The sequence below is a fragment of the Marinovum sp. 2_MG-2023 genome (assembly GCF_030548265.1).
Taxonomy (GTDB): Bacteria; Pseudomonadota; Alphaproteobacteria; order Rhodobacterales; family Rhodobacteraceae; genus Marinovum.
This window is the reverse complement of the sequence record NZ_JAUOSD010000014.1, coordinates 1-113449: the sequence shown is the minus strand read 5'-3', so window position 1 is coordinate 113449 and position 113449 is coordinate 1. Positions and strand designations below refer to the sequence as shown.

The following is a 113449-nucleotide window of genomic DNA, read 5'->3' as shown; positions in this document are numbered from 1 at the left end:
CCCATCCAGCGCGACCCAGGGGCTGAACTTGCCCGCCCAACGCATCAAGGCCGCCAGGAACGCCGCCTCGGCCTGCGGATTGCGCCGCAATGTGCGCAGGTTGGCGCTGACCGCGTGGGCATCGCGCAGCGGCTGGCCGCAATAAAGCCCGACCGCCGAGCCCGCATCCGACACGGAGGACAGGATCTGGGCATTGCCCACATCCTCGACCACGGCAAAGGGCATCTCTTGCAAGGCAGCATCGCCGCGCGCCTGTCGCAACAGGCGTTCGGCCCCAAGCCGGGGAAACCAGAGAGAGAGGAGGCGACGGTGCGGCATGACGGCGATAGATTTGTTCACTTTATGTTCTCACCAATATCAGGGGCAGATTGGAGAGTCGAGTTCCCAGCCCGGGCGGCACGCGTTTTTGGTTTGTGATGTCGCCGCGCCTGCGCGCGCCGACAGGCTGGGGGGCCAGCCCCCCAGACCCCCCGGGATATTTTTGAACAGAAGAAGGGGAACGGTATCTTTTCCGTGCCGCCGGTTGCGGAGCCGCTGGCAATTTGCGAGTCTTGCGCAGACAGAAACATCTGGAGCCTTTGCACATGCGCCGCCAAATTCCCTGCCTGATTTTATGCGCGCTTGTCGGCGGAACACTTGCCGGCATGGCGCTGGCCCATAGCGGGGTCAAGGATCGCCACGTCAAGGCGCGGATGCACGGCATGTCGGAAATGGCGCGCAGTGTTGGCACGTTGGCAGATATGGCGCGTGGCAAAACCGAATTTGACGCCGACAAGGCGAAAACCGCCCGCGCCGCGCTTTTGCAACATGCCGCCGAGATCCCGGAGGTTTTTGAAACCAAGGCCAGTGATCCCAAATCCGAAGCCCGGCCCAAAATCTGGCGGGACTGGAACGATTTCGCCGCCCAGGCCATGGCCCTGGAAACCGCGATCACCGCCCTGGATGTGACCAATGTCGACATGCTGCGCGCCGGGATCGGCCCGATCGGGCGGGCCTGTGGTGCCTGCCATATGAACTTTCGTCTGGAAAAATAGCCGCATAAACATCTGACGCCGAACTGTGACTTGCAGCCGGATCGGGTTTCCCGCAGGTTCGCAGCGACATTTTGACGAGACAGCCCTGGAAAGGAAAACACATGCGCACACGAGCTGCGGTTGCTTTGGAAGCGGGCAAACCCCTGGAAGTCATGGAAGTGAACCTCGAAGGGCCGAAGGCAGGTGAGGTTCTGGTCGAGATCAAGGCCACCGGTCTTTGCCACACCGATGAATTCACCCGGTCCGGGGCCGACCCCGAAGGCGCCTTTCCGGCGATTTTGGGCCACGAGGGGGCCGGTGTTGTGCTTGAGGTTGGAGCCGGTGTCACCAGTCTGAAACCGGGCGATCATGTCATTCCGCTTTACACGCCGGAATGCCGCGAATGCGAATATTGTCTGAACCCGAAGACCAACCTGTGTCAGGCGATCCGCACGACACAAGGCGCGGGCGTAATGCCCGATGGCACATCGCGGTTCTCCATGCTCGATGGCACGCCGATCCTGCATTACATGGGCTGTTCGACATTTGCCAATCACACGGTTTTGCCGGAAATCGCATTGGCCAAGATCCGCAAGGATGCGCCGTTTGACAAGGTTTGTTACATCGGTTGTGGCGTGACCACCGGCATTGGTGCGGTGATCAACACCGCCAAGGTGGAAATCGGCTCCCGCGCCATTGTCTTTGGTCTGGGCGGGATTGGTCTGAACGTGCTTCAGGGGTTGCGCCTGGCTGGCGCCGACCAGATTGTCGGGGTTGATCTGAACGACGACAAGGTCGACATGGCCACCCGTTTCGGCATGACCGATTTCGTCAACCCGTCCAAGGTCGAGGGCGATCTGGTGGCGCATCTGGTCGAATTGACCAAAGGCGGCGCGGATTACACATTTGATGCCACCGGCAATGTCGGCGTGATGCGCACGGCGCTGGAGGCCGCGCACAAGGGGTGGGGTGAATCGATCATCATCGGCGTGGCCCCGGCCGGCGCCGAGATTTCGACCCGTCCCTTCCAGCTTGTGACAGGCCGGGTCTGGCGTGGCACGGCGTTTGGCGGCGCACGCGGGCGCACCGATGTGCCGAAAATTGTCGATTGGTACATGGATGGCAAGATCGAGATTGATCCGATGATCACCCATAAACTGTCGCTGGATGACATCAACGAAGGTTTTGAGTTGATGCATGCGGGCAAATCCATCCGCGCGGTTGTGGAATTCTAAGGCACCTGCGCGGGCCATCCTTTGCGGCGGACTGATCCGGCCCGGTGGCAGCATGGCAATGCTGTTCACCGGGCCGGACGCGTAGAGGGTGCGGAAAGATGCGTATTTGGAAAGAAGAGAAGCAAGGGTCGAGCATGGGGCTGAGTTTTCGAGAAGCGCGCCGCGGTGCGGATGATGCCGTGGTCTGGGCCATTATTCGGCCCGCGGTGGAAAGCGGCGAGACCTTTTGTGCCGATCCGCAGGGCGGCATGGCCGGGGGCCTGGCCTATTTCTGGCCAGAGACCGCGCGGGTCTGGATTGCCGAGGAAGATGGCAGCGCATTGGGCTGTTTTTATGTGCGGGCGAACCAGACCGGCGGCGGGCGACATGTCTGTAATGCCGGTTATTGCACCAGCCCCGCCGCCGCAGGCAAAGGCGTGGCGCGGGCCATGCTGGCGGCATCGCTGGACGAGGCCCGCCAACAGGGATTTCGCGCCATGCAATACAATTTTGTCGTGGCGACCAATTCCCGCGCCATTGCCACGTGGGAGCGGGCCGGATTTGACGTTGTGGGCCGCTTGCCCGGGGCTTTTTGCCATCCGACCGAAGGGTATGTTGATGCTTTGGTGATGTACCGGTCTTTGGTTTGACCTCTGGTGCGGTTGCCGCCATGGTGCCCGCATGAGAGAACAAACAAACCTGCTGGCTGTCCTGATCGACGCCGATAACACATCCCCGAAATATACCAAGGCGATCTTTGACGAGATCGCCACATTGGGCGAAGCCAGTGTGCGGCGCTGCTATGGTGATTTTTCATCGCAACAGATGGCAGGGTGGAGCCGGGTGCAGGCCGAATTCGGGCTGGTGCCGCACCATCAACCCGCCAATACCGTCGGCAAGAACGCCAGTGACATCGCGCTGGTGATTGATGCGATGGATCTGTTGCATTCCGGGCGGTTTGACGGATTTGTGCTGGTATCATCGGACAGCGATTTCACCCGATTGGCCAGCCGGGTGCGCGAACAGGGGCTGGATGTGTACGGCATGGGTCAGCGCAAGACGCCGGATGCGTTTCGCAAGGCCTGCAAGCGGTTCATTTTTCTGGAAAACATCGGCGAAGATGAGGTGCGCGAAGCGCCCAGCACCCGATCGCTGGAAGAGGCCCGCAATCTGATCTTCAAGGCGATGGAGGGGATCGAACAGGGCGACGAATGGTACACCCTTGGCCAGATCGGCCAATTCATCATCGCCGCCAACCCGGATTTCGACACCCGCAGCTATGGCCAGCGCAAGCTGAGTGATCTGGTGGCGAAATTGAAGGTGTTTGAAACCCGCAAGGGGGCGGGCAATCAGCTTTTGGTGCGGCGGGTTGATTGATCCGGGCGATGGCGGCGTCAGACGCCGTAACGGGCCATGAAGATGTCCAGCGCGCCGGTGATCACGCGGTCAATCTCTTCCGGCGTGATCCGGTCAGACACATTGAAAATCATGCGCGGCCACAGATCGGCCTTGCACAATTCGCTGAACTGATCGGCCGCCAGATCGAGATCCGTGATGTCGAGTTCGCCCCGCTCGACCGCTCCGCGCATGTAATCCACCAGCGCCACCCGCATCACGGCCGGACCAGAGTTATAGAACTGGCGGCCGAGGTCGGGAAAGCGATCCGCCTCTGCCACGCAGATGCGGAAAATCGACATGCCGAAATCCGACAGGATGAACCCGAGGAAATGCCGGGCGACCTGATCCAGCACTTTGCGTGGCGGGCCGTTTGCGTCGATCACCGCGATGGCGGTGTCGGATTGGCGGCAACATTCGCAGGAGGCCACCTCGGTAAACAGCAGCCTTTTGTCGGGGAAATAGCTATAGAGCGTGGCCTTGGACACCCCGGCGGCGCGGGCGATGTCATCAACAGAGGCCCCTTCGAAGCCCTGCGCCAGAAACACCTCGCGCGCGCCCGCCAGAACCTGGTCAAACTTGCGCCCTCGGCGGATTTGCGATGGATTGGTGGTTTTGGCCAATTCGGCGGTCGGGCTCATTCTTGCGGCTCCTTGTGTGATTAACTTATAGACTGTTCGGTTTAGTTTCAACAGCCGCGCGTTCACCTTTGTCGCCCGATGCCCCGCTTTTGTGGTAGGGTGAAATCCAGCAAAGGAGTGTCCTATGGCGGACCAATATTCGGGGCAACACATGGGCCAGCCCCCCAGCCCAGTGTCAGAGCAATATCGCAAATACGAGGTCTTCAAGGCGCTGCATGCTGCCAAAGGCGCCTTTGTCATCCCCAACCCCTGGGATGCCGGCACCGCCCGTATCCTGACCGCCATGGGGTTTTCGGCCCTGGCCACCACCAGCGCGGGCTATGCCTTTTCCGCCGGCAAACGCGACAGTTTCGCCAGCCTGTCCCGGACCGAGCTTCTGACCAATGCCGCCGCCATTGTCGAGGCGACCGACCTTCCGGTCACGGCGGATCTGGAGGATGGGTTTGGCATTTCCCCCGGTGATTGCGCCCGCACCATTGCCGAGGCGATCAAGATCGGGCTTGTTGGCGGCTCGATCGAGGATGCAACCGGCTATCCGAATACGCCGATCCATGATCTTGTCCTGGCCACGGAACGGATTGCCGCCGCCGCCGAGGCCTGTCGTGGCCAGCCCTTTCTTCTCACTGCGCGGGCCGAGAATTTTCTGTGGCAACGCCCGGATCTGGACGATACGATCCTGCGGCTTCAGGCGTTTTCCAAGGCGGGGGCGGATGTGCTTTATGCCCCCGGTCTGCGCGACATCGCGGCAATCCGCACGCTTTGCGATGCGGTCGACAAGCCGGTGAATGTGCTCATGGGGATTTCGGGGCCGAATTGTTCCGTCAGCGAATTGGCCGCGGCCGGCGTCAGCCGGATCAGCGTTGGCGGGTCTTTTGCCCGTGCCGCGCTTGGCGGATTTTATCGGGCGGCCTCTGAGGTGCTGGACCAGGGCACATTCACCTATTCCGAACAGGCCACAGAGGACGGATCAGTGGCGGCGATGATGGCACAGGGCCGGTTGGACAGGCATAATTAGGATCTGGCAAAATTAAGGATCGGCAAAATTAGGGCGGGCAAAATCAGGATCTGGCGAAAATTCCGCAACCAGATCTTGCCATGTCCGGGCGCATCGCTATGTTTAGAATCATTCTAATCTAGGGGCACCCCATGCGATTCCTGACCCAGCGCCGCCATTTCTCTGATCTGTCCGAACAAGAGGTGCTGGCGCTTGCCATCTCGTCAGAAGAGGACGACGCGCGCATCTATCGGATGTACGCCGAACGTCTGCGCGCCGATTTTGCCGACAGCGCGGCGGTGTTTGACGGCATGGCCCAGGAAGAAGACAGCCACCGCCAACAGCTGATTGCATTGCACCGCGCCCGGTTCGGCGAGGTCATTCCACTGATCCGTCGGGAACATGTGGCGGGATATTACGCCCGCCGCCCGGTATGGCTGATCGAGAATCTCGGGCTTGACCGTATGCGGGACGAAGCCGCCGCCATGGAACGGGATGCAGAACGGTTCTATCTGGCGGCCGCCAAACGCACCACCGACGCCGACACCCGCAAATTGCTGGGTGATCTGGCGGCAGCAGAAGCAAACCATCAGGACAGCGCAACCCGGCTGCAAGACACCCACCTGGACCCAGAAGCGCGCGAAACCGAAGACAACAGCGCCAAACGCCAATTCCTTTTGACATGGGTGCAGCCCGGCCTTGCGGGGCTGATGGATGGCTCTGTCTCCACCCTCGCGCCGATTTTTGCGGTCGCTTTTGCCACCCAGAACACCTGGACCACGTTTCTGGTTGGCCTGGCGGCCTCGGTCGGGGCCGGAATTTCCATGGGCTTTACCGAGGCCGCATCCGACGACGGCCAATTGTCCGGGCGCGGCTCCCCCCTCAAACGCGGCATCGCGTCGGGGGTGATGACCACCCTGGGCGGGTTGGGGCACGCCCTGCCCTATCTGATCCCGGATTTCTGGACCGCAACCAGCATTGCGGTGCTGGTGGTCTTTGTCGAACTTTGGGCAATCGCCTGGATTCAAAACCGTTACATGGACACCCCAATGCTGCGCGCGGCGTTTCAGGTCGTGCTGGGCGGGGCGCTGGTTTTCGCCGCGGGTGTGTTGATCGGATCGGGCTAGGCGCAGGCCCGGATCTGGTCTTATCCGCAAGAAACGGATCGCGCCAAAACCATCTGCAAGTTAGCTTTGTCCGGCAACAGTTCGCCCGGAAAGGCAGAAAATGAACAGACCACCCCCGCCTACGATGGATCTCAAGGCCAGCATGATGTTATTGCTGCTGGCTGCCGTTTGGGGAGGCTCGTTCTTCTTTGCCGAAGTGGCTCTGACGGAACTGCCGCCGATGACGATCACGTTGCACCGCGTATTCTGGGCAATGACCGCCCTGGCCTGTGCCCTACGGGCCCGGGGCGCCCGTCTGCCCCGCCCTGGGCGGATTTGGGGGGCGTACCTCGTCATGGGGGCGTTAAACAACGCGATTCCATTTTCCCTGATTTTCTGGGGGCAAACACAAATTGACAGCGGCCTTGCCTCTATACTGAATGCGACCACTGCCATGTTCGCCGCCCTGATGGCTGGCTTGCTTTTGAAAGATGAACCTCTGACATTCAAACGCATCGCGGGGGCAACACTCGGGGTTGTGGGCGTGGCGCTGATCATGGGGCCGTCGGCAGTGACCGCATTCAGCCTGCACAATTTGGCGCAACTCGCTGTGCTGGGTGCAACCATGTCTTATGCGCTTGCCGGGGTATGGGGGCGCAGCATGCTTTCGGATCAACCGCCGCTGGTCAATGCATTCGGTATGTTACTTGGCAGTACCGTGCTGATGATCCCGGCCGTTCTTGTGCTGGATGGCCCGCCGAACCTTTCACTGTCTATGGGGGTTTGGGCGGCACTTCTTGGGCTCTCCACGCTTTCGACGGCGCTGGCCTATGGGCTGTATTTCGCAATTCTGGCGCGGGCCGGGGCGGCCAATCTGCTTTTGGTGACATTGTTGATCCCGCCCTTTGCAATTGCCTTGGGGGTTGTTTTCCTGGGCGAAACCATGGCGCCGATAGCCTGGTTTGGATTTGCCGTCATTGGCATCGGCTTTGCCGTAACTGACGGCCGCTTGTTTGCGCGCTTTGCCCGCTCGGGACGACGTGGGGCCAAGAAGGACCTGCGAAAAGCACCGGGAAACCCATAGCCACGGCGCCCGCGGGCACCAGATCAGGTTTCAGGACCAAAGCGCCCTTTCAAATTGACCCTGCCCCCCAAGATGCTATCGGTGGGTCATGCTGGCGATCTTTCTTAAAACACTGCCGTTCTTTGCCATCATCGCCCTTGGCTATGGGGCGGCGCGCACACGGTTTTTTTCGGCCGAGGCCACCGCCTATCTCACCAAATTTGTCTTCTACTTCGCCTTGTCGGCGATGTTGTTCCGCTTTTCCGCCAACCTGTCACTGGCCGAGGTCTGGGACAGCCAATTGGTGCTAGCCTATCTGACCGGCACGGCGGCGATCTATGTGGTGGCGACCGTCATCGGCCTGGTCCGCCGGATCGGCATCGAACAAACCGCGGTCGAGGCGCAATGCGCCGTGATCGGCAACACCGGCTTCCTTGGTGTGCCGATGTTTGTCTTACTGTTCGGCGAAGACGCAATCGGCCCGGTGATGCTGGTGCTTTCGGTCGACCTGATTGTGTTTTCCTCGCTGATCGTGATCCTGATCACCGGCGCACGCGATGGCCGCATGTCTCTGGGCGTGTTGCGCACCGTGGGTCTGGGGCTGGTGAAAAACCCGATGATCGTGTCGATGGTGCTGGGCCTATCCTGGGCCTCGACCGGGATGCCGTTGCCAGAGCCCGCAAATGAATTCGTGGTCATACTTGGCGGGGCCTCCACCCCCGGCGCGCTGTTTGCGATCGGCGCCTCGCTGGCGTCGAAATCGGCGGAACGGGTCACCATTGCCGGCTATCTCAGCTTCTGCAAACTGGTGTTGCACCCCGCCGCCGTGGCGCTGGCCGCGCTGGTGCTCTTTCCGGTGGATGCCTTCACCGCCACCATCATCGTCTCTGCCGCGGCGCTGCCGGTGGCGGGCAATGTCTATATCCTGGCACAACATTACGGCGTCGCCCCGCAACGTGTCTCTGCGGCCATCCTGTTTTCAACCGCTGCTTCGATCCTCACCCTGCCCTATGTCATCGCCTGGATCACCGGCGTCTGAGGTCCAAGGCTTGACTTGCCCAGAGCCTGGGTCTTCTTCTGTTCTTAAATATCCCCGCCGGAGGCTCCCGGCGGGACAACGAAAAAAAGGCTTGTCATCATGGAAATCACATCCGAAAACCGCGCCTTTGGCGGCCGCCAGATTGTCGCCAGCCATCTGTCAGAGGTCTGTAATTGCGACATGACCTTTGCCCTTTTCCTGCCGCCCCAGGCCGCAGACGGCCCCGTGCCCGTGATCTGGTTCTTGTCCGGGCTGACCTGCACCCATGAAAACGCCATGACCAAGGCCGGTGCCCAGGCCTGGTGCGCAGAACAGGGCGTCGCGATGGTGTTTCCCGATACTTCGCCACGTGGTGCGGATGTCGCCAATGACGCGGCCTATGATCTTGGTCAGGGCGCGGGATTTTATGTCGATGCCACCGAAGCGCCCTGGGTCGATCACTTTCAAATGGAAAGCTACGTCATGGACGAACTGCCCCGTGTGTTGTTCGCCAATTTCCCGCTGGACGAAGACCGGCAATCCATCACCGGCCATTCCATGGGCGGGCATGGCGCGCTGACGCTGGCGATGAAATATCCCGGCCGCTTCTCCAGCGTGTCGGCCTTCTCGCCGATCTGCAACCCCTCTGACAGCGATTGGGGCTGCAAACAATTCACGGCCTATCTCGGCGAACATGCCGATTGGGAGGCACATGATGCCAGCCGCCTGATGCGCGAAGACGGCATTGACGTGCCGGTGCTGATCGACACTGGCACCGAGGATCAATTCGGCGACCTGCTGAAAACCGAAGCCCTGGCCAAAGCCATGGTGGATCAACGGGTCGAACATGTGTTGCGGCTGCAAAAGCACTACGATCACAGCTACTTCTTCGTGGCCTCTTTCATGAAAGACCATGTCGCCTTTCATGCTGATGCCTTGCGGCGCTGATCACATGGCGCTGTACATCGACGCCGACGCCTGCCCGGTCAAGGACGAAGCGGAAAAGGTCGCAACCCGCCACAAATTGCAGATGTATCTGGTGGCCAACGGCGGGCTGCGGCCCTCGCGCAATCCCTTTGTCGAGCTGGTGATTGTCGCGGATGGCCCGGATGTGGCGGATATGTGGATCGCCGACCGTGCCGGACCGGGCGATGTGGTGGTGACCGGCGACATCCCTTTGGCCGCCAAATGCGTCGCCAGCGGCGCGCAGGTGCTGCGCCATTCGGGGGAGACCTTCACCGAAGCCAATATCGGCCAGCAACTAGCGATGCGCGACCTGATGTCCGATCTGCGGGCCGCAGATCCATTTCGTCAGGGCGGCGGCAAACCGTTCTCGAAATCAGACCGATCCCGGTTTCTGGATGCACTGGAACGCGCTGTGCGCACCGCCAAAGCGCAAGCTCCCAATTAGATCGAAAGCCGCCACAGCGGGATCTTCATCTGACCATAAATATCCCGGGGGTTTGGGGGCTGGCCCCCAACCTGTCGGCCCGCGCAGGCGGGACGAAACCCATCTGCGCCCGATCACCTCGCCCCCGATTGCGACGCCATAGTCTGGCCGGGCTGGCTTAGCGGCTCAAGCCACCATGCAGGTTCGGCTGCTCCAATGCGGCAAAACCATAGTGACGCAGCCACCGCAGATCGCTGTCGAAAAACGCCCGCAAATCGGGGATGCCGTATTTCAGCATCGCAATCCGGTCGATGCCAATGCCAAAGGCAAACCCCTGCCAGACATCGGGATCAATCCCGCCGGCCTTCAGCACATTGGGGTGCACCATGCCAGAGCCGAGGATTTCCAACCAATCGTCACCTTCGCCGACTTTCAACTGACCGCCCTCCCAGGAGCAGCGGATGTCGACCTCTGCCGAGGGTTCGGTGAAGGGAAAATGCGACGCCCGGAACCGCAGCTCCACGGCTTCGACCTCGAAGAACGACCGCAGGAATTCTTCCAACGTCCATTTCAGTTGCGCCATGGAAATATCGCGGTCAATCGCCAGCCCCTCGACCTGATGGAACATCGGGGTATGGGTCTGGTCGTAATCGGCGCGATAGACGCGGCCCGGCGCGATGATGCGGATCGGTGCGCCTTCTTTTTCCATGGTGCGGATCTGCACCGGCGAGGTGTGGGTGCGCAGCACATGCGGCGGGCGATTGTCGCCGGCTGCACGGTGCATATAGAATGTATCCATCTCGGCCCGCGCCGGGTGGTGACCGGGAATATTCAGCGCGTCGAAGTTATACCAATCGCTGTCAATCTGCGGCCCTTCGGCCACCGAAAAGCCCAGCTCGGCAAAAATCGCGGTGACCTCTTCGCGGGTCTGGCTGATCGGGTGGATGGTCCCCTGACGCCGATCGCGTGCGGGCAATGTCACGTCCAGCCATTCGCCGCGCAGCCGCTCTTCCAAAGCGGCATCCCCCAGCGCCGCCTTGCGGGCGGCAAGGGCGGAATTGATTTCGTCCTTCAGCGCATTCAGCTTCGGGCCCATCACCTGGCGCTCTTCCGGGGTCATCTTGCCCAAGCCGCGCATTTGCAGGCTGATTTCGCCTTTTTTGCCCACGGCCTGAACCCGCAGCCCTTCCAGGGCGGCCTCGTCACCGGCATCGGCAATCAGCTGAATATACTTGTCGCGCAGATCGTCCATTTCTGACCCCCAGAGGTGATTTCGGCATTCCGCCCCAAGTAAACCCATGGCTTTGGCTGTGCAAGACCAGCAATGGCCGTGACTGGCCGCAATCCGGAATGTTCACCCCGAAACGCAAAAGGCCGCCCCGAAACGGGACGGCCTTGCAAACTTTTATGGTGCTCTCAGCCTCAGGCTGGAAGCGCGCCTTTTGCCTGGGCGGCAATGGCGTTGAACGCTTCGGGTTCATGCACGGCCAGATCGGCCAGAACCTTGCGGTCCACTTCGATCCCGGCCAGGGCCAGACCATTGATGAAGCGCGAATATGTCAGCGTCTCATCATAGGCGCGTACAGCGGCGTTGATCCGTTGGATCCACAGCGCGCGGAACGAACGCTTGCGTGCCTTGCGGTCACGTGTGGCGTATTGGTTGGCCTTGTCGACGGCCTGGCGTGCAACCTTGAAGGTATTCTTACGGCGACCGTAATAACCTTTCGCGGCTTTGGTGACTTTCTTGTGACGGGCGTGGGTAACTGTCCCACCTTTTACGCGTGCCATATGTCAGGTCTCCTCAGCGCGAATAGGGCATCATCGGGCGAATGATCTTGGCATCCGCCTCGCAGAGGACGGTGGTGCCGCGTGCATCGCGGATGAATTTGGTGGAACGCTTGATCATGCCGTGGCGTTTGCCCGCCTGGCCAGCCTTGATCTTGCCCTTGGCTGTCACTTTGAACCGCTTTTTGCAGCTCGACTTTGTCTTCATCTTGGGCATTTCGGTCTCCTTTGGTTCGGAAATTTTGCGCACGACTCGGCATGCCACTTCGGCCGGCCGCGCGATGGAAAGCGCCGTATAGTTCGGCTTGGCACGATTGCCAAGCGCAAATGCGGCTGTTTCGGAAATTGACCGCCCCCGGTGGGGCGAGCGGGGTAGAAAAGGCAACGGCGCCGACCGACAGGCCAGCGCCGCTTTGATCATGCCACATTAAACATCTGTTCAATGCGCCCGGAGTGTTGGCGATCAGATGAACCGACCGACCACCCGGTAAAACACTTCTGGCAATTGATCCACGGTATAACCGCCGGGATTGCCGGTGATCGCAAAAACGATCAGCCCGCCGCCGACCAGCACCGCAATGGCAGCCGCGCGCGGGGCGCGACCGTCGCTGAGGGCCGAGATGATCGATGGCACGGCCAAAATCGCAATGAAACTGCCAATGACCAAGGCCAGATCTGTATCCATGGAACGTTCCCTTCGAATTGCGGGAAAGTTACTCTGGATCGGTGTTGAAAATCAAACGTTCATCACAGGGGGCAACGCGCAAGATATTGGTTGTACCCGAAACATTGAACGGCACACCCGCAGTGACCACAATTTGATCTGTTTCCGAAGCAAGCCCGCTGGCACGTGCCGCACGGGCGGCATTGACCACCGCCTGCTTGAACCGCTCCATATCGCCGGTCTTGACGCAGAGACATCCCCAGGTCAGCGTCATGCGCCGCGCTGTGCCCAACCGGTTGGTCATGGCGATGATCGGCACGCGGGGCCGTTCCCGCGCCACCAGCGCCGCGGTGGTGCCGGAGGAGGTGAAGCAGCAGATCGCCTTGACGTTGGTGGTTTCGGCGATTTCGCGCGCGGCGGCCACGATCCCGTCAGCGACGGAGTGGCGTTCGGCCTTGCGGCTGGCTTCGATCACATCGGTATAGGTCGGGTCGCTTTCGACCTCGATCGCGACGTTGTCCATGGTTGTCACGGCTTCGATCGGATAATCACCGGCGGCCGATTCCGCGCTCAGCATGATGGCATCGGCGCCTTCATAGATGGCGTTGGACACATCCGACACTTCGGCGCGGGTGGGCATCGGGCTTTCGATCATGCTTTCCAGCATCTGCGTGGCCACGATCACCGGCTTGGCGGCTGCGCGGCATTTGCGCACCAGACGTTTCTGGATCGGCGGCACGTTCTGCACCGGCAGTTCCACGCCCAGATCGCCGCGCGCCACCATGATTCCGTCCGAGGCATCAAGGATTTCGTCGAAATCCGCCACAGCGGTCGGTTTTTCGATCTTGGAAATCAGAGCGGCCCGGCCATTGGCCAGATCCCGTGCTTCCCAAACGTCGCGCGCGCGCTGGACAAAGGACAGCGCGAGCCAGTCCACACCCAATTCGCACACGAATTCCAGATCCTTGCGGTCCTTTTCCGACAGAGCCGCCAGCGGCAGCACCACGTCCGGCACGTTCACGCCTTTGCGGTCGGAAATCATCCCGCCGGTCACCACGGTGCAATCGGCAAAATCCTTGCCGCATTTGCTGACTTTCAAACGGATCTTGCCATCGTTGACCAGCAGGTGCGATCCCACTTCCAGCGCGGCAAAAATTTCGACATGCGGCAGGCAAACCCGGTTGACGTCGCCCGGCGTCGGATCAAGATCAAGCCGGAATGCCGCGCCCTGAACCAGGTCCTGCGGGCCATCGGCAAAGGTGCCAACGCGCAGTTTCGGGCCCTGAAGGTCGGCCAGAATGGCAATCGGGCTGTCCAGATCTTTTTCGATCTGACGAATGATCTTGTGGCGTTCGGCGATCTCTTCATGGCTGCCGTGGCTCATATTCAGCCGGAAAACATCGGCTCCGGCCTCGTGCAGCTTGCGGATCATGTCATATGTATTGGACGCAGGTCCAAGGGTGGCTACGATTTTAACTTTACGGTCACGTTTCATGGCGCATCGGCCCTTTCGTAGTTGGCTGATACATCGTGCAGGCAGCAGCGATGTTATCGCTAACGAATTACACCCGCTCTATGCACCACTTCGGCCTCGCAGACAAGCGCGAGGCACGCTACATATCGCTGTATCACATTACGAAGAGATGACATGAGCTTCCACCCTTATTGGATCGACGGCCCGGAAAGACCCGGTCGCTGGCTGGTAACCTGCGATCACGCGACAAATGTAGTCCCACCTGCGGTAAATGGGGGCGATCTGGGAATGGACCCGGCGGATATGCGGCGCCACATCGCATTTGACCCCGGCGCGATGGGGGTCAGCCGCCATTTGGCGGAGCTTTTGAACGGTCCGGCGCTGTTCGCCAATTTTTCCCGGCTGGTGATCGACCCGAACCGGGGCGAAGACGACCCGACCCTGTTGATGAAGCTTTATGACGGCACCATCATCCCCGCCAATCGCCATGCCGATGCGGCCGAGGTCGAGCGCCGGTTGATCGCATATCATCGGCCCTATCATGCGGCATATGATGATCTGGTGGCGCAAAGACCGGACCGGGTGATCTGTGCGGTGCATTCCTTTACGCCGCAGCTTCAGGCACGCCCGCCCCGCCCCTGGCATATCGGCATTCTATACGCCCATGACGACAGGTTGGCCTTGCCGCTGATCGAGCGCCTGCACCAAGAGCCCGATCTTTGCGTTGATGGCAATGTGCCCTATTCCGGCCATCTGCCCGGCGACAGTATTGAACGTCATGCGCTGGCGACGGGGTTGCCGAATATCCTGATCGAGCTGCGCAACGATCTGATTGCAGAAGAGGCCACGCAACGCGCCTGGGCGGAACGGCTGGCGCCGATCCTGGCCGAGGTTCTGGATCAAACCGGGCTTTAACGGCGCAGTTTTTCGATCTCGGCAATGATCGAAAAGATCGTATGCGGCACGCTGGCGGATTCATCGAGATCGCCGAGAATCACGGTCGTGCGCCCGCCGCCATCATCCTGAATCACCCATTGGCGCAGCTGTATTGGATCGGCGGTGAACACCAGATCAATCGTGCCGATTTCCGGGCGTTTGGGATCATGGGCGCGCACGGTGGTCGCGGTGCCGTCATAGGTATGCCCCGTCACCATGTTGGCCTGTGTCAGATCTACGGTTTTGGCCAGAATGACGTTCAACGGCGTGTTGGTGACCGGGTAACGATCCGGCGGGCGTTTGGTCTTGCGATCAAAAATCGCCACCTCACCGCCAGAGGCCAGCACCAGCGCCTGGGCCGGCGGATTGTAGTCAAACCGCATCATGCCGGGGCGGCGGATCGAAATCGTGCCGGTCGAGATAGAGCCATCATCGTTGATCTGGGTGAAATCACCTTTTGCACGCTGCAAGGTGTTCAGATAGGTCGAAACCTCTGCCAGGGACAATTTGTCGGCGCTTGCGGGCAAGGCCAGCAGGCCAGTGACAAGAGCGGCGGCCAGAATTCGGATCATCGTCATATGTCTGCTCATGTGTCCGTTGTTGTGGCTGGGGGCAGTGCCACCCCCGGGAGACATAATATCGGCGTGACATGCCGAACCGGCAAGCCCCATCAGCAATTCTCCGCGAAACGTGACATTGCAGGAGCGCAAAGTGCCTGCATGATCGATGCCTTGACCGCCTTCCGCATTTATTATTGAGTGCCGGGGAATTTCAGAACGAAAGATTTCCCGAATGAATGAGCGCCACGGAGATCTGCATCAGAAGATTTCGGATCTATTCGACGGCGCCGGCGCATCGCAGTTGGATCTGGTTGCAAGACATGTCAGACATTTTTGCCCGTTTGAGGCAATTGGCATGGCACGGCAAGAGATCAGGCATTCAAATTTCCTGTCCTATATCATGGACCCCGGACGCCCGCATGAGATGGGTGATCTTATCCTTCGGACGTTCTTCCAATTGCTGTGCGACAAATCCGGGGACAGAGGCGCGCAGTTGAAACTGGCGCAGAATGGGACATCGCTGGCGCCGGCGCGTGTCTATCGAGAGCGCGACCATATTGACCTGCTCATCGAAATTCCACGCAGCGGCACAAAGGGCATTGTGATTGCGGTCGAATTGAAGGTCGATGCCGTGGAACGCAACGACCAATTGGTCGATTACGAAGAAAAGGTCGCCCTGCGATATCCGGCGACAGATTGGGAGCGGCTGTTTTGCTTTCTCACCCCGGATGGCCGGGCCGCCACGACAGACGGAGAAACCAAATGGGCCGCCCTGTCCTTCACAAGCTTTTTCGCCAGCATTGACAAGGCTTTGGCCGAAAACACCATTGCGGGAAAAAGTCTTGAATTGTTGCGCGACTATCAATCCATGATGCGGAGGCACGGCATGGCCGACGGACCGATCGACAAGACGCTGAAAGCGGCAATTGAATCAATCTGGGCGGAGCATCGCGAAGTCCTGGAATACCTGATCGCGCATGAACCTGACCCGTTGAACGATTTGATGCATGACTTTGCAAATGCGCAACCGCAGATTGCCCATGACATGAGCGCGGCACTTGGTCTGTCGATTGTTGCCGATTCATCCTGGGGCGCGCGTTGGTATCGCTTCACATTCCCGGAATTTGGCAAAACATACCCGGCGCTTTCCGATGGGGACCGTGGCTGGATAGATTCCGGCAGCCAAATGGCCGTGGAATTATGTGCCGATACACAAGAGGATGCCATTACTGTCTGCTTCTGTATTGGGCCGGGTCATGGCGAACAGATATTCAGACCCAAATTGATCGAAGCTTTTAACGAGATTGGCCAGTATCGCCACAAACCTTTTACCAAAAGCGTGAAACATTATTGGCGTCAGAATTTGTTGACGACAGACAGTCTGAGCGATGCAGAAAACGGATTGGAAAAGCTTCAATCCGAGCTTGTGCAATATGTGGAACGGCATCTGCCAAAAGTAAAAGCCGCGTTGATCCGGGCGCAGGACGCCCATGGCAAAGCCGACGATCCCGCAGCCCAGTCGATCTGAGACAGGCGTAGCTGATCAGCTGAAAACGCCGCTCTGCACGGGTATGCAGAGCGGCGGTTGGTTTATTGTTCCGGCACCAGAATTTCACGTTTGCCGACATGGTTGGCCGAGGAGACGACGTTTTCGTCTTCCATCTGTTCGACCAATCGCGCGGCTTTGTTATAGCCGATGGCCAGTTTGCGCTGGATATAAGACGTGGAACATTTGCGGTCCTTGATGACAATCGCCACCGCCTGATCATAGAGCGCATCTTCGCCGCCGGTGTTGCCGCCGGTATTCAGGCCCAGCACCGCGTCGATGTTTTCGGCCTTGTCATCATCTGGTCCCGACACCACGCCACCGACATAGGCGGGCGGGCCGAAGGCCTTGAGGTGATTGACGATTTCTTCGACTTCCTCATCCGAACAGAACGGGCCGTGGCAACGCACGATCTTCGATCCGCCGGCCATATAGAGCATGTCGCCCATGCCCAGAAGCTGCTCTGCGCCCTGTTCCCCAAGGATGGTGCGGCTGTCGATTTTCGAGGTGACCTGAAACGAGATCCGGGTCGGGAAGTTCGCCTTGATCGTGCCGGTGATGACATCGACCGAGGGCCGCTGTGTCGCCATGATCAGGTGAATGCCGCTCGCCCGCGCCATTTGCGCAAGGCGTTGGATGCAGGCCTCGATTTCCTTGCCCGCGACCATCATCAGATCGGCCATCTCGTCGACGATCACGACGATAAAGGGCATTTTCTCGGGTTGGGTTTCCTCGGTCTCGAACACTGGTTCGCCGGTGTCATCGTCAAACCCGGTCTGCACCGTGCGGCTGAACATTTCGCCCTTGGCCAATGCATCGTTCACGCGGGAATTATAGCCGTCGATATTGCGGACGCCCATTTTCGACATCTTGCGATAGCGTTCTTCCATCTCGCCGACGACCCATTTCAGCGCAACAACCGCCTTTTTCGGGTCGGTCACAACCGGCGACAGAAGATGCGGAATGCCGTCATAGACCGACAGTTCCAGCATTTTCGGGTCGATCATCACAAGGCGCAGATCATCAGGCGACAGTTTGTAGAGCAGCGACAGGATCATGGTGTTGATCGCCACCGATTTACCCGACCCGGTGGTCCCGGCGATCAGAAGGTGGGGCATCTTGGCCAGATTGGCCACCACCGGCTCGCCGCCGATATTCTTGCCCAGCGCCAAGGGCAGCGCGCGGTTGCCATCGCCGTAATCGCGGCCAGACAGGATTTCGCGGAAGGACACCATTTCGCGTTTTTCGTTCGGCAGTTCGATACCGATCACGCTGCGGCCCGGCACGGTCGAAACCCGCGCAGACAGCGCCGACATCGAGCGCGCGATGTCATCGGCCAGACCGATCACACGCGACGCTTTCAAACCCGGCGCGGGCTCCAGCTCGTACATGGTGACGACGGGACCGGGGCGAACCGAAACGATTTCGCCTTTGACGCCATAGTCATCCAGCACGGATTCCAGCATCCGGGCGTTTTCTTCCAAGGCTTCATCGGACAACACATGGCGTTCGATCTGCGAAGGATCGCCCAGAAGCGCCAGCGGCGGCAGTTCGTATTCCACCTGGGATTGCTCCACAAAACCCAATTCCGGCTGCGCTTCGGCCTTGGCCCGGCGGGACATCGGGGTGGGTTTGCGGATCGGTTGCTGTACCACTTTTTTGACTTGTGCCGGTGCGGCGCGCAACGGCGGCTGGGCAGCGGGGGCATGTGGCGTGGCCGGTTCGGTCACCGCCCATTCATCGTCTTCCGGCGCAACAAATCCCGATGCATCATCATCGTAATCCGGGTCGATCTGCCAGGGATCGGTTTCCGGTTGGGCGGGCTGTTGCGGTGCCGGTTGCGGTGCGGCCGGTGCTGCGGGAACGGCCATGCGGGCCGAGTGCGCGGCGGCCTCCTGGCCGGTGGCGGCAGCAGCGGCAACAGCAGGGGCGGCAACAGCAGGGGCAGCAACGGGGGCCGCCATCGGAGCGGACACCGGGCGGGTCACCCGGGGGGCAGATGGTGCCTGTGTCTGGGCCGGAGACTGGGCCGGTTGGTGATGGTGATCTGGCTGCGCGGTTTGGGCGGTCTGGGCGGGCATGGCCGCCTGTGCCGGGGGATGCGCAGGGGCATGGGCCGCGGTCAACGGTGGTTCCGATTTGAACGGCTCTCCCGGTGCCACCCGCGGTTCATTGCGGAAAATCAACGGATCGGGGCCACGACCGCGACCTTTGGTCAGGGGGGCGACAGATTCAATCTGCACCTCTGGATGGCGGCGCACCCGATCCTTGATCACCGAAGTGATCTTGGCCTTGATCCGATCATCGCCCGGCATTTCAACGTCGACACCGGGGCCATAGCTTTCGATCAGCTCGGGCGACGGCATTTCTTCGGGCACCGGTTCGGCCCGCCGGATAAGCGAAGGCATCCGCGCCAAGAGACCGGGTTTTTCCGGTTGGCTGTGCGGGGGCACCTCTTCCGGGACGGGCGGCACATAGGTTTGCGCGGCAATGGGCGCGGCTTGGGGGATCTGGGCTGCGGTATCGGTTTCGATCACCTGCTGGGCTGCCCATTCCTCGGCCTGGCGGCGATCTTCTTCGCGGCGCGCACGGCGTTCGGCCTGTTGCGTCTGGACACCTTTTGCGGCCCAAACCGCCCCGGCGGCCCCACGCCCCAGAAGGTTCAGGATCATCGCATAGGCCATGATCATACCCACCAACAGGAAACGCCCGATCCGGCGCACCTCTGGCAGGGTGAAGCCAAGCACAAAGGCCCCGACTGCAAGAATGGCCAGGCCCATGATCAGCGACGCCAATTTGACCACCAGCGACGAGCCGACCGGCATCGCGGTCAGAATCGAGCCCAAAACGGTGTCACCAAACAACCCGCCCAGACCAAAGGCATGCGACCACCCCGGCCCCGGCACCAGCGTCGCCGCATAAACCGCCGCCAGCGCAATGGCGATTGGCGCGAAAACCGCGCGGCTCATCGCCCGCTCTGAGCCGATATGCAGGGCAAAACGGAACCCCCAGGCCAAAAGCGATACCGCGACGCCCCAAGCGCCCCAGCCCACAATCATGAACAATGGTGCGGCAATCGACGCCCCGGCGCGCCCCATCCAGTTCTGGACCGGCGCATCGGTGGCGGACATCCAGCTGGGATCATCCGGGGTATACGACGCTATCATCGCCGCCGCCGCCAGCCCCAAGAGGATAAGCACAATGCCAATAAGCTCCTTGCCGCGTTTTTCCACCGCTGCCTGGGTATTGCTATCGAGTAGCGGATCACGTCCGCGAGCTTGAAACGCCATTGTCACCTCACCTCGTACAGACAGTCGCGCAGGCGGATCAACCCGCGTCGCATGTCATTTATTGGGGCCACCATTGCGACCCGGATGTATTCTTTGCCAGGGTTGGCCCCGGCCACGTCACGCGACAGATAGGCACCGGGCAACACCCGAACGCCCGTGTCCTGCCAGGCCTTCAGGGCCGCCGCTTCGCCGTCGGCCACCGGCAGCCAAAGGAAAAACCCGGCCTCTGGCCCGGCATATCCGGGCACATCGGAAAAAATTTCGTCCGCGACATCATATTTTGCCTGATACAGCGCGCGGTTTGCCACCACATGCGCCTCATCCGCCCAGACCTGTTCGCTGACCTGTTGAATCGGCAGCGGCAGCGGCGCACCGGCATAGGCGCGCAATTGTTTGACCCGCGCGATGCTCTTGGGGCCACCGGCGATAAATCCGGACCGCAACCCCGGCAGGTTCGACCGTTTCGACAGCGAATTGACCAGCACCACCCGTTCCGGGTCTGTGCCCAGCTCTGCTGCGACCTCCAGCACCCCGGTTGGGGCGGTGTCGCGGTAAATTTCGGAATAACATTCATCCGCGACAATGCGGAAATCGTAACGCTCGCTCAGCGCAATCAAGTCCCGCCAATAGTCACGCGATGCAATTGCGCCCTGGGGATTGGCCGGCGAACAGATATAGACCATCGCCACCCGGTTCAGCACATCCGCCGGCAGCCCGGCATAATCCGGAAGATGCCCGGTTTCCGCCGTGGCCGGCACAAAGACCGGCTGCGCCCCGACGGACAAGGCCCCGATCATGTAGACCTGATAAAACGGGTTCGGGGTCAGAATGATCGGCTGTTGACCGTTTTTGGTTTCCGGGCACAGCGCCATGGCCAGATTATACAGCGCCTCGCGCGTGCCATTGGCCGCCATCACCTGGGTTTCGGGATCAAGCGTCACACCATAGCGCCGTTTGCCCCAATCGGCGATTGCGCATCTCAGCTCTGGGGTGCCGTCGTTTGGCGGATATTTTCCGAAACCTGCGATGTTCCGGGCCAGAATGTCGCCGACAAAGTCCGGAAAGGCATGTTTCGGCTCGCCGATGGTCATATGCAACACATCCTCCGCAAACGCCGGTGCGGGCGGATGCGGGTCCAACAGCGCGCGAAGGCGCGGGAATGCATAGGCCGGTAGGTTCGAAAACCGCTCGGGGAACATGGGGTTACTGCTTTTTACTGCCTCGGATACGGGGTCGTTTTCGCCCCGATTACCCCTCAGGGTAGTTCACAGCCCCGCCGCCGTCCAGCAAAACGCGCGCAGGGAAAAGGGTTTGTGGCATTTGGGCACATATTGACCGCAAAACGCCGACCTTCCCTTGCGTCATTTTGACCTCAGGCCAGCGCTGATTCGGCCGCCACCCCAAGACGCAGCAGACGGGCCTCGTTCATCGGGGGCGCAAGCATCTGAAGGCCACAGGACGGCACCCCGGTGGGCAGGGTCAGCCCGCAGCCCCCCATCAAGTTGCCAATCCGGGTGTTGCGCAGCGTCAACAGGTTTTCGGTCACATAATAGGCGTCATCCGTCAGCAAACGTTCCATATCCGGCGGCAGATTTGCCGCCGTCGGCGTCAGCACGGCATCATATCCGGCCACGGCCCTGTTCCAGGCCGCGCGGCAACGGTGCAGCTTTTGCCAGGCCGCCATGACATCCGGCGCATCAAAGCTCGCGCCGCTGCGAAACCGTTCGAGAATGCGGGGAAACATCTTGTCCGGGGCGGCTTCGATCACGTCTTTCCAGGTGGCATAGGCCTCTGGCGAGAACAGGACTGCGGACAGGTCCATCGCCTCGGCCAGTTCAGGGATTTCGATTGTCTCTACCAGGGCGCCCGCGTTGCGCAGCCGGTCAAGCGCGCTTTGAAAGGCCGCGCCGGGTGCGTCGCGCAGGTCGTCCATTGCCACGGTTTTCAGGACCGCAAACCGCCGCCCTTGCAACGTCGCACCGCGTAAATCAGCGGGTTTCCGGCCCTCAAGCGCGGCCAGCAGCAACCCGGCGTCTTCGACCGTGCGGGTCAGCGGGCCAACCGTGTCAAAAGAGGCCACCAAGGGCACCACGCCCCGCGTTGAAACCCGGCCATGGGTGGTTTTGAGGCCAACCAAATCGTTCCAGGCCGCCGGGATACGCACCGATCCGCCAGTGTCCGATCCAATCGCCGCTGCCGCCAACCCATAGGCCACCGATGTCGCCGCCCCCGACGACGATCCGCCCGGCACCGCGCCGTCGCCATTGACACAGGGCGGGGTTGCGGTGATCGGGTTCAGCCCCAGGCCGCTGAAGGCCAGCTCGCTCATGTGGGTTTTCCCCAAACAGACCAGACCCGCGGCGCGGGCATTGCGCAGCACCTCGGCATCATGGTCCGGCACCCGGCCGGCCAGCAACGCCGATCCGGATTCCGTGGCGGTGCCGGCGCTGTCAAACAGGTCTTTCCAGCTGATCGGCACCCCGTCCAGCATCGACAGACGCTGACCGGCCTTTGCGCGGGCGGCTGCGGCGGCGGCCTCGGATCGGGCGCGGTCCGTCGTCACCCGGGCATAGGTCGTGGGGCCATGCTCATGTTGCGCGATCGCCTCGAGGTGGGCTTCGGTCAGCGCCACCGGGTCAATTGCACCGGCGCCGATCCCCTGGCCCAGTTCCGCCGCCGTCATCCACAGCCAATCTTGCATCCTGACACTCCCCATTGGGCCTCAGCCGGGCCAAAATTCTGTCGCGGGCCACGGTAGCGGCAAGCCGTCATATGGACAATCCCGCCAACAGGGTCATATTCGCCGCCATGACATATGACAGCGATCTTCTGATTATTGGCGGCGGGTTGAATGGCCCCCTGCTGGCATTGGCGGCGGCGCAGGCCGGGTTCACCGCCACGGTGATTGATGCCGCCGACAGCGCGACCCAGCGGTCCGACAATTTTGATGGCCGCTCTTATGCGCTGGCGCTGGCGTCACAGCAGATGCTGACGGCGCTGGGGCTTTGGGACACGTTGGCGGCAAATGCACAGCCGATGCTGGACATCAAGGTGTCGGACGGGCGGGCCGGTGAAGGGCCGTCGCCGTTTTTCCTGCACTTCGATCACCACGAGATCGAAGAAGGCCCGATGGGGTTCATGGTCGAAGACCGCTATCTGCGCCGCACCCTGCTTGACGCAGTGGCGGCAAACCCGCTGATCCGCCATATGACCGGCGCTAGGGTGGTGGCCCAATCCTGTGACATGCTGCGGGCCGAGGTGACGCTGGCCAGTGGACAGACGGTGACGGGTCGTTTGATTATCGGCTGTGATGGGCGCAGGTCGGGCACCGCCAGCCGCGCCGGCATCACAAGGACCGGGTGGGATTATGGCCAGACCGCGCTTGTCTGTGCCATTGCCCATGAAAAGCCGCATCACGGCTGCGCCCATCAGTTTTTCATGCCGCCCGGGCCGCTGGCGATCCTGCCGCTGACCGGCAACCGCAGTTCGATTGTCTGGAGCGAAAGCCACGATCAGGCGGCCGCAATCAATGCCCTGTCCGACGCCGACTATCTTTCGGTTTTGCGCCCACGGTTCGGCGATTTCCTTGGGGAGATATCCCTTGCCGGGGCGCGGTTCACCTATCCCCTGTCGCTGTCACTGGCCAGTGGGTTGACTGCGGATCGGCTGGCGCTGGTCGGTGATGCCGCGCATGGCATCCACCCCATTGCCGGTCAGGGGTTGAACGCCGGTTTCCGCGATATCGCGGCGCTTGCCGAGGTGATGACCGATGCCGCCCGTCGGGGCGAAGACATTGCCAGCCCGATGGTCCTGTCGCGTTATGCGGAATGGCGGCGGTTTGACATCGCCAGTCTGGCCGGGGCGACAGATGCATTCAACCGGCTGTTTTCCAACGACAATGCCCTGCTGCGTGGTCTGCGTGATCTTGGCATGGGGCTGGTCAACGCCGCCCCGACGCTGCGCCGGACCTTTATCCGCGAGGCTGCGGGGCTGACCGGGGATTTGCCGCGGTTGTTGACGGGCAAACCGCTGTGAGCGGTGGCGGGATTGGGGGCCAATTGGGGGGCAGCTGCCGAACGGCAGGGTAAACTGTGGGCCAGCCGCCGAACGCCGGACCAGTTGCGGGCCAGCCCCCAAACACAGGATAAATTGGGGGCCAGCCCCCAAGCCCCCGGGATATTTCTGGTCAGATGAAAGCCGATCCCAAGCGCAAAACCCTAGCTATCGCGGCCCCAGTTGGCATCCTGCATCTCGCGCAGGCGCGAGGCGGTGCGTTCGAACTCAAAGGCACCTGAGCCTTCGATATAAAGCATTTCCGGTTCTGCCGCCGCTGAAGCGATCAATTTGACCTTGGCCTCGTAGAGGGCATCAATCAGGGTGACAAACCGTTTGGCTTCGTTGAAATTATTGCGGCTGAGGCGGGGGATGTCTTCGAGCAGGAGCACCCGCGCCGCATCTGCCAGCGCCAGATAATCGGCAGGCCCCAAGGCGCGCCCGCAGAGATCATAGAATTTCGCCCGCGCCACGCCATTGTGAAAGGCGGGGATCGCGACCTCGCGTTTGTTGACAATAAGGGTCAGCGGGGCGCCCTGTCCGCCGGTCAATTGCTGCCAGACCTGATCAATCTGATCGCGGGCGCGATCATCGGCGGGGGTGAAAAATACCTGTACACCGGACAGCCGGTCCTGGCGGTAATCGCGAGGCGAGGCCAGCTCCCGCACCTCCAGGTGATCCTTGATTTGATCAATGAACGGCAGGAACAATTGCCGGTTCAAACCGTCCTTGTAGAGATCATCCGGCACCCGGTTCGAGGTGGTGACCACCACCACACCCGCGGCAAACAGAAATTCAAACAGCCGCCCCACGACCATCGCATCGGTAATGTCGGTGATTTGCATTTCGTCAAACGCCAGACATTGCAGCTCCTTGGCCACATCACGCGCCACCGGTTCCAGCGTATCCTTGGCCCCGTTCTGGCGGGCCTTGTGCATGGCGCGGTGGATGTCCTGCATGAAGGCATGGAAATGCACCCGGCGCACCGCAATGTCCTGATCCTGAAGCACATCGACAAACAGATCCATCAGCATGGATTTGCCCCGTCCGACACCGCCCCACAGATAGAGTCCCTTGGGCGGTTTCGGGGCCTTGCGGAACAATCCGCGTTTCACAGGCTGTGCCAGGGCGGCGCGAATACGCTCGAACTCTGGCAGGACGGCCTGTTGGGCCGCGTCGGGGTGCAGGTCACCGGCGGCGATGCGGGCGGCATATATGTCGGACAAGCTGGTCATGCCCCGACATAGCCCGGCCAATTTGAAATGTGTAGCCCACCGCAAATTTGATCTGTCTACCCGGCCATCCACATCGCCATCGGGAATTGTACCCATCACAATTGCTGAATTGACCACACGTTCAGATCAATTATTTACACTTATGTGGCCGCGGTATTGTGGCATCTGCCACCCCGAATGAAAGAGATCCCGATGCAGGAAAAGACCCCGCTTTTCACGCCCGTTCTGATTGTTGGCTGTTTCATCATGCTGCTGAGTTTCGCGGTTCGGGCCAGTTTCGGTGTGTTTCAGATCCCGATAGCCGAGGAATTCGGCTGGCTGCGGGCGGAATTCAGCCTTGCCATCGCCATTCAGAACCTGGCCTGGGGCATTGGCCAGCCGTTGTTCGGCATGGTGGGCGAACGTCTTGGCGACAGGGTGGCGATCGTTTTGGGCGGGGTGATCTATGCCGCCGGTTTGGTGTTGTCGTCGATGGCCACAACGCCGGAATCGCATCAGATGCTGGAAGTTCTGGTCGGGTTTGGCATTGCCGGCACCGGTTTTGGGGTGATCCTGGCGGTGGTGGGCCGCGCCAGTTCGGATGAGAACCGCTCGATGAGCCTGGCGATTGCCACGGCGGCCGGCAGCGCCGGACAGGTGTTTGGCGCACCGATGGCGGAATATCTTTTGGGGCTGATGTCCTGGCAGAATGTGTTTTTGGTGTTTGCCGCTGTCATTCTGGCGTCGTTGCTGACGTTGCCAATGATGCGGGCACCCCAGGCGGCCAGCAAGGCCGAGCTGGAGGAAAGCATGGGTGTGATCCTGAAACGTGCTTTCCGAGACCCGTCATATACGCTGATTTTTCTGGGCTTCTTCTCTTGCGGGTATCAGCTGGCCTTCATCACCGCGCATTTCCCGGCGCTGGTGACCGAAATGTGCGGACCGATTTTGGCCGGCAGCCTGTTGCATTCCATCGGCATCACCAGCACATCGTCGCTGGGGGCCTGGGCGATTTCGCTGATTGGATTGGCCAATATTGTCGGCACTTTGACGGCCGGATGGCTGGGCAAACGCTATTCCAAGAAATACCTGCTGGCCGGGATCTATACCGCGCGCACCATTGTTGCGGGGGCGTTTATCCTGTTCCCGATCACCCCGATGACGGTTTTGGTGTTTTCGGTTGCGATGGGGTCGCTGTGGCTGGCCACGGTGCCGTTGACCTCTGGTCTGGTCGCGCATCTTTATGGGCTGCGCTACATGGGTACGCTTTACGGCATCGTGTTCTTCAGCCACCAGCTGGGCAGTTTCCTTGGGGTCTGGCTGGGCGGGCGCATGTACGATCTGTATGGCGATTACACCATGGTCTGGTGGATCGGGGTCGGGGTCGGCGCGTTTTCCGCCATCGTGCATTTGCCGATCAAGGAAACCCGCAGCGCAGCGGTCGCGGCCTAGGCCGCTTCTTCTGCGCTGAGCAGCCCCTCTGACACCAACCGTGCGGCCCAGCCTTCGGCCCCCTCAAACAAATGCACCTGCCAGCCGCGCGCCTGTGCGGCTGCGATATTGTCGGCCCGGTCATCGGTGAACAACAACGCCTCTGGCGCCACGCCGCAGGTCGTCTCCAGCATTTCAAAGATCAGCGGCTCGGGTTTGATCGTGCCCATGTGGCCGGAAATGTAGCGGGTATCGAATTCCGACAGGAACGGATAATGCTGGCAGGCGATCTCAAAGGTTTTCCGGCCGAAATTCGACAAGGCGAACACCGGCACGCCGCGGGAACGCAGACTGCGCAGACTGCGCACGGACCGGTCGATGGCGGGGCTGGCCATGTCGATCCAATCATCATGCCACAGGGTGATTTCAGCGGCCCACGCGGGATGCAATTTTGCCAAATCCGCGACGGCCTGGGCGAAATCATCGCCACGGTCCACGCCAAGGTTCATCTCCTCCAGCGGCACCTCGGCAAACAATTGTTCGCGGCGCGCCCGGCCGATACGGGCATCATAATACCGCTCCGGTTGCCATTCGATCAGCACATTGCCGATGTCAAAAACCACAGCTTCGATTGTCATTATATTCCCTCCACACAGCGGATCAGGCCCGCATCAATTCCTCGGCGACTTTTGATTACATGGTTCACCCGGCGCAAGGCGGCGGGATGGTCCGCATCCAGAACGCCTAACCGGATCAACACCTGTGCGATGAGCGCCTCGCTTGCGCGGGTGGCGCCGTCCGCGATCTTGAGCGCGACGCCCAGACCCTGTTGCGGCAAAATCGCGGTGAACACACCATCTGCGCCGGTTTTGACCACCGCCTGTGGGGCGGCCTGCATCAGTTCGGTGCAGGCGCGCCGGTCGCCGGCCACCAAATCGGGGTGGCTGCGCATGGCCTGTACCAGGCGTGTCGCCGCCTGCCCCATGGTGTCACTGCGCGATGCCGCACCGGCGAACCAGGCCATGGCCCGTGCCAAACCATGCAGGCTGGAGGCGAAATTCGGCGCAGAACAGCCATCAACGCCAAAACCGGCACTGGTTTCCCCGGTCACAGCTTCAAATGCCTCCAGCACCGCGCGTTGCACCGGGTGATCGGCCTCGGTGTATTCGGCCCCGGCATCCAGATGTCGGCCCAGCATCAGAAAACCGCAATGTTTGCCGGAACAATTGTTGTGGATTTGACAGGGGGCCGTGTCCGATTTGATCAGCGCCTCACGCGCCGCGCGATCATCCGGCATTTGCACGCCGCAGCGCAGATCCGTCTCGTCCATATCCATATCAGCCAGCCAACTGCGCGCCAGATCGGTATGGATCGCCGCGCCCTGATGGCTGGCGCAGGCCAGGGCCAGATGCCGCGGGGTCAGATCCCGCCCCGCGCCGCTGGTCAGCAAGGGCAGCGCCTGAATCATCTTGATCGCGGACCGCCCCAGCACCGTGACATTGGGATTGCCCCAGGACGAAACGATGTCACCGCCCGGCCCGCAAATCACCAAATGCCCGCAATGCAGGCTTTCCAGAAATGGTCCACGGCGGATTTCCACCAGCGGCACCGCGCTTTCCAAAGGTTCAGAATTCATCAGACACCGTTCAACTATTGGCGATTTTCTGCCAACAGGCCTTTCGCCCGTCGCACCTTTGACGCTATTATGCTTTTGTCGAGAAGGAAATGCCGCGTCGAACCCCCGATCAAAAACAGGGGGCAACGCGGAAGGTATGACATTGAGGCTCAGGACAGCTTGGAGGCTGTACACATGAAAATTCGTTTGGCGCGCACAATCGCTGCTGTATTTGCATTGGCAATTGCATCCGATGTCGCAGCACAGCAAGAAAGCACCAACCGGGTGGCCGCCCAGACCGATTGGAGCGTTTTCACAGAAAGCGATCCAAAGGAATGCTGGGCCGTGACCCGCCCCAAGGAAACCGTCAACACCCGCGATGGCCGTGTCGTTGCGGTGCGCCGGGGTGACATTCTGTTGTTTGCATTCTTCCGCCCCGAGGCGGGTGTGAACGCACCGCAGATCACATTTACCGGCGGCTATCCCTTTGCCAGCGGGTCCACCGTCAATCTGGACATTGGCGGCACCCAGTTCGATCTGTTTGCCGATGGCGAATGGGCCTGGGCGGCATCGCCGTCGGATGATTCCAAAATCGTCACGGCGATGAAACGGGGATCAAGCGCGGTTTTGACCGCACGTTCGTCGCGCGGCACCCAGACCAAGGACACGTTTTCCTTGCTTGGCTTCACCGCGATGATCGAAGACGCCGAAAAGCGCTGCGCCGGGTAAACGCACCCCTTGTGAAACGCGGCCCTACAGGGCCCGATCGGCAAAGGCGCACCGACAGAAGACATCGACCGCCGGAATCCTTTTGATTCCGCGGCCGAATGCTATATGTGGGGCACTTCGTCAAAAACCAAAAGGCCGGACATGAGTGCGCCCATTACCCAGGATGTCCTGACCATCCCCCGAAAAATGCCCGAAACCGGCAAGATCAATCTTGTCGGTCTGACCCGCGACGCCATGCGCGACGCGCTGATTGCCATTGGCACGCCGGAAAAGCAAGCCAAGATGCGGGTCGGTCAGATCTGGCAGTGGATCTATCAATGGGGCGTGCGTGATTTCACGCTGATGACCAACCTGGCCAAGGGATACCGGGCTGAGCTGGAAGAGCATTTCACCATCGACATCCCCGAAGTGGTGTCGAAACACGTCAGCAGCGATGGCACCCGCAAATACCTGGTCCGCATTGCCGGCGGGCATGAGGTCGAGGTGGTCTATATTCCCGAAACCGATCGGGGCACGCTGTGCATTTCGTCTCAGGTCGGCTGTACCCTGACCTGTTCCTTCTGCCACACCGGCACCCAGAAACTGGTGCGCAACCTGACCGCCGGGGAAATCATCGGCCAGGTGATGCTGGCGCGCGACGATCTGGGCGAATGGCCGGAAAAGGGCGCGCCCAAGAACGAGGCCCGCCTGCTGAGCAACATCGTGCTGATGGGCATGGGTGAGCCGCTTTATAATTTCGACAATGTCCGCGATGCGATGAAAATCGCCATGGACCCCGAAGGTATCCAGCTGTCGCGCCGCCGCATTACGCTGTCGACCTCTGGCGTTGTGCCGGAAATTGCCCGCACGGCCGAGGAAATTGGCTGTCTGCTGGCGATCAGTTTCCACGCCACCACCGATGAGGTCCGCAACAAGCTGGTGCCGATCAACAAACGCTGGAACCTGGAAACCCTGTTGGAAACCCTGCGGGAATATCCCCGGATTTCCAATTCCGAGCGCATCACATTCGAATATGTCATGCTGAAGGATGTGAACGACACCGATGAAGACGCGCGCCGTCTGGTGTCGTTGATCAAGGGCATCCCGGCCAAGATCAACCTGATCCCGTTCAACGAATGGCCCGGCTCGCCTTATGAACGCTCGACCAACAACCGGATCAGGCGGTTTGCCGATATCGTGCACAATGCCGGCTATGCCTCGCCCATTCGGACGCCCCGGGGCGAGGACATCATGGCCGCCTGTGGCCAGTTGAAATCCGCCACCGAACGCGCCCGCAAATCGCGCAAGGAAATTGCCGCGGAAACCGGGTTGGGCTGAGCCCGGGCACGGCGCATGTTTGAAACGAAAAGGTCCGGGTTTGCCCGGACTTTTTTATGTTGTGGTGCGGTTCGGACGTTCTGGGGAACGCACATATAACGTGCCCCACAAACTCTTGCCGTTGCGAACGGCATTTTGCGCGACGGATTTTTACCGGCCTCCCGTATCAAAGCCATGCTGTACAAATCAGCGAGACTCTTGAAGGGAATGTAGCATGACTCCAATGATCGCCCCGCTCCTTATTGGCGCGTTACTGGCCGGAGGCGCGGCACAGGCCGAAAAGGTCGAGATCTATCTGCTGGATAAATTGGACAACACCCAAAATGGATATTGTCTGGATATTGCAGGTGGCCGCGAGGCAGACGCCGACCCCGCCGACGGTCTGCAAGGGCATACCTGCTACAGCCCCGGCGGCACGCTTGGTGTCGACCAGACATGGGACACGGCACAATTTCCTGACAACGTTTTGTATATGACCGAATTCGATGTCTGTGCCGAAGTACCGTCGGCGACAGCCGGCAGCGCGCTGATACTTGCGGCATGCGACGGGACAGCAGCACAGAGCTTTGTCTTCGCGGGCGAAGGCAATATCACCCCCGTCTCTGCGCCCGACATGTGTTTCACGCTTGGGACAGACACACGGTCGGGCCGCAGTGACGCCAATCAGATCAAGGCGCTTTCACTTGAGCCCTGTGATGACAGCAGATCAGCCTATCAGTCCTGGGGCATTCGCACCGCAGAGTGAACGAGCGCGATTGAAAACCTTCCAAGGCCAGATGGCCGCACACCCGTGGCAGCCATCTGTTCCAGTTCCCCAGCCTAGGATCAGGCCTAGATCTCGCTCAGCCGTTTCAACGCGTCTTTCAGCTTGGCCTCTTCCTCTTCGCGCGCGGCGAGGTTGGCGCGGGTTTCCTCGACCACCTCTTCCGGCGCGCTTTGGGCGAATTTCGGGTTCTTCAACCGCCCGCGCAGCCCGCCCAATTCCTTGGCCAGCTTGCCCAGTGTTTTTTCCAGCCGCGCTTTTTCGGCGTCCACGTCGATGATATCGGCCAGCGGCAGACCAAAGGTCGCCCCCGTCACCGGCAGCGTGGCGCACCCCTTGGGGAAGGCATCGACCTCGGTCAGGCTGTCGATCCGCGCCAGACGTTTGATCAGCGTTTCATTGCGCGCCCAGGCGGCTTTGCCCGCCTCATCCATCTGGGTCACCAGCACCGGCACATGCAGACCGGCAGGCACATGCATTTGCGCCCGCACCGACCGGGTGGTTTCGATCACTTCGATCACCCAGTTCATTTCGCGGTCAGCGTCAGCATCCACCAGGTCCGCGCCATAGGTCGGCCAATCGGTGTGCACCAGCATGGTCTGACGGTCGGCCAAGGTGCCCCAAAGCTCCTCGGTGATGAAGGGCATGATCGGGTGCAGCAGGATCAGACATTGGTCAATGACCCAGCCCATGACCTTTTGCGTCTCAAGCTTGGTGGCGTCGTCGCCGTCCAGCAGCAGCGGCTTGGAGAACTCGACATACCAGTCACAGACCTTGCCCCAGACAAAGGCATACAGCGCCTGCGCGGCGTCGTTGAACCGGAATTCTTCCAACGCCTTGTCGACCACGCCGCGCACCTGCGCGGTTTCGCCGATGATCCATTTGTTGACCGCAAAAGTCGCGTCCGGGATGGTGCCATCGCTGCCGACCGCGCCGTTCATCTCGGCAAAACGGGCGGCATTCCACAGCTTGGTGCCGAAATTGCGATACCCGGCGATCCGCTGCATATCGAGTTTCAGAACACCGCCAAGGCTGGCCATGGCCGCATTGGTGAAGCGCAGCGCATCAGCGCCGTATTCGTCGATGATTTCCAACGGGTCGATGACATTGCCGGTCGATTTCGACATCTTCTTGCCCTTGGCGTCGCGCACAAGGCCATGCAGATAGACGGTATCGAAGGGGATCTGATCGACAACGGCGAGCTGCATCATCATCATCCGGGCGACCCAGAAGAAAATGATGTCCTGCCCGGTGATCAAGGTCGAGGTCGGGAAGTATTTCTTTAGCGCCTCGGTGTCTTCGGGCCAGCCCAGCGTGCCGATGGGCCAGAGACCGGAAGAGAACCAGGTGTCGAGCACGTCGGGGTCGCGTGTGAGCGCCACATCAGCGCCCGCCTTGGCCTGGGCCTCTGCTTCCGTCGCGGCGCAATATTGGTTGCCATCGGCGTCGAACCAAACCGGAATCTGGTGACCCCACCACAGCTGGCGCGAGATACACCAAGGCTCGATATTCTCCAGCCAGTTGTAATAGACTTTTTCGCCGCTCTCCGGCAGGATCTTTACCTCGCCCTCGCGCACCGCATCCAGTGCCGGGCCAACGATCTTGTCCGTATCGACAAACCATTGGTCGGTCAGCATCGGCTCGATCACCACTTTGGAGCGGTCGCCAAAGGGCTGCATGATCGGCTTGTTTTCGACGTAGGGGATGAACTGAGGCCCCGGATCGGTGTCCGGGGCTGTGCCATCGCCCTCGGCCTCGTCCCGGACTTGTTCCGGGACCTCCACCATCACCGCCAGACCTTCTTCGGTGATCTGCCGCACGACAACATCGCGCGCCTCGAACCGGTCCAGCCCGCGCAGGTCGTCAGGCACAAGGTTGATTGTGTCGGCCTCGGCTTCGGTCAGCGTGCGTTCGCCCTTGGCCACGGCCATGGCGATTGTCGCGGCCTCGGCATATGTCGCGCCGTCGGCCCGCATTGCCCCGCGGGTGTCCATCAGACGGTACATCGGGATGCCACCGCGTTTGGCGACCTGATAGTCGTTGAAATCATGCGCGCCGGTGATTTTCACCGCGCCAGAGCCGAAATCCTTGTCCGGGTATTCATCGGTGATGATCGGGATCAGGCGGCGGTGTTCCTTGGGCCCGACCGGGATTTCACACAGCTTGCCGACAATCGGCGCATAGCGTTCGTCGCTGGGGTGCACCGCAACCGCGCCGTCGCCCAGCATGGTTTCCGGCCGTGTGGTGGCGATCGAGATGTAATCGCGGGTTTCGCGCAGCGTCACATTGCCGTCTTCGTCTTTCTCGACATATTCATAGGTCGCCCCACCGGCCAGCGGGTATTTGAAATGCCACATATGGCCCGGCGTTTCGACATTCTCGACCTCAAGATCGGAAATCGCGGTTTCGAAATGCGGGTCCCAGTTGACCAGCCGCTTGCCGCGATAGATCAGGCCCTTGTTGTACATTTCGACAAAGACCCGGATCACCGCGTCATGGAAATTGCCCTCTTCGCCCGCAGGCGCGTTTGGCGCGCCGGACATGGTAAAGGCCGTGCGATCCCAATCACAGGAAGCGCCGAGGCGCTTCAACTGGTTCACGATCGTGTCGCCCGACGATTGCTTCCACTTCCAGATTTCGGCGGTGAAATCATCGCGCGCCCAATCACGGCGCGGCGGTTTGCCTTCGGCGGCCAGCTTGCGCTCTACCACCATTTGCGTGGCGATGCCGGCGTGGTCGGTGCCCGCCTGCCACAGCGTGTCGAACCCCTGCATCCGTTTCCAGCGGATCAGGATATCCTGCAACGTGTTGTTGAAGGCATGCCCGATGTGCAGAACGCCGGTCACATTCGGCGGCGGGATCATGATGCAATAGGTCGACGCGCCATCCCGCGCATTGGCCCCGGCGCGAAACGCCCCGACCTGCTCCCATGCTGCGTAAATCCGTTGTTCCGATGCCGTTGCGTCGAATGTTTTTTCCAGTGCCATGGGGTCTTTCCGCTGTGGTCGTGGGTTTGGTTTGGTCTAGCGAATGTATGGCCCAAGGGAAAGCCGGTATGCAGCTTTAGCCACGACAGGGTTGATTGGCGGATGCAGGCACGGCAATGTCGGCGCCATGGCAGATTTGGCAAAAGACCCAGTTTCAGTGTGGCGGCTGTTCCTTCGGATGGGGGGATGGTTTGCCGTGGCTTTCGCCGTGCCCCTGATCATCCTGACGCTGATCAGCTCCTGGCAATTGGGTGTCGCGGAGCGGTTCGAACTGGAAGGCCGGGAAACCCTGGCCACGGTGTCCGACAAATATTTCACCGAAAGCACCGACAGCGACGGGGACCGCAGTGTCGATTACTACCTTGTGTTGGATTTTGTCACCGACCGCGGCGAAGAGATCCAGATCAACCGTTCGGTGAGCAGCGGCCAGTACAATCGGGGTCAAATCGGCAGCACGCTGCCAATCTGGTATCTGGAAACCGAACCGCACAGGACCGAATTGCGCAAGGGCGAGCATAAATCAGGCTCGCGCATCGCCCAGGTGATCGGTTTGATCTTTGGCGCGCTGACGCTGGGATTTGGCTGGTATGCCGGGCGCTGGTCGGTGGCGGCGGTGCGTGCGCGCCGCTATGGCACCCGCGAAATGGCCAAGGTGACCGGGCTGAAACGCACCAACGTCCGGGTGAACAAAAAGTCGCGCTGTCGCCTGACCTGGCGCGAAAGCAGCGGGCGCGAAGGCGAAAGCATGATGCACAAACGCGCGGATGTGGCGCAATTTCCCGTTGGATCAGAGGTGTTGATCTATCAGGGGATCAAACGCGCCTGGTGGGTTGGCGATGTCGGCGAACGACCCGGCGACTAAGGCCCCGCCGCGCCGGTGTAGTTGCCCGGGTTACCCGAAGTGCCAATCGCCTAGAGCGCCAATTTCACATCCACAGTTGCCCCCAGCGACGCCGCCAGCGACATGAACCGGGCCTCGGCGACCTCGCCATAAAGCGGCCATGCGCCTTCGCTCAACCGCAGGCTCAGTATCTTTTTCTTTGGCCGCCAGTCCAATTCGCCGATATGCCCGCCCTCTGACATCCAGAGCATCGCGCCAAATCGCATCGCTTTGCCCAGAACCTCGGCCTCTTGCAGGGATTTTTCGTCCAGCAGGTCAAAAAGTTCCTCGAACCGGGTGCCGGTGCGCTTGTTCTTGTAGCGGTGCAGCAAGGCCAGCCCCAGGAACACGCGTTCCGAGTGTTTCAGCCCGCCCAGATTGGCGCGTGTGGCATTGTCGAAACAGGTTTCGGCGCGGTAATCCGGGTGCGCCCTCCAGCTGACATCGTGCAAAAGGCAGGCGGCCTTTACCAGGCGCAGTTTTGGCGCCGACGCATTGGCAAACAACGGCAGAATGAAATCATAAAGATCGCGGCCAAACCCCGGAAGCCGGGCATCCTTGGCCTCGGCAAACAGGCAGGCCTCGATCAGCGGGTCACGGTCACGCAGACGCTGGGGCATCTGTTCATAGAGCAGGCCCTCGCGGATGCCATAGCTGGACACGGCAATGTCCTTGGGGCGGAAGGTCTGGACCAGACGGCTCAGCACTTCGGCCGCAAAAGGCACCAGCGCCATACGCGACGACGACAGGCTGCAATTCTGGCGCAGCTCTTCAAGATCCTCGCCGGCAATGAATTTTGCCGTCTCGCGCACCGATGCTGTGGTCATACGATATTCATGTTGCACATGAAGGGGATAGCCGCGCCGTTCCATATCAATCCGGGCAATCGCCCGCCAGGAGCCCCCAACCAGGAACAGCCGGTTCGCCTGTGGTCCCATCTTGTCAAACAGCGCATCCACCACCAGTTTGATATGGGCTTTGCGGCCCTTCGATCCGCCGGGGATATCGCGCAATTTCAAGGGCCCCAGGGGTGAGGTCACGCGCCGACCGACATTGCCGTCGTTGATCTCGGCCAGTTCCATAGACGAGCCGCCAATGTCACAGACCAGACCATAGGCCCCGGGCCAGCCCAGAAGCACACCCTGGGCGGACAGACGGGCCTCTTCCTCGCCATCAATGACGTGGATTTTCAGACCGCATTCCCGCAGCACCTGATCACAGAATTCCGGCCCATCCGACGCATCGCGCACCGCTGCGGTCGCCACCGCCGTCAGCGGCGGCAAATCCATGCCGCGTGCCAGATATTGGAACCGGCGCAGCGCCGACAGCGCACGTTTGCGCCCCTCGGGGTTCAGAAGCCCGGTTTCGGACATGTCCGCGCCAAGGCCGCACATGATTTTTTCATTGTAAAAATAAGCAGGAGAGCGCGCCGCGCCATCAAACACCACCAGCCGGACAGAGTTGGACCCAATGTCCACCACACCGACACGGGCAAGCTTGCGCGCGCTAGGATCATCAAACAGGGCCCGGCCAAAGGGGCCAAAATCCTGCGCCGCAGTTTCGCTCGTAACTTCCATGCGCTTCCCCGGTGGTATTTTGAACCATATGGCCCAGACTGCCACCAGGGGTCAACATTCAGACAAAAGAGTTTGTTTATCCGCGCCCGGTGAGCAACCCGGTCAGAAACCCGGCAGCGGCGACACCGGCCTGGGCTTGTGGTGAATTCGCGCCACTGTGGTCCCCGGATTTGCCCCCCGCCCCGGCGGAATGCAACCCCGGCGGGCCGTGATGGCCAGATCCGTGAGAGGACGAGGTCGTCAACGACCGCAAACGCACAGCCAGAAGCAGGACCAGAGCCAGCACAAACGCCACCCCCGCCACGGCAAAGGCCGCGCCCACAAGGCCAAACACCGGATTCAGCGCAAAGAACAGACCAAACGCAGCGCAGACCAATGACAGGCAGACCAGGAAAATGGCCACCGCCCAGACCGCCGCCAGGGCGCCGGCTTTGGCGGCGGTCTTTTTCGCTTCTTGCCGGGCAACAGCGGCCCCGTCATGGATCATCCCACGGGTCAGGTCCTGCACGATGCCCTCAAGCCCGGTCATTTGCGCCCCAAAAGCCCGGCCAGAACAAATCCGGCGGCAAAAGACATGCCAACGGTCGCCAGCGGATTGGCGCGGATGTGATCCTCGGTTGCGCTGCGCAATTGCGCCCCCTGGCTGCGGGCATTGTCATAAAGCGCGCGGGTTTCATCGGACAGATGCTCCAATTGCGCCTTGGCCAGATCAGCGCCGTTGGCCACCTGATCACGCGCCGTGTCACTGGCCATTCCGGCCAATGCCTCGATGTCCTTGCGGGCAATTCGCAACTGTTCTTCCAATTCTTCCTTGGTCGCCATTTGTGTTTCTCCTGTCTCTCTCATTTTAGGTTCAGTGGTCACAGCCATGGGCCCGGCAGATCCTGCCGGTATCGGCCCTATGGCCAGTTCAGCGGCCTTGCGGCCATCATGTCGGGATATCTTGTTGCGGCGCTCTGGCGCTTAGACCGGCGGGCGGCCCCGCAAGGCACGCATCACCATCGCGATGACAAACAGCACCAGGAAGATGAAGAAAATGATCTTGGCAATCTCTGCCGAAGCGACAGCAATCCCACCAAAGCCGAGCACGCCGGCAATCAGTGCAACAACAAGGAATGTAACGGCCCATCCAAGCATGGTTCTACTCCTTCAAAACAACGTCAGCGCCACAGGATTGCGACGCTTTCGATGTGAAAAGAGCTAGGCCCAGACCGCGTATCGTCAAGAAATTGGCCAAAATTCCCTTATTTTTTGCGGATTTCAGCAAAAGACCGCGCAATTCGCGCCAATCTGGCGGCGGGGAATGGCCGGAACACCGCGATAGATCAAAAGCGGTTGTGAATTCCGGCCCGCCCTTCCCGAAACGGCGGCGACAGGGCCGGGGAAAGAGCCGGGATCTCAGTCCTCGATCTCGGGAATTTCGCGCAGCACCCGGCGCGCCATATCGCGGCTTATCGGTTTGCCGCTGGCCATCGCCAGATCATCCAGCCGCGCAACAATCGCCTGCGCCGCAACAAAGGAGCGGGGCGCGTGGCGCACCAGATACGGCACAACGTCGGGATTAGGGCCCAGTTGGCGATCCGCAAACAATTTGCCCAGCACCGCCCCAAGCAAGGCATCATCCGGCGGGTTCAACGCCACCACCTGTGTCCCCTGGGCGCGGCTTTGCAGATCCGGCAATGTCAGGTTCCAGCGCACCGGATCCTCAACCGCCGTCATCAACAGCGCATGGCCCTCGGCCAGCACCAGATTATGCAGGTGAAACATATGGGCCTCAGCATCGCCGTTGCCGGCGGCGCGCTGCACGTTTTCGATACAGAGCGGCGCCTGCGCCAATTCCGCGACGCTCACATCCGGCAGATCTTCTGCGGAAACAATGCGCGCCCCGGCATCTTCGGCCCAGACATGCGCCAGATGGGTTTTGCCGCTGCCCGGCGGGCCGGTCAGCACCAATTTGCGGTTCGGCCAGTCGCGCCAACCGTCAATCAGGCTTAGCGCCAGCGCATTGGACGGCGAGACATAAAAATCCTCGCGCCCCAGTGCCGGGCGAGTCACCAAATCGAATTTCAATTGTGTCGTCATGTTCAAGTGCCCCGGCCTTCCACACGACCATCATTCAGATTGCCCGCGATACAGCCGACTGTCGAGGTATTGCCGTGTGGCAAATCGTGCCACCACCCCCAACGCCGCCGCAACCGGCACAGCAACCAACATCCCGACAAAACCGAAAAGCGAGCCGAAGACGCTCAACGCCAGCAACAGCCAAACCGGATGCAACCCGACGGACGATCCCACCAGCTTGGGTGTCAGGAAGTTGCCTTCGATGATCTGTCCGACAACAAAGATTAGCCCGACAATCGCAATCGACAACCAATCGCCCCAAAATTGGAACAGTGCCAGACCCACCGCCAAGGCCCCGCCAACCAGCGCCCCCACATAGGGAATAAAGGTGATCAACCCGGCGATGAAGCCGACAACCAACCCGAATTGCAGCCCCGCAAGCATCAGTGCCACCGCATAATAGGTGCCCAGAATCAGGCAAACGGTCCCCATGCCGCGAATGAAGCTGGCCAGCGTCTTGTCGATGTCCGCAGCAAGGCGGCGAATGACCGGCGCATGATCGCGCGGCAACAAATCATCAACCCGCGCCACCATATTGTCCCAATCCACCAACAGATAGACCGCCACAACCGGCACGATCACAAACAACAGGACGATGTTGATTATCGACGCCGCAGAGGTCAGCAGGGTTTCCAGCAGCTTGCCGCCATAAGACTGGATCTTTTCGCCGACCGCGATCAGCGACTGGCGCAGGGTACTTTCAGAATCCACCAGATCCGGGAATTGCGCCACCAGAAAATCGCGCAGATTGCTGAACAGGGTTGGCGCGATGTCGATCAGGTCAATCGCCTGGGCCACGAGCGTCGGCACAACCAGCAAGGCCATGACGATGAACAGGACCAGCGCCAGCACGGTGATCACCGCAACCGATGCGGGCCGCGTCAAACCCATCTTTTCCAATCGGTCCGCCACCGGGTCGAGGAAATAGGCAATCGCCCCCCCCAGAACAAACGGCAAGAGCACGTCGCCCAGAAACCAAAGCACAACGGCAAACACCACAGCGGTGACGCCCCAATATTTGAACTGATCCTGTACGGGCAAGGCCATCGGGTCACCTTCTGTTTGCGCGGTTTGCGGTTCCTGTCCTTCGCTACATCGCGCGTTGCGCATTGGGTTTCAAGAGTGGCGGCTTCAAGAGCGGGGATTGGCCGTCTTTGTTGCGGTTTTGGATGAGGCTTTGGGTGTGGTGGGCCGCCGCCGGCCCGCAGACTGCACCGCGCCGGCGCGGATCATCCCCCCAGCAGTTCGGCCAGCGCATCCAGCGCCGCGCGCACCGGCGGGTCATTGCGGGTGTCCTGATGGCTGACCAGCCATTCGCGGTGCGCCAACACGTCGATATCATCCGAAACCCGCAACAATCCCGGCACCAGATCTGCGGCAAAGACCGGCAAGACAATGCGCCCCAGCCCCTGTTGCGCCAATTGCGCCGCCAGCCGTGGATCATTGGCCTCGGCGGTGATGTCATTGCCATGATGTGACCGGGTCCAGCGGGCCGATGGGGTCGGACGTGCGGGATGCCCCGACACCACCCAGCCGCGCACATCGCCGTCCCGCGCAAAAGCGGCATAGGTGATCTGACGCAAGGGGCGCGCCGCCAACCATGGCTGATCCGGTTGCAGATTGCGCAGGCCGACATCGACCTCGCGTCTTGCAATGTCCATCTTGGCATCCGCGCTGAGGAACACAGGCCGCCAGCTGGCACCGACATCCCAGACCCGGCCGATCCGTCCGGCGATCCAAAGCGACGACCAGGTGCCGGCGGAAAACCGCACCGGACGCGCGGCGGCACGCTCCTGCGCCCAGACCTCGATCCCTTCGGCCCCGCGTTTCAACGCCCGCACCTGCGGCACCAACGCCCGCCCCTCGGCCGTCAACGCATAGCCCCGGGCACCACGATGAAACAGCCGCTTGGCCAACCCGGCCTCCAACCGCGCCATGTGACGCGACAGGGTCGGTTGGCTGACCCCGGTCAGACGCGCCGCACCGCCCAATCCGCCGGCATCGGCAATCGCCAGAAACAGCGCCAAATCGTCCCACGACATTTTCATTTTTGAAACGTCAGTCACGAAAACACCCGCTTTTGTGGCCCGCGATTCCGGCGCATTTCCAGAAACAGGAGGTCCGCAGCCATGATAATCCTGACCACACATACACTCTGCACCCGCCAACCAGAAACCGAATACCGCCGCGAACAGGCGATATTTGCGGAAATGAAACGCAGGTTGCACAAGGAACACGCCGAGAACCGGAAAAAGATGCGGCGCGCCACACGCCGGGCAACCCGGGCGCTCTGGCTGAATCGCCTGCGTCGCTTGCCAAAACTGGCGACATGGATCAAAACGTTCGGGAAAGCCTGAATGGCCCCCTGTTTTGACCCAAAGGACGACCCCGCATGCGCCTGTCCCGCTATTTTCTGCCGGTTCTCAAGGAAAACCCCGCCGAGGCGCAAATTGTCAGCCACCGGCTGATGCTGCGGGCGGGGATGATCAAACAATCCAGCGCCGGGATCTATTCCTGGCTGCCGCTGGGCTACAAGGTGCTGCGCCGGATCGAACAGATCGTGCACGAGGAACAGCAACGTGTCGGCCATATCCCCCTGCTCATGCCGACCCTGCAATCTGCCGATCTCTGGCGGGAAAGCGGGCGGTATGATGATTATGGCGAAGAGATGCTGCGCATCACCGACCGGCACAAGCGCGACATGCTTTATGGTCCCACCAACGAAGAGCTGATCACCGACATCTTCCGCAGCCATGTCGGCAGCTACAAGGATCTGCCGCTGACGCTCTATCACATCCAGTGGAAATTCCGCGACGAGATCCGCCCACGGTTTGGCGTGATGCGCGGGCGCGAGTTCCTGATGAAGGACGGCTATAACTTCGATCTGACGAAGGAAGACGCGCTGCACGCCTATAACCGCCACCTCGTCAGCTATCTGCGCACCTATGAGCGCATGGGCCTGCAAGCGATCCCGATGCGCGCCGACAGCGGCCCGATCGGCGGCGACGACACCCATGAATTCCTGGTGCTGGCGGACACAGGCGAATCCGAGGTGTTCTATGACAGCGAGATCACCGATCTGAAATTCGGCAACCGCGAGATCGACCACGACAGCCACGAGGCCTGCCGCGCGGTGCTGGACGAATTCACCTCGCGCTATGCCCGCACCGACGAAACCCACGACGAAGCGCTGTTCAATCAGGTGCCCGAGGAACGTCGCCGCACCGCGCGCGGCATCGAGGTTGGCCAGATCTTCTATTTCGGCACCAAATATTCCGAACCCATGGGCGCGACCGTCACCGATGGCGAAGGCAACAAGGTGCCGGTGCATATGGGATCGCACGGCATTGGCGTGTCCCGCCTTCTGGGGGCGATCATCGAAGCCAGCCATGACGACAACGGCATCATCTGGCCCGAAGGTGTGACACCGTTCCATTGCGGTATCGTCAACCTGAAACAGGGCGACGCCGAGGCCGATGGCGCCTGCGACGCGCTTTATGCATCGCTGAAAGCACTGGGTCTCGATCCGCTTTATGACGACCGCAAGGAACGCGCCGGCGGCAAATTCGCCACCATGGACCTGATCGGCCTGCCCTGGCGCATCACCGTCGGCCCGCGCGGATTGAAAAACGGCGTGGTCGAGCTGACATCGCGGCGCACTGGCGAAAGAGAAGAGCTGCCGCCGGAAGAGGCCGTCAAACGTATCGCGGCAATTTATGCCGGCCTGCTCTAGGTCTGGCGGAAACAAGACAATCAGCATTCAAGGTCCGGGGACATGCCAATGCCCCGGACCTTTTGCTTTGTGCATGTGGGTCCGGGCGGCAATGGCCGCAGTTTCACAGGCCACTGCAGCACGGATTTCGGCCTGCCCGTCAGTGATGATACCTGATGGCAGGCCTTGATCGTATGATGGTCCGGGCTTTACTGTCAGAGTCTCGGAACAGGCAGGGCAGAAAATGATCGTAAGAGCACTGACATTGGCGGGCGGTCTGACCGGCGCGGCCGGCTTGTCGCAATTTCCTGAGTTCTCCCAACAATACACCCAACGGCTTGGCGGCGCGGTGGATGAACTGTCCCGCGTGGTCGCCGATTTCGACGCCGACGCGGCCAAGGTCGGACTGAGCCGCGATGCCGCGTTGCAGGAATTGGCACAAGGCAGCGCAATGGCCCGCGAACGCGCAACGACGATGGCGCGAACCTTTGATCGTCACGCGCGGCTTTCGGCAGATCTCACTGCTTTGCAAGGCGCAGGACCGTTCACACGAGCCTATCTGGCCACACGGATGACCGACAGTGATGTCACGAAACGCGCCTGGTCGGCTTATAGGCCTGCGGTGCCTGCCACATTCGAAGGCGTGGTTTTTGCCGGCACCGGATTTGTGACCGGGATCTTGGCTCTGGGCTTCATCTTCTCTGCCCTGCGGATGGTATTCAGACGCCGCCGCGCCCCCGCCTGACCCGTAAACGACGCCACACAGTCAAAAGGGGGCCAGCCCCCTCGGCCTTCGGCCTCACCCCCGGGATATTTCTGGTCAGATGAAACGGATGAGCGGACCTAGGCCTTCTTCTGTTCAAAAATATCCCGGGGGTCTGGGGGCTGGCCCCCAGCCTGTCGGCGCGCGTCAGCGCGACGAAACCGGGTGACTATCTTTTTGATCGAAAAAACGGGTCTGAAGCCTCTTGAACCTACAGCCCCTAGAGGGATTAGATTGCCTGTCGAGAGTAGATTCGAAGGAAAGACCATGGCAGGCTGTTGCGGGCACGATGCGAAATTCGATGGGGTATCGACGGATTACAAACGTCGGCTTTGGCTGGTGATTGCGATCAATGCCGCCATGTTTGTGGTCGAAATGACGGCTGGCCATTTTTCCGGGTCACAGGCGCTTCAGGCTGATGCGCTGGATTTTGCCGGGGATGCCTTGACCTATGGCATTTCGCTGGCGGTGATTGGCGCTTCTTTGCAAACCCGCAGTCTTGCGGCTTTGGGCAAGGGGATCAGCCTGTTGCTCATGGGGGTTTGGGTCATGGGGTCGACCCTGTATCAGGTCTTTGGCCCCGGGGTGCCGGATGCGCCGGTGATGGGGGTGGTCGGGGCAATGGCGCTGGCCGCCAATCTGATTTCGGTCATGATCCTGGTGAAATACAAGGACGGCGATGCCAATGTGCGCTCGGTCTGGCTCTGCTCGCGCAATGACGCCATTGGCAATGTCGCGGTTTTGTTCGCCGCGCTTGGCGTCTGGGGCACCTCCACCGGCTGGCCGGACTTGATCGTGGCCGGCATCATGGCGGCGCTTTTCCTCAGTTCGGCCTGGCAGATCCTGCATCAGGCCATGGCCGAGCGGCGGCAGCACAGCCATGCGTGATCAGGCTAGAGGTCGATCTCTTCCGGGGGATCTTTTCGATCTTGCGGAAGGTCCTCTTGCGGGGTCTTGCGGCGGATGATGATGTCACCGTTCGGCAGGACCTCGGGCGAGTGATAGGCGCTCCAGTCTTCGACCTCGGTCAATAGATCCCGCAGCGCAGGCCCCATATTCTCGGCAAAGCTGCGCAGTCCCGGCTCGACCTGATCGGCCATGCCTTCCAGTTCTTTCAGCGCAGGTTCCATTTCGTCCATCAGCCCCTGAAAGAACAACCTGGCCCCTTGTTCCATCAGGCTTTCGCCCTTGTCTGTCTCTTCCTGGGCAGAAAGGGACAGGGGCAACAGCGTCACGACGAATGCGGCGGCAAAAGCAATGTGTTTCATGCGTTCAATATAGGCGCAGTGCACAACAGTTTTAAGATCTGGCGCGATCCGCGCCCCAGGTGGCCTTGAGGCGGTCGACAATCTCGTCCCTCGTCTTGCGATAGGCCGCAAGCTTGTCCGTGCGATTTGTGCCGTGATCGGTGGGTTCGAAAACCGGCCAATAGTCGACTTTCAGGTGAAAACACCGCGTCAGCTCTTCCGCTTTGGCGCGGCTGAGCGGCGACAGGGCGACCACCAGATCGAAAGAGGACAGCGCCTCGCCCAGGTGTTCCATCTCGTCGAAGCTGCGGGACCGATGGCGATCAAGCTGCACACCGATTTCATTGCAGACACAGATGGCATAGCCGTCCACTTCGAGATCATTGCGCACGCCGACAGATTGCACATAGGTGCTTTGACCATAGAGCTTTTTCATGATCGCCTCGGCCATGGGCGAACGGACGGCATTGTGGTCACAGCAAAACAGAATGGATTGCGGCAGCGGCAGGGTCACGGGGTCAGCCTCCGAACTGTAGCACGCAGATCAGCGTGAACAGGCGCCGCGCGGTATCGGTGTCAACAATTGCCTTGCCTTCCAAACGCTCCTGCAAAATGCGTGCGCCTTCGTTGTGTATGCCGCGCCGCGCCATGTCGATTGTTTCGATCTGGCTGGCGGGCAGGGATTTGACCGCATCAAAATAGCTTTTGCAGATCTGGAAATAATCTTTGACCACTTGCCGGAACGGGCTGAGAGACAGGTGGAATTCCGCCACATCGCTGCGCTCTTCGGTGGTGACCGTAAACACCAGCCGCTTTTCCCGGATCGACAGATCGAGCCGATACGGACCCGGCGGCACCGCCCGGTCATCACGCAGGGGCAGGGAAAAAGAATTTTGCTCCATCAGGTCGAACATCGCGACCTTACGTTCCTGATCCACTTCTGGCGTCGGCGGTGGCAGGTTGGCATCGTCCAGATTGATCTCGATGATACAGCTCATCTTGCGGGCCTCGCTTGGCTGATGATTGACCTTGGGTAGCGGATTGATCCGCCTTGGGCAATCCATCCGCGCCTGTGATCCGCTCTTAGCCGTTCAGTTTGCGCAAACGGGCCGTGACCGACAGCCCATGTGCCTCCAGGCTTTCGGAATGTGCCAGCACCTCGGCCGATGGGCCGCAGGCGCGCAAAGCGTCCGGCGTGAACTGGGAAATGGTGGTGCGTTTCATGAAATCGAGCACCGAAAGCCCGGATGAGAACCGCGCCGAACGCGCCGTGGGCAGAACATGATTTGGCCCGCCGACATAGTCGCCGATCGCTTCGGGCGTCCATTGGCCTAGAAAAATCGCCCCCGCATGGGTGACTTTCTGGCTGAGCGACACCGGGTCCGCGACACAAAGTTCAAGATGTTCGGGCGCGATCCGATCCGACAGGCGCGCGGCTTCGTCCAGGGTATCCACGGTGATCACCGCGCCAAAATCCCGCCAGCTGGCCCCCGCAATGGCGCGCCGGTCCAACGTTTCCAGACGTTTTTCGACCGCTGCCGCCACCGCGCGGCCAAAATCGGCATCATCGGTGATCAAAAGCGATTGCGCGCTTTCGTCATGTTCAGCTTGGCTCATCAGATCCAGCGCAATCCAGTCGGGATCGTTATCCCGGTCGGCGATCACCAGAATTTCCGACGGACCGGCAATCATGTCGATGCCAACCTTGCCAAACACCCGGCGCTTTGCCGCCGCAACAAAGGCATTGCCGGGGCCGGTAATCTTGTCCACCGGGGCGATGGTTTCGGTGCCATAGGCCAGGGCCGCAATCGCCTGGGCGCCGCCGATCCGATAGATCTCATCCACCCCGGCAATTTTTGCCGCCAGCAACACCAATGGGTTCACCGCCCCATCCGGGGTTGGCACCGTGATCGCCAATCGGCCCACGCCCGCGACCTTGGCCGGGATGGCGTTCATCAACACCGACGACGGATAAGACGCGAGACCACCCGGCACATAAAGCCCGGCAGCAGAGACCGGCGACCAGCGCCAGCCAAGCGTCGCGCCCGCGGCATCGGTCCATTGTTGATCTTCGGGCAATTGGCGGCTGTGATAGGCGCGGATGCGGTCGGCCGCGAGTTGCAGCGCTGCACGCTCAGCGTCGCCGACACGGGCGCAATGCTCTTCGATTTCATCGGGGGTAAAGGCCAGCTGATCCGCCCGGATCGCCATGCGATCAAACTTTTCCGTCAGTGCCAGCACCGCCGCATCGCCGCGCGCGCGCACATCGGCAATGATGCCTGCAACCACGTCATCGACATCGGGGCTGTCTTCGCGTTTGGCCGCGAGCAAGGTGGCAAACTGCGTCTCGAAATCGGCATCGCGGGTGGACAAAAAGACGGGCATGGCGGGCTCCTGCAACAATGGCAGAGACATAGACCGCCGCGCCCGCAGGCTCAAGCCATGCGAAGGGCCACCGGCACCGCAAGGGCGCCCGTTATCAAGCCTGTGACCACGTCATGTTCTGAAAATCCTCGCGGAAGGCGAAGCGCACAAGATGTTTGTCGATCACCTCTGGCGCGCGGTCCAGACCCTCGGTGTCGCCGCCCGGAATCTGAACGACAAGGCGGCTGTCATCCGCGGCGAGGGTCACGCGGCCAAAGCCAAAATCCAATGTGCCGCTGGTGTCGTCAAAGCTGGTCGGGATCTTGTGGCCGAAATGTTTGCACAATTGTTGCAGGTACTTGCTGGCATTTGGGGTTTCATAAACCCCGGTCTGCGCTGGGAGTGTCTGGGTCATATCTTATTTCCTACTATTTTTATCGACTATATCTATCCCCCGGGCCCAAAAAAATCAATGCCCCTGCTTGAAAGAGGTTCGCGCCACCGGGATTGGCCCCCGCCGGATGAGCGCCGCCGCAAGAAAATATTTTTCAACTTGATTGAAATATTGAACTGCTGCAACAATTCGGAACGCCGGGATTCTTTTGATCACGGCCACAAAGAAGGAGTTCTCAACCTGGGGTATCGCCCCGTTCGAAGAGGGACGCAAAACGGCCCACACTTCATCCAGTTGCGCGGGGAGGAACGCGCAATTGGCAAAATGGACGGATCGAAAACGACCCGCAGGTCAGAGAAACCTAAAATTTCCAGGGAGGAAAACACATGAAAAAGACAGTGATCGCCGCATTGGCGGCGTCGATGGTAGCGCTACCCGTTGTGGCGGAACGCTATGTCGTCATCACCCACACCCAAGGCACAGACCCGTTCTGGCCCGTTGTGGAAAAAGGCGCGCGTGACGCCGGCGCGGCAATCGGGGCCGATATCGAATATAACTATGACCCCTCGGGTGACATGTCTGGCATGGCCAAGCTGATCGAGGCCGCCTCGGCCACGCAGCCCGACGGCATCATCACATCGCTGCCGGACGCCGACGCCCTGGGCGGCGCAATCAAGGAAGCCGTCGATTCGGGTGTGCCGGTCATCACGATGAATTCCGGTCTGGAATCTTCCAAAGCCGTGGGCGCGTTGATGCATGTCGGCCAGCCGGAACGCGATGCGGGCCTTGCGGCCGGTGAACGCGCCAAGGCCGAAGGCGTGACCAAGGGTCTTTGCCTGAACCAAGAAGCCTATAACACCGCGCTGGTCGACCGCTGCACCGGGTATTTTGATGCCATGGGGGCCGATCTGAACCAGATTGACGTGTCCAATGACCCGGCCCAGATCAAGACCCGCACCGCCGCCGCGCTGCAGGCAGACCCGGACATCGACGGTCTTCTGGCGGTTGGCCCGCATGTCTGTGAAGCGGCCTATGCCGCCGTCGAAGAAGTGGGCGCCGACATTCACCTGGCGTGTTTTGACATGTCGCCCGGCGTGATCAACCTGATCAAAGACGGCAAGGTGTCCTACACCATCGACCAGCAACAATATCTGCAAGGCTTCATGCCGGTCATGGTTCTGCACCTCTACAACAACTACGCCGGGATGCTGCCGGGTGCCAATATTCCCTCCGGCCCCGGGTTCGTCGATGCGTCCAACGCCGCAAACGTCGAGGCCGAAGCAGGCATCAATCGCTGATCCCATGCGTGGCATGTGAATAAATCGCAGCCGGGGCTTTGGTCCCGGCTGTGCTATTTTTGGGCATATCTTGGGAGGGATACATTCATGTCCGACAGAAGCGAAGCGGACCGACGACAACAGGAATCAAGGCTGCAACGGCTGATCCGCCGCCCCGAAGCCGGGGCCATGGTGGTGATGATCGTGGCCATCGTTTCGATCACCGTCGCCTCGAACGGCAATGCGTTGAACGCGCTGGGGATCAAGAACAACCTGGCGATCATTGCGCAATTCGGCATCATTGCCACCGGCGCGGCGATGCTGATGATTGCCGGCGAATTTGACCTGTCCATCGGATCAATGATCGGATTTTCCGGCATGTCGATTGCGATGATGCTGAAATGGGGCCTGCCCTTTGGTCTGGGCGCGGCCACGCCGTTCAGCGCGTTTTTCATCACGCTTGCCATGACATTGGCGCTGGGGTGGCTGATCGGCACGATTGTGGTGCGATCCGGCCTGTCGAGTTTCATCGTGTCACTGGCGTTCCTGTTCTTCTTGCGCGGCACAACAGAGGTCTGTTTCCGCCTGATCAACCAATCGACCCAGATTTCCGGGTTGGAGGATTTCAAGGAAACCAGCTGGTTCGCCGATATCTTTGGCGGCGAGGCATTTGGGTTTCTCTATGACATCGCGTTCCAGCTGGGGTTCAACCTCAACCGGCGGGGCGAACAATGGGTCACCGGTGTCGATGCCCGTGTGGTGTGGTGGATCGTGATTGCCGGGGCGGCCTATATCATCCTGTCGCGCACGCAGCTGGGCAACTGGATCTTTGCCACCGGCGATAACAAGGACGCCGCCCGCGCCAATGGCGTGCCGGTGAACCGGGTCAAGGTTGGTCTGTTCATGTTCACCGCCTTTTGCGCCACCATTTTCGCGGCCTGTCAGGTGTTTGACACCAATACCGCTGACGCCGCCAAGGGCAATCTGATGGAGCTGAACGCCATCGCCATCGCGGTTGTGGGCGGCACGTTGATGACCGGCGGCTTTGGTTCGGTGATCGGGGTTGTGTTCGGGGCGGTCACCTTTGGCCTTGTGGCCAATGCGGTGTTCTACATCCCGTGGCTGGATGGATCCTGGTATCGTGTTTTTGTCGGCGTGGTGCTTTTGGCCGCCGTGTTCGCCAACGAACGCATCCGCAAACGTATCACCGGGGGGATTTGACCCATGGCTGAACCATATCTCAAGGTCGAAGGCATCGTAAAGAAATTCGGCCCCTTCACGGCGCTGAACGGTGTGAGCCTGGATGTCTATCCCGGAGAGGTGCATGCGCTTCTGGGCGACAACGGTGCGGGGAAATCGACGCTGATCAAGACATTGGCCGGGGTGCATGAACCCACCGCAGGCCAGATCTATGTCGAGGGCAAACCGGTCAAATTCCGCAGCCCCCGCGACGCCAGCAGTGCCGGGATTGGCACGGTGTATCAGGATCTGGCGGTGAACCCGTTGATCAGTGTCACCCGAAACTTCTTTATGGGGCGCGAATTGTTGCGCGGCCCCAAGGGGATCGGGCTTCTGCGCATGGACGAGATGGACAAGATCGCCCATGACGAGATGCTGAAAATCGGCATCGACATCTCTGATCCGCAACAGGCGGTCGGCACCATGTCCGGCGGCCAGCGCCAGACGCTGGCGATTGCGCGGGCGATCTATTTCGGGGCCAAGGTGCTGATCCTGGACGAGCCGACATCGGCGCTGGGCCAGAAACAGCAGATGGAAGTGCTGAAAACCATGATGCGGGTGCGCAAACGTGGGGACATCGCCATCATCTTTATCACCCACAACGAAATCCATTCCCAGCTGGTGGCGGACCGCTATACGTTTCTGGCACTGGGTCAGGTGATCGGCGCGGGCAAGGCCGGCGAGCTGGAGCATGACGAGATCCGCCGCCTGATGGCCGGTGGCGCGGAAATGGCCGATCTGGAGCAGGAGCTTTCGGGCATCTGAACCGGCTCATTTGAACCGGCTCAGTTTGAAATATCACCCGGCTGGCACATTGCTGGCCGGGTTTTTCATTGGTCGCCGTGGAATGGCGGCACGGTCCCGGACGTGATCCGGGACCTCCTTAAAATCTGGCTGACAGCCCGGGTTGAGGTCCCGGATCATGTCCGGGACTGCGGTCTGCGCTACAAGACCCGTATGACATCCTTGCCCACCGACAGCATATATCCGCGCCGGGCGATGTTTTTGACCAACAGCTCGCTCACCAATTGGTTGCCCAACCCATCGCGCAGCCGTTTGATTCGCGTCGCCCCCGAAGCTTCTTCGCAATCGGATTCGGATTTGCCGGAAATCATCGCCTCGATCTGAACCCCGGTCAGCACATCGTCATCCATCCGCGCCTCTGCCAGCACACAGAGTGTTTCCATCGCCGCATCTGTCAGTTTGAACCCCATGTTGTTGAGGTAAACCGCGCGCTCTTCGCGGCTGATCATCAAGGAGGACACCTGAATCCCCGACTTTTCAATCTGTGCCATCCGGCGGTTCATGGCAATCAGCATCACCAGAAACACCAAAGCCGCGATCAAAAGCGCGGTGGCGAACACCAGCAACACGAAAATCACCATGCGATAAGATGTCAGCGTTTCGGAAAACGCCGTGCCAGAGAGCGCAAGGATTTCCAGAAGTTTGATTTCCGCATCGCTGTTCAACGCGTCGTTTTCGACGAAAATCCGTTCAACCCGCGCATTGAACGCATTGGCGTCCGGCAGGTTCAGAAACAAGAAGACCGCCGCCAGCAACAGGATCACCACAATGGCGGCCACGCCGATTTGCACCACCCGGTTGCCCGAGCGGCGCACATCGGCGGCGAATTCTTCGATGTCGTTCATGGGGTCCCCCGCGATCACGGCTCTTGGTTGGCATGACGCACCATGTCGGGCGCAAGGTCAACAGAGCCTAGCCCTGACCGACCGAAACCACCTTGAGCAGTGTCAGTCCGCGTTGGGCCAACATGGCCCGCAGCTGCGTTTGCGCATTGGCCTTGGTGCAGGGGCCGTTGATCTGGGCGGTGTCGAAAAACAGCGCCAGCGGGTTGTCCCGCTTGGCCTTGTATTCCGCAACACAGGCCGCATCGGCCAGGGCCGGTGTCAGGCCAATCGCCACCGCCAGCGTGAGATATGTGAGCATTTTCATCATGGCTTCACCCTGCCCGCATTGCCGATGTTTTTCAATAACAACAGGGGGTTTACAGGCGTGTTATCCAATAACAACGCCCTGTTATTGCCTGTCTTGCGGCGCCGGGGCCAGGGTTGGTGCATCGCTGGTCCGGCACAGTACCGGGTCATTCATAAAATCCAGGAGTTCACGCAGAAAGGACTTTTCAATGTCGCGTAAATTCATTTCCACCATCATGGCCGCCGCCGTTGCCCTCACCTCTTTTTCGGCTGTGCCCGCCGCTGCCGAAAATCGGAATTTTGAGAAATTCGTCATCGGCGCAGGCACCTTGTTGCTGTTGCACGAACTGGCAAACCACAAGATGCAGAAACAGCACAACACGCACAGCCAAGACTACAAGAAGCACCACGACAAGAAATATGGGCAGAAATACGGGAAGAAATACGGCAAAAAACGTCTGGCGCCGGTGCCTGGATATTGTCTGACCCGGATCCAGACCCGCCATGGATCCGAGCGTATTCTTTCGTCACGCTGTTTGAACCGCAACTATCGCCACGCCGAATATCTGCCGCGGTCCTGCAAAGTGTCGATCAAGACCTGGAGACATGGTCACAAGGTGACACGCAACGGCTACAAGCCCCGCTGCCTGCGGTCCAAAGGTTTCCGCATCACCTGACGCCCAGCGCGCAGCATTCAGTCGAGCAGAGGTGCGGGCAGTACGCCCCTGATGTCCGCACCACGCCCGAGCGCCCCGATCCGGGCGCTCGGTTTTTTGCTTGCCAGAGGCGATCAACCGCGCCACTTCAAGCGGATGACATATCCAGATTACAGCTTTGAAGACATGGCCCACACCGAAGGATTTGCCCGTATCGCCGGCGTTGACGAGGTCGGCCGCGGCCCATTGGCGGGGCCCGTTGTCGCCGCGGCTGTGGTGTTTGACCCCGGAAACATTCCCAAAGGATTGAATGATTCCAAAAAGTTAAGCGAAAAGCGGCGCGACGCGATATTGGCCGAAATCGAAGCCAGCGCAGAGATTGGCATCGGCGAAGCCACGGTCGAAGAGATTGATACCCACAATATCCTGCGCGCCAGTCACATTGCCATGTGCCGTGCGATTGCCGCCCTGCCCCATGCGCCGGACTATGTGTTGATTGATGGCAATATGGTGCCCCGCGACCTTTGCTTGCCTGCGCGCACCATTGTCAAAGGTGACAGCCGATCAGTGTCGATCGCGGCGGCCTCAATTGTGGCGAAAATCAGGCGAGATTGTGTCATGCGGGATTTGGCGCAACACTTTCCCGGATATGGCTGGGAACGAAACGCAGGTTACCCGACGAAAAGCCATAAAGAGGCGCTGATACATTTGGGGGTGACCCCACACCATAGACGTTCGTTCAAACCTGTACACAACATCTTGTATCAAGACAAAAACTTAACCCCTTGATTCAAAAAAGAAATTGACCGCGAATCAGCTTTGACTCATCCTGTCAGCAACCAATGAGTGCGATAACGCACCGGGGACAGAGGCAGAAAATGAAGACAATGACCAAAGCAAAGAGCGCTCAGGCGCTCCCTCTTAATACGATTCTATCTGGTGACTGCATCGATGTGATGAACAGTTTGCCGGCGGCGTCGGTCGATCTGATTTTCGCCGACCCGCCCTATAATCTTCAGCTGAAGGGCGACCTGCACCGCCCTGACAATTCCCGCGTTGACGCTGTCGACGACCATTGGGATCAATTTTCCTCTTTTGCCGCCTATGACAGGTTTACCCAAGACTGGCTCAAAGCGGCGCGCCGATTGCTCAAACCCAATGGGGCGATCTGGGTAATCGGCTCTTATCACAACATCTTTCGGGTTGGGGCCGCGTTGCAAAACGAAGGCTACTGGATCCTGAATGATGTGATCTGGCGCAAGGCCAACCCAATGCCGAATTTCCGCGGCAAGCGGTTCACCAACGCGCATGAAACCATGATCTGGGCCTCCAAGGAAGAAGGCGCAAAATACACCTTCAACTATGAGGCGCTGAAATCGCTGAACGAAGGCATCCAGATGCGCAGCGACTGGGTTCTGCCGATCTGCAACGGCGGCGAGCGGCTAAAGGACGAGGCTGGTGAAAAGGCCCATCCAACGCAAAAACCGCAATCCCTGTTGCATCGCGTTCTGGTCGGGTCGACCAACCCGGGCGATGTTGTGCTTGATCCGTTTTTCGGCACTGGCACCACCGGCGCCGTGGCCAAAATGCTGGGCCGTGATTTCATCGGCATCGAACGCGAAGCCGCCTATCGCAAGGTCGCTGAAAAGCGGTTGAGCAAGATCCGCAAATTTGACCGCGAGGTGTTGGAAGTATCCACATCGAAACGCGCGGCCCCACGGGTGCCCTTTGGCCAATTGGTCGAACGCGGCATGTTGCGCCCGGGCGAGGAGCTGTATTCGATCAACAAACGCCACAAGGCCAAGGTGCGCGCTGACGGCACGTTGATCGGTGGCGATGTCCGCGGCTCGATCCATCAGGTCGGCGCCGCATTGGAAGGCGCGCCATCCTGCAATGGCTGGACCTATTGGCATATCAAACGCGAAGGCAAAACCGTGCCGATCGACGTGTTCCGCCAACAGATCCGGGCCGAAATGGGTCATCGTCCGAACTGACGCGCCCACACCACCACGACAAAAGATCCCTTAAAAACAAACGGCACACCGCCGGTGCCGCGCGCTATGCGCTGGCACCAACTTGCCCCGCCTTGCCTGGCGGGGCTTTTTTGCGTTTGCGGTTGGCAACACACCCAAAAATCCCTAATTAAGGGGCCAGAGGCCACGTCCTCGCCCCGGATCTTGATCGTGATCCTGAGGAGGCATGTCCGGGACGGCCCGGCGGTTGAACCAAAGGGGGCTTTGATGGCCTGGATTTATCTTTTCATTGCTGGCTTGCTGGAAATCGGCTGGGTTTATTCGATGAAGCTGTCGTTTGGCTTCACGCGCCTCTGGCCCAGTCTGGCCACGGTCGGCTTCATGATCGGCAGTTTCGGCTTGCTGGCGCTGGCCATTCGCGTTTTGCCGATGGGCACCGCCTATATGATCTGGACCGGAATTGGCGCTTTGGGGGCCTTTATCCTTGGGATTGCGCTGCTTGGCGAACCGGTGACCGGCCTGCGGGTGGCGGCGGCGGCGCTGATCTTTGCCGGTTTGATCCTAATGAAACTGTCGTCAAGCGCCTAGCCCCTGTGCGCGCAGCTGTATTTGTCAGGTCGGGGCCGCCGCCCCTTCCGCCGCAACAGCCAATAGGCTAAGCCGGTCCCATGCGCGCAAGGACCGGCTGACACATGAAACCCATCCGTTTGATTTCCGGCATCTTTACCGTCGGCCTCTGGACCTTGATGAGCCGGGTTCTGGGCGTCGCGCGCGAGGTGATGATCCTCGGGCTGGTTGGCCCCGGCCCGGTGATGGATGCCTTTGTTGCGGCCTTTCGTCTGCCCAATATGTTTCGCCGGTTCTTTGCCGAAGGCGCGTTCAATGCCGCCTTTGTGCCGATGTTTTCCAAACGGCTGGAGGCCGGTGAAAACCCGGATGGCTTTGCCTCGGAAGCGATGTCGGGACTGGCCTTTGTCCTTTTGTGTTTGACGGGTCTGGCGCTGGTCTTCATGCCGGTGCTGGTCTGGGCCACGGCGGGGGGATTTTCCGGCAATGAACGCTTTGATCTGACGGTGGATTTCGGCCGGATCGTATTTCCCTATATCCTGTTCATTTCCTTGGCGGCGCTTTGCTCTGGCATGTTGAATGCCGCTGGCCATTTTGCCGCCGCCGCCGCCGCGCCGGTGCTGTTGAACGTCTTTGTGCTGGTCACGATGGGCATTGCTGCGCTGGTGGACGGGCCAATTGCCCAGGTGCTGATCTGGACCGTGCCATTTTCCGGGATCGCCCAGCTGGCGCTGGTCTGGGTGGCGGTGCGCCGCGCCGGGTTCCGGTTGCAATGGCAGCGCCCGCGCCTGACACCCGACATGAAACGTCTGGCCATCGTTGCCCTGCCCGCGGCGCTGGCCGGCGGCGTGATGCAGATCAACCTGCTGGTCGGCCAGCAGGTGGCCTCGCATTTTGCCAATGCAGTTGGCTGGCTCTATGCGGCGGACCGGCTCTATCAATTGCCCCTGGGTGTGGTGGGGATTGCGGTCGGGATTGTCCTTTTGCCGGATCTGTCCCGCCGCCTGAAGGCCGCAGACGACACAGGAGCACGCGAAGCCCTGTCGCGCGCCGGTGAAATATCTCTGGCCCTGACCCTACCCTGTGCGGTGGCCTTGGTGGTGATCCCGCTGCCGTTGGTATCGGTCCTGTTCGAACGCGGCGCCACAGGCCCCGACGACAGCGCCGCCATCGCCGTCGCGGTGGCCATCTATGGCCTCGGCCTGCCCGCCTTTGTGTTGCAAAAACTACTGCAACCGCTGTTTTTCGCCCGCGAAGACACCCGCAGCCCGTTCCGCTATGCGCTTTGGGCGATGGCGATCAATGCGGTGATTGCGATCGGCCTGTCTTATGCTTTGGGCTGGATCGCCCCGGCGATTGCCACGTCGCTGGCGGGATGGGCGATGGTGGTCCTTCTGGCGGTCGGCGCGCGCCGGTTTGGCGACACCGCCCGGTTCGATGCCCGGTTCCGCCGCCGCATCTGGCGGATCATCGCCGCATCTCTGGCCATGGGGCTGGTGCTCTGGGGGCTGAATGCGGCACTTGGGCGCTATCTGGTGATGGACTACATCCGCTATCCGGCACTGGCCGCGCTGATCCTGCTCGGCTCGCTGGCCTATTTCATCTTTGGCCAGGTGTTTGGCGCCTTCAGCTTGCACGAACTAAAGAGCACACTACGTCGGCGCAGATCATGACAGACACCACACCCATCACCCCATTGATCACCGCCGCCCAGGCCTTTCCCGCGCTGGAGCGGCTGGTGGATGAGGCCGAACACAAGGTCTGGATGTCCTTCCGCATCTTTGATCCGCGCACCCGACTGCGCGATCCGGGGCTGCGCGACCGTGGGCTCGACACCTGGGCCGATCTGCTGGCCGATGTCACCGCACGGGGCGTTGCCCTCCGGGTCTTGCTGGCCGATTTCGACCCGATCTTTGCCCCGGATCTGCATCAAAACTCCTGGCGGGCCGTGCGCCATTTGCAACGCTGCGTATCAGGCGACGCCCAGATCCTCTGCGCCCCGCATGGCCAAAGCGCCGGCCTGTTCTGGCGGCTGGCGATGCGCGACCGGCTGCAAAAACGTCTGGCGGAAATGCGCACGCAAGACCCCGATGATCTGACACCGGTGGAACGGGCCGCTCTGCGCGGGACCAATCACCTGCGCCCGGTCACCATCCATCAGAAATTCGCCGTGGTCGATGACCAGTCCTGTATCATTGGCGGATTGGACATCAATGAACGCCGCTTTGATACCCCCGACCATGACCGCAATCCCGAAGACACCTGGCACGACGTATCGGTCCGCGCCGATGGCGCATTTTGCCGTGATCTCGCCGCGCATTTCGCCGACAGCTGGAACGCCGCGCGCAACTGCACGCCCCCGGTGAACGACGACGCAACACCGTTACAGCCACCCCAAACCCAGCCGCATTCCGGCCCTCGTCTGCTGCGGACATTGTCAATTGCCTGCCCGGGACTGACCCGATTGGGCCCCCGCCCGAAAATCCGCGAAAACGAAACCGCCGTGATTGAGGCAATCCAAAGCGCCCGCGCCAGCCTCTATATTGAAACGCAGTTCCTCCGCCACCGCCCGGTGATCGACGCGTTGGTCCGGGCAGCGGACCACCGCGACCTGAACCTGATCCTGATCTTGCCCCCCTTCGCCGAGCGCGTGTTGTTTGGCGGCGACGACGGCTGGGATGCCCGCCACGCCCATGCCCTGCAAATGCGCGGATTGATCCGGCTGGAACGCGCCTATGGTGCACGCACGGCCATCATCGCCCCGGCGCAACCCTATCCCGCAGACCCCGACAGCCCGCAAATCCACGGCGCCGGGCCGGTCTATGTCCATTCCAAGGTCACATTGGTCGACGACCGGATCGGCATTGTCGGCTCTGCCAATCTGAACGGCCGCTCGCTGCGCTGGGATACCGAAGCCTCCATCGCCTTTGACGGCAAGGCAGAAATCAGCGCCCTGCGGCAGCAACTGGCGCAAAAATGGCTGGGCAAGGACCAGACCGGCGACCCATCAAAGGCCGCCACATGGACCGCACAAGCCACAAGAAATGCGGCCCTGCCCGCAAGAGAACGCAGAGGCTTTGTCTTGCCGTACCCGCTGGAAAAACTGCGCCGTTTCTCCCGCCTGCTGCCGATCCTGCCAAACGACATGTTCTAACCACCGGCGGGCTTCTTCTCTTTTGAAATACGCCGGGGGTTTTGAGGGGGCTGGCCCCCTCAAGGCCTGCGTGGCCTGAACGCAAATCCAACCTGTGCGCCCCGGCGCGCCGCTTAATAAAGCGTGCCAAAGACCAAGCCGGCAAAAATCGCGCCGCTGACCCCCAGTCCGAGATAGGTGAAAAACACCCGTGGCTTCACCAGCGACCAGACCGCCGCCATGGCCGGCACCGAACTGACCGCGCCGGCAATCATGAACGCCATTGCTGCGCCGGATGTCATGCCTTGCTCCACCAGCCCCGCCAAAAGCGGCGGCGCAACATAAGAGTTGAGATAGGCCGGCATCCCCACAAAGGCCGCGATCACCACCGGAACAACACCGTCGCCGCCAACCAATCGCACAATCACATCAGCGGGCACATAGGTGACCAAAAGCGCCTCAAGCACATAGGCCAGCGCCAGCCATTTCGCCAGGAACACTATGTTCTCGATCATCTGTGCCCGGAATTCGCCGCGCCGTTTTTCTTCGGTCCAGAACTTCCATACCGGGCGTCCCTCCAACGGATTTGGCCCACAACCACAGCCCGCAGATTTGCGCGGCCGCAACACATCGCCAAATGCGCCGGCCCCGACCATTGCCCGGACGGCAAAGCCACCAAACAGACCCAGGCCCACCGCGACAATCGCCTTTCCCACCGCAAACGGCCATCCAAGGGCAGCAGCGGTGATCAGCAATGTGGGCGGATCAATCAGCGGCGAGGACAGCCAGAACGCCATGACCGCAGACAGCGGCGCGCCCAGCGCCAAAAGCCCGGCGATAAAGGGAATGACCTCACAGGAACAAAACGGGGCAAGCCCGCCAAACAGCGCCGCCATGAAGATCGCCTGGGTCTCGCGGCCTTCAAACGCACGGGCGATCATCGCTTCGGCCCCGGCGGCCTTGAGATAGGCAATCAACAGCACAGCAAAGAGGATAAAGGGCAAGGTGCCAAGAAACGCCCGCAGCGCGAATTCCACAACTGGAACGAACTGCCCCGGATCCAGCAGCGCCACACACAACGGAACGATCACCACAACCGTCCACGGGGTCTTCAACCCGTTCACCAGATCGCGTTTCGGCGATTGCGTCAGATCAGCCATTGTTCGCCGCCTTTCTGGTTTCATCCGCACAGCATTCACACAGAATGAATTGTGCAAGCTGTTCCAATTGCGCGTAATCGGCGCGGTTTATCACCATGCGGCCATCACGCTGTTGATCAATAAGCGCCGCACCCGCCAGAAATTTCAGGTGATGCGCCAGCGTGGATGGCGCGATCCCGGTCCGGTCCTGAAGATCCGATACCGTCAGGCCGCTTTCGCCCGCACGGATCAAGATGCGCAGCACTTGCAATCTGGCTTCAGATCCCATCGCGGCAAATCCTGCCGCCGCTTGTTCCCAGTTCATCCAAAATCCCCATTGATTCGATAAAACTAGTTTTATGGTTTTGATTGACCACGGTCAAGCCTCCGCCCGAACCGGCGGTCCAACAGATCTGAAAAGCGGCTCTGTGCTGTCTAGGGTCCTGACCCTAGCGCCGGATACGCGCCAGAAACGCCGACCAGCCCCCGGGCGCCAGCAATATCGACATGGCAAATCCGCCCACAAATCCGGCAAAATCAGCGGCCCATGTGCTGTCAGCGCCATAAAGCAGGCTGAACACCAGCCGGATCGCCAGCAACATGCCGATCAAGGAAAACGCGCGCATCTGCTGCCCGCCCTCGGCACCCAATTGCCGCCAAAGCAGAAGGGTAAAGCCGCCGATAATGCCATAGACCCCCGGAAAGCCGCCGATCAGCGGCACGGGATCATTCAAAACCGCGCCATAAAACACCGCGCCGATGATGGATGACCCAAGAAACAGCACCAGCACCCGAACGCCGCCCATGACCTCGCCCACCCATTTGCCCAGCGCCAGCAACATGACACTGACAAACAGCGCATGACTGAAATTGGCCTGAAGGAACGGATAGCTGACAAAACGGATCATATGTTCCAGCGGGAACACCCCATTGGCCAGCATCCAGTCGAATATGTCACCGGAGAAGGCATATGTGCGCACCGCATCCAGCCGCCAGCCGACCGCAGTCGGCCCGCCGACAAAGCCCTGCGCGCCCGCCTGAAACGTCAATTCAATCCCGGCAATCACCAGAAACAGCGCCACAATGACCGGCGGCAAGGGGTTGATCGGCGGCTGGTTCATCGGATCGTGCATGGGCATCCCTGCGGTCTGGCTGGGCCTTCACCTTGACGACCCTCTGGTGCATGGGTAAGCGCAGAACAATCGGAAATCCAGACGGAGAAACCCCATGACAGAGGGCGTCCAAACCCCATCTGCCTTTACCCCCCGCGTCTTTTCGGGGATTCAGCCTTCGGGCAACCTGCATCTTGGCAATTATCTTGGCGCGCTGAAGCGCTTTGCCGACAGTCAGGACGATGGCGTGCAATCAATTTTCTGCATGGTCGACATGCATGCGATCACCGTCTGGCAAGACCCCAATGATCTGCGCCATGCCACCCGCGAACTGGCCGCCGGGTTCATTGCGTCGGGTATCGACCCGGAAAAATCCATCCTGTTCAACCAGTCGCAAGTGTCTGCACATGCCCAATTGGCGTGGGTTTTCAACTGTGTGGCGCGCATGGGCTGGATGAAGCGCATGACCCAGTGGAAGGACAAGGCCGGCAAGAATCAGGAAAACGCATCGCTGGGGCTTTTGGCCTATCCTGCGCTGATGGCCGCCGACATTCTTGTTTACCACGCGACGCATGTGCCGGTGGGCGAGGACCAGAAACAGCATCTGGAACTGACGCGTGACATCGCGATCAAGTTCAACAATGATTTTGGCGTCGATTTCTTTCCGATCCCGGAACCGGTGATCGAAGGTGCCGCAACCCGGGTGATGAGCCTGCGGGACGGCACAAAAAAGATGTCGAAATCCGATCCTTCGGACGCCAGCCGGATCAATCTGACCGATGATGCCGACACGATTGCGAAAAAGATCCGCAAGGCCAAGACCGACCCCGAGGCGCTGCCAAGCGAGGCCAAAGGTCTGGAAGACCGGGCCGAGGCGCGCAATCTGGTCAACATCTATGCGGCGCTGAATGACCAAAGCGTCGATCAGGTGCTGGGTGATGTCGGCGGCAAGCAGTTTTCGGAATTCAAACCGATGCTGGCTGATTTGGCGGTGGCGAAACTGGCGCCGATTTCGACCGAGATGTCGCGGCTTATGGATGACCTGCCGGAAATCGACCGCATCCTTGGTCATGGCGCCGGTCGCGCGCGCGACATTGCGTCGCCGATCCTGGACAAGACCTATGACATCCTCGGCATGGTGCGCAGCTAGGCCGGAACCAAACAAAAGCCGCGGGGCACATCCACGCCCCGCGGCCAATGCAATCTGACTTTCACGCCCCGCTATTTCGCCGTCATGCGCAGTGCACCATCCAGGCGGATCACCTCGCCGTTCAGCATGGGGTTTGCGAAAATTGCCGCCACCAGCTCGGCGAATTCCGACGCCTTCCCAAGCCGCGCCGGAAACGGCACCTTGGCCCCCAGAGAGTCCTGCACCTCTTGTGGTAGACCGGCCATCATCGGCGTTTCAAAGATACCCGGCGCAATAGCCATCACCCGAATGCCCGAGCGCGCCAATTCACGTGCGGCCGGCAAAGTGAGGCTGACAACACCCCCCTTGGAGGCCGCATAAGCCGCCTGTCCGATCTGGCCGTCAAAGGCCGCAATCGAGGCGGTATTGATGATCACACCGCGTTCGCCCTCGTGGCCGGCATCGCCGCCCGCCATTGCTTCGGCGGCCAGCCGCATGGTGTTGAACGTGCCAATCAGATTGATCGAAACCGCCTTGGAAAACAGCGCCAGATCATGCGCGCCGTCGCGGCCGACGATCTTCTGTCCCGGCGCGATCCCGGCGCAATTGACCAGACCATGCAGCGCGCCAAATCGGCTTTTGGCGGTTTCGATCGCCGCAGCCACCTGATCGGGCGCGGTCACATCGGCCTTGACCAGCGCAAATCTGTCGTGCTGCGGCGCGCCGTCGGTGGCAATGTCGATCCCCACCACATTGGCCCCATCCGCCAACAGGCGCGCGGCCACACCCGCGCCCAGCCCGGAATTGGCCCCGGTGACCAAGATTGTCTTGCCTTCGATGTCCATAACATCCTCCCACGTCTTTCCCCCTGATCGGTAGGGCCGCAGGGCATGGCAGACAATGATATTTGAGGTCCAAAATCTGATCTCAAATGCCATATCCGGCCCAAGGCTGCCCCCCGGACAAACAGCGCTTGACATGGCCGGCGATGCAATGAATGTTGCACGCGAAATAGCCAGGGGTGTCCCGAACGGGGCTGAGATGCGCGACGATGCGTGAACCCTCCACAGCTGATCTGGATCATACCAGCGGAGCGAGGTCACATATGTTTATAGGCGCGCAAGTGTCACTCTACCCGATGACGTCCGATTTTGTCGATGTCATCCTGTCCGGGCTCAAGGCCTTTACCCCATATCAACAGGATCTTCGGATCGAGACCGACGATATGTCGACGCTTATGGTCGGCGCGCCGGGGCCGTTGTTCGACGCGATCCGCGATCTGTTTGCGACGGTTGCTGCCCAGCCGGATCATGTCGCGATGCATGTCACCCTGTCGCGCGGCTGTCCCGGGGAACCGGATGACCCCTCTTGTCATTGCGAGACGCTGACCAAGGCACAATCGCTGTCATTGGCAGAGCGCCAGACATTGGCCCATCAGGCCGTGACCGATGCCCCGGTCACCGGGGTCGAGATTGATGTGCAGTTCTCGCTCTATGTCTTGGGCCAGGATGGCCATATGGACGAGATTTATGGCTGCATCGACTTTCTGAAAGGTTCTGGCACCTTTTTGAAATCCAAGAATTTCTGCACCCGTCTGCGCGGTGACGCCGGCGCCGTGTTCGAGGTTCTGCGGCAGGCTTTCCTGCGGTTTGGCCCAGCCGAGGGCCATGTCACCATTGACATGACCGCCTCTGCCAACTCCCCCAGCCTGCGCTGAACGCACCGACCCGCCGCCCTGCACAGGATGCAGGGGCGCGGTCCTGCGACCGGAGACACCAATGTCGTTTCTGAAACGGAGCTTTCCGACCGTTCTTATTGCGCTGGCGTTGCTGTCAGCCTGGGAGGTCTATTGCGCCCGCGCGGCGGTGTCGCCGCTGGTGTTGCCGGCGCCGCATGATGTGCTGCGCGGCCTGTGGTTGAACCGGGCCGACATCGGCAGCCATGCACTGGCCACCCTGACGGTGACCGCAACCGGGTTCAGCCTGTCGGTGCTGGTGGCATTTGCCACTTCGGTCGCCTTGTATTTCCTGCCCTGGCTGCGCCGTGGGGCGATGCCGTTGCTGGTGGCCAGCCAAACGGTGCCGATCGTGGCGCTGGCGCCGCTTATGGTGTTGTGGTTCGGCTTCGGGCTGTTGCCAAAGGTATTGCTGGTCATCCTCGTGACGTTTTTCCCGATGCTGGTCAGCCTGCTGTCGGGATATGCCCGGCTGCCGCTGGCCTATCGGGATCAATTGGTGTCCATGGGCGCAGGACAATGGAGCGTGTTTCGCCGCGCGACCCTGCCCGTGGCGCGGCCGGCCTTCTTTGCCGGGCTGCGCATTTCGGCGACCTATGCGGTGGTGGCCGCCATCTTTGCAGAATATTCAGGCGCGCGGCGCGGTCTTGGGATTTATATCCTGTCGGCAAAGAACAACTTTCGCGCCGATCTGGTGCTGGCCGCCGTTGTCGTTTCTGCCTGTCTGACCTTGTTGTTGCTTGCGCTCTTGCACGGGGTCGACCGGGCCACCGGGCGCCGTTTCCGGAGGGACAACGATGCTACAGGTTGAAGGGCTGACCATCGCCGCAGCGGACACCCAATTGGTGCAGAATCTGTCACTGGAATTGGCGGAGGGCCAAATCACCTGCCTGATCGGCCCTTCTGGCTGTGGCAAATCATCGGTGGTGAAATGGCTGGCCGGGGTCCTGCCACCGACGCTGACCGCACAGGGTCGCGCCCGGCTGGATGGCAGCGCCCTGACCCCGCCGCATCCAAGCATTGCCTATCAGCCGCAGCAGGACACGCTGTTTCCCTGGCTGACCATCGCCGAAAACGCGGCCCTCGGGCTGGAAATCGCCGGGGTTCATCGCCGCGACGCACAGGCGCGCATCGCGCCGTTGTTGCCCGCATTCGGGCTGGACGGCACGGCGCAGCTGTTTCCCGACCAGCTGTCCGGCGGCATGCGACAGCGCGCGGCGTTTTTGCGAACGATTGTACAGGACAGCCGATTTGTGCTGTTGGACGAACCTTTTTCCGCGCTTGACGCTGTGACCCGCCTGAAAATGCAGGACTGGCTCTGCCAACAACTCGCGCGGACCCCGCGCGGCGTGTTGATGGTGACCCACGACCTCTATGAGGCGACGCAATTGGCGGATCGCGTCCTTGTCATGGGGGGTAATCCCGGCCGGATTTTGGCCGACCTGCCCATTCCCTCGCCCCGCGACACCCGAACCGAGGCCAACCTGGCCCCGATGCGGGTCTCGCTCAGATCCCTTTTGTTGGAGAAGACACCATGAAACCCATTCTGCTTGCTGCCTGCCTTGCGCTGCCCGCCGCCGCCCATGCCGAAGACAAGGTGAGCATTGCGCTCGACTGGACCTTGAACACCAACCACATCGGGCTGATCGTGGCCCGGGATCAAGGTCTTTACAAAGATGCTGGGCTGGAGGTGGATATCCTGCCATATACCGACAGCACCTCTACCGCGTTGCTGGCCGCGAAGGTCACGGAATTCGCTTACATGACCTCGCTTGGATTTCTGAGCGCGCGGGCAGCAGAGGCCGACATCACCGCGCTCTGGGCGACGATGCAGCACGAAACCGGGCGGCTGGTCTATAACAGCGCCAACACCGCCATCACCCGCCCTGCGGATCTGACGGGCAAGATCTATGCCGGGTTTGGCAGCGCATGGGAAGGCGCGCTGATTTCCACCATGATCGAAACCGATGGCGGCGAGCCCACATATGACACGGTGACATTGGGCACCGGCGCCTATGAGGCGCTGGCCAACGGCGCCGTTGATTTCACGCTGGAGGTTTCGACCTGGGAAGGGGTGAACAGCGTCTTGCTCGGGCGGGAACAGAGCAGTTTCGCCTATACCGATTACGGCGTGCCGGATCAGCAAAACGGCTATATCGGCACCACAACCGAGATTCTGGCCGACCGCCCCGACATGGTTGCGCGTTTCATGAAGGCCACTCAGGCGGGATATGCCTGGGCGGCGGACAACCCGGCAGCGGCCGCCGACATGTTGATCGCGGCTGGCGATTTTCCGAACGGCGAGCTGGTGCAAGGCTCGATGCAGGCGATTGCCGATGGCGGTTTCCTGCGCGACGGGGACACGCCGGTCGGCACAATCAATATGACGACCTTTGGCACCATGGCGAAATTCCTCTTTGACAGTGGTGTGTTGAAGGGGCCGGGCGGCACGGCGCTGGAATGGACCGGCGATATTGAAAGCTGGGTCGATCAATCCTGGATGGCGCACTAAGCTTTCAGGCTTAGCCGCGCATCACCGCTGGGTCGCATGGACCTGCGCGGCGCGGGTCACAGGCGGCACAATGACTGGCACCCCAAAGCTTTGATGCCGGAACCTGTGGCCTACCCCCACGGCCCGCCAAGACAATTTGGCGTGCCGTTTGCTTTACCGGGGCAATACAACGGTCAAACCGCCCCCCCCGGCACCACAAAGAGACTGGCCCGCCTTACGCCAATCCCACCGCATGATGCTGCGCATCGCTCCACTGCCGCGGCGATTGCCCATACATACGCTTGAACTCTCGGCTGAACTGCGACGGGCTGACGTAGCCGACATTCAGCGCCGCTTCGGTCACCGTCACGCCACCGGCAATTTTCATGGCAGCATTGTTCAGTCGCATGGATTTCACGAACTGGATCGGCGACATCGTTGTCGCCTGTTTGAATTTGCGGTGAAACACCGCGCGGCTCATGCCTGCACGGGCGGCCATATCCTCTATCGAGATTGGCGTATCCAGATTGGACGACAGATGCGCAATGGACCGGGCAATGGCATTTCCGGGGCCAAACGCCTGACGCGCCAGGGGGCCGGCCTCGCCTTTGAGGATGGCATAATAAACTTCGCGCAGCCGCGCCGCACCAAGCACCGCCGTATCTGTCTGGCTTTCCCCCAGCTGCAAAAGCCGCAGCAGCGCATCACAAAATGTCTCGTCCCAGCGGGCAAGCCAAACCCCCTGTTTTCCCGGCGCGCCCCGGCCAGATGGCAGCCCCCCGGCGCTGTCCATTTCCAGAATCAATTCGGTCATGATCCGTTGATCAAGCGACAGATACACACCGTAAAGCGGCCTGTCCGGCGAGGCATCCGGCGTGCCCGCCGTCACCGGCATCGACATCGGGCAGCACATGTATCGGCTGTCATCATACACATAGCGCTCGCCATCCAGAACTGCCTCCTTGGTTCCGCTCACAATGGCAATGACACTGGGTTCGTACACCGCAGGGGCACAGGGAATGGCAGCGGTGGCGCGAAACAGCCTGACCCCGCTGACGCCGGTTTCCATCAGGCCATCCGCATGAATGCGGTTTTCGATCAGCTGTTTTATCTGCGGTTTTGTCATGAGGGTCATTTAGGGCCATGCATTTGGACAAAACAACCCGGTTGATACAATCGGGCAAGTATTCGCGATGATCCTGGCTATTTTCCATCCATCGCGACATTTAGATCCCTGATCAGAACAGCAACCATTTGCGCGGCCACTGGCCGTCGCTGGAAGGATCAGGATCATGACAGACACCCAATTTGGCCCCAAGGGCTGGACGCCAGACCGCCTCGGCTCGCTTGCGGGCAAAACCTATTTGATCACCGGTGCCAATGCCGGTGCAGGGTTTCAGGCCGCCCGTATCCTGCTGGCCAAAGGTGCGCAGGTGGTGATGCTGAACCGCAGCGCCGAAAAATCTTCCGCTGCTGTCGACGATCTGAAACAGGAATTCGGCGCAAAGGCCGATGTGCGTTTCATTCGCATGGATCTGGCTGAATTGGCCAGCGTGCGCGCCGCCGCGGCAGAGGTGCTGGCGACCGTGCCGCGCATTGACGCCCTGATCTGTAACGCCGCCATCGCGCAGGTGCCGACACAGAAGTTCACCAAAGATGGTTTCGAAAGCCAGCTGGGCACCAACCATTATGGTCATTTTGTCCTCTGCGGCATGCTGTTTGATCGCATCGACGAAAGCGCCGGCCGCATCGTGGTTGTTGCCAGCCTTGGCTACAAGATGGGGCTGCGGACCATTCAGTTCGACGATATGAACTGGGACAAGGCCTATCGCGCCAATCCCGCCTATAGCCAAAGCAAGCTGGCGCAGATGATGTTCGCCTATGAGCTGCAAGACCGGATCGCAGCGGCAGGAAAACGCGTGCGCGTCTTTGTCTGTCACCCCGGATCTTCCGCGACCTCGTTGATCCGCACAAGCGGCAGCCTGACCTCGCGCCTCGTATTCGGGCTTATGTCGCTGTCGCCAATGGTGCAATCCGCCGAAAAGGGCGCCTATCCAGAAGTCATGTGCGCCACCGAAGACGGGCTGAAGCCCAAGGCATTATATGGCCCCACAGGACGGATGGAATGGGTCGGCCCGGTGGGCCAAGGCACGTTGGAAGCCTTTGCGCATGACAAGGCCGTGACGGTAAAGCTTTGGGATCGTTCGGAAAAAGAAACCGGCTTTACCTGGCAGATTTGACCGGAACGCGCGGGCGGCAGCGGCGGTGAAAGATTGGGCAAACCCCGATCTTTCCTGCCATCCACCGCCCCAGCGTCATGCGCCGCCAGAGGCGGTGCGGACCGCAAGGTTTTTCAGAATATCCTCGGCGGATGGCGTCGGCAGATCAAAATAATCCATTGTCCCGGCATAGCCATTGCCACCCATCCGACCAAGCGCATCAAGCTTTTCGTGGTCGGAATAATAGGATTCGGGATCAATCACATCCTCGCGGATATGCGCCCGCACGATCCGGCCAAGAATGATCTCGCGCGCGGAACTGACCGAGATCCCCAGATACCGTTCGCATTCAAAGGCCACCGGCGCCTCGGCGATGCGCGGGCACTTGACGTGATCCCCCGGCACAGCCGTCAACCCGGCCATGGCCAGTTCATCGACCTCGGGCTCAAACCCGGCGGCGGTGACGGCCATGGCCTCGACATTTACCCGGTCCACAATGTTGACGGTAAAGCATTCCGTCATGCGGATGTTATAGGCCGTGTCCTTGAAGCCACGGTCCGGTTTGTTTTCGACGCCCAGCGCCAAAATCGGCGGATCGGCGGACAGACAGTTGAAAAACGAATAGGGCGCCGCATTCACCACGCCATCGGGCGAAATCGTCGTGACCCAGGCAATGGGGCGCGGCACGATGGTTCCGATCATGACCTTATAGGCCTCTCGCGGGGACAGATCCGCAAAGTCAAAGGCATGATAGCCGTCTTTCAAGGTCATTGGACAAGTTCCTTGCCGTAGTGTGAGAGGATGGATTGGATACTATCTGACTGGGGTGCCAGGTCCGCACGGTCGACGACAGCGCCCAGATGATGTTCCATGATGTCGATGGCGCGATCGGGGTCGCCGACGCGGATCGCATTGATGATCTGTGAATGTTCATCCACGGCGCAATCGGACGAATGGCTGCGGGCATAAAGCGACATGATCAGGGAACAGCGCAGAACCACCTCAGAGATATAGCGCGTCAGCACCGGGTTTCCGGTCAATTCGGCCAGCAAGACATGAAATTCACCTGCCAGACGAATCGACACCGGGCCGTCCTTGCCCCTGACGGTTTGCTCCTGTCGCACGTGCGCTTCGAGCCGATCATAGCCGCTTTTCGGCATCCGCGCACAAAGCAGACGAATAACGTCATTTTCCAGGCATCTGCGCACCTCGAACACATGCTGCGCCTCTTCTTTTGACGGCTCGGCGACAAAAGCCCCGCGATTGCGCCGGGTCACAACCAGCCCTTCGTGTTCCAGCCGGACAAGCGCATGACGCACGATCGTGCGAGAAACACCGAACTGTTCGCCGACGGTATCCTCCGGCAGCCGCATCCCCGGCTTCAAGGCTTGTTCGATGATTGCCTTGCGAAGCAGGTCATGAACCGCGTCGGTCAGGGTGGTCTTGGTGTCACTCATAATCTGTTCTGCCCATCAAATTCGCACAATCCATATCGCATACAATTAAATTCGTCAATTGGATACAATTTGCTTGTCACATCGTATTCACTGTGCCACCCAAAATACATCGTATCCAATTTTGCCGAATCCGAAATACAATCTTCCATGACGGGGACCAGAATATGAAACTACGACATCTCTTGCTCGCAACAGCAGCAGTTGCTGCATTTACAGGCACAGCACAGGCCGAGAATGTGCTGAAATGGGGCGCCAACCGCGATATCGGCTCGCTTGACCCATATTCCTTTGGCGACAGTTTCACGATCAACGTGCTGAACCACGTCTACGAAGGTCTGGTGCGCTATAACAAAGACCTCAAGATCGAACCCGCGCTGGCGGAAAGCTGGGAAATTCTGGAAGATCAGATCACCTGGCGCTTCAAGCTGCGTGAGGGCGTGACCTTTCACAATGGCAACCCCTTTACCGCCGAAGATGTCGTTGCATCGCTGACGCGGGTCAGCCACGAAACCTCGCCGCTCAAAGGCAACCTGCCGGCCTATGTCAGCTCCAAGGTGGTCGACGAGCTGACCGTCGATATCACCCTGAACGGCACCTATCCGCTATTGCTGAACGATCTGACCAACATTCATATCTTTGACAATGAATGGATGACCGAAAACGACGCGCTGATGCCAACCGATGTCGGCGCAGGCACCGAAGGCTATGCCACTTATAACGCCAACGGCACTGGCCCCTTCATCGTCGAAAGCCGCCAGCCCGACGCCAAGACCGTCTTTGTTGTCAATCCCGACTGGTGGGACGAGCCGCAACATAACCTCGACAAGATCGAGCTGACGCCGGTGAACTCTGCCGCGACGCGGGTTGCTGCGCTGTTGTCGGGTGAGATCAGCTTTACCAATGATGCGCCGGTGCAGGATTTGCCGCGCCTTGTGGCCGCGCCGAATGTCGAAGTTCTGGAAGGCGTCGACCTGCGCACCGTGATGATTGGCTTCCCCTTCCGCGACACGCTGACCACCGGAGAGGCGAACCCGTTTGTGGAAAAATCAGTGCGCGAGGCGCTTTACAAGGCGATTGACCTCGACCTGATCCATCAAAAGGTCATGCGCGGCAAGTCCCGCAATGCCGGGGCCACCATCGCACCGCCGATCCCCGGCTATACCGAGGCGCTGGACACCCTGCCGGAATTCGACCCAGAAGCCTCCAAGGCGCTGCTGGCCGAGGCCGGTGTTGCCGAAGGGTTGGAATTTGAATTCAACTGCCTGAGCGACGGTTTGGTGAACGAAGAACAATTCTGTCAGGCGATTGCATCCATGTGGAGCCGGATCGGATTGTCGCCCAAACTGGATGTGGCGCCGCGCGCGGTGCAATCGCCCAAGCGGACCAACGGCAAGACCGATGTCTACACGCTTGGCTGGGCCACTTTGCCATTGCTCGACAGCTATTCGCCATTGTTGCAGATCTTTCATTCGAAAGACGGCAATGCGGGTGTCTTCAACTGGGGCGGCTGGTCCTATCCAGAGCTGGACGCATTGATTGATGCCGCTGGGAGCGAGCTTGATCTTGAAGCGCGTCTTGCCCTGCAAACCGAAGCGCTGGGAATCGTCAAGGACGAGATGATCATGATCCCGCTGCACCAACAACCGATGGCCTGGGCCGTGACCGAGGACGTGGCGGACATGCCATTGTTCCCCGATGCCAAGCCGCGCCTTTGGTTTGCGCAGATGGGTTCGGATTCCTGATCAAAGTGTTGGATCGCCTTTGGCGGTCCGGCTGTCCGGGGGTGAACATCCCCCGGACCACTTAAACGTTTGTTTGTCAAGATCGGGGCCGCGCATGCCCCTTGATCGGCCCTGGCACTGGAGACCGGAATGATTGCCTTTCTTCTTAAACGCACCGCCAATGCGGCTTTTGTCATGCTGGCAGTGGCGCTGTTGGCCTTTGTGATCTTCCGGTTTTTCGGTGACCCGGTCGAAATGATGGTGAATGAGCAGGCAACCCTGCAGGACCGCGTGGAATTGCGCGAACGGCTGGGACTGAACGACAGTTTTGTTGTCCAATACACCCGGTTCGTCACCAATGCGGTGCAGGGGGATTTCGGAATTTCCTATCGCAACCAACAGGATGTGATGGTGCTGATCAAGGATCGGTTCCCTGCGACGTTTGAATTGGTGCTGGTGGCAACGGTGATTTCATTGGTGGTGGGTATCCCGGCGGGGGTGATCACCGCCGTTTATCGCGACAGTCGATTGGCCAATATATTGCAGTTGAGCTCCATTGTCGGGGTGTCATTGCCCAGTTTCGTGGTGGGTATTCTGCTGATCCTTGCCTTTTCGGTCTCGCTGGGGTGGCTGCCCGCCTTTGGGCGCGGCGAAACGGTGGATATCGGCTGGTGGTCGAGTGGTTTGCTCACACCCTCGGGGCGGGCGGCGTTGATTTTGCCGGCAATCTCGCTTTCGACGTTTCAGGTCACCCTGGTGATGCGGTTGGTGCGCTCCGAGATGCTGGAAACCCTGCGCGCCGATTACATCAAATTCGCCCGCGCCCGCGGCGTGCCCACCGCCCGCGTGCAGTGGCGCCATGCGCTGCGCAATTGCTTGATGCCGGTGATCACCCTGACGGGCATGCAGATCGGCAATCTGATCGCCTTTGCGCTTGTCACCGAGACGGTTTTTCAATGGCCCGGCATGGGGATGCTGTTCATTCAGGCGGTGACCTTCGTCGATATCCCGGTGATGGCGGCCTATCTGATGATCGTTTCCTTTATCTTTGTCGTGCTGAACACGCTTGTCGACATCACCTATGCCTGGGTTGATCCGCGCCTGCGCGATGACACCGCCCGTGCCAATGGTTGAGCAGGAGACCCCCATGGAAAAGACCCTTCCCGTGCCCGCACGCACCACATTGCGCAACCGGCTGGACAAGCTGCGCGAGAGCGACGTTTGGTATTCCTTCCGCTCGCATCCTTCGGCGATTTTTGCCGCTGGGTTGCTGATCCTGGTTGCGCTTACAGCGTTTCTTGCGCCGTGGATCACACCACAGAACCCCTATGATCTGGCCGCGCTTGAGCTTTGGAATTCGGAAATTCCGCCGATCTGGAATGAGGCCGGCCAATGGCCCTATATCCTTGGCACCGACACCCAGGGGCGCGATATCCTTTCGGCGGTGCTTTATGGTTCGCGGATTTCGCTGATCATTGGCTTTGCTTCGGTTTTGCTGGCGCTTTGCGTTGGCCTCGCGCTGGGGTTGATGGCGGGGTATTTCGGCGGCTGGATCGACAATGTGATCATGCGGGTCGGCGATGTGCTGTTGTCGATGCCGTTTATCCTGATCGCCATTCTGATCACCGCAATTGCAAGCGCATCCCTGCCCACCGGGCTGAAGGATATTCTGGCCGCGCCGATCCTGATCTTTGCCATCGCGGTGCCGTCCTGGGTGCAATATGCGCGCACGGTGCGGGCCTCGGCGATGGTCGAGGCGAAAAAGGAATATGTGCAGGCGGCCAAGCTGATCCGGGTGAAATCCTGGCGCATCATGTTGCAGCACATCCTGCCCAATTGCATGACGCCGATCATGGTGGCGGCAACGCTGAACTTTGGTCTGGCGATCCTGTCAGAAGCAACATTGTCGTTCCTTGGTGTCGGCATGCCACCCGATCAGCCGTCGCTGGGCACGCTGATCCGCATCGGCAATCAATATCTGTTTTCCGGCCTGTGGTGGATCGTGGTGTTCCCGTCGATCCAACTCTGCCTGATCGTGCTGTCGGTCAACATGATCGGCGACTGGCTGCGCGACGCGCTCAACCCCAAACTGCGGTGATTAACGTGACTTCCAAGACCCTTCAAAACGTGCGCCCGATGGGCGGCCCTGTAACCGACCTGCATATCGTTGACGGTGTGTTCGCCGCCGAAGCCGCGCCAAACGCCGAGGTGATTGATTGTGGCGGGCGCATCGTGATCCCCGGGTTGGTCGAGGCGCATACCCATCTGGATAAATCGCTGCTCGGCCTGCCCTGGTATCGCAATGAGGTCGGCCCGCGCCTGATCGACAAGATCAACAATGAGCGCGAGGTCAAAGTCTCGCTCGGCCTTGATCCGCAGGTGCAAAGCGAACGCCACGCGATCCTCGCCATGTCGCACGGGTGCACCCATATCCGCAGCCATGTGGATGTGGACACCCATCACGGTCTGGCCGGGATCGAGGGCGTGATGGCCACGCGTGAGAAACTGCGCGGCATGGTGGATATTCAGATCGTCGCCTTTCCACAATCGGGTATGATGACCCGCCCCGGCACCGCCGAATTGATGGACGCTGCGCTGGCCTTGGGCGCCGATCTGGTCGGCGGCATCGATCCCTGCGGCATGGAGCATGACCCCAAGGGGCATCTGGACACGGTGTTTGCGCTGGCGGAAAAACACGGCAAGCCGGTGGACATTCACCTGCACGAACGCGACGCGCTTGGCTGGTTCTCGATGGAGGAAATCATCGACCGCACCGTCGCGCTGGGGATGCAGGGGCAGGTGTCGATTTCACATGCCTTTTGTCTGGGCGCGGTGGATCGCGGCTATGTCACCGGGTTGCAGGAAAAGCTGGCGGAGAACCGCATTCACATCCTCACGACTGCCCCGGCCTCGGCGCCTGTTCCGGCGGTCAAAGAGTTGAAGGCGCATGGCATTCTGACCGGCGCGGGCTGTGACGGCATTCGCGACACCTGGGGGCCGTATGGCAATTCCGACATGCTGGAAAAGGCGATGCAGATCGGCATGCGCAACAATCTGCGCCGGGATGATGAGGTCGAATTGGCGCTGGATATCTGCACCTTTGGCGGCGCGGCGATCATGGGGGTGGCGGGCTATGGCCTGGGCCTTGGCTGTACCGCCGATTGCCTGCTGGTCGAGGGCGCGACGCTGGCCGAAGCGGTTGTCACCCATGCGCCGCGCAAATTGGTGCTGAAGGCGGGCGAGGTTATTGCGCGCGATGGCACCTGCGTGATCGAGGCCCCATGATGGGGGCGCGAACTCTCCTTTCCGCCCGATGGGTCATCGGCCACCGCGATGGCCGCCATGTGGTGTTTGAAAACGGCGTTGTGGTGATCGACGGGACCGAAGTGGTCTTCGTCGGCACGGGCTTTGACGGCGAAGTCGCGCGGCGGATCGACTATGGCGCGGCGGTGATTTGCCCCGGGTTCATCGACCTTGATGCGCTGTCGGACCTCGACACCACGATCCTGGGCTACGACAACAGCCCGGCGTGGCAAAAGGGCCGGGTTTGGCCCGAAACCTATATCGCACGCGGCCCGTATGAGATGTATTCGCCGGAGGAGCTGGCGTTTCAGAAGCGCCATGCCTTTGCCCAGCTGATCCGCAACGGCATTACCACGGCGCTGCCGATTGCGTCCCTGTTTTACCGCGCATGGGGCGAGACGGTCGCAGAATTCGATGCCGCGGCGGCCGCCGCCGAGGACCTTGGCCTGCGGGTTTATCTTGGCCCCGCCTATCGCACCGGTGGTCAGGTGACCGACAATGCGGGCAACATTCGCGCCACATTTGATGAGGCACGCGGGTTACAAGGCCTGGCCGATGCGGCGGATTTTGCCGCGCGGATTGATGGGGTGGCCGACGGGCGCATTCGCGCGATGTTTGCGCCCGACCGGATCGAAACCTGTACCGAAATGCTGTTGCAGCGCACGGCGGAGATCGCCGCCGACATGGGCGCGCCGGTGCGCCAGCATTGCAGCCAATCGCCCATTGAGCTGCGTCTGGTGCGCGAACAACACGGCTGCGCACCGATTGAATGGCTGCACGGGATCAGAGCGCTTCGGGCCAATTGGCTGTTACCGCATGGCACCCAGGCGACCGAAGCGGAATTTGACCTGATTGCCGGGGCAGAGGCCACTTTGGTGCATTGTCCACTGGTGTCGGCGCGCCATGGTGGGATGCTCAAGAGCTTTCCGAAATGCCGTGCCAAAGGCATCAACATTGGTCTTGGCACCGACACACATCCCGCCGACATGATCCTGAACATGCAGATCGGCATGATGACCGCGCGGCTGGCCGATGGGATGGAGGCGATCCGATCAGAAGATATGTTTGACGCCGCCACACTGGGCGGCGCGCGGGCGCTGAACCGGCCCGATCTGGGCCGTCTGGCCCCGGGGGCCAAGGCCGATATTGCGGTGATCGACCTGCGCAACACCCTGCAAACACCCGATCCGGTGCAAACCCTGATGACATCGGCCTCGGGCCGGGATGTGCGCGATGTCTGGATCGACGGGCGGCATGTGATGGCCGATGGCGTGATCCCCGGCATTGACGAAACCAAAGACGCCGCCCGCGCGCAGGCGCAATTTGACGGCTTGATCGCCAAATACCCCGACCGCACCACCGGCCATCCGCCAGTTTCCGCGATTTTCACCCCCAGCTATGAAAGGGCCACGCCATGAGCGATGTCGTTCTTGACGTACGAAACCTGCGCGTCGAATTTCCCACCCGCAAGGGCATTCTGACCGCTGTTGACGATATCTCTTTGCAAATCCGGCAGGGGGAAATCCTTGGGATGGTGGGGGAATCCGGCGCGGGCAAGTCGATGACCGGCATGTCGATCCTTGGGCTGTTGGAGCCACCGGGTCGGATTGCCGCCGGAACCATCCATCTGTCAGGGGATCGGATTGATGATCTGGACGACACCGCAATGCAGAGCATTCGGGGGCGGCGCATTGGTGCGATCTTTCAGGATCCGCTGACCTCGCTCAACCCGTTGTTTCGGGTGGGGGATCAGCTGGTTGAAACGATTCGTCTGCACACCGATCTTGATAAATCCGCCGCCCGCGAACGTGCCAAGGATCTGATGCGCGAGGTCGGCATCCCGGCGGTCGAAGAGCGGATCGACAATTACCCGCACCAGTTTTCCGGTGGCATGCGGCAGCGGATTGTCATTGCGCTGGCGCTTTGTGCCGAGCCGGAATTGATTGTCGCGGACGAACCGACAACCGCGCTGGATGTCTCGATTCAGGCCCAGATCACCGCGCTGTTGAAACGCCTGTGCCGCGAACGGGGCACGGCGGTGATGTTGGTCACGCATGACATGGGGGTCATCGCGGAAACAGCCGACCGGGTGGCGGTGATGTATGCCGGGCGCTTGGCCGAGGTCGGCACGGTCGACGATGTCGTCCGCCGCCCCAAACACCCCTACACAAGCGGGTTGATGGGGTCGATCCCGTCGCTGCGCAAAGACGTGGCAGAATTGCAGATGATCCCCGGCTCGATGCCCCGGTTGAATGCCATCCCGCCGGGCTGTGCGTTCAATCCGCGCTGTGGCCATGCCGGGCCACGGTGCCACCGCGACATCCCCCGGATCGACAGCACACACACCGGCGCGGCCTGTTGGCTGGGCACGAAAGGAGAGGTCGCATGAACATTCGCCCCAATGCCATTCTTGAGGTTGATGCGCTGGAACGGCGTTTCGATGTGTCCGCGCCCTGGCTCAACCGGTTGATCGAGCGTAAACCCCGCCGCACGCTGCGCGCGGTGGATGGCGTCGATTTCGCCATTCAGCGGGGACAAACACTGGCGCTGGTCGGGGAAAGCGGCTGTGGCAAAAGCACCATTGCCAAGCTGGTGACCGGGCTGCATCCGCCCTCGGGTGGGAATATCCGGTTTCATGGCGACCGGGACCGGCTTCAGATGATCTTTCAAGACCCGTTTGCCAGCCTCAATCCGCGTTGGCGCGTGGGCCGGATCATTGCCGAGCCGCTGCGCACCCTGCGCCCCGATACGCCAACCGAGCAGGTTTCGGCGCGGGTGGATGAGCTGTTGCGCACGGTCGGGCTGGCTCCGGCGGATGGGCTTAAATTTCCGCATGAGTTTTCCGGCGGGCAACGCCAGCGGATTTCCATCGCCCGCGCGCTGGCGGGGGAACCTGAATTCCTGGTCTGCGATGAACCCACCTCTGCCTTGGATGTTTCGGTGCAGGCGCAGGTGCTTAACCTGATGAAAAATCTGCAAAAAGACATGGAGCTGACCTATCTTTTCATCAGCCATGACCTGAGCGTGGTGCGCCACATGGCGGATGTGATTGCGGTGATGTATCTGGGCCGGATCGTAGAAATTCAGCCCACCGCCGATCTTTTCGCCAATCCGCTGCATCCCTACACCCAGCTTTTGCTGGAAACGATCCCCGATCTTGAGGCGCCAAAGCGCGACAGAAGCCCGATGGGCGGCGAGGTGCCTTCGCCGGTATCGCCGCCTTCGGGGTGCAGCTTTCATCCGCGCTGCCCGCTGGCCTTTGATCGGTGCAAGGTCGAACGCCCGCAACGCCGCCCCGAGGTGCATGATCGCCGGGTCGCCTGTTTTGCCGCTGAACAAGGAAAAACCGATGTACAATGAAACCTTCATGCGCCGCGCGATAGAGATTTCGGCAGAGGCGCTGAACACCCCCGGCACCGAACCCTTTGGCGCGGTCATCGTCAAGGATGGCAAGATCGTCGGCGAAGGCATCAACCAGTCGCTGATCAACCACGATCCGACCTCGCATGGGGAAACCGAGGCGATCCGCGATGCCTGTCGCAATCTTGAAACCGTCGATCTGCGCGGCTGTGAGCTGTATTCAAGCTGTGAGCCCTGTGCGCTCTGCGTGGCGGCGATGAACATCGCGGGGATTGCGGCGCTGTATTATGCCGCCGATATGGATCAGGCCGGTGCCGCCATCGGCGATCTGCCCGAGGCCGCGCGCTTTCCGGTAGATGTCGATCGCCTCATCCATGAATGCGGCCATGGGGTACATGCCCGCAAGATGCCCGCCGAACAGCATATGGCGTCCGAGGCGACCACGATCCTGACGGATTGGGCCACCTTGGCCAAATCCCGCGTCTGACCATGCGCCTGCTGTACATCAACCCGAATGCGACCGTGGCAATGACCAACAGCATTATGGCCACCGCCCGCGCCGCCGCACCAGAGACCGAGATTTTGGGCTGGACCAATCACGACGGTCCGCCCGCAATTCAGGGCGCAGCGGATGGCGAAGCAGCGGTTGTCGGTCTGTTGGGGATGTTGCCGCGTGCAAAGGCGGAACAGGTGGATGCCATTGTCATCGCCTGTTTCGACGACACCGGGCTGGACCGGGTACGCCACGCGGCGCATTGCCCGGTGATTGGCATCGGTCAGGCCGCCATGTCGGTCGCGGCGCTGCATGGTGGTGCCTTCGGGATTGTCACCACGCTGGATGTGTCAGTGCCGGTGATCGCCGCCAATGTCGATGCCTATGGCCACAATGCGGCCTGCGCCGGGGTGTTTGCCTCCGGCCTGCCGGTCCTGGCGGTCGAGGCCGGTGGCACGGCGGTCGAAGATCAGCTTGTCAGCACAATCGCAACGGCCCAGAGCGCCGGCGCCAAGGCCGTTGTGCTGGGTTGCGCGGGCATGTCGGGCCTCAAGACCGCGCTTGAAACGCGCACGGGCCTGCCCTGCATTGATGGGGTTGCAACCTCTGCCGTGGTCGCACGCGCCATGCTTTTGTAAGGGTTTCCCCAGCCAATTCAGAAGACTACCCCCCCGCCCAAGGCCGGTTTCTGACAATTTTCTCGACCAGGAAATCCATGAAGACACGCACCTTTGGCGACAGAACGTTGGAATTCGGGTAAACCAGCCAAAGCACGGATTTATCGGCAACGGCATAATCGGGCAGAACCTGCACCAATTGCCCAGAGGCAAGTTCCTTGTCGACGCTCCACCGCGAGTTGATGGAAATGCCTGCACCGGCAATGGTTGCCAATTTCTGGGTCAGGCCATCGTCCAGTATCAGGCGATTTTTGGCGGCGGCCGGGGCAAATACCGCGCGCTCCCCTCCCGGTCCGATCAGCGGTCGTGCCGATTGGTTTTTGAATGCAATCAACTGATGCTTCACAAGATCACTTGGATGGGCCGGCACGCCATTGTCGCGCAGATAGCCCGGTGACGCGCACAACATGCGCACATCATCCGCCAGCTTGCGACCCTTCAGGCTGGAATCCTCCAGCGCCGAATTGCGGATCGCCAGATCAAAGCTGCCTTCGATCAGGTCAAACACGCTGTCGGACAGGCGCAAATCCAGCGTCAAATCGGGATAACGGCGCAGAAACTCCGGCAAGATCGGGGCGATGTAAAGCTGGGCGAATGTGCTGGGGGCGGTGAAGCGCAAAGTCCCGCGTGGCGTGGCATGACCTTTGCCCAAAGCGGCGCGTGCGGCATCTTCCTGGGCCAGGATTTCGCGCGCGAACGGCAGGAATTCGGCCCCTTCCAGCGACAACGACACTTTGCGGGTCGTCCGATGCAAAAGATCCGCACCCACCGCATTTTCCAGCTTCGCCAGATGCGCCCCGGCCACAGCAGGCGCAAGCCCAAGCTCGCGCCCTGCGGCGCTGATGTTCAGTTTTTCCGCAGCAAGGACGAACAGGCGCAGGCTGGCAGTGTCCATGATTTATATCCAAAATCTAAATTATGAATACGATTTTGACCAATTTACGCGGCATCATCAATAGATAAATATCCCAGCAAGACAGAGGTGATTTTCCAGCAAAGAAAGATCAAGCCATGACAGCCTATTCCTTACGTGCCGTGACCCCGACCACCGAAGATTGGGTTCCGGTTTATCTGCCTGTTGTGAATGATCTGGCCTGATCCACAGGCCCTCACCACTTCCCTGCCCCACATCATCGCCACATTCAAACAAAGGAGCGCCCGATGGCACGCACGGGTCACGTCAATTACCACGTTCACACCCCAGGTCGCCAAGCGTTTGAAATTGACGCGGGCGGTATTGCCGGCAATCTGGTATCTCCGGAACTGGTGGAAACCGAAATCGCCCTGCATGATGTCCGCCAAGGCGGGACAACCCGCTTTGCAACCGATGGGGTCCGCTTTGAACGCAGCCCCACAGAGGTGACATCCTTTGACAACGACACCGCATGGCAGCCCGTCTATGACGCCGAATTGACCGCGTTGTTGACACACAGGATTGCCGCGCAAGAGGTGATTGTCTTTGATCACACCCTGCGGACCGACGACCCCAACGCCAGCCGCAGACCCGCGCGCAATGTGCACAGCGACTATAGCGTTGACGGCGCCCGAAAGCGGCTTGTCGATCTGTTGGGCGCGGACAAGGCCGCGCAATGGGCGCAGGGGCATTACGCCTTTGTCAATGTCTGGCGTCCGGTTGGCAATCCGATCAACAGCGCGCCTTTGGGATTTGTGCGGCCCGCGACCGTTGCGGATCAAGACTGGATCACATTGGATCTGATCTATCCGGATCGGCGCGGCTCGATCATGGGGCTGGCGGCAAATGCGCACCACGAATGGATCTATCAATCCCGGATGACACCGGACGAGGTCGTCTTTTTCAACATTTACGACAATACGGGACGTCCTTCGGTTGCGCATAGCGCCGTCGATCTGGTCGAAGACCCGGACCTGTCCGTGATCCGCCAAAGCATCGAAAGCCGAACCTTGGTGCGATTCAAGCCGGAGCATCCCCATGCCTGACACTGCCACCACCCCCGCAAACACCTTTGCCTCCATCAACCGCGCCTATGACACCACGTTCCGGCCCGCGCGTCTGACGCTTGGGCTGGTGGCGCCGGTCGAGGCCAACGGCAACAATCCCGTGCCGACCTTGCACCGCCATATCGCGCGGGTGCAACTGGCAGAGACGCTTGGCTTTGCCGCTGTCTGGTTGCGCGATGTGCCGTTCAACGTGCCGAGCTTTGGCGACGCCGGGCAGATCCATGACCCCTTTGTCTATCTCGGCGCTTTGGCCACGGCGACACAGCACATTGCCCTTGGCGTCGCCAGTATCGTGCTGCCCCTGCGCCATCCCGCCCATGTGGCCAAGGCCGCAGCATCGGTGGATGTGCTTTCCGGTGGCAGGTTGCTGTTGGGGGTGGCCTCGGGGGATCGACCAGAGGAATACCCGGCCCTCGGTATGGGCTTTGCCGATCGCGGTGCGCGGTTCCGCGACAGCGTTGCCTATATCCGAAGCCTTGCGGCCCCCTACCCCAGCCTGCAAAACAGCCACGGCACCCTGTCCGGCGGCATGGATATGTTGCCCAAACCATCGGGCCCGCGCCTGCCGCTGCTGATTACCGGTGGCAGCCAGCAAACCCCGGATTGGACCGCACAGAATGGCGACGGCTGGATGACCTATCCCCGTGATGCCACAGCCCAGGGTCGCGTCGTGGCCGATTATCGCCAGCGGGTTGCGGACACCGGCGAATCGGACAAACCCGTGATGCAATCGCTTTATATTGATGTGCTGCCCGATCCCGAAGCGGGGCCGCGCCCCATCCATCTGGGGTTTCAATCCGGCACCACCTTCCTGCGCCGCTATTTGCACGAGATCGAGGCACTGGGCATCAATCACGTCGCCCTGAACCTGCGGTTCAACGAAGCAGAGATCGAGACCACATTGAAACGTCTGGCAGATGATGTGCTGCCTGACTTTGCCACATAGGAACACAGTATGCCCAAGACCATTCTTATCACCGGATCAACAGACGGCATTGGTTTGCGCACGGCCAAAACATTGGCGATGCAAGGCCATACAATCCTGCTGCACGGTCGCAGCCCATCGAAACTTGCCGCCGCGGCGGCGGAACTGGGCGGCGGGGTCAAAACCTATGCCGCCGATCTGTCCAATATGGCCGAGGTCGAAAAGCTCGCGGCGGAAGTAACCACAAGCAATGATCCGCTGGACGTTCTGATCAACAATGCGGGCGTCTACAAGGTGGCGAACCCCACAACGTCCGACGGTTTTGATGTGCGGTTCATGGTCAATACCTTTGCGCCTTATGTGCTGACCAATGCCCTTTTGCCGATCATCCCCCGGGATGGGCGGATCGTGAATCTGTCTTCGGCGGCCCAGGCCGCGATCAACCTGAAGGCCATGGCCGGTCAGGCAAAGCTGGATGATTTCGGCGCATATGCCCAAAGCAAGCTGGCATTGACCATCTGGACCCAGCATTTCGCCCGGACCTATCCCAATGGTCCCGTGGCGATTGCCGTGAACCCCGGATCGCTTTTGGCATCGAAAATGGTCAAAGAGGGGTTTGGCGTGGCTGGCAATGACATTCAGATTGGCGCAGACATCCTGACGGCGGCGGCGACCGGCGCGGATTTTGCGGCGGCTTCGGGCAAGTACTTTGACAATGACAGCGGTGGGTTCGCACCGCCGCATCAAGCCGCGCTTGATAAAAATCACGCCGCTGACGTGATGCAGGTCCTTCAGGAGATCACCGAGGGTCTCCGCCGGAATACCTAGGGCCAGGACCCGGGCAACTGTATTTCTCAGGCGGCGGGCGTGGGACAAACAAAACATTCCCACGCAGACCCTTCTTGGATAAGATCGCCGGAGGGAGGATTTATGAACGGGATTTCGGCACGGACGAAACCCGAGGCGGCCGTTGGTGCCTCTTGGGAGCGATGCGAGCGGACCTACAAGCTGGTGCGCGATGCCGCGCGTCCCATTCTGCGGATGCAAAGCGCCGAGGTTGCCCCACGGCTGGAAGAAATGGTCGAACGGACCGGCGGGCGCAACGGGATCTTTCGCCAATTGGCCGGCATCGCAGCAGAGACCGGCGCTTGCATGGTGCTGACGGACACCAATGGTGTTCTGCTCCGGCTGGAAGGGCCGGATAACGGCCGCGCGGTGTTTGAAAAGAACGGTATTGCCTATGGCTCTTGCTGGGACGAACGGATCGCGGGGACCAATGGCATCAGCATGGCCCTGTCCGAGGGCAAGGCCTTTACCGTGCGGGGGAAAGACCATTATTTCTCTTTGCTTCATCCGTTTTCCTGCACCGCTGTTCCGCTTTTTGACGCCGAAAACCAGCTGATCGGGGTCGTCAACTTCTCTATGCTCGACCGGGGAAACACCGCAGATTATCTATTCGCCCGCCAATTGCTGGGCACCGCTGCCGGCCGCATTCAACACCTGTTGTTCGAGCGGAAATTCAAAGACTCGCTGATCCTTTCCGTGTCGCCGCGCGCGGAACGCGATCTTTTGCAAAGTACGGAATTGGTTGCGGTCAATGACGACGGGATCATTCTGGGCGCGACCGCACATGCGCATGTGATTGCCGGCGCAGAAACCGCCAATCGGCTTCGCGGCAAGACCTTTGAGGCGATGTTTGGCGCCGATGCCGCGGCATTGGACCGGGTGCCGGAACGGGTGATGAGCGTGCGGATGGATCACGGATCAACCGTGGACATCGCAGCACGCAAAAGCCACACAAGCCGAAAACCACAACGCGCCCGGCCCCCAGTTCAGCAAACAGAGGCCCCGCGCCCACAGCGCCGCCGCCTGTCCCCGTCGCTGAAACAGCTGTCTTTGGGCAGCGATGTGATGGCAACAATGGCCGCACGGGCACAAGCCTGCTTTCGCCGGTCGCTGCCCTTTCTGATCGAAGGGCCATCCGGCACCGGCAAATCCGGCCTGATCGCAGCATTGTTTCAGGACGAAGACCTGGCCGCATCGAATATCATGACCGTCGATTGCGCATCGCTTGATGATACGCCGGATGATCGGGTTTATTTCCAGACATTGGTCGATCAGGCCCGTGTTGCCGGCGCCTTTGCCTGCGATATGCTGGGCCCGGTTTCCATCGTTCTTGAAAATATTGACGAGATGCCCGGCTTTGCGCAGGCCGGCCTTCGATCCGTTCTGGATGAATTTGATCCGGCCCCGACAAGCGGCGACATGCCACGCATCATTGCAACAAGCCGGAAATCCTTGATTGATGCCGTGGAACAGGGGCGTTTCCGCGATGACCTTTATTATCTGCTTGCCCGCACCGTGATCGCATTGCCGCCGCTCAAGGCCCGCGAACAGATTGCGCACCTCGCGCAGGCGCTTGCCACATCCCTGTCGGGTAAGGATGTCGTCATCACCCCGGAGGCCGCCGAAACATTGCGCATGCACCATTGGCCGGGAAATGTGCGCGAGTTGCGCAATGTGCTCCAGCAAGCCCTGATCGAAGGCGACGGCCGCCGGATCTCTCGGACTGATTTGCAGGCGATTGCCCAGAATGTACCGATACAAGTCGGCCCGCGCGCGGACCTCCTGCCCAATGCACGTTATGACGAACGCGCCATGATCGCGGATGCGCTTTCCGGGGCGCGGTGGAACGTCACCCAAGCCGCGCGAAACCTGGGCATCGGGCGCGCAACGATCCACCGAAAGATGAAACAATACGGCATCATGCGCCCCGAATAGTGGCCGCCGACGCGAATCTGCGCAAATCAGGATTTCACCTCAAAGCGCCCCAATGCAGCCGGGTCCGAAGACCCGACCACACCGGGGAGGACCGGGGCGCTGTTGATGTTCAGATCAGATATTCAGATCAGATGTTTTGGGCGTTCATTTCCCCGGCAATATATTCGGCCTGACGGATGGCCAGGGCGACGATGGTCAGCGTCGGATTGCACGCCCCGGACGAGGTGAACTGACTGCCATCCGAGACAAACAGATTGTCGATATCGTGGCTTTGGCCATAGGCATTGACCACGCCCTTGTCGGCATCCGCATGCATCCGGTTGGTGCCCATATTGTGGCTGGCCGGATAGGGTGGCAGTTCGTAAATGTCTGTCGCACCTACAGATTCATAAATCTGCGAAGTCGATTCAACCATATGCGCCGTCATCGCATGATCGTTGTTATGCGGCGTCTTGGCGACGATGGGCACCGGCAGACCGTGCTGGTCCAATTCGCTGCCGTGCAGGGTGACGCCGTTTTGTTCCTGCGCCAGATCCTCGCCCAGCGCCCAGACGCCGGACATGTGATCATATTGCTCCATCGCGCGCGAAAAGCTGCGGCCCCAACCGGTGTTGCCGGGTTCCAGGAACGCGCCCATGAACGGCAGGCCCAGCGACAGGAATTCAAGGTAATACCCGCCGTTGAAGCCGCGTTCCGGCATGTGTTTGACATCATCGCTCACAATCCCGGCCACCGATGTGCCGCGGAACATATGCACCTTTTCGGGCATCACCGCATAAATCCCGGTCGAGGTGTGGCACATATAGTTCTTGCCCACCTGACCCGAGGAATTGGCCAGGCCATCCGGGAACATCTCGGACGCGGAATTGAGCAACAACCGGGGGCTTTCGATCGAATTGCCCGCGACACAGACGATCCGCGCCTTTTGCAGATGGTGATTGCCGTCACTGTCCGCATACAGCACGCCGGTGACCTTGCCGGTGTCGTCATGTTCGATTTTCAGCGCCATGGCATCGGTGCGGATTTCGCAGAATCCGCTGTCCTCGGCGCGGGGCAGTTCGGTCACCATCGTCGACCATTTCGCGCCAATCGCACAGCCCTGCATACAGAACCCGATCTGTTGGCACGCCGGGCGGTCATCGTTTTCGACCGAGTTGATTGCCATCGGGCCGGAATTGTAATCGGTGCGCCCGGTCCTGCGGCAGCCTTCGGCCAGCACGCGGAACCCGTTGTTCCACGGCAGATGCGGCATGCCGGTGGTTTTACCGGTGACACCCATCTTCAGCTCGGCCTTTTCGTACCATGGCGTCATTTCCGCCAGGCTGACGGGCCAGTCTTCGACATTGGCCCCCTCAACCGCGCCATAGGTGGATTTGGTTTTAAATTCGAATTCCTTGAACCGAAGCGCAACCCCGGCCCAATGCACGGTGGACCCGCCATAGCCTTTGACGATCCAGGCAGGCAGGGTCGGGTGATTGACCGCGCCGTGCCAGCCGCCCGCCGAATAGCGTTTGTCGAGCCAGGAGATCTTCTGAAACATGGTCCATTCGTCGTTTTCCATGTCCGAGGTATCAAGCCGTTTGCCCGCCTCCAGCACCACCGATTTGATGCCCTTTTGCGCCAGCTCATTGGCAAGCGTGCCGCCGCCCGCGCCAGAGCCGATGATGACGACCACAGAATCGTCGGTTTTGTCAAAAGTTGTCATTGTTGCGCTCCCTCACCCCTGAACTTCGGCCATACGTTCCGCAAGGCTGGGGCCATCGGGAACAAAGGTGATGTCGGAAAAGCCGCGGTCGATATAGCCGCCGTATTCGACCGAATTGCCCTGATAGCCAAACAGCGGCCAGACATCGACATTGTTGTAGATGGCGAAATAGGCGGTCCAGCGGACGCCCTGGAAAAACCCGTCATGCTGGAATTTGCGCAGCACGCCCTCGCGGGCATCCGGGTCTGGGATGGCGATGTAGTCGCTGCCAAACAGGTGTCGGGATTGCGCGTCAATGCGGGCCAGCCCCTCGCGCAGGTCTTTGGCGGCGGCGGCATCATTTTCGGCATTGGCAATCACCGCATCGGCGATGGATTGGTAATGGCTGACCGCCAACAGATCGGGGTGCGGATAGATATCCTGAACCATGCGCAGCAATGTGGCGCTTTCGCCCTGGTCCAGCGTGGCAGCAAAGGCGCGCCCGGTGCTGGCGATCATGGCGCTGGTTGTCACGCCGGCCATGGCGGTGGTCATCAGGAACATGCGGCGGCTGATGCCTGCGTGGTCCGGCCCTGAAGGTTTCAGGCGGTGAAATCGAATGGTCATCTTGTCCTCCCTTTGGGTGTTCTTGTCGTCAGGCGGCTGCGGCCTCCTCAAACCGCAGGTCGCCGATGGTGTGCAGACGGTCCTCAGCCGCGCGGATCAAGGCGCCATGCACCGACGTGGGGCGCATGGTGTTGGGCAAAAGGTCACGCAAAGCGATATGCACATCGCGCCGGGGGGCGATGATGCCGCCGGCGTGGCGTTCGACATCGCCCAACACCGGCCAGACGGTTTCGGGCGGGTCATCCACCACGATCGCCGCATGGATAAGCGCGATGGACCCGGCGGCACCGTTGGGCCGCCAGCGTTGGGCGGTGCCGGCCAGCTTCCGGCCACCCGCCGTCACGTTCCAATCGCCGTCACAGAACGCGGCCTTCACGGCACCGGTCTGGGTACGGATTTCGAACCGGCTCAGGGCCTCGGCAATGGTGCCGCAGATCATGTCAAAACCTGCGTGGATCTGGGCCCCACGCGGCATTGGCGTAATCATCGCGATATTCAGCGTGCCGGGCCCCTGGGGCACCGCGCCGCCGCCGCTGGTGCGCAGTTGGATCGGCCAACCGGCCGCAGCGGCGCGGGCGCGCAATGCGTCAAACCCGGCACGGCGCGCACGGGATCGGGGCACCACGATGGAATGCGCCGCCGCCTGCCACAGCAAAACAGCCGGGGCACCGGCGGCGAACAATGCCTCTTCCCGCGCATTGCCGTCATCCGCCGTATCAAAACTGGCGCAGATCATGGCCCGAGGCTCTCGATCTCGGCACAGATGGTGGTGAGCAGATCGCCCGCCGGCGCGCCATCCAACGCACGGTGATCAAAGGTCAGCGACAGGCCCACATGCGGGCGCAATTCGATCCCGCCATCGGCGCCGCGCACCGCGCGATCGGTCATCCGACCAATGCCAAGGATACAGATTTGCGGCGCGTTGATGATCGGGGTGAAGTGCTCCACCCGCGTCAGGCCAAGATTGGACACGGTGAAGGTGCCGCCGGTCATTTCCGTTACGCTCAACTTGTTGACCTTGGCCCGCGCGGCCAGATCCTGCCGCGCGGCACGCAACTCGGTCACGTCCATGTCGCTTGCTCCAAAGATCGCGGGCGCGACCAGCAGGTTGCCGGGCAGCGCGATGGCAACCGACAGATCGACCTTGTCCGTCGTTTTGACGTCGCGCCCTTCGACCCGGCCATTGGCATCGGGGTGCGCCTTCAACGCCCGCACCACCGCCAGCATCAACAGATCCTCGACCGAGGCTTTGGTGCCCGCCGCTGCCAACCGCGCCTTTTCCGCCATCAGCGCCGTGGCATCGGCGCTGGCGTGATGGGTCAGCTGCGCGGCGGTGGCCAGACTTTTGACCATCGCATCGGCGATCATGCCGCGCATCCCCTTGAGCGGGACGACCTTTGCCGGATCGGCCCCCACCGTGTTGGCCCCCACCGCATTACCCTCTGGCGTGCTCATGCGATTGATCCGATCACCGCGCCCTTGGCGACAACGGCATCGGCCTCTTCCTTGATGGACACGGTGCCGGTTGCCGGGGCGGTGATTTCATATTGCACCTTGGCGGTCATGATTTCGGCAATCAGCGCGCCCTGTTCGACGCTGCCGCCGTCATCCACCAACCAGGAGGTGATGACGCATTCTTCGTCTTCGTCCCAAAGATCCGACGGGATCACGATATCTGTGGCCATTTTGGCAATCCTTCTCTGATCGGGGACGCCGGCGGCGACCCCGTTAAGTGACATCTGCGGTGTGAGTGGTGGTGTCAGGCGGCTTTCATATCGTCCCAGGCGGCGACGATTTTATCCGGGTTGGGCAGGCAATATTGCTCCATCACGCGGGCGAAGGGGATCGGCACATCCGGGAAGGCCACCCGTTTCGGCGCGGCTTTCAGCACCGAAATGTTATGTTCGGTGACGGATGCAATGATCTCGCCCGAGACGCCGTAGCTCATGTAATCTTCGTCCACGACGATCAGCCGCCCGGTTTTGGCGACGCTGGCGCGGATGGTGTCACGATCCAGCGGCACAAGGCTGACAAGATCCACGACCTCGGCGCTGACGCCTTGGGATTCCAGGTTTTTTGCCGCCTTGAGCGCGTTGTGCACCCCCATACCCAGGCTGACGATGGTCACGTCGCGGCCTGCGCGCACGATCTTGGCCTTGCCGATCTCGACCGTATAGCTTTCCTCCGGCACATGCACCGTGGCCCCGGCCTCGGTCCCCAGCCAGCCCATGCCCTGCAACCCCTTGTGGTACATATAGACAACCGGGCTGTCATCGCGCATCGCAGCGGTCATCAATCCCTTGGCGTCATAGGCATTGGACGGCGCGACGACCTTCATTCCCGGAAGGTGGGCAAAGGTGCCATAGACACATTGCGAATGCTGGCCCGCGTCGGAATAGCCGCCGCCGGTGGATGTCATCAGCACCATCGGCACCTTGAAATTGCCGCCCGAGAAATAGGTGTTTTTCGCCATCAGGTTGTAGATCGCGTCGAAACAGACGCCAAAGAAATCGACGAACATCAGCTCGACCACCGGGCGCATGCCATCCTGTGCCGCGCCCACGGCGGCACCGATAAAGGCGGTTTCGGAAATCGGCGTATCGCGAATGCGCTCGGCGCCGAATTCTTCGATCAAGCCACGCGTGTTACCATAGACACCGCCCAAGGGGCCGATGTCTTCGCCCATGACAAAGACGTTTTGATCAATCCGCATTTCCTGCGCGACGGCCTCGGCCATTGAGCGGGCGATTGTCAGTTTTCTTTCATTCGATTTGGTCATCTTACTCTCCTCCCTGGGGGCTCAGGCTGCGAAAATGCGGGTCAGCGCATCTTCGGGGGCCGGGTCCGCGCTTTCGCGGGCAAATGTGATCGCTGCGTCGACGCGTTGGCCTGCCTCTGTCTCGATCTCGTCAAGCTCGGCTTCGGTGGCGACGGCATCGGCCAACAACCGGGCGCGCATCTTGGGGATCGGATCCTTTTCAAACAGCGCATCTTTTTCGCCTTTTGGGCGATAACCTTCGGCGTCCCCCATGAAGTGGCCCGCCAAACGATAGGTTTCGAATTCCAGCAGCGATGGCCCTTCACCCGCCCGCGCCCGTGCGATGGCCTCGCCTGCGGCCTCATAGATGGCGTAGGGATCGTTGCCCTCTACCCGTTTGCCCGGAATGCCATAGGCCGCCGCGCGGTCGGCATTGTTGGTCACAGCGCTGGAGGTTTCCTTGGCCACCGAAATGCCCCATGCGTTGTCCTCGATCACGCAGATGAAGGGCAGGTTCCACACCGCCGCAAGGTTCATGGCCTCGTGCCAGCCGCCCTGATTGACCGCGCCTTCGCCGACAAAGGCCACCGCCACACCGGGCAGACCGCGCATCTTGCGCGACAGCGCCGCACCAACCGCCGGGCCCATGCCCTGGGCAATGATGCCCGAACAGGCAAAGTTCACATCCGGGTCAAAGATATGCATATGTCCGCCGCGCCCCCCCGACAGGCCGGTGGTCTTGCCGAAGATCTCGGCTGCCATCTTGTCCAGGTCGACGCCTTTGGCGATCGCCTGATGGTGCGGGCGGTGGGTGGCCGTGACCACATCCTCGGGCGTCAGATGCGCACAAACCCCCACCGCCACAGGCTCTTGCCCGTCGGACAGATGCATTTCGCCCGGGATCGGCCCGTTGGCCATGTTGAACACCGGGGTTTTGCCTTCGAAATAGATCTTGGCAATGGCCTCTTCGAACCTGCGGCTCGTGACCATATTGCGATACATCCAATGCTGTTCGTCGCGTGTAGGTGACATGAACTCCTCCTCCCGTAGTCAGTGGCGGCGTGCCACATAAGTTCATGGAGAAACCTGCGAGACCGGCCGCCCTTCAACAATCAGAACATTTGCGGGCTGGGGCGCAGGCGGCTTAACTGTCTCAGGCTGAGACAGTTTGAGACGGATCAAGACATCTGCCCCTTCCGGGAGACGCAATTGCACCAATCCCCGGAATCGCCCAATGAGGGGCGGAATCCCACGATTTATATGCAAAATCTAAAAACTGATGATTTGCATTGCTCAATTAAACATATTTTCGCGGTCAGTTAGACAGCAGGGAGCAAATTCATCAACTGGAGCACCCCGATGAAAACCATGACACTCACCTCCTACGGTCCCGATGCAGCCTTTGAACTGGCCGAGCTGGATCGCCCTGCGGTCACCGCTGGCCACGTTGTCCTGCGTGTGCATGCCACCAGCATCAACACGGTTGATACAATGATCAAAAACATGGGCAGCGACCTGCCTTTGTCGCCGGCCCTGCCCGCCGTGTTGGGTATGGATTTCGCCGGGGTCATCGAAGAGGTCGGCGAAGGCGTCACAGGTTTTGCCGTCGGCGACGAGGTCTATGGCTGCGCGGGTGGTCTGGCCGATCTGCAAGGCGCGTTGGCCGAATACATGGTCGCCGACGCCCAGTTGATTGCCCATAAACCCAAATCCCTGTCCATGCGCGAAGCCGCCGCCATGCCGTTGGTCGGCATCACGGCCTATGAAGGCCTGCACCGTGCGGGCGTCACAGCGGGGCAAAAGGTTCTGGTACAGGGCGGCGCTGGCGGCGTCGGGCATCTTGCCATTCAGATTGCCAAGCACCTGGGGGCCGAAGTCTCGGCAACGGGCACCGGCGATGCGCAAATGGATGTCATCAAGGGATACGGCGCAACGCCGATTGATTTCATGAAGGAAAAGATCGCCGATTATGTCGCGGCCCAGACCGGTGGCGCAGGATTTGACATGATCTTTGATGCGGTCGGCGGCCCCAATATGACCAATTCCTTCGAAGCGGCGGCGCTGAATGCCCAGGTGGTGACCACCGTGGCCTTGTTGGAAATCGACCTGTCCCCCGCACATTTCAAAGGTCTGTCACTGCATATCGTATTCATGCTGCTGCCGATGCTGGCCAACGTGAACCGTCAGGTGCACGGCGATATTCTGGCCAAACTGGCCGAACTGGTGGACGCAGGCGCGGTCAAACCGTTGCTGGATGAAGAACGTTTTGGGTTCGAACAGGTTGGCGCGGCCTATGCCCGCCTTGGCAGCGGCAAAGCGATTGGGAAGGTCGTCGTAGACGTCTGATAGCAAGCCCTTTTGCGACACAACACGAGGAGCGGCGTCAGGAAAATATATCTTCCTGGCGCCGCCCGCATAGGCGGCGAAATGACCCGGTGCCTAGGCAAAGCCCGATTTTTCAACGGACATACCGGCCGACCAGAGCAGCCCGCGATGCAACATCTGGCGCACATTGGCGAGGTCAAGCTCGTCCGCCGTGTGGCCCAGCGCGGTAAAGAAGATGCGCCCAGCGCCGTAATGCGTTTTGAAGGTCACCGGCATCACCACGTTGGTGCGCCAGGGATGATGCGCGCCGGAAAAGGTCGTCTCGGCCAGCACTTCCACCGCCGGATCGTAATGCATATAATATTGCTCTGACACGTGGTCGAAATCCGCGATTCCGGCCGTGATCGGATCATTGGGGCGGGTGACACGCACGCGGTAGCGCATGATATTGCCGGGATGGGCGACCCAGGTGCATCCGGCGGCATAGCGAAACTGCGGCACGTCGCGGAATGTCGTCGACATGCAGTGGTGATAGCCCGCCATGCCGGTGCCATTGCGCAGGGCATCCAGCAACGGGGTGATTTTATCGCGCGGCATGGTGCCACCGGTGATCACCGGCACCACCAGCGCCATCTGCGCGACGTCCCGAGTAACAAGGGCATTGGCGTCGTCACTCACCGTCACATCCATGCCGCTCATGCTCAGCATATCGGCGACCTTCTCGGCACCTTGTCGCGGCTGGTGCAGTTCCAGACCGCCATGAACGATCAGCGCGCGGGGCTTGGGCATCACAGGCTCCTTCGGATCAGGCGGTGCGGGCGTAGGTTTCGGCGGTCAGCGCATGGCGCAGCGGTTGACCGGCGCAGAAGCGGGCCACCTCCGCCGCCACCAGATCCCCAAGCCGCGCCTGTTCGGTCCCCAGCGCGCCGGCCGCATGCGGGGTGAGAAAGACGTTCGGCAGGTCATAAAGCGGCGAGGCGGGTTCCGGCACCTCGGGAAAGGTCACGTCCAGCACGGCGTTCAACCGGCCTGAGGTCAGCTCGGCGATCAGCGCCGCTTGGTCGACAATAGCCCCGCGCGCGGTATTGATCAGTGTGGCACCATCGCACATCAGTGCCATTTCCCGTGCGCCAATCATGCCGCGGGTGGCGGGCAGCAACGGCGCATGCAGTGACACCACGTCGGCGGTCATGACCTCGGCCAGATCAACCTGCCGGGCGGTGGCGCGGATCGGATCGTCGGTGGGCAGAAAGGGATCGTGGATCAGCACGTCGAGGTCAAAACCCCGGAGCCTGTCGACGACCAGCCGCCCGATCCGCGAGGCGCCAACAATACCAACCCGTTTGCCAAGGTTGCCGATCGGCCCGGCGGCAAGCGGATCGGTCAACTCGCGCGACCGCCCCATCCGATAAAGCTCGCGCAGGCGAAACACCTGTTTGTTGGCCATAAGGATCGCGGCAAGGGTGTATTCCGCCACCGGCACCGCATTGGCATCGGCGGCGGTGGTCACGGCAATGCCACGCTCAAAGACCCCGGAATCCACAAGCAACCGTTTGACCGACCCGGCGGTATGCGCGATCAGGCGCAGGTTTGGCGCGCGGTCCAGCACCCCGGCGTCAAGCGGCGCACAGCCCCAGCCGGTCACCAGCACCTCAACCCGTGGCAGCAACGCGGCGGCGCTGTCCCAGCCGGTATGGCGGGTGGTATCCAGAACCTCACAAGCCGCGCCCAACCGGGCCAACGCATCGGCGCGCAACACCCGTTCGGTCAGGCCAGGATTCATCGCGAAAAGCAGCGGCGGTTTGCGCATGACGCGGGCTCAGGCCGCCGACAGCCGCAGGCCGGAACCCGCATCGAAGAGATGGGTATGGGCCTGATCCACGCCAAGGGTCAGCACCTCGCCCGGTTGGGCCGAGACCCGTTCGCGAAAGATGCCAAAGACGTTTTGACCGGCGATCTGCATCGTCACCTGGGTTTCAGAGCCCATCGGCTCTACCACCACAACCTCGGCTTTGATGCCGCCCTCGGGGTCCAGCCGGAAATGTTCGGGCCGCACGCCGTAGACCACCGGTTTGCCATTGGGCAGCGCCGTGGGCGCGGGCAACCGGGCATCACCGGTCACGAAATTCGCGCCCTCTACGTGACCTTCGATGAAATTCATCGAGGGCGAGCCGATGAAGGCGGCGACGAATTGGTTGACCGGATTGTCGTAAAGATCAAGCGGGCTGCCGATCTGTTCGATCCGGCCGCCATTCAGCACCACGATCTTGTCGGCCATGGTCATCGCCTCGACCTGGTCGTGGGTGACATAGATCGTCGTGGTTTTCAGCTTCTGATGCAGTGCCTTGATCTCGCCGCGCATGACAACGCGCAGCTTGGCGTCGAGGTTCGACAGCGGTTCGTCAAACAGGAACACCTTGGGGTCGCGCACGATGGCGCGGCCCATGGCCACCCGCTGACGCTGCCCGCCAGAGAGCTGACCGGGGCGACGTTCGAGATAGGTATCAAGCCCGAGAATGCCGGCGGCCCAATCGACCCGCTCCTTGATCTCGGTCTTGGATGCCCCGCGATGATGCAGCGAAAAGCCCATGTTGTCGGCAACCGTCATATGCGGATAAAGCGCATAATTCTGGAACACCATTGCGATGTCGCGTTGCTTTGGCTCCAGATCGTTGACCACGGTGTCGTCGATGACGATGTCGCCGTCGCTGATCGTTTCCAGCCCCGCCAGCATCCGCAGGAGCGTGGATTTGCCACAGCCCGAAGGGCCGACCAGCACGACGAATTCACCATCGGCAATGTCGATGTCGACACCGTGGATCACGGGATGAACACCATAGGATTTCTGCACATTGGAAAAGGTCACGGGGGCCATGATCAGCCTTTCAATCCGGTATGGGCCAGCCCTTCGACGAACTGGCGCTGGGCTATGACAAAAACGATGAGCACAGGGATCGCGGTCATCGTCGCGGCGGCAAGCTGGATGTTCCACATCGCGCCACCATAGGCGTCGGTGAACTGGGTCAGTGCCTGCGGCAGGGTGAATTTCTCGGGGGAGGAGAGGAACACAATGGGTTCGAGATAGAGGTTCCAGGAATGCAGGAAGGTAAAGATTGCTACCGCACCAAGGGCGGGTTTCGCCAGCGGCAGGGCGATGGTCCAGAAGATCTTGAACCGTCCCAGCCCGTCAACGCGCGCCGCTTCTTCCAGCTCTTTCGGCAGGGCGATAAAGAATTGCCGCATCACGAAGGTGGCAAAGACCGACGGCGCGCCAAAGACCGGCACAAGGATCAGCGGCCAATGGGTGTTAATCATGTCCCAGCCAAGGAAGATCTGGAACAGCGGCACGATGGTCACTTCGGACGGGATCAAAAGCCCCACCAGCAGCACCATGAAAAGCGCATTGGCAAAGGGGAAATCAATCCGGGCAAAGGCATAGCCCGCCATCGCCGAAAACAGCAGCGTGCCGCAGGTGACGATGGCCGCGATATAGGCCGAGTTCCAGTATTGCTGGGCAAAGGGCTGCAACTCGAATGCCTGACGATAGGTCGAGAAATCAAAGCGGCTGGGGATGATTTCAGGCGGGAAGGCAAAGATGTCCGAAATCGGCTTGACCGAAGAGGTCACCATCCACCAGGTCGGAAAGACAAAGGGGATCAGCAGCACCAGCATCAGCCCGTAAACCGCCACCTTCATCCGGGGCGAGAGATCACTTTTCATAGAAGACAATCCTCTTGCGCATTTGCCATTGCACGAAGGTCAGCACCGCGACGATCAGGAACAGCAAGATCGACAGGGTCGCGCCATAGCCGAATTTGTGGAATTCGAAGGCCTGTTGATAGAGATAGTAGACCAGCACCGTGGTCGACATGCCGGGCCCGCCCTTGGTCAGCACGGCGATCTGGGCAAAGACCTGAAGCGAGCCAACGATGGTGATGATCGAGGTCAGAAGCACCGTCGGGCTGATCATCGGCAGGGTGATGCGGCGGAACTGGGCAACGGCGGGGATACCGTCAACGCGGGCGGCCTCGTAAAGCTCTTTTGGCACGCCCTGAAGGGCGGCAAGAAACAGGATCATGTTCAGCCCGACGTTTTTGAACACCTGCACCACCACGACCGAGATCATTGCCGTGGTCGGATTACGCAGCCAGTTCGGCCCCTCGATCCCCACGACCTGAAGAATGCCATTCAGCCCGCCGTTGTTTTGCAACAGAAAGCTCCAGACGATGGTCCAGGCGACCAGCGACACCACGACAGGCGAAAAGAACAGCGTGCGGAAGATGGTGATGCCGCGCAGTTTCTGGTTCAGCAGCACCGCCAGCAGAAGCGCCAGCGACATGTTGAACACGACGAGGAAGACCGAGAAGATGCCTGTCGCCCCCAGCACCTTGAGCAGGCCGGGATCAGAGAGCAGACGCTGGTAATTCTCGGTGCCGGTAAAGCGGAAGGTGCGCGCCAGCACGTTCCATTCATGCAACGAATACCAGAACACCAGCGCCAGCGGCAGGAGCACGAAGATACAGATGCCCAGCACCTGCGGCGCGATGAAAAGATAACCGACAAGACTGTCGCGGCGGTCCATCGTCCAGAAGACGCGCTTGCGACGGGGTGGATCGGAATGGGTGGCCACGACAGTCATCAGCTTGCCTTTGCTCCCTTACAGCAGCGGCTGGATAGAGCGGCAAACCGCCCCCAGCACCGCTTCGACATCTGCATCCGGCTGCCAGAGCGCATCAAGCTCGGCGCGCACCAATTGCTGGATTTCCGAATAGCCTTCATGCACCGGTAGCACACCGCCACGGGCGATACCCTGGACCACGACGTTTTCGATCATCGCGGGCGTCAGCAGCGGGTTTGTGGCCCCCAGCGTGTCAGCATTAAGCAGGCTCTGGCGGATCGGCGGAAAGAATTGTGCCAGTTTGGCCGAGTTTTCCGGGTTGGTCATATGCGCAAGAAAGTCGACCGCGAGATCGGCGTTCTCGCTGTCCTCAAACACGCCGATGGCGGCCTGACCGATCACCGAATATTCACCGGCGGGGCCAGCGGGCAGCGGCACCAGATCCCAGGCGAAAGCATCGTCACCCTTGGGCAAGAGCGAGGCGCGCGAGATCTGGGTGATGCTCATGGCGGCGTCACCGGCAAAGAAATCAACGCTTTCGCCCGGACCGGGAATGGCACCGTCTTCGAAGATTGCCCCGTGGATAAAGGTCATGGCCGCAACCATTTCCGGGTCGGCAAAGCCGCAGGTATCGCCATCGGCGCTCCAGGGCGACGCATCCCAACCGCGCCAGATCGCGGCAAGGTTCTGCCAGGTCTGGTAGTTGAAGTCGCGCACGATGATGCCGTCCTTGTCGCCCTCGGCCACCTTGGCCGCCGTGGCCATGGCGTTGTCCCAGGTCCATTCACCGGCCGCGATCAGGTCCGCCGGGGTGCGGGCGCCGGCGGCTTCGATCAGATCGGTATTGGCAAAGATCGCCAGCGGCGAGGTCGAGAACGGCACCGCATAAAGCTCTCCATCGCGCCGCCAAAGCTCTGTCGGCTTTTCGATCATGTCGCCATAGTCGAAACCTTCGGTATTGGTGAAGGTTTCGTTCAACGGCGCAAGGATGCCGGAGTTAACGAAATCCGCCGCCGTACGTTCGAGAATCCAGGCCAGATCGGGCGGGTTGCCGCCAGCGATCTGGGTGGTGAGCGTGGTGGTGTAGCTGGCAAAGGGCAGCGACTCAAAGGTCACGCTCACGTCCGGGCGATCGGCGGTAAAACTGTCGGCGATCTCGTTGAAAACCGCGAGATGCGCCTCGTTCGCGCTCCAGATTGTCATGCGCAGGTCCTGCGCGCTGGCCGCGCCCGCCAGCGCGGTGGTCATTGCCAAAACGGCAAGGGGTGTCAGTCGGTTCATGTGGTTTCCTCCCTGGAATATTGGTCTTTTTGTTTAGTAGCCGCGCACATCGGGCCAGCGGGTTTCGACGCCTTGCTGGCGCAGAAGCTCCTGGAAAGCCGCCAGTTTCGGGTCGTCACCCTGTACGGCATGCGGGTCGGTGCCTTCGTTGAGGCAATGCGCCGCCAGAAGGCCCGCAACCTCGCCGATGTTCCATTCCACCGGATGCAGGCGATAGCAGCCGTTGGTGATATGGGTGGTGCCGATGTTCTTGCCCGCGGGAAGCAGGTTCGAACGTTCCTTCGGCAGCATCGCGCCCAGCGGAATTTCAAACGGACAGGACGGCACGTCGACGTAATTGTCGCCCCCGGTCGAAGGGTGCAGGTCGATCCGGTACATGCCGGTGCCAACGCTGTCGCGATAGTTCACGGCACCCGCCTCGCCGCGCACCTCGTAAGACAGATCCTGTTCCACAATGGTGGTGACCGCCCGGATGCGCCGCGCCTCGCGGATATAGGGGGCCATGGCCAGCCCGTGATCGGTGCCGGTGACGTCACCGCGCAGACGCAGGCCGGGGAAACCCTGGCCGCCATCTTCGCGCGGGGCCTCGGTCTGGAGCCAGTAGAAGACGGAATAAGACAGCTCTGCCGCGCGGGCGATGCGGGTGTCGTATTCTGCTTTGGTGCAATCAATGATCGGCTCTTCGAAATAGTCGATCATCGGCCAGTTCACGAGGCAGACGTCCGAGGCATAGGCACCCTTGACGAAATTGTCGCGCGCGGCGATGCGGCGGAAGGTCCAGAGGTTGCCGTCGCCGGGATTGCGGCGCTGATCGGCATCAACCAACAGCGGATTGTCGCCGGGATTGGGTGTGAAGCTGCGGGTCGCAGTTTCCAGCGTGCGGGGATTGGGCGATTTGAAACCAATCAGCGGCCCGCCCCAGAAATCCGGCTGTACCTTGCGCCAGTAATCATAGTTCGCCGGCTTGTCGATCACGTGGTTGCCGTCGACATGATCGACCGCGAAACAGATCGACACCGCCTGTTGATTGTCGGGCTGCGCCTCGGATGGTGCGCTCGGCTCGCCGGTTTCGGCCTGGCTTTCGAAGCCGGTGACATAATCGGTGCCGGTCAACGGCAACAGATCGCCCAGCTCGGTGGCGTCGATCACATAGGCGGCTTCGATCTGGACCTGATCGCCAGAGTGCACATGTTGCACGGTCACGGCGCGCACCCGGTCGCCCTCCATCTCGGCGGCGACGGGTTCATAGGGTTTCAACAACGTCAGCCGGCCGGAGCCGATGTAGGGCATCAACCAGGCTTCCATGATCGCGACGGGCACGCGCGGTTCGACACACATCCGGCTGACCCAGCCGGCGCCGGGGTTCAGATCACCCCAATTGCGGGCGCCTTCGGTCAAGGGATAATAATCGCGATAGAACTGCCGGATCGCGGTGCGCAGCTCGCGGTAGGTCCGGGAACCGCCAAACTGCTCGATCCAGGAATGCTCGTCAGAGGGCACGGCCTGGCTGGTCAGCTGGCCACCAATCCATTCGTAGGGTTCGGTCATCACGACGCTGCGGCCAGATCTCAGGGCGCCCAGCGCGGCGGCAACACCACCGACGCCAGCGCCGATGATCGCGATATCGGTCTTCAATTCTTTCACGTCACACTCTTTTCTTTGATGGGTCCGAGGGTCTCACCCTCAATCAGGTCGCAGCGCAAAAGCGACTGCCTGTCGTAATCGCGCCCTTCGAGCCGGGCGATCAGCGCCGTCGCGGCGCGCTGCGCCATTTCCTCGCGCGGGATGGCATAGGTGGCAAAGCGGGTGCCGGTATCGTCGGGCCGCACGTGGCTGCCCAGAACAACGATTGAGAGGTCGCCGGGCACGCTCAGCCCGGCTGCGGTCGCGGCGCGCTTGAATGGGATGGCGTCGGCCAATTCGATGAAAAAGACGACGCTGGCCCCCGAGGCCCGCACCTCTGCAAGAAGCTGCTTTGCCGACAGGCCAACCTCTGAGATATGCAGGTTCAACGCGCCGCCCTCTGCCAGACCGGCATTGAACCCGGTCCAACGGTCGGCGATCGATTCCGCGCCGCCGTCCTGGCCGACATAGGCAAAATGCGTATGGCCCAGCCCGCGCGCACGCTCTGTCAGCGCACGGGTCGCATCGGCGTAATCGGCACCGACATAATCGACCGGACCGCCGGCATCGTCGCGGCGACCGATGGCCATATAGTCAAAATCGCCCTTCACCAATTGTTCGAGATCGCGGCTGTCGAACTTGCGACCCAGCAGAAGGCAGCCATCGGCAATCCGCATCCGGTTCGGTTCACCAAAGATCCGCTTTGCGCCGCTCGCGTCACGTTCCGCCGAGGTCATCAACAACAGGTCATAGCCCTGTTCCTGCGCCGCCGCCTCTATCCCGAAGAGAAACGGCGCAAAAAAGTCTGCCTGCGCCCGGGGAAAGGCCGGTTCATAGGTGAAGACGCCGAGGATGTTGTTGCGCCCCTTTGCCATGCGGCGGGCGATCGGGTCGGCCACATATCCGGTCTCGTCAATGACCTTCTGGATACGTTTGCGGGTCTCGTCCGGAATGCGTTTCCTGTCCCGCTCCGCCCCGTTCAGCACGATCGAAACCGAGGCCTGGCTGACGCCGGCGCGCTTGGCGATTTCCTTCTGTGTGAGGCGTCGTCCCGACATTCAATAGCTCCGGTTATGCGTATAACTGCTAATACGTATAACTTCGCGATTACCGCCAGTCAACCGGTTCTGGTCTGTCGGCCCGTGCAGCGGTCTGCGCCCGCTTGATGCAACAGCACTGGACGGCCAATATCACCGCCCCTAACCACAGGTAATTTAATGACAAAACAGCTATCCACCCTTGCCCGAAACAACAGCCATGGGTTGGAGATCGGGCAGTTCATCCCGTTCGCCCTCGCCAAAAGTGGCCCTCGTGATCTGTGCCAGAGGTCTTGGTCTTGATCGGGATCAGCCAATCAATGATTCGACCTGAAGCCCATGACGAAGCCCCTGCCCCGAGGCGACATGAACGCGCAGCGCACGCATTGCGAAAGCTTGCTAAACGTCTCTCAGGTCCATATTGCGATGCGTAGAATTGCACCAATTGCGGAGCGCCACATGAGCTTGTCATTTGCATATTGCGCGATGATCCTGGGGGTGATTTGTTTCCAGATCGCTTTGATCTTCGGTGCTCCGTGGGGCAGGATCACACAGGGCGGCCAAAACGATGGACCCCTGCCAATATCCGGGCGGTTGGTGGCGGCAGCGTCCATTTTCATCCTGCTTGGCATGGCGCTCGCCGTGCTATCTGCGGACGGTCGTTGGCCGGACTGGCCGTCCTGGACACTTTGGATTGCTCTGGCCGTGAACGCGTTGAGCATGGTGCTGAATTGGATCACACCCTCGAAACAAGAACGTAGGCTTTGGGCCCCGATCATGACGGTCATGTTCCTTTTGGCGGTTGCCGTTTTCTGGTTTTGATTACCCGCAGAGCGCGACGCCCTGGCGGGAACCGGGGTGTTCGGAAATCACAGCACGACATAGGTTTGCAACATTGGTGCGCACTGCAGCAACCGGCACTTTGGGTCGCCCGTTTTGATCGCCGCACCGGGCCGGGGTTTTCAGCCAAATAGAAAACCCGCCCCCGGCAAAACGCGGCGGCGGGCCATCACTTCATATGCCTTACAGCATGACTTCCTTCGACTTGAAGGTGATGCCGGCGGTTTCCCGTGTGGCGTTTGACACCTTGCGGATATCACCCCAGCAATGTTTGTAATCCGGCAGGACCAGTTCGTTCACCCCCGGATTGACCACATTGCCCTGGCTGCCCGCAGGTGAGCCAAAGACCATGGCAACTTGGTCGCGCTTGGACGACGGTGTTGGATAGGCCATGCCCTGGGTCACGCCGTTGTCGTTGATGATCTCGATCAGATCGCCCGGCTTCAGATCCATGTCCACCATGTCATCCGGGTTCATTTCAACAAATGGATAGGGGAAACGATCCTGCACGAACTCGTTCTTCTGATCGAGAAACTGGTTCTGCCAGAAGATATTGGCCCGGACGTTGTTGATCCAGAACCTGTGGGTGGCTTGTTCACGGGCCTTGCCCGCAGCCTGCCAGCCGCGCCACCCCGCCGCACAGAACAACGCCTTTTTGTCGTCGCGGCCATGCCGGTCGAACGTGCCATCGGCATAGAGCCGCTTGGTGCCGACCAGCGCACCATTCTCGTAACCGACAACCGGCTCTTGCACCCCGTCGTTGCCCATGGCCCGCAGGCGGTCATAGGTCACCTCTGGATTGCCGACGTTGAAACCATCCATGAAAGCGTCTTCTTCGGTCTGCCAGTCATAGCCTTTGAACTGATCGGCATAGGCATCGTGGCCCATCTCGCGCAGCACATGCTCCATGCTCCGGGCCATTTCCGCCGCAATCAGGCAGTCGGGCTTTGAATTCCCATAGGGGTCCATGTATTTTTCAGACAGACGCAAGCGCCGCTCGCCGTTCATCGAGGTGAGGTTCATCTCGTTCGATTCACAGGCAGGCAGGATCACATGCGCGTTCTGGCCGATCTGGCTGTGGATGATATCCACATCCACCACGAACAGGCCGCCAGCATTGATCGCAGCCACGATTGCGTCGACCAACTGGTCGCGGGTGCCCCCGGCGGCTGCGTCGATCGCATCCTTGACCATATCTGACCGGCGTTTGTGAACGCGCTTGAATTCCGCAGCATTCAGGGTGGTCTTGTAATGGTCGCAGGCCCAGATGTGATGCACACCGCCCAGCCCCCGGATCAGGAACTGGTCAATATATTCGGCCGGACGACCGACATGCGCATCAGACGGACGGTAATACCCCTCCTGGTGGCCACCCAGACGGCACACACCGCCACCTTCGCGGCCAACATTGCCTGTTGCCATGGCGATATTCACCAGCGCGCCTATGGTGCGGTAATTGTCATTGCCCCAGATGATGCCCTTTTCATAACAGGTCACGCATTTGCGGCGGCTGCCATCGTCATGCGGCATCGCAATCCATTCGGCGGCCTTCTGGATATCGGCCGCTGGCACGCCACAGATCTCTGCCGCCTCGTCAAGAGAGGTTCGACAGGTTTGCATGGCATAATCGAGGCTACCAAGACCCGCAGGATGCGCGCTATCCTCGGCCACGGCTTCGCCGCCCTGAAAGGTCGATTTCGCGATAAAGTCGGAATCCATCCAGCCCTGATCGACGATCTGCGTCAGAATGGCGTTGAACAACGCCATATCCGTGCCTTCCTTGATCGCCAGATGCAGAATGTTGTCTGGCCCGGCATATTGTTCAGAGGAATGCACCGTCAGCGTGCGCCGCGGATCGACCACGACCATCCGGGCCCCGTTTTGCAGACCCGGCACCATGTGGTTCAGATAGAGGTTGGTCTGGGTCTCCATCGAGTTTGCGCCAACCATGAAGATCGTGTCTGTCAGTGTGTAATCTTCGTAGGCATAGTTCAGCTCGCCAATGCCCATGTCGCGTGTCGAATGAACCTCGGAATTATAGGCCGGGCGGTTGTGGATGCGGCAATTCTTGATCTTCATGCTTTCGAAGTAGAGCTTGCCGGTGCCCCATGTATTTTCGTATCCGCCGGCCGACCCACCATGGTCGAACATCGAAACCACAAGATCGTCTTCGGACCCTTCGGTCACCACGCGCGCCGTCACCCGGGTGACGAGGTCCATTGCATCCTCCCACGAGGTGGGCTGCCAGACGCCGTTTCGCCACACCAGCGGATCGGACAGACGTTGTTGTTGTGTCCCGGTCACCTTTGAGGGGCGGTTTTCGGCCATGCGCGCGCCACGGATCGAGCCGAGGCCAGAGTTCACGACGCAATCCACATCCGGTTTGACCACCAGATGCACGTCTTTGCCGTCCTGCCTGACGACATTGTACATCGACGGCGCATACCAGGCCTCGGTGTCCTGATATTGCTGTTCGCTCAGGTCGACGCCAAACTTGTTCTCGTCCGGGTTGGTGCCGCCCTGCTTGTGCAGCGGCCAGGTGTAGGCCTTGTAGCCACAACCGACGATGCAGTAATGGCAGGTCACATTGTGTTCCTTGGCGTCTGCGGGAATGATCGGCAGACGGTCGATCTGTCTTTTGTAAGCCATGTGTCCCTCTCCCTTACAGCACGTTCGACAAACGGCCATAGATCAGCTCGTCCACCCCGTTTGCGTAAATGTCACCTTTGTCATCCACGCTCAGCAGGAACTGTGGCAGGTTGTTGGTGGCATGGCCCCAAATCTGCTGGCCGCCGTTTTCACAGTCAAAGCGGGAATGGTGGCCGGGGCAGTTGAGGCTCTTGTCCTCGGGCGAATAGGTCATCATCCAGCCCTTGTGCGGACACAGCACCGAAAAGGCCACGATGTCGCCATCCGGGCCAACGCCGCCTTCGACCGCTTCGCCCAATTTGAGCAGCACACCCAGGCTTTCCTCGTCGGGATAGGTGATGTCCAAAGGTTCGTTCACCACCAGATCCACGATATTGGCAAGACGGTTGGTTGGCATTTCAACACGTGCCAGCGCCCGCGCCTTGGCCTGTTCCGGCGTCATGACCGTTGTCGCAACAGCGCCCGCCGTCGCCATCATGCCGCCCCTCAGAAACTGTCGACGTCCCGCGTCGACCAATCGGTTACACTTCATTGGCTGGTGCCCTCCCTGGCTCATCAAGTGATGGATGATTGCCACCAGCCTACCCCCCGCCCCCGGGGCGCGCGACGCCACAAGAGCACATGCTGCAACGCAGCTAGAGATTGATTTTCATAGAGAAAACTTCATGTTCGGAAATCCGAACACGGGCAATGCCGCAATCAGGAACCGGACAGGCCGAGTTTCTGCATTTTTTCCCAAAGCGTGGTTCGGGCAATGCGCAACAGTTTGGCCGCCGCGCCAATCTGGCCGTCGGTCCGATCGAGGGCGGCAATGATCTGTGCCTTTTCGGCGGCATCCCGGGCCTCGGCGAGGGACATCATCTCATCCGGTTGGGCCAGCCGTTCGGGGAACAGATCTGTGGGTTGCAGCAAAGGTCCGTTCGCCATGGCCAGCCCGCGCAGCAATCTTGCCCGCAGGTCACGGCCACCGCCGGGCCAGTCGTGGCTGCGCACAGCCTCTTCGCACAGCGCGCTGATCCCGGTCAGGCCCGGGGCGTGGCGCGGTGCCAGTTTGCCGAACAATTGCTGCAACAGCCAGACCGCATCCTCGGGCCGGCTGTGCAGCGGGGCAACCGGAATCTCGGTTCGTGCCAGCCTGTAAAACAATTCCGAGCTGAAGGCGCCCTGCGCGATCATGGCCGCAGTTTCATCGCCACATGCCGCCACAAGCCGCCCGTCAAAACCCGCATCAATCCGGTCGAGCAGCTGCGCCTGGCCCCTTGCGCTCATCTTGCTGACCGCGCTGATGAACAGGGTTCCCTCCCCCAAGACATCAAACCCACCACCGGGGCGGAACAAGGCCGCCTCGGCCTCGGCATCACGCGCCAGATTGACCATGATGAAAGACGCGGCAGAACGGTCCGACAGATCGTGGATGCGCCGCGCCACAAGATCCTTTCCGGTGCCCGGTCCACCAAGGATCAGCACGGGGTGACTTGACGTTGCCGCGTTGCCGATCAGCGCCTCAATTCGGCGCGCGGCGGCCGAAACCCCCATCAAGGGCGGAAAGTCATTGTCTTGAACCGACTTCTTCTGCTGTCCGACAAGCAGGCTGAGACGTTCAAGGAAGACAGGCATTTCAAACGGCTTGGTCACATAATCCGCAGCGCCCGATTTGATCAGCCGCACGGCCTGGCCGATGCCGCCCTGACCGGTGATGAACAGAAATGGCGGCGGTGTCCCGGTGCGCAGAAGCGTCGAAAACAGCTCTTCCCCGGACCCGTCCGGCAGGCCGACATCACAGATCACCGCGTCGATTGGTTTCTTGGGGGTTCGGATCGCCCCAAGCGCACGCGCCATGTGTTTGAGCCAGTGAACCTCTGCACCCTCCAGTTCCAGCCGCTGCAACAGTGATGCGCCCATGATCGGGTCATCCTCGACCAGAACGATGTATCTATTCCTGAGCATCGCGGGCCTCCCCGGGCGTTGGCACAGTGACCGTGATGCGCGTCACATCGTTTTCGCGCGCATGTGCGACGGTGCCAGCCATCTTCCTTGCAAGGTCGCGGACCAGCCGCAACCCAACACCGCCACCGAGCGACAGCGGGCCGTCGCCGAGCAATCGGTCCAATGCGGCCCCCGGCATGGCCGGGCCGGTGTTGGCGATCTGAAGGGTAAGACCGCCCGCGCCTGATCGGACGATCAGACCGACCCGCCCCTCTTTGCCCGCCGCGGCACAGGCGTTCAGCAGCAGGTTGAGCACGATCTGCCGCACCGGTCCGGCAGGACCGCCGCTTGCGCTGACCGCTGCGGGATCGACCGACCACGCCAGATCCTGCGCGAGCCGCGACACTTCGGGTTGGATCAGAAGCTTGATGTCCTCGAAATCATCGGGGCCCAGCACGCGGGTCTCTGGATCGACGCGGTTCTGGTCCAGCGTTGCGCGTGTCACGTCACGCAGATGGCGCAATCCCCGGTCAAGCAGATCGGCGGATTGGCGCACGACCTCGGGGCGGTCGGGATAGCTGCGGATCGTGTCCGTCGCATTCAACAGCCCGCCCAGCGGATTGTTGATCTCATGCGCCAGCGACGAAGACAGCCGCCCAAGCGCCACGAACCGTTCCCGTTCCGCCAGCCGCCGCTCGGCTTCGGCCTTGGCTGCCACGGCGTCGACCATCGCGTTATAGGTGCGCGCCAGTTGGGCCAATTCACCATCGCCGCGCGGGATATCAGAGTCCGGGATCGACCGCGGCTTGCCTCGTGTTTCGGTCATCTGGCGGGCCAGCGAGGTGACAGGGTGCAGCATCTTGCGCATCGCCAAAAAGCCGACCACCGCCAAAAGACCAATGGCCATGGCATTGCCAATGATCAGATACAACAGCGCCTGCCTACGCTCGATCAAAAGGTCGGACACGTCAAACTCGGTCGCGATCTGCCCGACGGCACGACCCTGGTAGCTGAGCGGCGCAAGCAGGCTGAGCACAGGTGCGGCCCCATCCACCGTCAGATCATCCAGCGCCACCGCATCCCCGGCAAGCGCTGCGATATCGCTGTCGATCGGGACACGCCGGGGGTCGGTTGCGGCCAGCACCCTTCCACGCACGTCCGCCACGGCGGTCAGAACCATCCGGCGCCCCTCACCGCCTTGGGCCGCCCGGTCAAGCGTGTCATATACCTCCCAGTTGTCATGCCGCAGCACCAGCGGCCCCAATGCCACCGACAAACCTTCGACATGCATCCGGGCCAGTTCCTGAATACGGGCGTCCTGCACCTGTGCCAGCGACCGCAGAACCTGTTGCGAGGCCACCGTGCCAACAAGCACCATCATCACCGCCGCAAGAAGGGGCAGCCTGATCGACAGAGGAATGGGAGCAAACCAAGTCATGCCTCAGGGGTCCAGATCACGCATGCGATCGGCAATCCCATCAAACAGGGCCGGGGTCGCCCGCTGGAACCCGTCAAGTTGCAGCGACATCAGCGCCTGCCGGCCCTCCGCCGTTTCGGCAAGGCTCAACAACGCGGTTTGCAAGGCGCGCACCGGTTCTGACGCCAGGCTGTCACGCCGCGCGCAAACCGGGGGAAAGCCCAGCCATTCCGACCGGGCGATCACGCGTGTGCGCGCGGTGAGGTCCGGCTCGATCACGGCGAGGGCCTCCCAGACATAGCCATCGACGCTGCCCGAGCGCACCAACCCATCTGCCACCGCGCGCACCACATTGCGATGGCCATAGGTAAAGATCGCACGGCTGAAAAAGCTCTCGACCTGCGCGCCCATGCGCCGCAAATTGGTTGCGGTGACAAGATAGCCGGAATTCGAATCCGGGTCGGAAAAGGCATGTATGGCGCCGCGCAGGTCCGCAAGATCACCGGCAGGGTCATCCGCCCCGACAATCAGATAGGACTGATAGCGAGGGCCGCCGCGCCAGACCGGGACAGCCACAAGATCCAGCAAATCAGCGTGTTGCAGATAGGGATACCCGCACAACCAGGCCGCATCGAGGCTGCGCTCCAGCAGAAGACCGGTGACTTCCTGATAGGTGCGCCGCTGCACAAGTTCGATGTCCCGCCCCATTCCGCGTGACAGGGCATGGCGCAGACCGTCGATGACACCCGCATCATTGTCGAGGAAAACCGGCGTCAGCCCAAGACGAAAGACGGGCTGCGCCCCCGCCCGATCCGCCACCATAGCCGCAAGCGCCGTGCCAACAAACATGCGACGGTTGAGTGACTGCGCCATGATTTCCGCCCTCCCTTGCCCGGAACCCCGACCTTTGCCACCCCCTCCGCAGCGTCCGGTCGCACGCGCCCCACATGACGGCAAGAGCGATCACCAATCGGAAACTGCGACCTTCGTCCGCTCTGCCATAACATCGAATATATATTCACAACAGCCTACCGGACGCGCCCCACCCCGGAAACATGGGTGTAGCCCCCGGCTTCCTTTGTGCCACACAGGTCAACGGCACATGATCAAATGGCGGCCATCACCAGAGACATACTGGTGGGGCTTCTGTTTTGAGGAAGCGGCCATTCACGGGTGAGATATACGGGCTTTCATACTGTACCATGCATCATGATCAGCAACGCGCAGGAAGCGGGCTTTGCAAAGTCTGACGTCGCAGCGTTGCATCATAGAATCCTAGCTAGTTATTTTGATATCGGGCTCTTCTAATCCCGTCATTGAACTCGGCCCTTCAAGGCCCCATAAAGGGTGCCAAGTTATTGTCGGAGAGTGCCGTGCTTGAAAATGAATGCATTTGCGGATGCGGTGAAAGAACCAAAGGTGGAAAATTTCTTCCCGGACATGATCAAAAACTTCGAAAAGCAATCGAAGATGCAGTCGGAGGGCTTGAAAGCCTCCGTTCCATTGTTGAGGTCCATATTGGAAGACCAATAACAACTTTTGTTCCGAAATGAAGGGCCTAAAACCACCTCCTATCTAGCAACTGCATTTCTCAGACGGTCTGAGAAATACAGTTGCTAGGCGATATCCCGCATACGATTGGGGGTTGTTCCATACCAGCGGTGGAAGGCGCGGTAGAATGCGGCTTCTTCGGCGTAGCCCACGGCCTCGGATATCTGCGAAATTGATTTGTCGGTGCGTGACAACAATGCCGTCGCCCGGTTACGGCGCTGTTCGTCCTTCAATTGGGACAACGAATGCCCTGCCGCTTTCAACATGCGGTGCAAAGAGGATCGCGACATCCCCAGCATGGCTGCCACCTCATCTGCGCCCGGCCAGTCCTGTGCGGGACCGCTCAGGCATTTCTGGATGATCTCGTGTTTCAAACCATCGGTCTCTCTGTACCCGCGCAGGAAGGCTTCGGGCAGGTTTCGCAGAAACGCCTTGAGGTCTTTTTCCGCGCGGTCGGTTTTGCGCGACAGATATTTCTTGTCGAACATCAGCCGCGCGACGGGGGCATTGAAGCTGACCGGCACGCCGAAAAAATCGCCATAGTCATTCTGCGCCAGCGGTTCGTTGCAGGGAAATTCAACCGCCTTGATCGGAATCCGTTCCCGCGCGGCCCAGCAGTTAAAGCCATGCAAAATAAGGAAAAAGGCGCGATATTTGAAGGCATTCGAAGACGGCACATCCTCATGCAAGGTGACGATGCAATGGCGGCCTTCGATTGTGACGGTGCCATATGGATCGTCCAGCACGACCCGCAGGAACCGCAAACTTCGCTTCATGGCGACATCAAGCGTCGCCGCCCCCCGGATCGCATGCCCCAGCAATGACGTACTGCCTGGGCGCATCGGCCGCGCGCCAAGGCCAAAAAATTCATCCTGCATCGCATAGGACATCTGCAACCAGACACGGCCAAATTCCTGGGTGTCCAGATGATCCAATTGATCGGGCGACACCTCTGCCGCCTGTAAAATGCGTTTGGAATCCACCCCGCCCGCCATGGCACATTCAAGCGCCTCCTTGACGAAGGTCGGTGCGACGGGGCGTCGTCGCAGGGGGCTGTCTTTTGGTGTCATATTTTGCGCACCTTGCGGCAATGCTGGGGCGATATACAAGTGATACCTAGGGCAAGCGGCCCCATTTTGCAAAGGACCAGACATGATTTTGGACGAAACCCAAACCGCAATTCGCGACATGGCACGCCAGTTTGCCAAGGCTGAACTTTGGCCCGGCGCAGAAGAGCGTGACCGCGAGGCCCGTTTTCCCAAAGCAGAGCTGGCCGCGATGGGCGAGCTGGGCTTTTTGAGCATGCAAGTTCCCGAAGAATACGGCGGCTTTGGCGCGGATTTCGTCAGCTATGCCGCCGTGATCGAAGAAATCGCAGCGGGCGACGGCGCCTGTTCAACAATCATGTCGGTGCACAGTTCGGTCGGCTGCGGCCCGATCCGCGATTACGGGACCGAGGCGCAGAAACAGAAATACTTGCCGAAACTGGCATCGGGCGAATGGATCGGCGGCTTTGCCCTGACCGAACCCCAGGCCGGGTCTGACGCGTCCAACCTGCGGACCACGGCGGTGCGTGACGGCGATCATTATGTGATCAATGGCGCGAAACAATTCATCACGTCCGGCAAGAACGGCCAGATGTTGATCGTCTTTGCGATCACCGACAAATCCGCCGGCAAACGCGGGATCAGCGCCTTTATCGTCGAAACCGACACCCCCGGGTATGAGGTTGTGCGCGTTGAGAAAAAGCTGGGCATCCATTCCTCTGACACCTGCCAGATCGCGTTCGAAAACATGCGCATCCCGGCGGAAAATCTGTTGGGCGAAGAGGGTCAGGGATACAAAATCGCCCTCGCCAATCTGGAAAGCGGCCGCATCGGCATTGCCGCACAGGCCGTTGGCATGGCCCGCAGCGCCTTTGAATATGCCCGTGACTACGCGGTGGATCGACAGGCATTCGGCAAGCCGATTTTCGACCAACAGGGCATTTCGTTTCAACTGGCCGACATGGACACCCGGATCGAGGTCGGCCGCCAGATGGTTTTGCACGCCGCGGCGCTCAAGGACGCGGGCGCACCATGTTTGCGCGAAGCCTCGATGGCGAAATTGTTCACATCGGAGATGGCTGAACAAGTCTGCTCTCAAGCGATCCAGATCCTGGGTGGCTATGGTTTCCTGACCGACCATCCCGTGGAACGCATCTATCGCGACGCGCGTATTTGCCAGATTTACGAAGGCACAAGCGAAATCCAGCGCCTTGTGATTGCACGCAACATCAGATCCGAGGCCACGGGATAAACCAATGTCGGAAGATGTCGTTATCCGAAAATCCGGTCGTGCCGGTCACATTACCCTGGACCGTCCCGATGCGTTGAACGCATTGACCGCTGGCATGTCGATCACAATCGAAATCGCCTTGGATGACTGGCGTGACGATGACGCCGTCGATCTGGTGATCCTGGACGCCAAAGGCACCAAAGCCTTCTGCGCCGGGGGCGACATTGCGAAGCTTTACGCAGACGGGCGCGCCGGAAATTTTGACCTCAGCCGCGCGTTCTGGCGCCAGGAATACCGGCTGAACCTCAAGATCGCGCGTTATGCAAAGCCTGTGGTCGCCTTCATGCAGGGGTTCACCATGGGCGGCGGCGTTGGCCTTGGGGGGCATGCATCGCACCGGATCGTCGGCGATAGCAGCAAGATCGCGATGCCTGAATGCGGCATTGGTCTGATCCCCGATGTGGGGGGGAGCTATCTGCTTGGGCGTGCGCCCGGTGAAACCGGTGCTTATCTTGGCCTGACCGGCGCACGGATGGGGGCCGCGGATGCAATCTATGCCGGGTTCGCCGACCATTATGTGCCCGAAGACACCTGGGACGACCTGAAATCAACGCTTCTGCAAGACGGCGATGTTGCGGCGATTGCGGCCGCTTCACAACCGCCCACCGGCGGCATATTGGCCGCGCGACAATCCGATATTGACCGACTGTTTTCCGCAGAAACACTGTCCGGTATCGACCAAGCTCTGGCGGCAGAGGATGCGGAATTTTCCCAAGCCGCCAGAAAGAATTTCACCAAAGGCGCGCCACTGGCCCTAGCCTGTGCGTTGCGGGCCATTCGAGCCGCGCGCGGCGGAACCCTGTCCGAGGCACTGGCGCGCGAGTTTCGATTTGCCTATCGTTCGCAAGAGCAAGGCGACTTGATCGAAGGCATTCGCGCCCAAATCATCGACCGGGATTTCACCCCGAAATGGCGGCATGAGAACCTCGATGTTGCTGAGCATGAAATTGCGGAAATGCTCGCCGATCTCGGCCCCTTCGACTGGACCCCAACAGGAGACACCCCATGAAAATCGCATTTATCGGACTAGGAAATATGGGCGGCCCGATGGCCACAAACCTGGTTGCGGGGGGCCATGAGGTTGTCGGCGTCGACCCTGTCGCCACCCCGGATGGCCTGACGATGGCGGCCAGCGCGGCAGAGGCCTGCGCCGGGGCCGATGTCGCCATCACCATGTTGCCCAATGGCGCGATCCTTCGGGCCGTTGCCGCAGAGGTGATCCCCGCCCTGCCGCAAGGCGCTGTGTTTATTGATTGTTCGACCGTGGATGTCGACAGCGCGCGGGCGGTGGCAGAACAGGCCAATGCGGCCGGTCTTGGCATGTTGGACGCCCCGGTGTCCGGCGGCATCAAGGGCGCGGCTGAGGGCACATTGACCTTCATGATTGGCGGCGATGCAGAAGCATTGGAAAAGACCAAGGGGCTTTTCGACATCATGGGGCAAAAGGCCGTGCATTGCGGGTCCGCCGGTGCGGGACAGGCCGCCAAGATTTGCAACAACATGATCCTTGGAGTCACCATGTTGGGCACCTGCGAAGCCTTCGCAATGGCCGACAAGCTGGGCCTGGATCGCCAAGCCATGTTTGATGTGGTCTCCACCTCGTCCGGCTACAGCTGGACGATGAACGCCTATTGCCCCGCCCCAGGCGTTGGCCCCGTCAGCCCGGCTGACAACGATTACAAACCGGGGTTTGCAGCGGAACTCATGCTTAAGGATCTTGGATTGTCCCAAGACGCCGCAGGTGCCTGTGATGCAGATACCCCGATGGGGCGACTGGCACATGAGTTGTATACCAAGTTCATTGCCGAAGGGGGCCAAGGCGTCGATTTTTCCGGCGTCCTGCCCTGGCTGTCGGCACGCGGAAACAACAACCCATAAAACGGGTTATGAGAGGCGCTGTCAGCATCAATCCCTCGTTTCGACACTTTGGGCACAACGGCAACGGCTACCGAGATTAATCTCGGTAGCTTTTTGATTTTGGGTGCATCTCTTTCGAGAGGGCTTGTTTTGCAGGGGGCTTATGGAACCTCGACGCGCACTTTGGGAACTTAGCGTTGCGAGTTTTTGTCGGGGTTTTCAGTGCTGAACGTAACAAAGCCCGCCTTTTGGGCGGGCTTGCGAGTTTGCGAGAAGTTTTTGACTTTGGTTGCGGGAGTAGGATTTGAACCTACGACCTTCAGGTTATGAGCCTGACGAGCTACCGGGCTGCTCCATCCCGC

Annotated in this window: 114 protein-coding genes and 1 riboswitch (1 of these 115 cut by a window edge); of the genes, 56 read left to right on the top strand and 58 right to left on the bottom strand. The window is 60.6% G+C overall.

Going from position 1 to position 113449, the window contains the following annotated elements; translation table 11 throughout:
• On the bottom strand, positions 1 to 318 hold the 5' end (the start) of the coding sequence (locus Q4577_RS15975) for a DNA polymerase Y family protein (RefSeq protein WP_303470819.1). Its footprint begins 1383 nt before the window's first position; only the first 318 of its 1701 coding nucleotides appear in the window; its start codon is at positions 316 to 318; the stop codon falls past the left edge of the window.
• A 266-nt stretch (positions 319 to 584) separates the two neighbouring features.
• Between Q4577_RS15975 and Q4577_RS15970 the strand changes: the two genes are divergently transcribed.
• From Q4577_RS15970 to Q4577_RS15955, 4 genes are all read left to right on the top strand, one after another.
• Positions 585 to 1034, top strand: a complete 450-nt coding sequence (locus Q4577_RS15970) for a cytochrome c (RefSeq protein ID WP_303470788.1) — start codon at positions 585 to 587, stop codon at positions 1032 to 1034.
• A gap of 101 nt (positions 1035 to 1135) precedes the next feature.
• Positions 1136 to 2248, top strand: coding sequence for an S-(hydroxymethyl)glutathione dehydrogenase/class III alcohol dehydrogenase (locus Q4577_RS15965; RefSeq protein ID WP_303470786.1), 1113 nt, complete (start codon positions 1136 to 1138; stop codon positions 2246 to 2248).
• A 98-nt stretch (positions 2249 to 2346) separates the two neighbouring features.
• Complete coding sequence (locus tag Q4577_RS15960; RefSeq protein ID WP_303470784.1) at positions 2347 to 2877, top strand: GNAT family N-acetyltransferase; 531 nt, start codon at positions 2347 to 2349, stop codon at positions 2875 to 2877.
• 31 nt (positions 2878 to 2908) lie between these two features.
• Entirely contained in the window at positions 2909 to 3604 is a 696-nt protein-coding gene (locus tag Q4577_RS15955) for an NYN domain-containing protein (protein WP_244685054.1), read from the top strand.
• A 17-nt stretch (positions 3605 to 3621) separates the two neighbouring features.
• Here Q4577_RS15955 and Q4577_RS15950 read toward each other — a convergent pair whose 3' ends face one another.
• A complete protein-coding gene (locus Q4577_RS15950; RefSeq protein WP_303470781.1) occupies positions 3622 to 4263 on the bottom strand; it encodes a TetR/AcrR family transcriptional regulator in 642 nt (213 codons plus the stop codon).
• A 124-nt stretch (positions 4264 to 4387) separates the two neighbouring features.
• On the opposite strand from Q4577_RS15950, the gene Q4577_RS15945 reads away from it, so the two are divergent.
• From Q4577_RS15945 to Q4577_RS15920, 6 genes are all read left to right on the top strand, one after another.
• On the top strand, positions 4388 to 5278 hold the full coding sequence (locus Q4577_RS15945; protein WP_303470778.1) for an oxaloacetate decarboxylase: 891 nt from the start codon (positions 4388 to 4390) through the stop codon (positions 5276 to 5278).
• A gap of 131 nt (positions 5279 to 5409) precedes the next feature.
• Positions 5410 to 6384 (top strand): iron exporter MbfA, encoded by a 975-nt coding sequence (gene mbfA / locus Q4577_RS15940; RefSeq protein ID WP_303470776.1) that lies wholly within the window; start codon positions 5410 to 5412, stop codon positions 6382 to 6384.
• A gap of 100 nt (positions 6385 to 6484) precedes the next feature.
• On the top strand, positions 6485 to 7447 hold the full coding sequence (locus Q4577_RS15935) for a DMT family transporter (RefSeq protein ID WP_303470774.1): 963 nt from the start codon (positions 6485 to 6487) through the stop codon (positions 7445 to 7447).
• A gap of 88 nt (positions 7448 to 7535) precedes the next feature.
• Positions 7536 to 8465, top strand: coding sequence for an AEC family transporter (locus Q4577_RS15930; protein ID WP_303470772.1), 930 nt, complete (start codon positions 7536 to 7538; stop codon positions 8463 to 8465).
• 99 nt (positions 8466 to 8564) lie between these two features.
• Positions 8565 to 9392, top strand: a complete 828-nt coding sequence (fghA, locus tag Q4577_RS15925; RefSeq protein ID WP_303470770.1) for an S-formylglutathione hydrolase — start codon at positions 8565 to 8567, stop codon at positions 9390 to 9392.
• A 4-nt stretch (positions 9393 to 9396) separates the two neighbouring features.
• Positions 9397 to 9855, top strand: a complete 459-nt coding sequence (locus tag Q4577_RS15920) for a YaiI/YqxD family protein (protein ID WP_303470768.1) — start codon at positions 9397 to 9399, stop codon at positions 9853 to 9855.
• Positions 9856 to 10012: 157 nt separating this feature from the next.
• Here Q4577_RS15920 and pheS read toward each other — a convergent pair whose 3' ends face one another.
• The 5 genes from pheS to pyk all read right to left on the bottom strand — a co-directional run bounded on the left by pheS (position 10013) and on the right by pyk (position 13778).
• Positions 10013 to 11086 (bottom strand): phenylalanine--tRNA ligase subunit alpha, encoded by a 1074-nt coding sequence (gene pheS, locus Q4577_RS15915; protein WP_303470766.1) that lies wholly within the window; start codon positions 11084 to 11086, stop codon positions 10013 to 10015.
• Between the two features lie 170 nt (positions 11087 to 11256).
• Positions 11257 to 11622, bottom strand: a complete 366-nt coding sequence (gene rplT, locus Q4577_RS15910; protein ID WP_244685036.1) for a 50S ribosomal protein L20 — start codon at positions 11620 to 11622, stop codon at positions 11257 to 11259.
• A 13-nt stretch (positions 11623 to 11635) separates the two neighbouring features.
• The gene (gene rpmI / locus Q4577_RS15905; RefSeq protein WP_244685027.1) at positions 11636 to 11836 is read right to left on the bottom strand and encodes a 50S ribosomal protein L35; all 201 of its coding nucleotides are present in this window, start codon (positions 11834 to 11836) and stop codon (positions 11636 to 11638) included.
• A gap of 246 nt (positions 11837 to 12082) precedes the next feature.
• The gene (locus Q4577_RS15900; RefSeq protein WP_303470763.1) at positions 12083 to 12304 is read right to left on the bottom strand and encodes a hypothetical protein; all 222 of its coding nucleotides are present in this window, start codon (positions 12302 to 12304) and stop codon (positions 12083 to 12085) included.
• A 28-nt stretch (positions 12305 to 12332) separates the two neighbouring features.
• Complete coding sequence (gene pyk / locus Q4577_RS15895; RefSeq protein ID WP_244685022.1) at positions 12333 to 13778, bottom strand: pyruvate kinase; 1446 nt, start codon at positions 13776 to 13778, stop codon at positions 12333 to 12335.
• 153 nt (positions 13779 to 13931) lie between these two features.
• On the opposite strand from pyk, the gene Q4577_RS15890 reads away from it, so the two are divergent.
• Complete coding sequence (locus Q4577_RS15890; RefSeq protein WP_244685020.1) at positions 13932 to 14672, top strand: N-formylglutamate amidohydrolase; 741 nt, start codon at positions 13932 to 13934, stop codon at positions 14670 to 14672.
• On the opposite strand, the gene Q4577_RS15885 is transcribed toward Q4577_RS15890, so the two are convergent.
• Complete coding sequence (locus Q4577_RS15885; protein WP_303470759.1) at positions 14669 to 15271, bottom strand: outer membrane lipoprotein carrier protein LolA; 603 nt, start codon at positions 15269 to 15271, stop codon at positions 14669 to 14671. The two genes, Q4577_RS15890 and Q4577_RS15885, sit on opposite strands and share 4 nt — an antisense overlap.
• Positions 15272 to 15485: 214 nt before the next feature.
• On the opposite strand from Q4577_RS15885, the gene Q4577_RS15880 reads away from it, so the two are divergent.
• Positions 15486 to 16781 (top strand): PD-(D/E)XK nuclease family protein, encoded by a 1296-nt coding sequence (locus tag Q4577_RS15880; protein ID WP_303470757.1) that lies wholly within the window; start codon positions 15486 to 15488, stop codon positions 16779 to 16781.
• Positions 16782 to 16843: 62 nt separating this feature from the next.
• Here Q4577_RS15880 and Q4577_RS15875 read toward each other — a convergent pair whose 3' ends face one another.
• The 3 genes from Q4577_RS15875 to Q4577_RS15865 form a co-directional block, all read right to left on the bottom strand.
• Complete coding sequence (locus Q4577_RS15875; RefSeq protein WP_303470755.1) at positions 16844 to 20089, bottom strand: DNA translocase FtsK; 3246 nt, start codon at positions 20087 to 20089, stop codon at positions 16844 to 16846.
• A gap of 2 nt (positions 20090 to 20091) precedes the next feature.
• Positions 20092 to 21288: an aminotransferase class I/II-fold pyridoxal phosphate-dependent enzyme gene (locus tag Q4577_RS15870; protein WP_303470753.1), complete on the bottom strand. Its 1197-nt coding sequence runs from the start codon at positions 21286 to 21288 to the stop codon at positions 20092 to 20094.
• 173 nt (positions 21289 to 21461) lie between these two features.
• On the bottom strand, positions 21462 to 22790 hold the full coding sequence (locus tag Q4577_RS15865) for an amidase (RefSeq protein WP_303470751.1): 1329 nt from the start codon (positions 22788 to 22790) through the stop codon (positions 21462 to 21464).
• 71 nt (positions 22791 to 22861) lie between these two features.
• Here Q4577_RS15865 and Q4577_RS15860 point away from each other — a divergent pair, with 71 nt between their 5' ends.
• On the top strand, positions 22862 to 24124 hold the full coding sequence (locus Q4577_RS15860; RefSeq protein ID WP_303470749.1) for an FAD-dependent monooxygenase: 1263 nt from the start codon (positions 22862 to 22864) through the stop codon (positions 24122 to 24124).
• A gap of 182 nt (positions 24125 to 24306) precedes the next feature.
• On the opposite strand, the gene zapE is transcribed toward Q4577_RS15860, so the two are convergent.
• Entirely contained in the window at positions 24307 to 25377 is a 1071-nt protein-coding gene (gene zapE / locus Q4577_RS15855) for a cell division protein ZapE (RefSeq protein ID WP_303470746.1), read from the bottom strand.
• A 192-nt stretch (positions 25378 to 25569) separates the two neighbouring features.
• Between zapE and Q4577_RS15850 the strand changes: the two genes are divergently transcribed.
• A complete protein-coding gene (locus Q4577_RS15850; protein WP_244684985.1) occupies positions 25570 to 26808 on the top strand; it encodes an MFS transporter in 1239 nt (412 codons plus the stop codon).
• On the opposite strand, the gene Q4577_RS15845 is transcribed toward Q4577_RS15850, so the two are convergent.
• On the bottom strand, positions 26805 to 27425 hold the full coding sequence (locus Q4577_RS15845; protein ID WP_303470743.1) for an HAD family phosphatase: 621 nt from the start codon (positions 27423 to 27425) through the stop codon (positions 26805 to 26807). The genes Q4577_RS15850 and Q4577_RS15845 overlap by 4 nt on opposite strands.
• Complete coding sequence (locus Q4577_RS15840; RefSeq protein WP_303470740.1) at positions 27425 to 28423, bottom strand: asparaginase; 999 nt, start codon at positions 28421 to 28423, stop codon at positions 27425 to 27427. The genes Q4577_RS15845 and Q4577_RS15840 overlap by 1 nt, the downstream gene beginning before the upstream one ends.
• Before the next feature lie 174 nt (positions 28424 to 28597).
• Between Q4577_RS15840 and Q4577_RS15835 the strand changes: the two genes are divergently transcribed.
• The 3 genes from Q4577_RS15835 (at position 28598) to Q4577_RS15825 (ending at position 31193) form a co-directional block, all read left to right on the top strand.
• A complete protein-coding gene (locus tag Q4577_RS15835; protein ID WP_244684977.1) occupies positions 28598 to 29131 on the top strand; it encodes an invasion associated locus B family protein in 534 nt (177 codons plus the stop codon).
• 141 nt (positions 29132 to 29272) lie between these two features.
• Positions 29273 to 30448, top strand: a complete 1176-nt coding sequence (gene rlmN / locus Q4577_RS15830) for a 23S rRNA (adenine(2503)-C(2))-methyltransferase RlmN (RefSeq protein WP_303470736.1) — start codon at positions 29273 to 29275, stop codon at positions 30446 to 30448.
• A 214-nt stretch (positions 30449 to 30662) separates the two neighbouring features.
• On the top strand, positions 30663 to 31193 hold the full coding sequence (locus Q4577_RS15825) for a ricin-type beta-trefoil lectin domain protein (protein ID WP_303470734.1): 531 nt from the start codon (positions 30663 to 30665) through the stop codon (positions 31191 to 31193).
• An 86-nt stretch (positions 31194 to 31279) separates the two neighbouring features.
• Here Q4577_RS15825 and Q4577_RS15820 read toward each other — a convergent pair whose 3' ends face one another.
• Positions 31280 to 34198: a valine--tRNA ligase gene (locus Q4577_RS15820; protein ID WP_303470732.1), complete on the bottom strand. Its 2919-nt coding sequence runs from the start codon at positions 34196 to 34198 to the stop codon at positions 31280 to 31282.
• A gap of 196 nt (positions 34199 to 34394) precedes the next feature.
• Here Q4577_RS15820 and Q4577_RS15815 point away from each other — a divergent pair, with 196 nt between their 5' ends.
• Positions 34395 to 35060: a DUF3592 domain-containing protein gene (locus Q4577_RS15815; protein ID WP_303470730.1), complete on the top strand. Its 666-nt coding sequence runs from the start codon at positions 34395 to 34397 to the stop codon at positions 35058 to 35060.
• Positions 35061 to 35110: 50 nt separating this feature from the next.
• Here the strand turns inward: Q4577_RS15815 and Q4577_RS15810 are convergent, their stop codons facing one another.
• From Q4577_RS15810 to Q4577_RS15780, 7 genes are all read right to left on the bottom strand, one after another.
• A complete protein-coding gene (locus tag Q4577_RS15810) occupies positions 35111 to 36655 on the bottom strand; it encodes a Ppx/GppA family phosphatase (RefSeq protein ID WP_244684958.1) in 1545 nt (514 codons plus the stop codon).
• Between the two features lie 76 nt (positions 36656 to 36731).
• A complete protein-coding gene (locus Q4577_RS15805) occupies positions 36732 to 37184 on the bottom strand; it encodes a phage holin family protein (protein ID WP_303470728.1) in 453 nt (150 codons plus the stop codon).
• Positions 37181 to 37477 carry a YqjD family protein gene (locus tag Q4577_RS15800; protein ID WP_244684954.1) on the bottom strand — a complete coding sequence of 99 codons (297 nt, stop codon included), beginning with the start codon at positions 37475 to 37477 and terminating at the stop codon, positions 37181 to 37183. The genes Q4577_RS15805 and Q4577_RS15800 overlap by 4 nt, the downstream gene beginning before the upstream one ends.
• Before the next feature lie 141 nt (positions 37478 to 37618).
• Positions 37619 to 37792, bottom strand: a complete 174-nt coding sequence (locus tag Q4577_RS15795) for a DUF1328 domain-containing protein (RefSeq protein WP_244684952.1) — start codon at positions 37790 to 37792, stop codon at positions 37619 to 37621.
• A gap of 261 nt (positions 37793 to 38053) precedes the next feature.
• Complete coding sequence (locus Q4577_RS15790; protein WP_303470725.1) at positions 38054 to 38737, bottom strand: chromosomal replication initiator DnaA; 684 nt, start codon at positions 38735 to 38737, stop codon at positions 38054 to 38056.
• Positions 38738 to 38767: 30 nt separating this feature from the next.
• Entirely contained in the window at positions 38768 to 39823 is a 1056-nt protein-coding gene (locus Q4577_RS15785; protein ID WP_303470723.1) for an AI-2E family transporter, read from the bottom strand.
• Positions 39824 to 40005: 182 nt separating this feature from the next.
• Positions 40006 to 40842, bottom strand: coding sequence for a LysR family transcriptional regulator (locus tag Q4577_RS15780; RefSeq protein WP_244684946.1), 837 nt, complete (start codon positions 40840 to 40842; stop codon positions 40006 to 40008).
• Between the two features lie 63 nt (positions 40843 to 40905).
• Between Q4577_RS15780 and Q4577_RS15775 the strand changes: the two genes are divergently transcribed.
• The 4 genes from Q4577_RS15775 to Q4577_RS15760 all read left to right on the top strand — a co-directional run bounded on the left by Q4577_RS15775 (position 40906) and on the right by Q4577_RS15760 (position 44139).
• The gene (locus tag Q4577_RS15775) at positions 40906 to 41133 is read left to right on the top strand and encodes a hypothetical protein (protein ID WP_303470720.1); all 228 of its coding nucleotides are present in this window, start codon (positions 40906 to 40908) and stop codon (positions 41131 to 41133) included.
• Positions 41134 to 41168: 35 nt separating this feature from the next.
• The gene (proS, locus tag Q4577_RS15770; RefSeq protein WP_303470718.1) at positions 41169 to 42509 is read left to right on the top strand and encodes a proline--tRNA ligase; all 1341 of its coding nucleotides are present in this window, start codon (positions 41169 to 41171) and stop codon (positions 42507 to 42509) included.
• A 223-nt stretch (positions 42510 to 42732) separates the two neighbouring features.
• Positions 42733 to 43233, top strand: coding sequence for a DUF2937 family protein (locus Q4577_RS15765; RefSeq protein WP_244684941.1), 501 nt, complete (start codon positions 42733 to 42735; stop codon positions 43231 to 43233).
• Between the two features lie 285 nt (positions 43234 to 43518).
• Entirely contained in the window at positions 43519 to 44139 is a 621-nt protein-coding gene (locus Q4577_RS15760; RefSeq protein ID WP_303470716.1) for a cation transporter, read from the top strand.
• Between the two features lie 5 nt (positions 44140 to 44144).
• On the opposite strand, the gene Q4577_RS15755 is transcribed toward Q4577_RS15760, so the two are convergent.
• The 5 genes from Q4577_RS15755 to Q4577_RS15735 all read right to left on the bottom strand — a co-directional run bounded on the left by Q4577_RS15755 (position 44145) and on the right by Q4577_RS15735 (position 47277).
• The gene (locus tag Q4577_RS15755) at positions 44145 to 44519 is read right to left on the bottom strand and encodes a hypothetical protein (protein ID WP_303470713.1); all 375 of its coding nucleotides are present in this window, start codon (positions 44517 to 44519) and stop codon (positions 44145 to 44147) included.
• 31 nt (positions 44520 to 44550) lie between these two features.
• Positions 44551 to 45012, bottom strand: a complete 462-nt coding sequence (locus Q4577_RS15750; protein ID WP_303470711.1) for a low molecular weight phosphatase family protein — start codon at positions 45010 to 45012, stop codon at positions 44551 to 44553.
• Positions 45013 to 45016: 4 nt separating this feature from the next.
• Positions 45017 to 45496 (bottom strand): UPF0262 family protein, encoded by a 480-nt coding sequence (locus Q4577_RS15745; protein WP_244684928.1) that lies wholly within the window; start codon positions 45494 to 45496, stop codon positions 45017 to 45019.
• 85 nt (positions 45497 to 45581) lie between these two features.
• Positions 45582 to 46883 carry a histidinol dehydrogenase gene (gene hisD, locus Q4577_RS15740; RefSeq protein WP_303470708.1) on the bottom strand — a complete coding sequence of 434 codons (1302 nt, stop codon included), beginning with the start codon at positions 46881 to 46883 and terminating at the stop codon, positions 45582 to 45584.
• A 94-nt stretch (positions 46884 to 46977) separates the two neighbouring features.
• Complete coding sequence (locus Q4577_RS15735) at positions 46978 to 47277, bottom strand: DUF2218 domain-containing protein (protein ID WP_244684926.1); 300 nt, start codon at positions 47275 to 47277, stop codon at positions 46978 to 46980.
• Positions 47278 to 47334: 57 nt separating this feature from the next.
• Between Q4577_RS15735 and Q4577_RS15730 the strand changes: the two genes are divergently transcribed.
• The 4 genes from Q4577_RS15730 (at position 47335) to Q4577_RS15715 (ending at position 50537) form a co-directional block, all read left to right on the top strand.
• Entirely contained in the window at positions 47335 to 47646 is a 312-nt protein-coding gene (locus Q4577_RS15730) for a hypothetical protein (protein ID WP_303470706.1), read from the top strand.
• Positions 47643 to 48554: a sugar ABC transporter substrate-binding protein gene (locus Q4577_RS15725; protein WP_244684922.1), complete on the top strand. Its 912-nt coding sequence runs from the start codon at positions 47643 to 47645 to the stop codon at positions 48552 to 48554. Before Q4577_RS15730 ends, Q4577_RS15725 begins: the two co-directional genes overlap by 4 nt.
• Positions 48555 to 48641: 87 nt before the next feature.
• The gene (locus Q4577_RS15720; RefSeq protein ID WP_303470702.1) at positions 48642 to 49754 is read left to right on the top strand and encodes an ABC transporter permease; all 1113 of its coding nucleotides are present in this window, start codon (positions 48642 to 48644) and stop codon (positions 49752 to 49754) included.
• 3 nt (positions 49755 to 49757) lie between these two features.
• Positions 49758 to 50537, top strand: a complete 780-nt coding sequence (locus Q4577_RS15715) for an ATP-binding cassette domain-containing protein (RefSeq protein WP_244684911.1) — start codon at positions 49758 to 49760, stop codon at positions 50535 to 50537.
• 179 nt (positions 50538 to 50716) lie between these two features.
• On the opposite strand, the gene Q4577_RS15710 is transcribed toward Q4577_RS15715, so the two are convergent.
• Together Q4577_RS15710 and Q4577_RS15705 are read right to left on the bottom strand one after the other, a co-directional pair.
• Entirely contained in the window at positions 50717 to 51421 is a 705-nt protein-coding gene (locus Q4577_RS15710; RefSeq protein WP_244684908.1) for a hypothetical protein, read from the bottom strand.
• A gap of 67 nt (positions 51422 to 51488) precedes the next feature.
• Positions 51489 to 51728, bottom strand: coding sequence for a hypothetical protein (locus tag Q4577_RS15705; RefSeq protein ID WP_303470697.1), 240 nt, complete (start codon positions 51726 to 51728; stop codon positions 51489 to 51491).
• A 187-nt stretch (positions 51729 to 51915) separates the two neighbouring features.
• On the opposite strand from Q4577_RS15705, the gene Q4577_RS15700 reads away from it, so the two are divergent.
• From Q4577_RS15700 to Q4577_RS15675, 6 genes are all read left to right on the top strand, one after another.
• The gene (locus Q4577_RS15700) at positions 51916 to 52383 is read left to right on the top strand and encodes a hypothetical protein (protein ID WP_303470695.1); all 468 of its coding nucleotides are present in this window, start codon (positions 51916 to 51918) and stop codon (positions 52381 to 52383) included.
• 135 nt (positions 52384 to 52518) lie between these two features.
• On the top strand, positions 52519 to 53151 hold the full coding sequence (locus tag Q4577_RS15695) for a ribonuclease HII (protein ID WP_303470693.1): 633 nt from the start codon (positions 52519 to 52521) through the stop codon (positions 53149 to 53151).
• An 89-nt stretch (positions 53152 to 53240) separates the two neighbouring features.
• Positions 53241 to 54356 carry a site-specific DNA-methyltransferase gene (locus Q4577_RS15690; RefSeq protein WP_244684900.1) on the top strand — a complete coding sequence of 372 codons (1116 nt, stop codon included), beginning with the start codon at positions 53241 to 53243 and terminating at the stop codon, positions 54354 to 54356.
• A gap of 246 nt (positions 54357 to 54602) precedes the next feature.
• Positions 54603 to 54923 (top strand): multidrug efflux SMR transporter, encoded by a 321-nt coding sequence (locus tag Q4577_RS15685; RefSeq protein WP_244684898.1) that lies wholly within the window; start codon positions 54603 to 54605, stop codon positions 54921 to 54923.
• Positions 54924 to 55027: 104 nt separating this feature from the next.
• A complete protein-coding gene (gene murJ / locus Q4577_RS15680) occupies positions 55028 to 56575 on the top strand; it encodes a murein biosynthesis integral membrane protein MurJ (protein WP_303470687.1) in 1548 nt (515 codons plus the stop codon).
• Positions 56572 to 58056, top strand: coding sequence for a phospholipase D family protein (locus Q4577_RS15675; protein ID WP_303470685.1), 1485 nt, complete (start codon positions 56572 to 56574; stop codon positions 58054 to 58056). The genes murJ and Q4577_RS15675 overlap by 4 nt, the downstream gene beginning before the upstream one ends.
• Positions 58057 to 58169: 113 nt before the next feature.
• Here Q4577_RS15675 and Q4577_RS15670 read toward each other — a convergent pair whose 3' ends face one another.
• The 3 genes from Q4577_RS15670 to Q4577_RS15660 form a co-directional block, all read right to left on the bottom strand.
• Positions 58170 to 59195 carry a permease gene (locus Q4577_RS15670; protein ID WP_303470682.1) on the bottom strand — a complete coding sequence of 342 codons (1026 nt, stop codon included), beginning with the start codon at positions 59193 to 59195 and terminating at the stop codon, positions 58170 to 58172.
• Positions 59188 to 59499 carry a helix-turn-helix transcriptional regulator gene (locus Q4577_RS15665; protein WP_244684883.1) on the bottom strand — a complete coding sequence of 104 codons (312 nt, stop codon included), beginning with the start codon at positions 59497 to 59499 and terminating at the stop codon, positions 59188 to 59190. Before Q4577_RS15665 ends, Q4577_RS15670 begins: the two co-directional genes overlap by 8 nt.
• Positions 59500 to 59623: 124 nt before the next feature.
• Positions 59624 to 60307 (bottom strand): rhomboid family intramembrane serine protease, encoded by a 684-nt coding sequence (locus Q4577_RS15660; protein ID WP_303470679.1) that lies wholly within the window; start codon positions 60305 to 60307, stop codon positions 59624 to 59626.
• A 94-nt stretch (positions 60308 to 60401) separates the two neighbouring features.
• Between Q4577_RS15660 and trpS the strand changes: the two genes are divergently transcribed.
• Positions 60402 to 61436, top strand: a complete 1035-nt coding sequence (gene trpS, locus Q4577_RS15655; RefSeq protein WP_303470677.1) for a tryptophan--tRNA ligase — start codon at positions 60402 to 60404, stop codon at positions 61434 to 61436.
• A gap of 71 nt (positions 61437 to 61507) precedes the next feature.
• Here the strand turns inward: trpS and Q4577_RS15650 are convergent, their stop codons facing one another.
• Positions 61508 to 62260, bottom strand: coding sequence for an SDR family NAD(P)-dependent oxidoreductase (locus tag Q4577_RS15650; protein ID WP_303470675.1), 753 nt, complete (start codon positions 62258 to 62260; stop codon positions 61508 to 61510).
• Between the two features lie 162 nt (positions 62261 to 62422).
• Positions 62423 to 62529: riboswitch (TPP riboswitch) on the top strand.
• Between the two features lie 9 nt (positions 62530 to 62538).
• Between Q4577_RS15650 and Q4577_RS15645 the strand changes: the two genes are divergently transcribed.
• From Q4577_RS15645 to Q4577_RS15630, 4 genes are all read left to right on the top strand, one after another.
• Entirely contained in the window at positions 62539 to 63132 is a 594-nt protein-coding gene (locus Q4577_RS15645; RefSeq protein WP_244684877.1) for a Ykof family thiamine-binding protein, read from the top strand.
• 61 nt (positions 63133 to 63193) lie between these two features.
• A complete protein-coding gene (locus Q4577_RS15640) occupies positions 63194 to 63961 on the top strand; it encodes an ABC transporter permease (protein WP_303470673.1) in 768 nt (255 codons plus the stop codon).
• A complete protein-coding gene (locus Q4577_RS15635; protein ID WP_303470670.1) occupies positions 63948 to 64688 on the top strand; it encodes an ABC transporter ATP-binding protein in 741 nt (246 codons plus the stop codon). Before Q4577_RS15640 ends, Q4577_RS15635 begins: the two co-directional genes overlap by 14 nt.
• Entirely contained in the window at positions 64685 to 65662 is a 978-nt protein-coding gene (locus tag Q4577_RS15630; protein ID WP_303470666.1) for an ABC transporter substrate-binding protein, read from the top strand. The genes Q4577_RS15635 and Q4577_RS15630 overlap by 4 nt, the downstream gene beginning before the upstream one ends.
• A 214-nt stretch (positions 65663 to 65876) precedes the next feature.
• Here Q4577_RS15630 and Q4577_RS15625 read toward each other — a convergent pair whose 3' ends face one another.
• Complete coding sequence (locus Q4577_RS15625) at positions 65877 to 66776, bottom strand: AraC family transcriptional regulator (protein WP_303470663.1); 900 nt, start codon at positions 66774 to 66776, stop codon at positions 65877 to 65879.
• A gap of 157 nt (positions 66777 to 66933) precedes the next feature.
• On the opposite strand from Q4577_RS15625, the gene Q4577_RS15620 reads away from it, so the two are divergent.
• A complete protein-coding gene (locus Q4577_RS15620; protein WP_303470661.1) occupies positions 66934 to 67881 on the top strand; it encodes an SDR family oxidoreductase in 948 nt (315 codons plus the stop codon).
• Between the two features lie 75 nt (positions 67882 to 67956).
• Here Q4577_RS15620 and Q4577_RS15615 read toward each other — a convergent pair whose 3' ends face one another.
• Entirely contained in the window at positions 67957 to 68631 is a 675-nt protein-coding gene (locus tag Q4577_RS15615) for a flavin reductase family protein (protein ID WP_244684865.1), read from the bottom strand.
• Positions 68628 to 69317, bottom strand: coding sequence for a GntR family transcriptional regulator (locus Q4577_RS15610; protein WP_303470658.1), 690 nt, complete (start codon positions 69315 to 69317; stop codon positions 68628 to 68630). The genes Q4577_RS15615 and Q4577_RS15610 overlap by 4 nt, the downstream gene beginning before the upstream one ends.
• A gap of 164 nt (positions 69318 to 69481) precedes the next feature.
• On the opposite strand from Q4577_RS15610, the gene Q4577_RS15605 reads away from it, so the two are divergent.
• The 9 genes from Q4577_RS15605 to Q4577_RS15565 all read left to right on the top strand — a co-directional run bounded on the left by Q4577_RS15605 (position 69482) and on the right by Q4577_RS15565 (position 78832).
• Complete coding sequence (locus Q4577_RS15605; protein ID WP_244684861.1) at positions 69482 to 71059, top strand: ABC transporter substrate-binding protein; 1578 nt, start codon at positions 69482 to 69484, stop codon at positions 71057 to 71059.
• A gap of 129 nt (positions 71060 to 71188) precedes the next feature.
• Positions 71189 to 72172: an ABC transporter permease gene (locus Q4577_RS15600; RefSeq protein ID WP_303470656.1), complete on the top strand. Its 984-nt coding sequence runs from the start codon at positions 71189 to 71191 to the stop codon at positions 72170 to 72172.
• A 13-nt stretch (positions 72173 to 72185) separates the two neighbouring features.
• Entirely contained in the window at positions 72186 to 73136 is a 951-nt protein-coding gene (locus Q4577_RS15595) for an ABC transporter permease (protein WP_303470654.1), read from the top strand.
• 5 nt (positions 73137 to 73141) lie between these two features.
• A complete protein-coding gene (locus Q4577_RS15590) occupies positions 73142 to 74323 on the top strand; it encodes an amidohydrolase family protein (RefSeq protein WP_303470651.1) in 1182 nt (393 codons plus the stop codon).
• Complete coding sequence (locus tag Q4577_RS15585) at positions 74320 to 75759, top strand: chlorohydrolase family protein (RefSeq protein ID WP_303470649.1); 1440 nt, start codon at positions 74320 to 74322, stop codon at positions 75757 to 75759. The genes Q4577_RS15590 and Q4577_RS15585 overlap by 4 nt, the downstream gene beginning before the upstream one ends.
• On the top strand, positions 75756 to 76730 hold the full coding sequence (locus Q4577_RS15580; RefSeq protein ID WP_303470646.1) for an ABC transporter ATP-binding protein: 975 nt from the start codon (positions 75756 to 75758) through the stop codon (positions 76728 to 76730). Before Q4577_RS15585 ends, Q4577_RS15580 begins: the two co-directional genes overlap by 4 nt.
• Positions 76727 to 77701, top strand: coding sequence for an ABC transporter ATP-binding protein (locus Q4577_RS15575; protein WP_303470644.1), 975 nt, complete (start codon positions 76727 to 76729; stop codon positions 77699 to 77701). Before Q4577_RS15580 ends, Q4577_RS15575 begins: the two co-directional genes overlap by 4 nt.
• Complete coding sequence (locus tag Q4577_RS15570) at positions 77691 to 78188, top strand: nucleoside deaminase (protein WP_244684832.1); 498 nt, start codon at positions 77691 to 77693, stop codon at positions 78186 to 78188. Before Q4577_RS15575 ends, Q4577_RS15570 begins: the two co-directional genes overlap by 11 nt.
• Positions 78189 to 78190: 2 nt before the next feature.
• Positions 78191 to 78832 carry an aspartate/glutamate racemase family protein gene (locus tag Q4577_RS15565; RefSeq protein ID WP_303470642.1) on the top strand — a complete coding sequence of 214 codons (642 nt, stop codon included), beginning with the start codon at positions 78191 to 78193 and terminating at the stop codon, positions 78830 to 78832.
• A 25-nt stretch (positions 78833 to 78857) separates the two neighbouring features.
• Here the strand turns inward: Q4577_RS15565 and Q4577_RS15560 are convergent, their stop codons facing one another.
• A complete protein-coding gene (locus Q4577_RS15560; RefSeq protein WP_303470640.1) occupies positions 78858 to 79766 on the bottom strand; it encodes a LysR family transcriptional regulator in 909 nt (302 codons plus the stop codon).
• Between the two features lie 266 nt (positions 79767 to 80032).
• On the opposite strand from Q4577_RS15560, the gene Q4577_RS15555 reads away from it, so the two are divergent.
• The 4 genes from Q4577_RS15555 to Q4577_RS15540 all read left to right on the top strand — a co-directional run bounded on the left by Q4577_RS15555 (position 80033) and on the right by Q4577_RS15540 (position 84557).
• Positions 80033 to 80830, top strand: a complete 798-nt coding sequence (locus Q4577_RS15555) for a CmcJ/NvfI family oxidoreductase (RefSeq protein WP_303470637.1) — start codon at positions 80033 to 80035, stop codon at positions 80828 to 80830.
• Positions 80823 to 81797 carry an LLM class oxidoreductase gene (locus Q4577_RS15550; RefSeq protein WP_303470636.1) on the top strand — a complete coding sequence of 325 codons (975 nt, stop codon included), beginning with the start codon at positions 80823 to 80825 and terminating at the stop codon, positions 81795 to 81797. Before Q4577_RS15555 ends, Q4577_RS15550 begins: the two co-directional genes overlap by 8 nt.
• 9 nt (positions 81798 to 81806) lie before the next feature.
• Positions 81807 to 82604: an SDR family NAD(P)-dependent oxidoreductase gene (locus tag Q4577_RS15545; RefSeq protein WP_303470634.1), complete on the top strand. Its 798-nt coding sequence runs from the start codon at positions 81807 to 81809 to the stop codon at positions 82602 to 82604.
• Positions 82605 to 82706: 102 nt separating this feature from the next.
• A complete protein-coding gene (locus Q4577_RS15540; protein WP_303470632.1) occupies positions 82707 to 84557 on the top strand; it encodes a sigma-54-dependent Fis family transcriptional regulator in 1851 nt (616 codons plus the stop codon).
• Between the two features lie 127 nt (positions 84558 to 84684).
• Here the strand turns inward: Q4577_RS15540 and Q4577_RS15535 are convergent, their stop codons facing one another.
• The 7 genes from Q4577_RS15535 to Q4577_RS15505 form a co-directional block, all read right to left on the bottom strand.
• Positions 84685 to 86262: a GMC family oxidoreductase gene (locus tag Q4577_RS15535; protein ID WP_303470630.1), complete on the bottom strand. Its 1578-nt coding sequence runs from the start codon at positions 86260 to 86262 to the stop codon at positions 84685 to 84687.
• Between the two features lie 12 nt (positions 86263 to 86274).
• Positions 86275 to 86868, bottom strand: coding sequence for a hypothetical protein (locus tag Q4577_RS15530; RefSeq protein ID WP_303470628.1), 594 nt, complete (start codon positions 86866 to 86868; stop codon positions 86275 to 86277).
• 28 nt (positions 86869 to 86896) lie between these two features.
• On the bottom strand, positions 86897 to 87604 hold the full coding sequence (locus Q4577_RS15525; protein WP_303470626.1) for a hypothetical protein: 708 nt from the start codon (positions 87602 to 87604) through the stop codon (positions 86897 to 86899).
• Positions 87601 to 88323 carry a 2-oxo acid dehydrogenase subunit E2 gene (locus Q4577_RS15520; RefSeq protein WP_303470623.1) on the bottom strand — a complete coding sequence of 241 codons (723 nt, stop codon included), beginning with the start codon at positions 88321 to 88323 and terminating at the stop codon, positions 87601 to 87603. The genes Q4577_RS15525 and Q4577_RS15520 overlap by 4 nt, the downstream gene beginning before the upstream one ends.
• Complete coding sequence (locus Q4577_RS15515) at positions 88320 to 88553, bottom strand: lipoyl domain-containing protein (RefSeq protein ID WP_244684811.1); 234 nt, start codon at positions 88551 to 88553, stop codon at positions 88320 to 88322. The genes Q4577_RS15520 and Q4577_RS15515 overlap by 4 nt, the downstream gene beginning before the upstream one ends.
• Before the next feature lie 74 nt (positions 88554 to 88627).
• Positions 88628 to 89647, bottom strand: coding sequence for an alpha-ketoacid dehydrogenase subunit beta (locus tag Q4577_RS15510; RefSeq protein WP_303470620.1), 1020 nt, complete (start codon positions 89645 to 89647; stop codon positions 88628 to 88630).
• A gap of 21 nt (positions 89648 to 89668) precedes the next feature.
• The gene (locus Q4577_RS15505) at positions 89669 to 90658 is read right to left on the bottom strand and encodes a thiamine pyrophosphate-dependent dehydrogenase E1 component subunit alpha (RefSeq protein ID WP_303470617.1); all 990 of its coding nucleotides are present in this window, start codon (positions 90656 to 90658) and stop codon (positions 89669 to 89671) included.
• A gap of 327 nt (positions 90659 to 90985) precedes the next feature.
• Between Q4577_RS15505 and Q4577_RS15500 the strand changes: the two genes are divergently transcribed.
• Positions 90986 to 91972 carry a zinc-dependent alcohol dehydrogenase family protein gene (locus Q4577_RS15500; protein ID WP_303470614.1) on the top strand — a complete coding sequence of 329 codons (987 nt, stop codon included), beginning with the start codon at positions 90986 to 90988 and terminating at the stop codon, positions 91970 to 91972.
• Between the two features lie 93 nt (positions 91973 to 92065).
• On the opposite strand, the gene Q4577_RS15495 is transcribed toward Q4577_RS15500, so the two are convergent.
• From Q4577_RS15495 to Q4577_RS15460, 8 genes are read right to left on the bottom strand one after another with little or no spacing between them, the layout of a single operon-like run.
• Positions 92066 to 92740 carry a ThuA domain-containing protein gene (locus Q4577_RS15495; RefSeq protein ID WP_303470611.1) on the bottom strand — a complete coding sequence of 225 codons (675 nt, stop codon included), beginning with the start codon at positions 92738 to 92740 and terminating at the stop codon, positions 92066 to 92068.
• A gap of 16 nt (positions 92741 to 92756) precedes the next feature.
• Positions 92757 to 93761, bottom strand: a complete 1005-nt coding sequence (locus Q4577_RS15490) for a hydroxyacid dehydrogenase (RefSeq protein WP_303470609.1) — start codon at positions 93759 to 93761, stop codon at positions 92757 to 92759.
• 9 nt (positions 93762 to 93770) lie between these two features.
• Positions 93771 to 94826, bottom strand: a complete 1056-nt coding sequence (locus Q4577_RS15485; protein ID WP_303470606.1) for an ABC transporter ATP-binding protein — start codon at positions 94824 to 94826, stop codon at positions 93771 to 93773.
• Between the two features lie 2 nt (positions 94827 to 94828).
• Positions 94829 to 95671 (bottom strand): carbohydrate ABC transporter permease, encoded by an 843-nt coding sequence (locus Q4577_RS15480; RefSeq protein WP_244684798.1) that lies wholly within the window; start codon positions 95669 to 95671, stop codon positions 94829 to 94831.
• Positions 95661 to 96590, bottom strand: coding sequence for a carbohydrate ABC transporter permease (locus tag Q4577_RS15475; RefSeq protein WP_244684796.1), 930 nt, complete (start codon positions 96588 to 96590; stop codon positions 95661 to 95663). The genes Q4577_RS15480 and Q4577_RS15475 overlap by 11 nt, the downstream gene beginning before the upstream one ends.
• Before the next feature lie 18 nt (positions 96591 to 96608).
• A complete protein-coding gene (locus Q4577_RS15470; RefSeq protein ID WP_303470599.1) occupies positions 96609 to 97850 on the bottom strand; it encodes a sugar ABC transporter substrate-binding protein in 1242 nt (413 codons plus the stop codon).
• A 33-nt stretch (positions 97851 to 97883) separates the two neighbouring features.
• On the bottom strand, positions 97884 to 99494 hold the full coding sequence (locus Q4577_RS15465) for an FAD-dependent oxidoreductase (protein ID WP_303470596.1): 1611 nt from the start codon (positions 99492 to 99494) through the stop codon (positions 97884 to 97886).
• Complete coding sequence (locus Q4577_RS15460) at positions 99491 to 100531, bottom strand: LacI family DNA-binding transcriptional regulator (RefSeq protein ID WP_303470593.1); 1041 nt, start codon at positions 100529 to 100531, stop codon at positions 99491 to 99493. Before Q4577_RS15460 ends, Q4577_RS15465 begins: the two co-directional genes overlap by 4 nt.
• Positions 100532 to 100969: 438 nt before the next feature.
• Here Q4577_RS15460 and Q4577_RS15455 point away from each other — a divergent pair, with 438 nt between their 5' ends.
• The gene (locus tag Q4577_RS15455; RefSeq protein WP_303470591.1) at positions 100970 to 101332 is read left to right on the top strand and encodes a hypothetical protein; all 363 of its coding nucleotides are present in this window, start codon (positions 100970 to 100972) and stop codon (positions 101330 to 101332) included.
• Between the two features lie 201 nt (positions 101333 to 101533).
• On the opposite strand, the gene Q4577_RS15450 is transcribed toward Q4577_RS15455, so the two are convergent.
• From Q4577_RS15450 to Q4577_RS15425, 6 genes are all read right to left on the bottom strand, one after another.
• The gene (locus Q4577_RS15450) at positions 101534 to 103999 is read right to left on the bottom strand and encodes an arsenate reductase (azurin) large subunit (RefSeq protein ID WP_303470589.1); all 2466 of its coding nucleotides are present in this window, start codon (positions 103997 to 103999) and stop codon (positions 101534 to 101536) included.
• 13 nt (positions 104000 to 104012) lie between these two features.
• On the bottom strand, positions 104013 to 104531 hold the full coding sequence (locus Q4577_RS15445; RefSeq protein WP_303470587.1) for an arsenate reductase (azurin) small subunit: 519 nt from the start codon (positions 104529 to 104531) through the stop codon (positions 104013 to 104015).
• Between the two features lie 167 nt (positions 104532 to 104698).
• Positions 104699 to 105946: a sigma-54 dependent transcriptional regulator gene (locus Q4577_RS15440; protein ID WP_303470584.1), complete on the bottom strand. Its 1248-nt coding sequence runs from the start codon at positions 105944 to 105946 to the stop codon at positions 104699 to 104701.
• Entirely contained in the window at positions 105933 to 107363 is a 1431-nt protein-coding gene (locus Q4577_RS15435) for a sensor histidine kinase (protein ID WP_303470582.1), read from the bottom strand. Before Q4577_RS15435 ends, Q4577_RS15440 begins: the two co-directional genes overlap by 14 nt.
• A gap of 3 nt (positions 107364 to 107366) precedes the next feature.
• On the bottom strand, positions 107367 to 108215 hold the full coding sequence (locus Q4577_RS15430) for a PhnD/SsuA/transferrin family substrate-binding protein (RefSeq protein WP_303470580.1): 849 nt from the start codon (positions 108213 to 108215) through the stop codon (positions 107367 to 107369).
• A 743-nt stretch (positions 108216 to 108958) separates the two neighbouring features.
• Positions 108959 to 109963, bottom strand: coding sequence for an AraC family transcriptional regulator (locus Q4577_RS15425; RefSeq protein WP_303470575.1), 1005 nt, complete (start codon positions 109961 to 109963; stop codon positions 108959 to 108961).
• 82 nt (positions 109964 to 110045) lie between these two features.
• On the opposite strand from Q4577_RS15425, the gene Q4577_RS15420 reads away from it, so the two are divergent.
• Genes Q4577_RS15420 through mmsB form a run of 3 tightly spaced genes read left to right on the top strand, consistent with a single transcriptional unit; the run spans position 110046 to position 113108 of the window.
• On the top strand, positions 110046 to 111191 hold the full coding sequence (locus Q4577_RS15420; protein ID WP_303470572.1) for an acyl-CoA dehydrogenase family protein: 1146 nt from the start codon (positions 110046 to 110048) through the stop codon (positions 111189 to 111191).
• A gap of 4 nt (positions 111192 to 111195) precedes the next feature.
• Positions 111196 to 112239 (top strand): enoyl-CoA hydratase/isomerase family protein, encoded by a 1044-nt coding sequence (locus Q4577_RS15415; protein ID WP_303470569.1) that lies wholly within the window; start codon positions 111196 to 111198, stop codon positions 112237 to 112239.
• Complete coding sequence (gene mmsB, locus Q4577_RS15410) at positions 112236 to 113108, top strand: 3-hydroxyisobutyrate dehydrogenase (RefSeq protein ID WP_303470566.1); 873 nt, start codon at positions 112236 to 112238, stop codon at positions 113106 to 113108. The genes Q4577_RS15415 and mmsB overlap by 4 nt, the downstream gene beginning before the upstream one ends.
• Positions 113109 to 113449: the final 341 nt, after the last annotated feature.

Coding starts and splice junctions, on each gene's coding strand:
- Q4577_RS15420 (WP_303470572.1), top strand. CDS start 110,046: ATGATTTTGGACGAAACCCAAACCGCAATTCGCGACATGGCACGCCAG.
- Q4577_RS15870 (WP_303470753.1), bottom strand. CDS start 21,288: ATGTTCCCCGAGCGGTTTTCGAACCTACCGGCCTATGCATTCCCGCGC.
- Q4577_RS15725 (WP_244684922.1), top strand. CDS start 47,643: ATGAAAAAGACAGTGATCGCCGCATTGGCGGCGTCGATGGTAGCGCTA.
- Q4577_RS15970 (WP_303470788.1), top strand. CDS start 585: ATGCGCCGCCAAATTCCCTGCCTGATTTTATGCGCGCTTGTCGGCGGA.
- zapE (WP_303470746.1), bottom strand. CDS start 25,377: ATGACCAGCTTGTCCGACATATATGCCGCCCGCATCGCCGCCGGTGAC.
- trpS (WP_303470677.1), top strand. CDS start 60,402: ATGACAGAGGGCGTCCAAACCCCATCTGCCTTTACCCCCCGCGTCTTT.
- Q4577_RS15600 (WP_303470656.1), top strand. CDS start 71,189: ATGATTGCCTTTCTTCTTAAACGCACCGCCAATGCGGCTTTTGTCATG.
- Q4577_RS15955 (WP_244685054.1), top strand. CDS start 2,909: ATGAGAGAACAAACAAACCTGCTGGCTGTCCTGATCGACGCCGATAAC.
- mmsB (WP_303470566.1), top strand. CDS start 112,236: ATGAAAATCGCATTTATCGGACTAGGAAATATGGGCGGCCCGATGGCC.
- Q4577_RS15670 (WP_303470682.1), bottom strand. CDS start 59,195: ATGGCTGATCTGACGCAATCGCCGAAACGCGATCTGGTGAACGGGTTG.
- pyk (WP_244685022.1), bottom strand. CDS start 13,778: ATGAAACGTGACCGTAAAGTTAAAATCGTAGCCACCCTTGGACCTGCG.
- Q4577_RS15820 (WP_303470732.1), bottom strand. CDS start 34,198: ATGGCACTGGAAAAAACATTCGACGCAACGGCATCGGAACAACGGATT.
- Q4577_RS15515 (WP_244684811.1), bottom strand. CDS start 88,553: ATGGCCACAGATATCGTGATCCCGTCGGATCTTTGGGACGAAGACGAA.
- Q4577_RS15730 (WP_303470706.1), top strand. CDS start 47,335: ATGCCCCTGCTTGAAAGAGGTTCGCGCCACCGGGATTGGCCCCCGCCG.
- Q4577_RS15500 (WP_303470614.1), top strand. CDS start 90,986: ATGAAAACCATGACACTCACCTCCTACGGTCCCGATGCAGCCTTTGAA.
- Q4577_RS15710 (WP_244684908.1), bottom strand. CDS start 51,421: ATGAACGACATCGAAGAATTCGCCGCCGATGTGCGCCGCTCGGGCAAC.
- Q4577_RS15695 (WP_303470693.1), top strand. CDS start 52,519: ATGACATATCCAGATTACAGCTTTGAAGACATGGCCCACACCGAAGGA.
- mbfA (WP_303470776.1), top strand. CDS start 5,410: ATGCGATTCCTGACCCAGCGCCGCCATTTCTCTGATCTGTCCGAACAA.
- Q4577_RS15510 (WP_303470620.1), bottom strand. CDS start 89,647: ATGACCAAATCGAATGAAAGAAAACTGACAATCGCCCGCTCAATGGCC.
- Q4577_RS15635 (WP_303470670.1), top strand. CDS start 63,948: ATGCTACAGGTTGAAGGGCTGACCATCGCCGCAGCGGACACCCAATTG.
- Q4577_RS15550 (WP_303470636.1), top strand. CDS start 80,823: ATGCCTGACACTGCCACCACCCCCGCAAACACCTTTGCCTCCATCAAC.
- Q4577_RS15535 (WP_303470630.1), bottom strand. CDS start 86,262: ATGACAACTTTTGACAAAACCGACGATTCTGTGGTCGTCATCATCGGC.
- hisD (WP_303470708.1), bottom strand. CDS start 46,883: ATGCCCGTCTTTTTGTCCACCCGCGATGCCGATTTCGAGACGCAGTTT.
- Q4577_RS15930 (WP_303470772.1), top strand. CDS start 7,536: ATGCTGGCGATCTTTCTTAAAACACTGCCGTTCTTTGCCATCATCGCC.
- Q4577_RS15595 (WP_303470654.1), top strand. CDS start 72,186: ATGGAAAAGACCCTTCCCGTGCCCGCACGCACCACATTGCGCAACCGG.
- Q4577_RS15885 (WP_303470759.1), bottom strand. CDS start 15,271: ATGACGATGATCCGAATTCTGGCCGCCGCTCTTGTCACTGGCCTGCTG.
- Q4577_RS15460 (WP_303470593.1), bottom strand. CDS start 100,531: ATGTCGGGACGACGCCTCACACAGAAGGAAATCGCCAAGCGCGCCGGC.
- Q4577_RS15690 (WP_244684900.1), top strand. CDS start 53,241: ATGAAGACAATGACCAAAGCAAAGAGCGCTCAGGCGCTCCCTCTTAAT.
- Q4577_RS15625 (WP_303470663.1), bottom strand. CDS start 66,776: ATGACCCTCATGACAAAACCGCAGATAAAACAGCTGATCGAAAACCGC.
- Q4577_RS15720 (WP_303470702.1), top strand. CDS start 48,642: ATGTCCGACAGAAGCGAAGCGGACCGACGACAACAGGAATCAAGGCTG.
- Q4577_RS15540 (WP_303470632.1), top strand. CDS start 82,707: ATGAACGGGATTTCGGCACGGACGAAACCCGAGGCGGCCGTTGGTGCC.
- Q4577_RS15810 (WP_244684958.1), bottom strand. CDS start 36,655: ATGGAAGTTACGAGCGAAACTGCGGCGCAGGATTTTGGCCCCTTTGGC.
- Q4577_RS15440 (WP_303470584.1), bottom strand. CDS start 105,946: ATGCTCAGGAATAGATACATCGTTCTGGTCGAGGATGACCCGATCATG.
- Q4577_RS15835 (WP_244684977.1), top strand. CDS start 28,598: ATGAAAATTCGTTTGGCGCGCACAATCGCTGCTGTATTTGCATTGGCA.
- Q4577_RS15865 (WP_303470751.1), bottom strand. CDS start 22,790: ATGCAAGATTGGCTGTGGATGACGGCGGCGGAACTGGGCCAGGGGATC.
- Q4577_RS15545 (WP_303470634.1), top strand. CDS start 81,807: ATGCCCAAGACCATTCTTATCACCGGATCAACAGACGGCATTGGTTTG.
- Q4577_RS15480 (WP_244684798.1), bottom strand. CDS start 95,671: ATGAAAAGTGATCTCTCGCCCCGGATGAAGGTGGCGGTTTACGGGCTG.
- rpmI (WP_244685027.1), bottom strand. CDS start 11,836: ATGCCCAAGATGAAGACAAAGTCGAGCTGCAAAAAGCGGTTCAAAGTG.
- Q4577_RS15435 (WP_303470582.1), bottom strand. CDS start 107,363: ATGACTTGGTTTGCTCCCATTCCTCTGTCGATCAGGCTGCCCCTTCTT.
- Q4577_RS15660 (WP_303470679.1), bottom strand. CDS start 60,307: ATGCACGATCCGATGAACCAGCCGCCGATCAACCCCTTGCCGCCGGTC.
- Q4577_RS15745 (WP_244684928.1), bottom strand. CDS start 45,496: ATGAGCTGTATCATCGAGATCAATCTGGACGATGCCAACCTGCCACCG.
- Q4577_RS15845 (WP_303470743.1), bottom strand. CDS start 27,425: ATGACAATCGAAGCTGTGGTTTTTGACATCGGCAATGTGCTGATCGAA.
- Q4577_RS15840 (WP_303470740.1), bottom strand. CDS start 28,423: ATGAATTCTGAACCTTTGGAAAGCGCGGTGCCGCTGGTGGAAATCCGC.
- Q4577_RS15875 (WP_303470755.1), bottom strand. CDS start 20,089: ATGGCGTTTCAAGCTCGCGGACGTGATCCGCTACTCGATAGCAATACC.
- Q4577_RS15425 (WP_303470575.1), bottom strand. CDS start 109,963: ATGACACCAAAAGACAGCCCCCTGCGACGACGCCCCGTCGCACCGACC.
- Q4577_RS15475 (WP_244684796.1), bottom strand. CDS start 96,590: ATGACTGTCGTGGCCACCCATTCCGATCCACCCCGTCGCAAGCGCGTC.
- Q4577_RS15735 (WP_244684926.1), bottom strand. CDS start 47,277: ATGACCCAGACACTCCCAGCGCAGACCGGGGTTTATGAAACCCCAAAT.
- Q4577_RS15610 (WP_303470658.1), bottom strand. CDS start 69,317: ATGAGTGACACCAAGACCACCCTGACCGACGCGGTTCATGACCTGCTT.
- Q4577_RS15530 (WP_303470628.1), bottom strand. CDS start 86,868: ATGACCATTCGATTTCACCGCCTGAAACCTTCAGGGCCGGACCACGCA.
- Q4577_RS15445 (WP_303470587.1), bottom strand. CDS start 104,531: ATGAAGTGTAACCGATTGGTCGACGCGGGACGTCGACAGTTTCTGAGG.
- Q4577_RS15555 (WP_303470637.1), top strand. CDS start 80,033: ATGGCACGCACGGGTCACGTCAATTACCACGTTCACACCCCAGGTCGC.
- Q4577_RS15605 (WP_244684861.1), top strand. CDS start 69,482: ATGAAACTACGACATCTCTTGCTCGCAACAGCAGCAGTTGCTGCATTT.
- Q4577_RS15650 (WP_303470675.1), bottom strand. CDS start 62,260: ATGGACATCGAAGGCAAGACAATCTTGGTCACCGGGGCCAATTCCGGG.
- Q4577_RS15945 (WP_303470778.1), top strand. CDS start 4,388: ATGGCGGACCAATATTCGGGGCAACACATGGGCCAGCCCCCCAGCCCA.
- Q4577_RS15525 (WP_303470626.1), bottom strand. CDS start 87,604: ATGATCTGCGCCAGTTTTGATACGGCGGATGACGGCAATGCGCGGGAA.
- Q4577_RS15450 (WP_303470589.1), bottom strand. CDS start 103,999: ATGGCTTACAAAAGACAGATCGACCGTCTGCCGATCATTCCCGCAGAC.
- Q4577_RS15565 (WP_303470642.1), top strand. CDS start 78,191: ATGCGCCTGCTGTACATCAACCCGAATGCGACCGTGGCAATGACCAAC.
- Q4577_RS15785 (WP_303470723.1), bottom strand. CDS start 39,823: ATGGCCTTGCCCGTACAGGATCAGTTCAAATATTGGGGCGTCACCGCT.
- Q4577_RS15455 (WP_303470591.1), top strand. CDS start 100,970: ATGAGCTTGTCATTTGCATATTGCGCGATGATCCTGGGGGTGATTTGT.
- Q4577_RS15965 (WP_303470786.1), top strand. CDS start 1,136: ATGCGCACACGAGCTGCGGTTGCTTTGGAAGCGGGCAAACCCCTGGAA.
- Q4577_RS15665 (WP_244684883.1), bottom strand. CDS start 59,499: ATGAACTGGGAACAAGCGGCGGCAGGATTTGCCGCGATGGGATCTGAA.
- Q4577_RS15575 (WP_303470644.1), top strand. CDS start 76,727: ATGAACATTCGCCCCAATGCCATTCTTGAGGTTGATGCGCTGGAACGG.
- Q4577_RS15960 (WP_303470784.1), top strand. CDS start 2,347: ATGCGTATTTGGAAAGAAGAGAAGCAAGGGTCGAGCATGGGGCTGAGT.
- Q4577_RS15490 (WP_303470609.1), bottom strand. CDS start 93,761: ATGCGCAAACCGCCGCTGCTTTTCGCGATGAATCCTGGCCTGACCGAA.
- pheS (WP_303470766.1), bottom strand. CDS start 11,086: ATGGACGATCTGCGCGACAAGTATATTCAGCTGATTGCCGATGCCGGT.
- Q4577_RS15570 (WP_244684832.1), top strand. CDS start 77,691: ATGTACAATGAAACCTTCATGCGCCGCGCGATAGAGATTTCGGCAGAG.
- Q4577_RS15890 (WP_244685020.1), top strand. CDS start 13,932: ATGAGCTTCCACCCTTATTGGATCGACGGCCCGGAAAGACCCGGTCGC.
- Q4577_RS15505 (WP_303470617.1), bottom strand. CDS start 90,658: ATGTCACCTACACGCGACGAACAGCATTGGATGTATCGCAATATGGTC.
- Q4577_RS15430 (WP_303470580.1), bottom strand. CDS start 108,215: ATGGCGCAGTCACTCAACCGTCGCATGTTTGTTGGCACGGCGCTTGCG.
- Q4577_RS15795 (WP_244684952.1), bottom strand. CDS start 37,792: ATGCTTGGATGGGCCGTTACATTCCTTGTTGTTGCACTGATTGCCGGC.
- Q4577_RS15580 (WP_303470646.1), top strand. CDS start 75,756: ATGAGCGATGTCGTTCTTGACGTACGAAACCTGCGCGTCGAATTTCCC.
- Q4577_RS15520 (WP_303470623.1), bottom strand. CDS start 88,323: ATGAGCACGCCAGAGGGTAATGCGGTGGGGGCCAACACGGTGGGGGCC.
- Q4577_RS15860 (WP_303470749.1), top strand. CDS start 22,862: ATGGACAATCCCGCCAACAGGGTCATATTCGCCGCCATGACATATGAC.
- Q4577_RS15900 (WP_303470763.1), bottom strand. CDS start 12,304: ATGGATACAGATCTGGCCTTGGTCATTGGCAGTTTCATTGCGATTTTG.
- Q4577_RS15920 (WP_303470768.1), top strand. CDS start 9,397: ATGGCGCTGTACATCGACGCCGACGCCTGCCCGGTCAAGGACGAAGCG.
- Q4577_RS15775 (WP_303470720.1), top strand. CDS start 40,906: ATGATAATCCTGACCACACATACACTCTGCACCCGCCAACCAGAAACC.
- Q4577_RS15630 (WP_303470666.1), top strand. CDS start 64,685: ATGAAACCCATTCTGCTTGCTGCCTGCCTTGCGCTGCCCGCCGCCGCC.
- Q4577_RS15485 (WP_303470606.1), bottom strand. CDS start 94,826: ATGGCCCCCGTGACCTTTTCCAATGTGCAGAAATCCTATGGTGTTCAT.
- Q4577_RS15805 (WP_303470728.1), bottom strand. CDS start 37,184: ATGACCGGGCTTGAGGGCATCGTGCAGGACCTGACCCGTGGGATGATC.
- rlmN (WP_303470736.1), top strand. CDS start 29,273: ATGAGTGCGCCCATTACCCAGGATGTCCTGACCATCCCCCGAAAAATG.
- Q4577_RS15470 (WP_303470599.1), bottom strand. CDS start 97,850: ATGAACCGACTGACACCCCTTGCCGTTTTGGCAATGACCACCGCGCTG.
- Q4577_RS15700 (WP_303470695.1), top strand. CDS start 51,916: ATGTCGCGTAAATTCATTTCCACCATCATGGCCGCCGCCGTTGCCCTC.
- Q4577_RS15850 (WP_244684985.1), top strand. CDS start 25,570: ATGCAGGAAAAGACCCCGCTTTTCACGCCCGTTCTGATTGTTGGCTGT.
- Q4577_RS15825 (WP_303470734.1), top strand. CDS start 30,663: ATGACTCCAATGATCGCCCCGCTCCTTATTGGCGCGTTACTGGCCGGA.
- Q4577_RS15715 (WP_244684911.1), top strand. CDS start 49,758: ATGGCTGAACCATATCTCAAGGTCGAAGGCATCGTAAAGAAATTCGGC.
- fghA (WP_303470770.1), top strand. CDS start 8,565: ATGGAAATCACATCCGAAAACCGCGCCTTTGGCGGCCGCCAGATTGTC.
- Q4577_RS15935 (WP_303470774.1), top strand. CDS start 6,485: ATGAACAGACCACCCCCGCCTACGATGGATCTCAAGGCCAGCATGATG.
- Q4577_RS15560 (WP_303470640.1), bottom strand. CDS start 79,766: ATGGACACTGCCAGCCTGCGCCTGTTCGTCCTTGCTGCGGAAAAACTG.
- Q4577_RS15790 (WP_303470725.1), bottom strand. CDS start 38,737: ATGACGACACAATTGAAATTCGATTTGGTGACTCGCCCGGCACTGGGG.
- Q4577_RS15800 (WP_244684954.1), bottom strand. CDS start 37,477: ATGGCGACCAAGGAAGAATTGGAAGAACAGTTGCGAATTGCCCGCAAG.
- murJ (WP_303470687.1), top strand. CDS start 55,028: ATGAAACCCATCCGTTTGATTTCCGGCATCTTTACCGTCGGCCTCTGG.
- proS (WP_303470718.1), top strand. CDS start 41,169: ATGCGCCTGTCCCGCTATTTTCTGCCGGTTCTCAAGGAAAACCCCGCC.
- Q4577_RS15705 (WP_303470697.1), bottom strand. CDS start 51,728: ATGATGAAAATGCTCACATATCTCACGCTGGCGGTGGCGATTGGCCTG.
- Q4577_RS15640 (WP_303470673.1), top strand. CDS start 63,194: ATGTCGTTTCTGAAACGGAGCTTTCCGACCGTTCTTATTGCGCTGGCG.
- Q4577_RS15675 (WP_303470685.1), top strand. CDS start 56,572: ATGACAGACACCACACCCATCACCCCATTGATCACCGCCGCCCAGGCC.
- Q4577_RS15685 (WP_244684898.1), top strand. CDS start 54,603: ATGGCCTGGATTTATCTTTTCATTGCTGGCTTGCTGGAAATCGGCTGG.
- Q4577_RS15755 (WP_303470713.1), bottom strand. CDS start 44,519: ATGAAACACATTGCTTTTGCCGCCGCATTCGTCGTGACGCTGTTGCCC.
- Q4577_RS15615 (WP_244684865.1), bottom strand. CDS start 68,631: ATGACCTTGAAAGACGGCTATCATGCCTTTGACTTTGCGGATCTGTCC.
- Q4577_RS15760 (WP_303470716.1), top strand. CDS start 43,519: ATGGCAGGCTGTTGCGGGCACGATGCGAAATTCGATGGGGTATCGACG.
- Q4577_RS15415 (WP_303470569.1), top strand. CDS start 111,196: ATGTCGGAAGATGTCGTTATCCGAAAATCCGGTCGTGCCGGTCACATT.
- Q4577_RS15585 (WP_303470649.1), top strand. CDS start 74,320: ATGATGGGGGCGCGAACTCTCCTTTCCGCCCGATGGGTCATCGGCCAC.
- rplT (WP_244685036.1), bottom strand. CDS start 11,622: ATGGCACGCGTAAAAGGTGGGACAGTTACCCACGCCCGTCACAAGAAA.
- Q4577_RS15880 (WP_303470757.1), top strand. CDS start 15,486: ATGAATGAGCGCCACGGAGATCTGCATCAGAAGATTTCGGATCTATTC.
- Q4577_RS15495 (WP_303470611.1), bottom strand. CDS start 92,740: ATGCCCAAGCCCCGCGCGCTGATCGTTCATGGCGGTCTGGAACTGCAC.
- Q4577_RS15620 (WP_303470661.1), top strand. CDS start 66,934: ATGACAGACACCCAATTTGGCCCCAAGGGCTGGACGCCAGACCGCCTC.
- Q4577_RS15950 (WP_303470781.1), bottom strand. CDS start 4,263: ATGAGCCCGACCGCCGAATTGGCCAAAACCACCAATCCATCGCAAATC.
- Q4577_RS15765 (WP_244684941.1), top strand. CDS start 42,733: ATGATCGTAAGAGCACTGACATTGGCGGGCGGTCTGACCGGCGCGGCC.